This window comes from Microbispora sp. CA-135349 (assembly GCF_050947365.1).
In the GTDB taxonomy this organism is placed as follows: Bacteria; Actinomycetota; Actinomycetes; order Streptosporangiales; family Streptosporangiaceae; genus Microbispora.
The window spans coordinates 8,299,242-8,410,138 of the sequence record NZ_CP192001.1 but is presented as its reverse complement, the minus strand read 5'-3'; the positions used below and the strand labels follow the sequence as shown (position 1 = coordinate 8,410,138).

Annotated in this window: 111 protein-coding genes, 1 tRNA gene and 2 riboswitches (2 of these 114 cut by a window edge); of the genes, 68 read left to right on the top strand and 44 right to left on the bottom strand. The window is 70.9% G+C overall.

Translation table 11 applies throughout. The features are described from left to right. Positions 1-106, bottom strand: partial view of an alpha/beta hydrolase gene (locus ACQPZZ_RS38770; RefSeq protein WP_432927369.1) — the 5' portion only. Its footprint begins 1,424 nt before the window's first position; only the first 106 of its 1,530 coding nucleotides appear in the window; it begins with the start codon at positions 104-106; its stop codon lies beyond the left edge, outside the window. A gap of 425 nt (positions 107-531) precedes the next feature. Between ACQPZZ_RS38770 and ACQPZZ_RS38765 the strand changes: the two genes are divergently transcribed. Next, positions 532-608 (top strand) — tRNA-Thr (locus ACQPZZ_RS38765). Between the two features lie 187 nt (positions 609-795). On the opposite strand, the gene ACQPZZ_RS38760 is transcribed toward ACQPZZ_RS38765, so the two are convergent. Continuing rightward, the gene (locus ACQPZZ_RS38760; RefSeq protein ID WP_432927367.1) at positions 796-1,602 is read right to left on the bottom strand and encodes a hypothetical protein; all 807 of its coding nucleotides are present in this window, start codon (positions 1,600-1,602) and stop codon (positions 796-798) included. A gap of 309 nt (positions 1,603-1,911) precedes the next feature. Here ACQPZZ_RS38760 and ACQPZZ_RS38755 point away from each other — a divergent pair, with 309 nt between their 5' ends. The 4 genes from ACQPZZ_RS38755 to ACQPZZ_RS38740 all read left to right on the top strand — a co-directional run bounded on the left by ACQPZZ_RS38755 (position 1,912) and on the right by ACQPZZ_RS38740 (position 7,073). Then, entirely contained in the window at positions 1,912-4,770 is a 2,859-nt protein-coding gene (locus ACQPZZ_RS38755; protein ID WP_432927365.1) for an FtsX-like permease family protein, read from the top strand. A gap of 178 nt (positions 4,771-4,948) precedes the next feature. Next, on the top strand, positions 4,949-5,656 hold the full coding sequence (locus ACQPZZ_RS38750; RefSeq protein WP_432927363.1) for an ABC transporter ATP-binding protein: 708 nt from the start codon (positions 4,949-4,951) through the stop codon (positions 5,654-5,656). A gap of 93 nt (positions 5,657-5,749) precedes the next feature. After that, positions 5,750-5,902 carry a hypothetical protein gene (locus tag ACQPZZ_RS38745; RefSeq protein WP_432927361.1) on the top strand — a complete coding sequence of 51 codons (153 nt, stop codon included), beginning with the start codon at positions 5,750-5,752 and terminating at the stop codon, positions 5,900-5,902. 115 nt (positions 5,903-6,017) lie between these two features. Beyond that, positions 6,018-7,073, top strand: a complete 1,056-nt coding sequence (locus ACQPZZ_RS38740; RefSeq protein WP_432927359.1) for a serine hydrolase domain-containing protein — start codon at positions 6,018-6,020, stop codon at positions 7,071-7,073. A gap of 6 nt (positions 7,074-7,079) precedes the next feature. On the opposite strand, the gene ACQPZZ_RS38735 is transcribed toward ACQPZZ_RS38740, so the two are convergent. Continuing rightward, complete coding sequence (locus tag ACQPZZ_RS38735; protein WP_432927357.1) at positions 7,080-7,541, bottom strand: iron chaperone; 462 nt, start codon at positions 7,539-7,541, stop codon at positions 7,080-7,082. A gap of 56 nt (positions 7,542-7,597) precedes the next feature. Then, on the bottom strand, positions 7,598-8,053 hold the full coding sequence (locus tag ACQPZZ_RS38730) for a carboxymuconolactone decarboxylase family protein (protein ID WP_363645428.1): 456 nt from the start codon (positions 8,051-8,053) through the stop codon (positions 7,598-7,600). A gap of 164 nt (positions 8,054-8,217) precedes the next feature. Between ACQPZZ_RS38730 and ACQPZZ_RS38725 the strand changes: the two genes are divergently transcribed. Beyond that, on the top strand, positions 8,218-10,476 hold the full coding sequence (locus ACQPZZ_RS38725; RefSeq protein ID WP_432927354.1) for an ATP-binding protein: 2,259 nt from the start codon (positions 8,218-8,220) through the stop codon (positions 10,474-10,476). A 72-nt stretch (positions 10,477-10,548) separates the two neighbouring features. On the opposite strand, the gene ACQPZZ_RS38720 is transcribed toward ACQPZZ_RS38725, so the two are convergent. Both ACQPZZ_RS38720 and ACQPZZ_RS38715 read right to left on the bottom strand, forming a co-directional pair. Then, entirely contained in the window at positions 10,549-10,872 is a 324-nt protein-coding gene (locus tag ACQPZZ_RS38720) for a hypothetical protein (RefSeq protein WP_432927352.1), read from the bottom strand. Between the two features lie 492 nt (positions 10,873-11,364). Further along, positions 11,365-11,784, bottom strand: a complete 420-nt coding sequence (locus tag ACQPZZ_RS38715) for a nuclear transport factor 2 family protein (protein WP_432927350.1) — start codon at positions 11,782-11,784, stop codon at positions 11,365-11,367. A 209-nt stretch (positions 11,785-11,993) separates the two neighbouring features. On the opposite strand from ACQPZZ_RS38715, the gene ACQPZZ_RS38710 reads away from it, so the two are divergent. From ACQPZZ_RS38710 to ACQPZZ_RS38695, 4 genes are all read left to right on the top strand, one after another. After that, on the top strand, positions 11,994-12,365 hold the full coding sequence (locus ACQPZZ_RS38710; protein WP_432927348.1) for an ADP-ribosylation/crystallin J1: 372 nt from the start codon (positions 11,994-11,996) through the stop codon (positions 12,363-12,365). Between the two features lie 97 nt (positions 12,366-12,462). Further along, on the top strand, positions 12,463-12,897 hold the full coding sequence (locus ACQPZZ_RS38705; protein WP_432927346.1) for a hypothetical protein: 435 nt from the start codon (positions 12,463-12,465) through the stop codon (positions 12,895-12,897). A 507-nt stretch (positions 12,898-13,404) separates the two neighbouring features. Further along, positions 13,405-14,181, top strand: coding sequence for an IPT/TIG domain-containing protein (locus ACQPZZ_RS38700; RefSeq protein WP_432927344.1), 777 nt, complete (start codon positions 13,405-13,407; stop codon positions 14,179-14,181). A gap of 119 nt (positions 14,182-14,300) precedes the next feature. Further along, positions 14,301-15,311 carry an IPT/TIG domain-containing protein gene (locus ACQPZZ_RS38695; protein WP_432927342.1) on the top strand — a complete coding sequence of 337 codons (1,011 nt, stop codon included), beginning with the start codon at positions 14,301-14,303 and terminating at the stop codon, positions 15,309-15,311. 320 nt (positions 15,312-15,631) lie between these two features. Here the strand turns inward: ACQPZZ_RS38695 and ACQPZZ_RS38690 are convergent, their stop codons facing one another. Then, positions 15,632-15,778 (bottom strand): hypothetical protein, encoded by a 147-nt coding sequence (locus tag ACQPZZ_RS38690; RefSeq protein ID WP_432927340.1) that lies wholly within the window; start codon positions 15,776-15,778, stop codon positions 15,632-15,634. A gap of 469 nt (positions 15,779-16,247) precedes the next feature. On the opposite strand from ACQPZZ_RS38690, the gene ACQPZZ_RS38685 reads away from it, so the two are divergent. From ACQPZZ_RS38685 to ACQPZZ_RS38655, 7 genes are all read left to right on the top strand, one after another. Further along, positions 16,248-16,508 carry a hypothetical protein gene (locus ACQPZZ_RS38685; RefSeq protein WP_432927338.1) on the top strand — a complete coding sequence of 87 codons (261 nt, stop codon included), beginning with the start codon at positions 16,248-16,250 and terminating at the stop codon, positions 16,506-16,508. Between the two features lie 259 nt (positions 16,509-16,767). Continuing rightward, a complete protein-coding gene (locus tag ACQPZZ_RS38680; protein WP_432927336.1) occupies positions 16,768-18,381 on the top strand; it encodes a TIGR03767 family metallophosphoesterase in 1,614 nt (537 codons plus the stop codon). Between the two features lie 172 nt (positions 18,382-18,553). Further along, positions 18,554-18,943: a hypothetical protein gene (locus ACQPZZ_RS38675; protein WP_432927334.1), complete on the top strand. Its 390-nt coding sequence runs from the start codon at positions 18,554-18,556 to the stop codon at positions 18,941-18,943. A gap of 164 nt (positions 18,944-19,107) precedes the next feature. Further along, positions 19,108-20,655, top strand: coding sequence for a DUF7507 domain-containing protein (locus ACQPZZ_RS38670; RefSeq protein ID WP_432927332.1), 1,548 nt, complete (start codon positions 19,108-19,110; stop codon positions 20,653-20,655). 123 nt (positions 20,656-20,778) lie between these two features. Beyond that, complete coding sequence (locus tag ACQPZZ_RS38665) at positions 20,779-21,162, top strand: nuclear transport factor 2 family protein (RefSeq protein ID WP_432927330.1); 384 nt, start codon at positions 20,779-20,781, stop codon at positions 21,160-21,162. A 184-nt stretch (positions 21,163-21,346) separates the two neighbouring features. Beyond that, positions 21,347-21,871 (top strand): sigma-70 family RNA polymerase sigma factor, encoded by a 525-nt coding sequence (locus tag ACQPZZ_RS38660; protein WP_363645402.1) that lies wholly within the window; start codon positions 21,347-21,349, stop codon positions 21,869-21,871. A gap of 103 nt (positions 21,872-21,974) precedes the next feature. Beyond that, complete coding sequence (locus tag ACQPZZ_RS38655) at positions 21,975-22,619, top strand: permease-like cell division protein FtsX (RefSeq protein ID WP_432927328.1); 645 nt, start codon at positions 21,975-21,977, stop codon at positions 22,617-22,619. Between the two features lie 86 nt (positions 22,620-22,705). On the opposite strand, the gene ACQPZZ_RS38650 is transcribed toward ACQPZZ_RS38655, so the two are convergent. The 3 genes from ACQPZZ_RS38650 to ACQPZZ_RS38640 all read right to left on the bottom strand — a co-directional run bounded on the left by ACQPZZ_RS38650 (position 22,706) and on the right by ACQPZZ_RS38640 (position 25,249). Further along, positions 22,706-23,764 carry a hypothetical protein gene (locus ACQPZZ_RS38650; RefSeq protein WP_432927326.1) on the bottom strand — a complete coding sequence of 353 codons (1,059 nt, stop codon included), beginning with the start codon at positions 23,762-23,764 and terminating at the stop codon, positions 22,706-22,708. Positions 23,765-24,036: 272 nt separating this feature from the next. Beyond that, on the bottom strand, positions 24,037-24,693 hold the full coding sequence (locus ACQPZZ_RS38645) for a class I SAM-dependent methyltransferase (RefSeq protein ID WP_432927324.1): 657 nt from the start codon (positions 24,691-24,693) through the stop codon (positions 24,037-24,039). Positions 24,694-25,048: 355 nt separating this feature from the next. Beyond that, the gene (locus ACQPZZ_RS38640; RefSeq protein ID WP_432927322.1) at positions 25,049-25,249 is read right to left on the bottom strand and encodes a hypothetical protein; all 201 of its coding nucleotides are present in this window, start codon (positions 25,247-25,249) and stop codon (positions 25,049-25,051) included. A 92-nt stretch (positions 25,250-25,341) separates the two neighbouring features. On the opposite strand from ACQPZZ_RS38640, the gene ACQPZZ_RS38635 reads away from it, so the two are divergent. Then, positions 25,342-26,073: a GNAT family N-acetyltransferase gene (locus ACQPZZ_RS38635; protein ID WP_432927320.1), complete on the top strand. Its 732-nt coding sequence runs from the start codon at positions 25,342-25,344 to the stop codon at positions 26,071-26,073. Here the strand turns inward: ACQPZZ_RS38635 and ACQPZZ_RS38630 are convergent. From ACQPZZ_RS38630 to ACQPZZ_RS38605, 6 genes are all read right to left on the bottom strand, one after another. After that, positions 26,051-27,175, bottom strand: a complete 1,125-nt coding sequence (locus tag ACQPZZ_RS38630) for an alpha/beta hydrolase family protein (protein WP_432927318.1) — start codon at positions 27,173-27,175, stop codon at positions 26,051-26,053. The genes ACQPZZ_RS38635 and ACQPZZ_RS38630 overlap by 23 nt on opposite strands. A gap of 31 nt (positions 27,176-27,206) precedes the next feature. Then, positions 27,207-28,577: an aldehyde dehydrogenase family protein gene (locus ACQPZZ_RS38625; RefSeq protein ID WP_432927316.1), complete on the bottom strand. Its 1,371-nt coding sequence runs from the start codon at positions 28,575-28,577 to the stop codon at positions 27,207-27,209. Further along, the gene (locus tag ACQPZZ_RS38620) at positions 28,577-29,671 is read right to left on the bottom strand and encodes a phenazine antibiotic biosynthesis protein (RefSeq protein WP_432927314.1); all 1,095 of its coding nucleotides are present in this window, start codon (positions 29,669-29,671) and stop codon (positions 28,577-28,579) included. The genes ACQPZZ_RS38625 and ACQPZZ_RS38620 overlap by 1 nt, the downstream gene beginning before the upstream one ends. Positions 29,672-29,899: 228 nt before the next feature. Continuing rightward, positions 29,900-30,190 carry a hypothetical protein gene (locus ACQPZZ_RS38615; protein ID WP_432927312.1) on the bottom strand — a complete coding sequence of 97 codons (291 nt, stop codon included), beginning with the start codon at positions 30,188-30,190 and terminating at the stop codon, positions 29,900-29,902. 55 nt (positions 30,191-30,245) lie between these two features. Beyond that, positions 30,246-31,424, bottom strand: a complete 1,179-nt coding sequence (locus tag ACQPZZ_RS38610; RefSeq protein ID WP_432927310.1) for a CU044_5270 family protein — start codon at positions 31,422-31,424, stop codon at positions 30,246-30,248. Continuing rightward, a complete protein-coding gene (locus ACQPZZ_RS38605; RefSeq protein ID WP_432927308.1) occupies positions 31,417-31,992 on the bottom strand; it encodes an RNA polymerase sigma factor in 576 nt (191 codons plus the stop codon). Before ACQPZZ_RS38605 ends, ACQPZZ_RS38610 begins: the two co-directional genes overlap by 8 nt. 330 nt (positions 31,993-32,322) lie before the next feature. Between ACQPZZ_RS38605 and ACQPZZ_RS38600 the strand changes: the two genes are divergently transcribed. The 5 genes from ACQPZZ_RS38600 to ACQPZZ_RS38580 all read left to right on the top strand — a co-directional run bounded on the left by ACQPZZ_RS38600 (position 32,323) and on the right by ACQPZZ_RS38580 (position 39,319). Further along, complete coding sequence (locus ACQPZZ_RS38600) at positions 32,323-33,933, top strand: ABC-F family ATP-binding cassette domain-containing protein (protein WP_432927306.1); 1,611 nt, start codon at positions 32,323-32,325, stop codon at positions 33,931-33,933. Positions 33,934-34,025: 92 nt separating this feature from the next. After that, entirely contained in the window at positions 34,026-34,799 is a 774-nt protein-coding gene (locus ACQPZZ_RS38595; RefSeq protein ID WP_432927304.1) for an FxLYD domain-containing protein, read from the top strand. Between the two features lie 47 nt (positions 34,800-34,846). Beyond that, positions 34,847-35,932 (top strand): saccharopine dehydrogenase, encoded by a 1,086-nt coding sequence (locus ACQPZZ_RS38590; RefSeq protein ID WP_432927303.1) that lies wholly within the window; start codon positions 34,847-34,849, stop codon positions 35,930-35,932. A gap of 152 nt (positions 35,933-36,084) precedes the next feature. After that, the gene (locus ACQPZZ_RS38585) at positions 36,085-38,082 is read left to right on the top strand and encodes a hypothetical protein (RefSeq protein ID WP_432927301.1); all 1,998 of its coding nucleotides are present in this window, start codon (positions 36,085-36,087) and stop codon (positions 38,080-38,082) included. Between the two features lie 82 nt (positions 38,083-38,164). Continuing rightward, positions 38,165-39,319 (top strand): NlpC/P60 family protein, encoded by a 1,155-nt coding sequence (locus ACQPZZ_RS38580; protein ID WP_432927299.1) that lies wholly within the window; start codon positions 38,165-38,167, stop codon positions 39,317-39,319. Positions 39,320-39,332: 13 nt separating this feature from the next. Here ACQPZZ_RS38580 and ACQPZZ_RS38575 read toward each other — a convergent pair whose 3' ends face one another. Next, positions 39,333-39,830 (bottom strand): inorganic diphosphatase, encoded by a 498-nt coding sequence (locus ACQPZZ_RS38575; protein ID WP_363645368.1) that lies wholly within the window; start codon positions 39,828-39,830, stop codon positions 39,333-39,335. An 86-nt stretch (positions 39,831-39,916) separates the two neighbouring features. Here ACQPZZ_RS38575 and dacB point away from each other — a divergent pair, with 86 nt between their 5' ends. The 12 genes from dacB to ACQPZZ_RS38515 all read left to right on the top strand — a co-directional run bounded on the left by dacB (position 39,917) and on the right by ACQPZZ_RS38515 (position 50,569). Next, a complete protein-coding gene (gene dacB, locus ACQPZZ_RS38570; protein WP_432927296.1) occupies positions 39,917-41,302 on the top strand; it encodes a D-alanyl-D-alanine carboxypeptidase/D-alanyl-D-alanine endopeptidase in 1,386 nt (461 codons plus the stop codon). A gap of 58 nt (positions 41,303-41,360) precedes the next feature. Further along, complete coding sequence (locus ACQPZZ_RS38565; RefSeq protein WP_363645364.1) at positions 41,361-42,410, top strand: zinc-dependent metalloprotease; 1,050 nt, start codon at positions 41,361-41,363, stop codon at positions 42,408-42,410. A 45-nt stretch (positions 42,411-42,455) separates the two neighbouring features. Then, a complete protein-coding gene (gene tilS, locus ACQPZZ_RS38560) occupies positions 42,456-43,448 on the top strand; it encodes a tRNA lysidine(34) synthetase TilS (protein ID WP_432927294.1) in 993 nt (330 codons plus the stop codon). An 11-nt stretch (positions 43,449-43,459) separates the two neighbouring features. Next, positions 43,460-44,017, top strand: coding sequence for a hypoxanthine phosphoribosyltransferase (hpt, locus tag ACQPZZ_RS38555; protein WP_363645360.1), 558 nt, complete (start codon positions 43,460-43,462; stop codon positions 44,015-44,017). 268 nt (positions 44,018-44,285) lie between these two features. Next, positions 44,286-46,292, top strand: coding sequence for an ATP-dependent zinc metalloprotease FtsH (gene ftsH, locus ACQPZZ_RS38550; RefSeq protein ID WP_363645358.1), 2,007 nt, complete (start codon positions 44,286-44,288; stop codon positions 46,290-46,292). A 2-nt stretch (positions 46,293-46,294) separates the two neighbouring features. Then, positions 46,295-46,894: a GTP cyclohydrolase I FolE gene (gene folE, locus ACQPZZ_RS38545; protein ID WP_432927291.1), complete on the top strand. Its 600-nt coding sequence runs from the start codon at positions 46,295-46,297 to the stop codon at positions 46,892-46,894. Positions 46,895-47,017: 123 nt separating this feature from the next. Beyond that, positions 47,018-47,890 (top strand): dihydropteroate synthase, encoded by an 873-nt coding sequence (gene folP, locus ACQPZZ_RS38540; RefSeq protein ID WP_432927289.1) that lies wholly within the window; start codon positions 47,018-47,020, stop codon positions 47,888-47,890. 4 nt (positions 47,891-47,894) lie between these two features. After that, complete coding sequence (locus ACQPZZ_RS38535) at positions 47,895-48,341, top strand: nuclear transport factor 2 family protein (RefSeq protein WP_363645352.1); 447 nt, start codon at positions 47,895-47,897, stop codon at positions 48,339-48,341. After that, the gene (gene folB / locus ACQPZZ_RS38530) at positions 48,338-48,703 is read left to right on the top strand and encodes a dihydroneopterin aldolase (RefSeq protein WP_432927286.1); all 366 of its coding nucleotides are present in this window, start codon (positions 48,338-48,340) and stop codon (positions 48,701-48,703) included. Before ACQPZZ_RS38535 ends, folB begins: the two co-directional genes overlap by 4 nt. Further along, on the top strand, positions 48,700-49,200 hold the full coding sequence (folK, locus tag ACQPZZ_RS38525) for a 2-amino-4-hydroxy-6-hydroxymethyldihydropteridine diphosphokinase (RefSeq protein ID WP_432927284.1): 501 nt from the start codon (positions 48,700-48,702) through the stop codon (positions 49,198-49,200). The genes folB and folK overlap by 4 nt, the downstream gene beginning before the upstream one ends. An 18-nt stretch (positions 49,201-49,218) precedes the next feature. Beyond that, positions 49,219-49,668, top strand: a complete 450-nt coding sequence (locus ACQPZZ_RS38520) for a DUF3180 domain-containing protein (RefSeq protein ID WP_363645346.1) — start codon at positions 49,219-49,221, stop codon at positions 49,666-49,668. A gap of 214 nt (positions 49,669-49,882) precedes the next feature. Then, the gene (locus ACQPZZ_RS38515; protein ID WP_432927282.1) at positions 49,883-50,569 is read left to right on the top strand and encodes a hypothetical protein; all 687 of its coding nucleotides are present in this window, start codon (positions 49,883-49,885) and stop codon (positions 50,567-50,569) included. 149 nt (positions 50,570-50,718) lie between these two features. Here ACQPZZ_RS38515 and ACQPZZ_RS38510 read toward each other — a convergent pair whose 3' ends face one another. The 3 genes from ACQPZZ_RS38510 to ACQPZZ_RS38500 all read right to left on the bottom strand — a co-directional run bounded on the left by ACQPZZ_RS38510 (position 50,719) and on the right by ACQPZZ_RS38500 (position 54,295). Further along, positions 50,719-51,912: an NADH-quinone oxidoreductase subunit D gene (locus ACQPZZ_RS38510; RefSeq protein WP_432927280.1), complete on the bottom strand. Its 1,194-nt coding sequence runs from the start codon at positions 51,910-51,912 to the stop codon at positions 50,719-50,721. Between the two features lie 181 nt (positions 51,913-52,093). Further along, a complete protein-coding gene (locus ACQPZZ_RS38505; RefSeq protein WP_432927278.1) occupies positions 52,094-53,398 on the bottom strand; it encodes an aminotransferase class V-fold PLP-dependent enzyme in 1,305 nt (434 codons plus the stop codon). A 43-nt stretch (positions 53,399-53,441) separates the two neighbouring features. Further along, positions 53,442-53,557, bottom strand: a riboswitch (SAM riboswitch). Between the two features lie 60 nt (positions 53,558-53,617). Next, positions 53,618-54,295 (bottom strand): pentapeptide repeat-containing protein, encoded by a 678-nt coding sequence (locus ACQPZZ_RS38500; RefSeq protein WP_432927276.1) that lies wholly within the window; start codon positions 54,293-54,295, stop codon positions 53,618-53,620. Positions 54,296-54,371: 76 nt separating this feature from the next. Here ACQPZZ_RS38500 and ACQPZZ_RS38495 point away from each other — a divergent pair, with 76 nt between their 5' ends. Further along, the gene (locus ACQPZZ_RS38495) at positions 54,372-55,571 is read left to right on the top strand and encodes a cytochrome P450 (RefSeq protein ID WP_432927274.1); all 1,200 of its coding nucleotides are present in this window, start codon (positions 54,372-54,374) and stop codon (positions 55,569-55,571) included. Here the strand turns inward: ACQPZZ_RS38495 and ACQPZZ_RS38490 are convergent. Both ACQPZZ_RS38490 and ACQPZZ_RS38485 read right to left on the bottom strand, forming a co-directional pair. After that, a complete protein-coding gene (locus ACQPZZ_RS38490; RefSeq protein ID WP_363645336.1) occupies positions 55,551-55,871 on the bottom strand; it encodes an antibiotic biosynthesis monooxygenase family protein in 321 nt (106 codons plus the stop codon). The two genes, ACQPZZ_RS38495 and ACQPZZ_RS38490, sit on opposite strands and share 21 nt — an antisense overlap. Further along, positions 55,868-56,848 carry an SAM-dependent methyltransferase gene (locus ACQPZZ_RS38485; RefSeq protein ID WP_432927272.1) on the bottom strand — a complete coding sequence of 327 codons (981 nt, stop codon included), beginning with the start codon at positions 56,846-56,848 and terminating at the stop codon, positions 55,868-55,870. The genes ACQPZZ_RS38490 and ACQPZZ_RS38485 overlap by 4 nt, the downstream gene beginning before the upstream one ends. Before the next feature lie 160 nt (positions 56,849-57,008). Between ACQPZZ_RS38485 and ACQPZZ_RS38480 the strand changes: the two genes are divergently transcribed. Together ACQPZZ_RS38480 and panC are read left to right on the top strand one after the other, a co-directional pair. Next, positions 57,009-57,899: a Rossmann-like and DUF2520 domain-containing protein gene (locus tag ACQPZZ_RS38480; RefSeq protein ID WP_363645332.1), complete on the top strand. Its 891-nt coding sequence runs from the start codon at positions 57,009-57,011 to the stop codon at positions 57,897-57,899. Next, the gene (gene panC / locus ACQPZZ_RS38475; protein WP_432927269.1) at positions 57,890-58,744 is read left to right on the top strand and encodes a pantoate--beta-alanine ligase; all 855 of its coding nucleotides are present in this window, start codon (positions 57,890-57,892) and stop codon (positions 58,742-58,744) included. The genes ACQPZZ_RS38480 and panC overlap by 10 nt, the downstream gene beginning before the upstream one ends. 91 nt (positions 58,745-58,835) lie before the next feature. On the opposite strand, the gene ACQPZZ_RS38470 is transcribed toward panC, so the two are convergent. Next, positions 58,836-59,513, bottom strand: coding sequence for a class I SAM-dependent methyltransferase (locus tag ACQPZZ_RS38470; protein ID WP_432927267.1), 678 nt, complete (start codon positions 59,511-59,513; stop codon positions 58,836-58,838). A gap of 60 nt (positions 59,514-59,573) precedes the next feature. On the opposite strand from ACQPZZ_RS38470, the gene ACQPZZ_RS38465 reads away from it, so the two are divergent. The 4 genes from ACQPZZ_RS38465 (at position 59,574) to lysS (ending at position 65,339) form a co-directional block, all read left to right on the top strand. Beyond that, complete coding sequence (locus tag ACQPZZ_RS38465; RefSeq protein WP_432927265.1) at positions 59,574-60,236, top strand: TetR/AcrR family transcriptional regulator; 663 nt, start codon at positions 59,574-59,576, stop codon at positions 60,234-60,236. 66 nt (positions 60,237-60,302) lie between these two features. After that, positions 60,303-62,804: an L-aspartate oxidase gene (locus ACQPZZ_RS38460; RefSeq protein WP_432927263.1), complete on the top strand. Its 2,502-nt coding sequence runs from the start codon at positions 60,303-60,305 to the stop codon at positions 62,802-62,804. 7 nt (positions 62,805-62,811) lie between these two features. Further along, positions 62,812-63,594, top strand: a complete 783-nt coding sequence (locus tag ACQPZZ_RS38455; RefSeq protein ID WP_363645322.1) for a type III pantothenate kinase — start codon at positions 62,812-62,814, stop codon at positions 63,592-63,594. 59 nt (positions 63,595-63,653) lie between these two features. Then, positions 63,654-65,339, top strand: a complete 1,686-nt coding sequence (lysS, locus tag ACQPZZ_RS38450; protein ID WP_432927261.1) for a lysine--tRNA ligase — start codon at positions 63,654-63,656, stop codon at positions 65,337-65,339. A gap of 111 nt (positions 65,340-65,450) precedes the next feature. Here lysS and ACQPZZ_RS38445 read toward each other — a convergent pair whose 3' ends face one another. After that, entirely contained in the window at positions 65,451-66,374 is a 924-nt protein-coding gene (locus ACQPZZ_RS38445) for an NADP-dependent oxidoreductase (RefSeq protein WP_432927259.1), read from the bottom strand. Positions 66,375-66,470: 96 nt separating this feature from the next. On the opposite strand from ACQPZZ_RS38445, the gene ACQPZZ_RS38440 reads away from it, so the two are divergent. Together ACQPZZ_RS38440 and ACQPZZ_RS38435 are read left to right on the top strand one after the other, a co-directional pair. Then, on the top strand, positions 66,471-66,881 hold the full coding sequence (locus tag ACQPZZ_RS38440) for a winged helix-turn-helix transcriptional regulator (protein ID WP_363645316.1): 411 nt from the start codon (positions 66,471-66,473) through the stop codon (positions 66,879-66,881). Positions 66,882-66,954: 73 nt separating this feature from the next. Continuing rightward, positions 66,955-67,203: a LuxR C-terminal-related transcriptional regulator gene (locus ACQPZZ_RS38435; RefSeq protein ID WP_363645314.1), complete on the top strand. Its 249-nt coding sequence runs from the start codon at positions 66,955-66,957 to the stop codon at positions 67,201-67,203. Between the two features lie 81 nt (positions 67,204-67,284). On the opposite strand, the gene ACQPZZ_RS38430 is transcribed toward ACQPZZ_RS38435, so the two are convergent. After that, positions 67,285-68,244, bottom strand: coding sequence for an NlpC/P60 family protein (locus tag ACQPZZ_RS38430; RefSeq protein WP_432927256.1), 960 nt, complete (start codon positions 68,242-68,244; stop codon positions 67,285-67,287). A 152-nt stretch (positions 68,245-68,396) separates the two neighbouring features. Then, positions 68,397-68,550, bottom strand: a riboswitch (cyclic di-AMP (ydaO/yuaA leader). A gap of 389 nt (positions 68,551-68,939) precedes the next feature. Here ACQPZZ_RS38430 and ACQPZZ_RS38425 point away from each other — a divergent pair. The 5 genes from ACQPZZ_RS38425 to ACQPZZ_RS38405 all read left to right on the top strand — a co-directional run bounded on the left by ACQPZZ_RS38425 (position 68,940) and on the right by ACQPZZ_RS38405 (position 76,903). Beyond that, positions 68,940-69,491: an amino-acid N-acetyltransferase gene (locus tag ACQPZZ_RS38425; RefSeq protein WP_363645310.1), complete on the top strand. Its 552-nt coding sequence runs from the start codon at positions 68,940-68,942 to the stop codon at positions 69,489-69,491. A gap of 138 nt (positions 69,492-69,629) precedes the next feature. Beyond that, positions 69,630-70,973: an RDD family protein gene (locus ACQPZZ_RS38420; protein ID WP_432927253.1), complete on the top strand. Its 1,344-nt coding sequence runs from the start codon at positions 69,630-69,632 to the stop codon at positions 70,971-70,973. Between the two features lie 1,295 nt (positions 70,974-72,268). Then, positions 72,269-72,613, top strand: a complete 345-nt coding sequence (locus ACQPZZ_RS38415; protein ID WP_363645306.1) for a histone-like nucleoid-structuring protein Lsr2 — start codon at positions 72,269-72,271, stop codon at positions 72,611-72,613. 475 nt (positions 72,614-73,088) lie between these two features. Beyond that, positions 73,089-75,593: an ATP-dependent Clp protease ATP-binding subunit gene (locus ACQPZZ_RS38410; protein ID WP_432927251.1), complete on the top strand. Its 2,505-nt coding sequence runs from the start codon at positions 73,089-73,091 to the stop codon at positions 75,591-75,593. Between the two features lie 374 nt (positions 75,594-75,967). Next, a complete protein-coding gene (locus ACQPZZ_RS38405; RefSeq protein ID WP_363642107.1) occupies positions 75,968-76,903 on the top strand; it encodes a TIM barrel protein in 936 nt (311 codons plus the stop codon). Positions 76,904-76,978: 75 nt separating this feature from the next. On the opposite strand, the gene ACQPZZ_RS38400 is transcribed toward ACQPZZ_RS38405, so the two are convergent. The 3 genes from ACQPZZ_RS38400 to ACQPZZ_RS38390 all read right to left on the bottom strand — a co-directional run bounded on the left by ACQPZZ_RS38400 (position 76,979) and on the right by ACQPZZ_RS38390 (position 79,245). After that, positions 76,979-77,629 (bottom strand): hypothetical protein, encoded by a 651-nt coding sequence (locus tag ACQPZZ_RS38400; RefSeq protein ID WP_432927248.1) that lies wholly within the window; start codon positions 77,627-77,629, stop codon positions 76,979-76,981. Continuing rightward, complete coding sequence (locus ACQPZZ_RS38395) at positions 77,626-78,234, bottom strand: RNA polymerase sigma factor (RefSeq protein ID WP_432934684.1); 609 nt, start codon at positions 78,232-78,234, stop codon at positions 77,626-77,628. Before ACQPZZ_RS38395 ends, ACQPZZ_RS38400 begins: the two co-directional genes overlap by 4 nt. A 144-nt stretch (positions 78,235-78,378) precedes the next feature. Further along, complete coding sequence (locus ACQPZZ_RS38390) at positions 78,379-79,245, bottom strand: A/G-specific adenine glycosylase (protein ID WP_432927247.1); 867 nt, start codon at positions 79,243-79,245, stop codon at positions 78,379-78,381. A gap of 195 nt (positions 79,246-79,440) precedes the next feature. Here ACQPZZ_RS38390 and ACQPZZ_RS38385 point away from each other — a divergent pair, with 195 nt between their 5' ends. Next, entirely contained in the window at positions 79,441-80,139 is a 699-nt protein-coding gene (locus ACQPZZ_RS38385) for a hypothetical protein (RefSeq protein WP_363642113.1), read from the top strand. A gap of 6 nt (positions 80,140-80,145) precedes the next feature. On the opposite strand, the gene disA is transcribed toward ACQPZZ_RS38385, so the two are convergent. From disA to ACQPZZ_RS38350, 7 genes are all read right to left on the bottom strand, one after another. After that, the gene (gene disA / locus ACQPZZ_RS38380; protein WP_432927244.1) at positions 80,146-81,234 is read right to left on the bottom strand and encodes a DNA integrity scanning diadenylate cyclase DisA; all 1,089 of its coding nucleotides are present in this window, start codon (positions 81,232-81,234) and stop codon (positions 80,146-80,148) included. Between the two features lie 217 nt (positions 81,235-81,451). Continuing rightward, positions 81,452-82,879: a DNA repair protein RadA gene (gene radA / locus ACQPZZ_RS38375; protein ID WP_432927242.1), complete on the bottom strand. Its 1,428-nt coding sequence runs from the start codon at positions 82,877-82,879 to the stop codon at positions 81,452-81,454. A 104-nt stretch (positions 82,880-82,983) separates the two neighbouring features. Next, a complete protein-coding gene (locus tag ACQPZZ_RS38370; RefSeq protein ID WP_432927240.1) occupies positions 82,984-83,622 on the bottom strand; it encodes an SRPBCC family protein in 639 nt (212 codons plus the stop codon). Beyond that, positions 83,619-84,032, bottom strand: a complete 414-nt coding sequence (locus ACQPZZ_RS38365; protein WP_363642121.1) for an ArsR/SmtB family transcription factor — start codon at positions 84,030-84,032, stop codon at positions 83,619-83,621. The genes ACQPZZ_RS38370 and ACQPZZ_RS38365 overlap by 4 nt, the downstream gene beginning before the upstream one ends. A gap of 65 nt (positions 84,033-84,097) precedes the next feature. Then, a complete protein-coding gene (trxA, locus tag ACQPZZ_RS38360) occupies positions 84,098-84,412 on the bottom strand; it encodes a thioredoxin (RefSeq protein WP_363642123.1) in 315 nt (104 codons plus the stop codon). Continuing rightward, the gene (locus ACQPZZ_RS38355; protein WP_432927237.1) at positions 84,409-84,813 is read right to left on the bottom strand and encodes a MerR family transcriptional regulator; all 405 of its coding nucleotides are present in this window, start codon (positions 84,811-84,813) and stop codon (positions 84,409-84,411) included. The genes trxA and ACQPZZ_RS38355 overlap by 4 nt, the downstream gene beginning before the upstream one ends. Before the next feature lie 67 nt (positions 84,814-84,880). Next, positions 84,881-85,579, bottom strand: coding sequence for a class I SAM-dependent methyltransferase (locus tag ACQPZZ_RS38350; RefSeq protein ID WP_432927235.1), 699 nt, complete (start codon positions 85,577-85,579; stop codon positions 84,881-84,883). A gap of 163 nt (positions 85,580-85,742) precedes the next feature. On the opposite strand from ACQPZZ_RS38350, the gene ACQPZZ_RS38345 reads away from it, so the two are divergent. From ACQPZZ_RS38345 to ACQPZZ_RS38315, 7 genes are all read left to right on the top strand, one after another. Then, on the top strand, positions 85,743-86,558 hold the full coding sequence (locus ACQPZZ_RS38345; RefSeq protein WP_432927233.1) for a sugar phosphate isomerase/epimerase family protein: 816 nt from the start codon (positions 85,743-85,745) through the stop codon (positions 86,556-86,558). Continuing rightward, a complete protein-coding gene (locus ACQPZZ_RS38340) occupies positions 86,555-87,358 on the top strand; it encodes a class I SAM-dependent methyltransferase (RefSeq protein ID WP_432927232.1) in 804 nt (267 codons plus the stop codon). The genes ACQPZZ_RS38345 and ACQPZZ_RS38340 overlap by 4 nt, the downstream gene beginning before the upstream one ends. Before the next feature lie 21 nt (positions 87,359-87,379). Further along, complete coding sequence (locus ACQPZZ_RS38335; RefSeq protein WP_432927230.1) at positions 87,380-87,985, top strand: TetR family transcriptional regulator; 606 nt, start codon at positions 87,380-87,382, stop codon at positions 87,983-87,985. Between the two features lie 225 nt (positions 87,986-88,210). After that, complete coding sequence (locus tag ACQPZZ_RS38330; protein ID WP_432927228.1) at positions 88,211-90,313, top strand: (Fe-S)-binding protein; 2,103 nt, start codon at positions 88,211-88,213, stop codon at positions 90,311-90,313. Positions 90,314-90,472: 159 nt separating this feature from the next. Beyond that, on the top strand, positions 90,473-91,432 hold the full coding sequence (locus ACQPZZ_RS38325) for a hypothetical protein (RefSeq protein WP_432927226.1): 960 nt from the start codon (positions 90,473-90,475) through the stop codon (positions 91,430-91,432). Beyond that, positions 91,429-92,508 (top strand): glycosyltransferase, encoded by a 1,080-nt coding sequence (locus ACQPZZ_RS38320; protein WP_432927224.1) that lies wholly within the window; start codon positions 91,429-91,431, stop codon positions 92,506-92,508. The genes ACQPZZ_RS38325 and ACQPZZ_RS38320 overlap by 4 nt, the downstream gene beginning before the upstream one ends. 69 nt (positions 92,509-92,577) lie before the next feature. After that, on the top strand, positions 92,578-92,841 hold the full coding sequence (locus ACQPZZ_RS38315) for a hypothetical protein (RefSeq protein WP_432927222.1): 264 nt from the start codon (positions 92,578-92,580) through the stop codon (positions 92,839-92,841). Between the two features lie 170 nt (positions 92,842-93,011). On the opposite strand, the gene ACQPZZ_RS38310 is transcribed toward ACQPZZ_RS38315, so the two are convergent. Together ACQPZZ_RS38310 and ACQPZZ_RS38305 are read right to left on the bottom strand one after the other, a co-directional pair. Continuing rightward, a complete protein-coding gene (locus ACQPZZ_RS38310; RefSeq protein WP_432927220.1) occupies positions 93,012-93,395 on the bottom strand; it encodes an STAS domain-containing protein in 384 nt (127 codons plus the stop codon). A gap of 16 nt (positions 93,396-93,411) precedes the next feature. Further along, positions 93,412-94,542: a PP2C family protein-serine/threonine phosphatase gene (locus ACQPZZ_RS38305; RefSeq protein WP_432927218.1), complete on the bottom strand. Its 1,131-nt coding sequence runs from the start codon at positions 94,540-94,542 to the stop codon at positions 93,412-93,414. Positions 94,543-94,657: 115 nt separating this feature from the next. Between ACQPZZ_RS38305 and ACQPZZ_RS38300 the strand changes: the two genes are divergently transcribed. Further along, positions 94,658-94,939, top strand: coding sequence for a metal-sensitive transcriptional regulator (locus ACQPZZ_RS38300; protein WP_363642147.1), 282 nt, complete (start codon positions 94,658-94,660; stop codon positions 94,937-94,939). A gap of 49 nt (positions 94,940-94,988) precedes the next feature. Here the strand turns inward: ACQPZZ_RS38300 and ACQPZZ_RS38295 are convergent, their stop codons facing one another. Together ACQPZZ_RS38295 and ACQPZZ_RS38290 are read right to left on the bottom strand one after the other, a co-directional pair. Continuing rightward, complete coding sequence (locus tag ACQPZZ_RS38295) at positions 94,989-95,150, bottom strand: hypothetical protein (RefSeq protein WP_167538777.1); 162 nt, start codon at positions 95,148-95,150, stop codon at positions 94,989-94,991. 174 nt (positions 95,151-95,324) lie between these two features. After that, positions 95,325-96,734, bottom strand: coding sequence for a hypothetical protein (locus tag ACQPZZ_RS38290; protein ID WP_432927215.1), 1,410 nt, complete (start codon positions 96,732-96,734; stop codon positions 95,325-95,327). 365 nt (positions 96,735-97,099) lie between these two features. Between ACQPZZ_RS38290 and ACQPZZ_RS38285 the strand changes: the two genes are divergently transcribed. Beyond that, positions 97,100-98,344 (top strand): mannosyltransferase family protein, encoded by a 1,245-nt coding sequence (locus tag ACQPZZ_RS38285; RefSeq protein ID WP_432927213.1) that lies wholly within the window; start codon positions 97,100-97,102, stop codon positions 98,342-98,344. Positions 98,345-98,390: 46 nt separating this feature from the next. After that, a complete protein-coding gene (locus ACQPZZ_RS38280; RefSeq protein ID WP_432927211.1) occupies positions 98,391-99,347 on the top strand; it encodes an endonuclease/exonuclease/phosphatase family protein in 957 nt (318 codons plus the stop codon). Here ACQPZZ_RS38280 and ACQPZZ_RS38275 read toward each other — a convergent pair. Further along, the gene (locus ACQPZZ_RS38275; RefSeq protein ID WP_432927209.1) at positions 99,253-99,783 is read right to left on the bottom strand and encodes a gamma carbonic anhydrase family protein; all 531 of its coding nucleotides are present in this window, start codon (positions 99,781-99,783) and stop codon (positions 99,253-99,255) included. The genes ACQPZZ_RS38280 and ACQPZZ_RS38275 overlap by 95 nt on opposite strands. A gap of 153 nt (positions 99,784-99,936) precedes the next feature. Here ACQPZZ_RS38275 and ACQPZZ_RS38270 point away from each other — a divergent pair, with 153 nt between their 5' ends. Beyond that, positions 99,937-101,070 (top strand): hypothetical protein, encoded by a 1,134-nt coding sequence (locus tag ACQPZZ_RS38270; protein ID WP_432927207.1) that lies wholly within the window; start codon positions 99,937-99,939, stop codon positions 101,068-101,070. Positions 101,071-101,262: 192 nt separating this feature from the next. Here ACQPZZ_RS38270 and ACQPZZ_RS38265 read toward each other — a convergent pair whose 3' ends face one another. After that, on the bottom strand, positions 101,263-101,475 hold the full coding sequence (locus ACQPZZ_RS38265) for a hypothetical protein (protein WP_363642159.1): 213 nt from the start codon (positions 101,473-101,475) through the stop codon (positions 101,263-101,265). A gap of 114 nt (positions 101,476-101,589) precedes the next feature. Further along, entirely contained in the window at positions 101,590-102,342 is a 753-nt protein-coding gene (locus ACQPZZ_RS38260; RefSeq protein WP_432927204.1) for a GntR family transcriptional regulator, read from the bottom strand. Positions 102,343-102,604: 262 nt separating this feature from the next. Here ACQPZZ_RS38260 and kynU point away from each other — a divergent pair, with 262 nt between their 5' ends. Continuing rightward, positions 102,605-103,843, top strand: a complete 1,239-nt coding sequence (gene kynU / locus ACQPZZ_RS38255; RefSeq protein ID WP_432927202.1) for a kynureninase — start codon at positions 102,605-102,607, stop codon at positions 103,841-103,843. Positions 103,844-103,849: 6 nt separating this feature from the next. Here kynU and ACQPZZ_RS38250 read toward each other — a convergent pair whose 3' ends face one another. Further along, positions 103,850-104,269: a ClpX C4-type zinc finger protein gene (locus ACQPZZ_RS38250; protein ID WP_432927200.1), complete on the bottom strand. Its 420-nt coding sequence runs from the start codon at positions 104,267-104,269 to the stop codon at positions 103,850-103,852. A 70-nt stretch (positions 104,270-104,339) separates the two neighbouring features. Between ACQPZZ_RS38250 and ACQPZZ_RS38245 the strand changes: the two genes are divergently transcribed. Further along, the gene (locus ACQPZZ_RS38245) at positions 104,340-104,891 is read left to right on the top strand and encodes a TIGR03668 family PPOX class F420-dependent oxidoreductase (protein ID WP_432934682.1); all 552 of its coding nucleotides are present in this window, start codon (positions 104,340-104,342) and stop codon (positions 104,889-104,891) included. 60 nt (positions 104,892-104,951) lie between these two features. Here the strand turns inward: ACQPZZ_RS38245 and ACQPZZ_RS38240 are convergent, their stop codons facing one another. Then, complete coding sequence (locus ACQPZZ_RS38240; RefSeq protein WP_432927198.1) at positions 104,952-105,764, bottom strand: isocitrate lyase/PEP mutase family protein; 813 nt, start codon at positions 105,762-105,764, stop codon at positions 104,952-104,954. 173 nt (positions 105,765-105,937) lie between these two features. Between ACQPZZ_RS38240 and ACQPZZ_RS38235 the strand changes: the two genes are divergently transcribed. From ACQPZZ_RS38235 to ACQPZZ_RS38215, 5 genes are all read left to right on the top strand, one after another. Continuing rightward, entirely contained in the window at positions 105,938-106,585 is a 648-nt protein-coding gene (locus tag ACQPZZ_RS38235; protein ID WP_432927196.1) for a mycothiol-dependent nitroreductase Rv2466c family protein, read from the top strand. A 149-nt stretch (positions 106,586-106,734) separates the two neighbouring features. Further along, entirely contained in the window at positions 106,735-107,859 is a 1,125-nt protein-coding gene (locus ACQPZZ_RS38230; protein ID WP_432927193.1) for a nitronate monooxygenase, read from the top strand. A 254-nt stretch (positions 107,860-108,113) separates the two neighbouring features. Continuing rightward, complete coding sequence (locus tag ACQPZZ_RS38225; protein ID WP_363642173.1) at positions 108,114-109,298, top strand: ROK family protein; 1,185 nt, start codon at positions 108,114-108,116, stop codon at positions 109,296-109,298. A gap of 168 nt (positions 109,299-109,466) precedes the next feature. Next, positions 109,467-109,784: a hypothetical protein gene (locus ACQPZZ_RS38220; protein ID WP_432927191.1), complete on the top strand. Its 318-nt coding sequence runs from the start codon at positions 109,467-109,469 to the stop codon at positions 109,782-109,784. A 190-nt stretch (positions 109,785-109,974) separates the two neighbouring features. Then, positions 109,975-110,897 carry the start of a discoidin domain-containing protein gene (locus ACQPZZ_RS38215; RefSeq protein ID WP_432927189.1) on the top strand. Its footprint extends 1,699 nt past the window's final position, so only the first 923 of its 2,622 coding nucleotides appear in the window; it begins with the start codon at positions 109,975-109,977; its stop codon lies beyond the right edge, outside the window.

Below are 110,897 nucleotides of genomic sequence, written 5' to 3'. Positions count from 1 at the left end.
CGGCCGGCTGTGACTTCGCCCCCGTGCTCGGCTGCTCCGTGGCGGCCGGCGTGTGGCTGGAGCACGCCGTGAACGGCAGCAGCGCGGCCAGCGCCGCGACCGCCATTCGCCGGCTCGAACTGCCGCCGTACTGAGTACGAGGCGGCGTGACCTTCGCTTTCTGCCCACCCGATCGCATACCCGTCGTTTCCCCTGCCGTCGGCCTGCGTGACGAAGACCAGCATGCCGCCTGCCGGGGGCGGGCGGAGACCTGCCGGCCAGGGTGGCGAAGGATGAGGCCAAATGTCTGGCGGCTCGTCGGCGCCATCAGGCGGGACACGGGATTTTTCCTGTGACAGATGTGCCTGGTACGCCCTGTTTCCGCTGGTCATAGGGCAAAGAGAGGCTCATTGGGCGGCTGGAGAAGTTTTACCGATCTTCGCGAATGTGCCGGCCTCCCGGACGCGCCCCGAGGGCGCGACGCTCCCGGGCGGCGACGGGTGCGCGAGAACCGCGACGACCCTGTAGACTGTGCGAAGCCGTTCGCGGCGTGCCGCCTTAGCTCAGTCGGCCAGAGCACTTCACTCGTAATGAAGGGGTCAAGGGTTCGATTCCCTTAGGCGGCTCCACCTCAAAGGCCCTCCCGGGAGCACCCGGGAGGGCTTTTGCTTATCACCCTTGCCACAGGGCCCTGACCGCGACCGCCCCAGTCCGCCTCCCGCCCGGCTCGACCCGGTGCCAACCGAGACCTGAGATGACTTCGGTGGACGTTGCCGTCACGGAGCTGCCGACGCTTGGGGCTCAGCAGGCGATATATCAGCTTCCACCGGACTGCCGGGCTTCGGGGCTGACTTCCCACAGCTGGTCCATACTTCCCGCCAAAGGGGAGTAGTGAATCTTGGCGAGAACGGGGTGCTTCAGGCGCTTCAGAACCGCGGTCATCTGACGGGGACTGCAGGCGATTGAGCCCACGCCCTCCTCGTCGGGCATGCGCGGATCAGTACGGGTGAGCCAGTCGGCGTTACATGCCTCAGTGACTCGAACGAATCCAACCATCCAGTCGTACCCGAGTTTCATCGGCTGACCGCCCTCCGGGGTGAAGGTCACGATGCCGCTGATGCTGGGGTCCGGAGTTCCGTCTCCGAGATATCGAAGGGTGCCGAAGGCGACCTTGCCTCTCTCAGTCGCGACACCGGCCCAGAACTGATGGATCGTAGTGGCCCTGGTGCCGTTATAAACAATGCGGACCAGCGTGGGTCCGAGAGTGAAAACGAAAGCGAGGTCGCGAGGAGCACATGCGGTCTTGCCGAGGCCCTTGGCGCTTACGGCGTATTTGCCTGCGTTGTCCTTGGCCTCGCATGTGACCGTTGTGCGGTAGAAGGAGGCCGAGGTGTAGTCAAGCCGGATCTCTTCGGCTCCGGCCATAGGCTTCAGGGCGAAACTCCTGATCCCGTAGTGCATCGTGACCGGCTTGGCTGCGCGCGGCACGATACGGAGTCTTCCCTTCCCGTCCGGCCAGGCCCAGCCGTACGCGACTTTGGGAGAGGAGGAGGCTTGGGCCGGAACGGCGGTCAGGCCGGTCGCGATGAGGCCGAGAATGGCGGTGGAGGCTAACAGTCGCACGAGGTTCTCCTGGGGAAGACGGTACGGCGCTTCACGGGACGCACAGCCTACTGACCCGATACGACATTTACTGGGGTTCGGTCTGATGACGACATGTTCCCCCCCAAACCTCCCCAGTCCGCTTCTGTACGACCGGCACATCGTAAAGGCGGGCGGCGTGGATCTGGAGAGCGAGCGATTGCCATCTCGGCGGGTGACATCGTCCTTGCACGGGGTTTAGGTGGCGAAGTCTCGAATGTCGCGAACATGTCGCCGAAAGCGTCCGCCGGGTGTTGTGATCCGGCGAATGTGGCCGTTTGATGGGGATTCATGCTGAGGCTGATGATCGGCCAGTTACGCCGCCAGTCGGTGCGCTCGATGACGATGCTGCTCGGCGTGTTGCTGGCCACGAGCGGGTTCACCCTGCTCACCGGCTCGGTGGAGACCTCACGCCTGCGCGTGACCGGGACCGTGGACGACAACTACCGGAGCACGTACGACGTGCTGGTGCGGCCCAAGGGGAGCCGGGACGCGCAGGAGCTCACACACGGGCAGGTGCGTCCGAACTTCCTTTCCGGCCAGTTCGGCGGCATCACGCTCGACCAGTGGCGGCGGATACTCGCGCTGCCCGGCGTCGAGGTGGCCGCTCCGGTGGCGATGGTGGGGTACGTCGACGTGACGGCGACCGCCGAGATCGACCTCACGGAGCAGCTCGACCGAGGGGCGCGACGGCAGTTGCTCAAGGTGGACAGGACGTGGACCAGCGACCGGGGACTGTCGACGGTCGACGACCCGGGTGACAGGTACGTGTACGTGACCCGCAACCCCGTGCTGTGGCCGCGGTTCACGACGAGCAAGACGAACTTCGTGGAGTTCGCCGGCTACCGCTACAAGGGCCGGAAGGTGCGGGTGAACGACGCGGTATGTGACCGCCCGGGGATGTCGTCCGGCCACCCGGCGGCCGAAGTCCTCCCGGACGGACGGATTCAGCCGATCTGTCCCACCGCGCGCAAGCGGGAGCCCGGACGCACCTACCTCACGGCGGCGGACCGGTCCCGCGTGGACGTCTACCAGATGCTGCCGGACGGCGGTTTCCACACCCGGCTCGGCGACGCTGGCGGTGGGATCATTCCCAGGCAGGTCCGGCTGCCGCGACTGACGCTCCCCGTCAGCTGGCCCGTGCCGCTGTTGCTGGCGGCCGTCGATCCCGTGCAGGAGGCGGAACTGGTCGGGCTGGATCGTGCCGTGGTCACCGGGCGTCACCTGCGCGCGACCGACGGCCCGACGCCGACCAGGTGGGCGCTGTTCGCCGATGTTCCCATGCTGCTCTCGTCGACCGCGCACATCGACGAGCAGCTGACCGCCGGAGTCTCCCGGCTGGACCTGCCGCCGGAGATCGCGAGTCTGCGCGGCGATGAGCTGTGGAAGCGGCTACGGGCGGAGCCGGCCCGGCGCACGTCGACCGTGCGCGTCGACGCGGAGAGCGTCTACCGGCAGGTCAGCGAGCGCCCGATCACCGACCCCGGCGACACGTGGCTCAACGTGGACCGCGTCATCCAGTCCGGCCGCCCACGCTATGGGGGCGGAGAGGGAGTGCTGAAGCCGGATCCCGTCACCGTCGACCTCGACGAGGTGTGGCGGCAGGAGAACTCCCTCGTGGACACCTCGGCCCCCTTGTTCGCGCACGATCGGGCGCTCCGGCCGTTGGCCAAACGCGAGCTAGCCGGCCCCGGTGGCGTGTCCGTATACGCGTTCCCGCAGGTGGTGGGCAGGTTCGACGCGGCCGGGCTGACCGAGTTCTCCGCGTTGTCCGCGGTGCCGCTGGAGACGTACCAGCCGGCGAGCGCGACCGGCGCGGACCGGGCCGCGCGGGCGGCGCTGGGGAACCGCCCGCTGCTGCCCAACGGCAACCCCGGCGGCTACCTGGCCACCCCGCCCCAGCTCCTGACGACGCTGACCGCGCTGCCCCTGCTCACCCGCAGCGACGACCCGGCGCAGGAAGCGCCGGTCTCCGCGATCCGGGTGCGGGTCGCCGGGGTCGCCGGGCTGGACGATCTGTCCCAGGAGCGGATCCGCGCGGTCGCCGAGAAGATCGCCACCACGACCGGGCTCGAGGTGGACATCACCATCGGCTCCTCCCCGGCCCCGCGCTCGGTCGAGCTGCCGGCCGGCGTGTTCGGCCGCCCCGAGCTGCGCCTGCTGGAGAACTGGACGACCAAGGGCGTGGCGGTCGCGCTGACCAGGGCCGTCGACCGGAAGAGCGCGCTGCTGTTCGGCCTCATCCTCGTGGTGTGCGTGCTGTTCCTGGGCAACGCGGTGGCCGCGTCGGTTCGGGTGCGGCGGCGCGAGCTGGCCGTCCTCGGCTGTCTGGGCTGGCCGGCCGGGCGGCTGGCCGCGCTGGTGATGGGGGAGGTGGTGCTGGTCGGCCTGGTCGCCGGGGTCCTGGGCGCCGCCGTGTCCCTGCCGCTGGCCGCCGCCACCGGCATCGAGGTGAGCGCCGGACACGCGCTGCTGGCCGTACCGGTCGCCTGCGGGATCGCCCTGCTCGGCGGGCTGGTGCCCGCGCTGCGCGCGGGGCGGGCGCACCCGATGGCGGCGATCCGTCCCCCCGTGGTCACCCGCACCCGGGCGCGGCGCGCCCGGACGGTGTACGGCATGGCGGTGGGCAACCTGGTCCGGGTCCCGACCCGCAGCCTGGTCGGCGTGCTGGCGCTCGCGGCCGGAGTTGCGGCGGTGTCCACACTGCTGGTGATCACCTGGCGGTTCCACGGCGAGGCCCAGGGCACGCTGCTGGGCGACGCCGTCTCGCTCCAGGTGCGCGGGGTCGATCTTGCCGCCGCCGTCACCACGGTGGCGCTCGGCGTGTTCGCCATCGCGGACGCTCTCTACCTGAGCGTCAGGGAACGCAGCGGCGAGCTGGCTGCGCTGCGCGCGTGCGGGTGGTCCGACGGGGAGCTCGGCCGCCTGATCGTCACCGAGGGTGCGCTGCTCGGCCTGACCGGTGCGGTGCTCGGGGCCGGTCTCGGCCTCGGTGTGCTGGCCGCGTTCCTGGGCGGCCTCACCTGGGCGACCGTGAGCGCCACGCTTCCGGTCGCCGCGGCCGGAACCGCGTTCGCGGTGCTGGCCGCCGCCGTCCCCGCGCAGCTCATGCGCCGACTGCCGCTCGCCGCGGTGCTGGCGGAGGACTGAGACCGTCGATGAGGCACGTGGAACGCGCTTCACACCAGCCGTGCCGCGCGCGGGCGTCCACCTTCGCGGAACGCGCGGTCCTAAGCCGCGACCGGGCGCTGGTGGCCGTGGCCGGGTCGCGGGACGATGTGGGCGAGCGACCGGCTCCAGAAACCTGCGGCGAGGGCGGAAGGTGACGATGGAGACGCGTACGACCGGCACCCGGCGCGGTGTCGAGGTGACGATCAGGGGACTGACCAAGCGGTTCGGTCAGGGAGACGGCCGGATCGTCGCCGCCGACGACGTGTCGCTGCACGTGCCGGCGGGGCAACGGGTCGCCGTGGTCGGTGCTTCGGGCTCCGGCAAGTCCACCCTGCTCCACCTGATCGGCGGCATGGAACGGGTGGACGGCGGCACGATCACGGTCGGGGACCGGGAGGTGACCGCGCTCGGCCGCCGTGAGCTGTCGGTCTACCGCCGCAGCGTCGGCTTCGTCTTCCAGCGGTTCCACCTGCTGCCCGCGCTCACCGTCCTGGACAACGTCCTCGCCCCCGTGCTGCCCCGCCGGGTGGACTTCGATCGTACGGATCGGGCCCGGCAGCTGCTCGCCGCCGTGGGCCTGCTGGACCGGGCGCACGCCGTGCCGTCGCAGCTGTCCGGCGGGCAGCAGCAGCGGGTCGCGGTCGCGCGTGCGCTGATCGGTGACCCGCGGCTGATCCTGGCCGACGAGCCCACAGGCAACCTCGACTCGGCCACCGGCCGGGAGGTGATGGAGCTGGTCGATCGCCTGGTCGCCGAGCAGGGGCTGACCCTGCTGGTCGCCACCCACGACGACGGGGTGGCCGCGCACTGCGATCGGATCATCCGCATCCGGGACGGCCGGATCGTCGACGACACCGCGCGCTGACCGCAGCACGCTGGTGTGTCCGGCCCGGTGCTGCGACCTCGCCGCCCTGGGGCGTGTCGCGCCGGACGCCGTGCTCACGGTCGAGTCGCTCCGATGGCCGCGGGCATCGGCCGGCGGGCCGACAACCCCTCACTCCTGCCGCTGGACTACGGGCGGAACCTGCTCGTCGTGCTGGGTCTGATCGCGCTCGTGGCGGCGCTCACCGTGATCGCCCTGCGGCTCCGGGAGAGCCGCCGGCGCGGATAGAAGCCCGCTCAGCCGGTGGCTGGTCGCGGTCACGGCGTCGATGAGGTCCCGGTAGGGCTCGTCCCACAGGTCCTTCAGCCCGAAGCTTCAGGCGTATGACACTAGGTTTGTGGGCGTGATCAACGGAACGGTGGAACCGGGTTTCGAGCAGGTGCGGGACGTGTTCGCCGATGTGCTGAAGCGGCAGGCCGCAGGAGCGGGGGCGGCGGTCGCCGCCCAGGTCGACGGCCGATGGGTCGTCGACCTGTGGGGCGGGCCCGGCTGGTCACGCGACAGCATCGTCATGCCCTACTCCGTGACCAAACCGTTCGCGGCGGTCTGCGCGTTGCTCCTCGTGGATCGGGGCGTGCTGGATTTGGACGCTCCGATGCAGCGCTACTGGCCCGAGTTCACCGCGCCGGCGACCGTACGACATGTCCTGTCGCACCAGGCCGGTGTGGTGGCGCTGGACCAACCGGTGCCCACCGAGACCTTCTACGACTGGGACCGGATGTGCGCGCTTCTCGCCGCGCAGGAGCCGTCGTGGGAGCCGGGCACAGCGCACGGCGAGTCGGCGTTGTTCTACGGGCACCTCGTCGGTGAACTGGTCCGGCGCCTTGACGGGCGGACGCTCGGCCGCTTTCTCGCCGAGGAGGTCTGCGGCCCGCACGAGCTGGACTTCCACATCGGCCTCGGCCCCGCCGAACAGGCACGGGCGATCGAGCTGACCGGCTTGACCCCGGCCTTCCGGGCTGCCGCACTGGAGGGCAAACCCGACCTCTACCACCGTGCGATCGGCAATCCGCCCGGCGCCCAGGACCCGGCCGTGGTCAACTCGGCCGCCTGGCGGGCCGCCGAGATCCCCGCGGTCAACGGCCACGGCACCGCCCGTGCGGCCGCCAGGTTCTACTCCACGTTGCCGCGGCTGCTGTCAGCCGACCTGCTCACCGAGGCCACCACCGGTCAGTGCTCGGGAACGGACGCGGTTTTCGGGGCGCGGACGACCTGGGGGCTGGGCTTCGGCGTCGACGGCGACGACTACGGGATGGGCGGCCTGGGCGGCAACTACGCCGGAGCCGCTGCCGGCTACTCTTTCGCCTTCCTCACTGGCCATGCCGGCGATTTCGACCGCGCCACCGACCTGGAGAACGCTCTGCGCGCCGTTCTCGGGCTGGGCCCGATTGCCGAATAGCCCTTCTCAGCTCAGCGCCTGCCTCAGGAGCGCCGCGATCCGCGCCTCGACGTCGGCGGTGATCTCGGTCAGCGCGTACGAGGCCGGCCACATGGCGCCTTCGTCGAGGTTCGCCTCGTCGCTGAAGCCGAGCGTCGCGTAGCGGGCCTTGAACTTCGCCGCGGACTGGAAGAAGCAGATCATCTTGCCGTCGCGGGCGTACGCCGGCATCCCATACCACAGCTTCGCCGTGAGGTCCGGCGCGCTGGCCTTGATCAGGGCGTGCAACCGCTCGGCGATCACCCGGTCGGGCTCCGCCATCTCGGCGATCTTCGCGAGCACCTCGCTCTCCGTGTCGGCCGTCTTGGCGCCCCGCCGAGCGCTCGTCTTCAGCTCCTTGGCGCGCTGCTTCATCGCGTCGCGCTCTTCCTCGGTGAACCCGTCGTACTTCTGGCCCTCGGCGGTGGTGGTCTTCGTGGTGTTCGACATGACGACGTCCTCTCTCTGCGATGTGTGACTGGGGTTGGTGGTGGGCGGGAGCAGTGTCACCACTGGCCCGCCTGCTGGCGGGTCGGCACGTTGAGCCGGTTGAAGGCGTTGGCGATCGCGATGTTGAGCAGCAGTGCGGCCAGCTCCTTCTGGTCGAAGTGCTTGGCGGCCAGGTCCCACACCTGGTCCGGCACCGGGTCCGCCTGGTCGGCGAGCCGGGTCACGGCCTCGGTCAGGGCCAGCGCGGCGCGCTCCTCGTCGCTGAACCACGGCGTCTCCCGCCACGCGGCGACGGCGTGCACCTGGTCCGCGGTCACCCCGTGCCGCTGGGCCTGGTGGACGCCCCCTGCCACACACGGAGCGCAGCCGTTGATCTGGCTGGCCCGCAGGTGGCTCAGCGCCAGCAGCCTGCCGTCCACTCCGGCACCCGCGACGGCCTTGTTGACCGCCATCAGGGCCTCCATCGCCCCGGGGATCAAAGCCGCCGGGTTCGGCATGCGCTCGGTCGACATCGCTTCTCCTTCGCCGTGGGTGTTTCCGACAGGAGCAATACGACCATCGGCGTGCCGGGGCCCGCATGGTCCGTGGGACACCGTGGGACACGCGGAACCCGGCTGAGCAGCGCGAACGTACCGCCGATCCGCCTGTGTGGGCCGGGACGGGTACGGTGTTCCACGTGTCCAGCCCCCAAGAGCGACTGGTGGCTCAGCTCGCCAGGATCAAGGAGCTGAGCGGGCTCAGCCTGCGCGCCCTTGCCCGGCAGACGGGTCTGAGCAGCTCGTCGTTGTCGCGGTACCTCACCGGCCAGCTCGTGCCGCCGTGGGAGGCCGTCGTGGCGCTGTGCCGCGCTGTGGGACGCGATCCCCGGCCTCTGCGCGCGCTGTGGGCCGAGGCGGCCGAAGCCGGCGCGGCGCCCGCCCGGCGCCGCAACGACCTGCCGGCCGACCTGTTCGACTTCACCGGCAGGGAAGCGGAGTGCGCCCTGGCCGAGGAGCTGCTGCGTACCACTGGCGCGGTCGCGATCGACGGCATGGCGGGCGTGGGCAAGACCAGCCTGGCCGTGCATATGGCCCATCGGCTCGTCCCCGCCTATCCGGACGGCGGGCTCTATCTCGACCTGCAGGGCTTCACCCCGGGTCAGGAGCCACTGGAGCCGCACGCCGCGCTGGGCCGGCTGCTGGACGCGTTGGACGTCACGCACCCCCCGCCCGGCACCGCCGAACGCGCGGCGCTCTGGCGGTCGGAGCTGTCCCGCAGGCGGATTCTCGTCGTGCTCGACAACGCGGTCGACGTGGAGCAGGTGCGCCCACTGCTTCCGGGCGCGGGGAAGTCCGCGGTCCTGGTGACCAGCCGGCACCGGCTGGTCAGCCTGGACGGAGTGCCGCCGGTGTCCCTGGAGCCGTTGACCGACGACGACGCGGTGCACCTGTTCGGCCGGGCGGCCGGGCTCTCGCTCACCGAAGAGGAAGCGGTGGGTCAGGTGCTGCGGCAGTGCGGCGGACTTCCGCTGGCGCTGCGGATGGCGGGCGCGCGGCTTCGCCACCGTCCGGGCTGGACGGTGGCCGTACTGGCCGAGCGGCTGCGCGCCACTCCCAGCCGCTTCGACTCCGCCTTCGGCATGTCGCTGCAGCAGCTCGACGCGGTCCAGCGCCGCATGTTCCGGCTGCTGGGCGTGCTTCCTGGGGCCGACTTCGACGCGGCGGTGGCGGGCGCGCTCACCGACATGCCGCCCGACCGGGCCGGCGCGGCGCTGGAGGAGCTGGTCGACGCCCACCTGGTCCAGGAGCCCTCGCCCGGGCGCTACCGGATGCACGATCTGATCCGGCAGTACGCGGCGGACATCGCCGCCGACGAGGAGCCGCGGGCCGAAGCCGCCCTGCGCCGGGTCCTGACGCACTATCTGGCGCAGGCCGTCGCCCACGATCGGACGCTGCCGTCGCCGCACCGCAAGGAACCCTCCCCGGGAGATCCGGCGAGGGCCATGGCCTGGTTCGACCTCGAGTACGTCAACCTGGTGGCGTGCTTCGACGCCGCCGTACGGCTCGGTGTGGACGAGGTGGTGGCCGAGCTGCCACAGGCCATGCGGGTCTGGTTCTTCCGGCACCGCGGCACCGACGACCAGGCGCGCCTGCTCGAAGCCGCCGCGGCCGCCGCGGGGCGTCTCGGCCGCGACCGGCAGCGGGCTTCGCTGCTCGCGGACCTCGGATACGTCCGGGCCACCGCCGGACGCCTCACCGAGGCGCTGTCCGCCTACGAACTGGCCGAGCAGTCAGGGCCGGACGACGACGTCGCGGCCGCCCTGGCCCTGCGTATCGGCATGGTGCGCCGGGATCTCGGCGACCTCGAAGCGGCACAGACGCACTTCCGCCGGGCACGCGAGCTGTTCGAGAAGATCGGGCGCCACGCGGGGCGGTCCCAGGCGCTGGCCTTCGACGGATGGGTGACACTTCACCTCGGGCGGCGCGGCGAAGCCGTGGAACTCGCCCGGGCATCCGTCGCCCTGGCGGACGGGCCCGCACAGATCACCGGGCTGGTCACCCTCGGCCTCGCACTGGCGCCGGACGACCCGGCGGAGTCGCTGCGAACGCTGCATGACGCGTTGCGGCTGTCCGAGCAGCACAATCTCCAGCACAACCAGGCGTGGTGCCACAACTATCTCGGTGTCGCGCTGCGGATCACGGGTTCGCCCGCCGAAGCGCTCGAACACCACCGGCGGGCCTTCGAGCTGCTGGAACCGCTGGCCGAGGTACAGCTGGAGATCGATTGCCTGCACACCTACGCCGAGACGTGCCGCGCGGCGGGCCGATATGACGAGGCGCTGGCGCTGCTCGACCGCACCATCGAGCTCGCGCGTGAGCTGGGCCGGCCGTACGACGAGAAGCTCGCCCGCGCGGCGCGGGAGACCGCGCGCGCCGCAGCCGAGTGCCACCGATGAACAGGGCGTTCATGGCGGTTGTTCAGTCTCCGGTGCCGTCGAACCGGGCCTGCAGCGCGTTTCTCAGGTTGTTCAGTATCCCTGTGCGGTTGGGGTGGTTGGCGGGGGTGGCCCGCTCCGCCTGCCGGAGATGAAGCAGGGGGTGAACACGCCGACCGAGGTGTCCAGGTCCTCATCGCGCTGACTCTCAGGCAGGGCCAGGTAGCGGTACCAGTGCAGCCAGCCGAGTGCGTGCAACACCTCCAGATCGGCCTCGTCGCCGTGAAGGGTCGCGGCGACGAGTTGATCGGCTTGGGCGAGAGCGGCCTGTTCCAGCACCAGCGACGGATCCCCTGTTGCGCTGACCCGTAGCAGCCGCTCCTGTAACGCTTGTAGGAGATCTTCCCGTATCGCCACACGCCCTCCCCTGATCGCCGACTAAAGGGGAGGCTAATGCCACATTCATCACACAAACAGTGATTTTGGCCGATATAGTCACATGGCCGAGCATCATCCCCTAATCAATGAAGATCCTCGGCGCAATCCGTTGTCGGCACGTACGCCGACAACGGATTCGAACGGCCCTTGATGAGCGTGCCGGTGGGCTACTCGTCTCCGATTTCGAGGCAGGCCAGCCGCCGGAGTATCTCGATATCGGCGAGGTCCTTCTGCCGCCATGGCCGTCCGTTGCGCAGGTGCGGTAACTGCTCTTTCATGGCGAGCATGCCCGAGACACTCATGGCCGGCACCGGCGTGCCATGAAGTGCCACGGGTCGTCGCCGAAGGATCCCGGCGGAAACAGCCAGTCGGACCATCGCCCCAGGGGACTGAACGATCCATCCGGCCGCCGGTCGAAGCAAGCGCGCCCGCCAATGCCGGCTTCGGGCTGTCCGGACCTGACGATTACTGCTAACGGGGAAGCGTGCCATTTGTGATCATATTGACGCCGAACCACCCCCAATACACCCGGTGGTGCTGGATCAGCCCGTCGCGAATCTCCATGACCTCGACGATGTCCATCTGCTCGCCATCGGGCCTCTGGCGGGGATACTCCCAGGTCAAGGTCGTCCCGTCCGACAGGAAGCCGGTGCGGAAGCGGCGTCGCTGCGGCGGGTGGTGGGCGAAGACCCGCTCGACGAACCGGCGGAGCTCGTCACGACCGCGGATCACCCCCTCCTCGACGCCGAGCAGGTAACACACCAGTGGGCTCTCCAGGGTGGCGTCTTCGTGATACAGAGCCATCGCCGCATCCAGGTCCTTGGCCCCCAAGGCCTCATCCCAGGCCTGGAAAACGTGCTCGACAGTCGCATCGGCGTACTGGTTCGTCATCCGGCTACTCCTCGGAATGGTCGTTTCCATGGATGCGGAAACCCTATGCGCCAACTCTTTCGATCAGGGTCGAAGGATGCCGCGGAACCCGCCCGGGCTTCCGGCCCGGCAGGACACCATGTGTCATTTCCGGCGACTGCTGACGCTTGAGCCATATTTAAGGTGCTTTCCCCCGGTCGGACCGGTTAAATTGAGGGCCGCGAGGAGGGATGAATGTGCCGGGCGGACTGACGACCTTGTGGCGGCCGACCGGGCCGGAGGAGTTGGAACTGGTCCGGCGGTCCGGGTGGCGGGCGTGGCCGCCGCGGCTGCCTGAGCAGCCCATTTTCTATCCCGTGCTCAACGAGGACTACGCCATCAGGATCGCGCGCGACTGGAATGCTCCCCGCCACGGAGTGGGCTACGTGACGCGCTTTCGGGTTTCCACTGAGTTCCTGGCTCGTTATGCGATACGGCAGGTCGGCGGGGAAACGATTCTCGAACTGTGGGTGCCCGCCGAGGAACTGGACGAATTCAACGCGCATATCTCCGGCGTCATCGAAGTGGTGCACGAGTTCCGGCCGGACCTCGACAGGAGATGAGACGGCGGCGCGGACGCGGCCAAGCATGTCGTGATCACAAGTGAGGGGTGTGCGGGGGATGACGAGCCAACACGGGGTGGACCGGCCGGAATCCGTTGTGAGACGCCGGCGCCTGCATCGGGCCGTCTTCGTCGCCGCCGGGGCCTACAACATCGCCTGGGGCGCGTACGCGGCCCTGGACGCGCAGTGGCTTTTCCGGTTCGCGGGGATGCCGCTCCAGAACCATCCGCAGATCTTCACGACCCTGGGCATGGTCCTGGCGCTTTACGGCGTGCTCTATCTGGACGTGGCGTTGCGGCCCGAGCGAGGCTTCCTGATCGCGGCCGTGGGGCTGGCGGGCAAGATTTTCGGCCCGCTCGGCTGGCTGTGGCTCTTCTCCTCGGGCCAGTGGCCGATTTCCTCCGGCATCCTCGTGGTCACCAACGACCTGGTGTGGTGGATCCCGTTCGTCGTCTATCTCGTGGACGCCTGGCCGAACTGGTGGCGCGACACCAGGGCGGTGGAGGGCCTTCGAGATTCAGGGGATGCGTAGCAGGGGACCGGTGGCGGGTGGCTGTCGGATGCAGCGCGTGATGCCCCGATATGATGAAAAATCCGACGTGGCGGTAATTTAATCCATATGTAATACCCGGTCGCGTCAGGGTCTTATTACCTGGCATTATTTGTGGCCACCCCCTCTTTACAGGCCCTGTCGCCGAGCGTTCAATCGGCAGTGACAGTAAGACACTCGATCATATTCAGTGCGGCATTCTCCGCGATTCTTCAGAGCCTGACAGAGCTTCTCTCCTGAGGCGGCCGATCCGGCGGGCATCCCACTGGTCCGTGCCGCGCGATACACGATCCGATTCTGAGGCTCTGCGCCGTCTCGCCCCCGAATACGCCCGGCCCCGCGCCCACGTGTTCCTCGACATCCGGCGGCTCGAATCGCCGGCGTCCGGAACGCGCTCACCAGCCCGTGGCCGGCGCCTCGCCGACTCGAAAAGATCACTCACGCGTCGTCATGCGCCGATAGTGCCGGCGAAAAGAGAAAGGAAAGCCCATGGCACCCGTCATCACCTCGCTCAGCGCGGCCCCGCAGGGCACCAACCAGGGCAGTTACGGCCAGACACTCACGATCAACGGCGCCGGCATGACCGGCGCCACCGCGGCCAAGATCGGCTCGCGGACGGTCCCGGCGACCGCCAACCCCGGCGGCACGGTCGTGACCTGCGCCCTCCCCTCCGGATGTGGTCCGGTGAGTGTCAGCGTCGTCGCCCCAAGCGGGACGAGCAACTCGCTGCCCTTCTACTACATCGACTCACCGTTCGTCTCCTCGCTGACACCGGCGGAGAACTCGGCGCAGGCGCCGCACGGCGTCACGATCGCCGGCGAGACCCTGCTCACGACCAACCGCGTTCGGTTCTCCGGGACCGACGCCACACTCGCACTGCCCATCACCTCCGACGCCTCCATCGTCGCGACGCCCGCCCCCATCACTCCGCTCGGGGCGCCGCCCTGGTTCCAGTCGCTGAACCTCGAGGTGCGCACGTCGGGCGGATCGTTCACCCTTTCCAACGCCGCCCTCCTCTTCGACACGCCCGCGATCACCGCTCTGGACCCGATCACCGGCACCGTCGGCACCCAGGTGATCATCACGGGGACGGGCTTCGTCGGATCGGCGATGAGCGTCACGTTCGCCGGCGTCGAGGCGGACTTCACCATCAACTCCGACACGCAGATCCTCGCCTTCGCCCCGACCAATCCCGTCGGTGCGGCCGACGTCGTCGTGTCGACTCCGGGCGGGCCCAGCGCGCCGGCGACGTTCACGTACGCATAGTCGCCGCCGCCATCCCGGGTACGGCCGGCGGGCTCTTCGCGGCCTCCCTGGAACAGACGCGTGCCTTGACCGGAGTCGTCCGGTCAGGGCACGCGCCCGCATCGAAAGGACGTGAGGTCATGGCTCCGGTCGTCACCGGCGTGACGCCCAGCTCCGGATCGACCGTCGGGGGCACGCCCGTGACCGTCACCGGCAGCGGATTCGTGAACGTCAGCGCCGTCCGATTCGGCAGTGCCCAGGCGGTCGGCGTGAACGTGCTATCCACCACCACGCTCACCGCGATAACGCCTATCGGAGCCGGGACCGTCAGCGTGACCGTCACGGCGTCCGGCGGGACGAGCCAGCAGCTCGTCCCGTTCACCTATGTGAACGCACCGGCGCCGGTCATCACCTCGCTGAGCCCCCGGGAGGGACCGGTAGCCGGTGGCACGACGGTGACGATCACCGGCAGCGGTCTCACCGGCGCCACCCAGGTGCGGTTCGGGGCACTGTCCGCCTCGTACACGACGAACTCTTCGACGCAGATCACCGCCACCGCACCGGCGGGCATGGGCCCCGTGCTCGTCGCGGTCGCCACGGCCGGAGGCGTGAGCAACCCCCTGCCGTACTGTTACACCGCCGCGAGTGCCCCCATCCCCTTCGTCGCGGGCGTGGCACCCGGCCAGGGCCCGCTCGCCGGCGGCACGCCCGTGGTCGTCACCGGCATCGGTCTGTCAGGAGCCACCGCCGTCCGGTTCGGAGCGGTGCAGGCCGTCTTCATGGTGGTGACCGACACGCAGCTGGCCTGCACGGCGCCCGCAGGTGCGGGAACCGTCGATGTCACGGTCGTCGCGCCGGGGGGAACGAGCGCGACGAGCGAGCTCGCCTCCTACACCTACGTCGTCACGCCTACGGTCATGACGCTGTCCCCGGCGCAGGGGCCCGCGACCGGCGGTAATCCCGTCACCGTCATCGGCTCCGGCTTCACCTACGCGACCGATGTGCACTTCGGCGGCGCGCCGGCGCCCTTCTCGATCGTCTCCGACACGCAGATCGTGGCCACGGCGCCAGGCGGCGCGGGGACGGTCGGTGTGACCGTGGGCTCGGCCGGTGGGACCAGCGCTCCCGCCGCGTTCTACGTGTACCTGTGAACGTCACTCGGCGTCGCCCGGCGCATGGTGGCGAGCAACACATGTAGCCGGAACCCTCGCCTCGAGGCAACCCACAGGCAAACATGCGTACTGCGTCATTGCGGAAGCAATGGGAGATTCCGAGCATCGGTGATCTGAATTCGGCGACGTCTACACCTATTCAGCAACCGACAAGGTAAAAGCGGCCGTGTCCCGTCTCCCTTTCGGGTGGCCGAGGAATCAGGATGATGCAAGATCACCCGCGTTGTGGGGCCCTCGTTTTGGCATTTCCGCTTGTTGAGGGCGAATTTGTCTTGCTTGCACCAGTGATTCAGGGGGAGTCAGTTGCGCAGGCCCAGCAACCTTGCCCGGAACGCCATGCTCGGCGTGATGTTGACCGTAGGCGTCGTGACCGCGGAGGGCGTCTCCGCGAGGGCCACGATGGCCGGCCGCCAGGTTTCCAGCCGCCCGCTTCCTCCCACCGCCACGTCTCCGGTCCCGAGACCTGCCCTCGCCGGGAAGAACAAGAACAAGCAGCGGCAGCATGGCCATGGGAATCAGGCCCAGAGCCAAAACCTGATGCGGGACCTCACGCACATTCTGGCGCCCGTCCAGAAGGTGCAGACGGGCGCAGTGGCGGCGCCTGACAACCGGCAGGCAACCGACTCGCGGATGAGTCCCCAGACGAATCAGAACGAACTGAACGACACACTGACCAACGACCGGCAGATGCAACAAGGTCGCCGGGGCCCCAGGGGTGATCACGGTGATGCGGGCCGGCGGGGTCCCGGGAGTCGTGCGGGCACAGGGGGACCTCACGGACCTCGGGGTCCTCAGGGACCTCCTGGTCCTCAGGGCCCGAAGGGGGCCAAGGGGGATCCCGGCACTCCCGGCACTCCCGGCACTCCCGGCACTCCCGGTGCTCCGGGGTCGGCCGGCCCACCCGGACCTGCGGGGGTGTCCGGCTACGAGACCATTACAGGACCGCCCACCACCTGCATGCCCAATGACTTCTGCGTCGCCGTCGCCGAGTGCCCCGCGGGGAAGCGGGTGGTGGGCGGCGGCTGGGCCTTCGTCGAGGTTCCGGGGCCGCCGTTCTCCTTCTCGAACCTCGCCAGCGTGTCCGGCGGAGACACCACGTGGCAAGCGCTCTTCTACAACGGCTCTTACACAGAGGATGCGATCTTTCAGGCGCGAGCGATCTGCGCCACTGCATGACCGCGCCTGCGGGGAGGAGCGCAGTTCTGCGCCCTTCTGAACGGCGGGAAAGCGGCAGACGTCCGGTCGCCTGCCGCCGGGTGTCCGTACCGCACGCAGTCCGGCTGTGCCATAGATAGCTGTTCGGCGTTTCTTTCCTGTTCGGCCGGGAGTCATTCCCGGTGTCAAACATCCCCGGTGGACGTTCGCCTCGACGCCACCACCGGGGAGCATCATGGATCCCGCCCTCAGCCGCCGTTCTTTCCTGCTCGCCTCCGCTATGACTACGTCGGGTGTCGCGCTGGAGGTCGCACTGGCCTCCGCTCCGGCCGCCTCCCTGACCGCGGCGCCCTCGGTCACGGCGCCCATGACCACGGTCCGGACCGTCGCCAGGCCGCGCGGCGCGACCGGCTACCGCAGGCTCGCCGACGGGCCCGGGTGGCGGCGGGTGACGCGTACTGAATTGGCCGGGGCCAAGAAGGGCAGGGCCGAACGCCGTACGGCGCTCGCCTGCTTCGTTCAGTTCACCGACCTGCACATCACCGACGTGCAGAGTCCGCAGCGTTATGAGTTCCTGCGGGCGGGAGACCTGGGTTTCTGGCGTCCGCAGGAGGCGCTGACCGCCGTCGGAGCGGTCTCCCTGATCGAACAGGTAAACGCCCTGCGCCGCGGCCCGGTCACCCGGGCGCCCATCGGTTTCGTCATGACCACCGGCGACAACACCGACAACAACTCCCGGATCGAGCTGGAGTGGTTTCTGACCGCGATGACCGGTGGCCGCTTCACTCCCAACACCGGTGACCCGAGCGGGTACGAGGGCGTGCAGGACTCCGGCCTGGGCCTGTACTGGCAGCCCGACTCCGGCATGCGCGACATCGACAAGCGGGTGGGATTCCCGCGTCTGGACGGCTTCCTGGAGGCCGCGATCCGCGAGGTGAGCAGCCCCGGCCTGGCCGTTCCGTGGTATTCCACCGTCGGCAACCACGACCGGCTCTTCGGCGGCGCCTACTCGGCGTCCGGCGGCTTCTTCGCCGACATCGCCACCGGCTCGCGCAAGCTGTTCGCGCTGCCCGCCTCCGAGGCCGGCGCCGTCTACCAGTCGCTGCGCCGCGGCGACCCCACGGGCGCGCGCTTCCGTGCCGCATGGAAGCGCTACAAGGGCAAGGCCCGCACCGTCACAGCCGACGAGCGCCGCGCCCCCGTGAGCCCGCACGCGTACGTCGCCGCGCATCTGGACCCGGCGTACACCGGTGCGGGGCCCGTCGGCCACGGATACACTCGCGACAACCTCGACAGCGGCTCACTGGACTACCTCTTCCGGATCGCCGACGGGGTCGTCGGCATCAGCCTCGACACCACCGACCGCGGTGGCGACTACCGCGGGTCCGTCGGCAGCCGGCAGCTGGCCTGGCTGGAGCGGACCCTGAAAGCCCACGCGGACGACGTCGCGCTCATCTTCAGTCACCATCCGAGCTGGGCCATGACCAACCTCACCCCCAACCCGGCCCGCGCCCACGAGAAGCGCCACGGCGGGCAGGAGTTGCTCGCGACGCTGAAGAGGCACCGCAACGTGGCCGCGTGGATCAACGGCCACTCCCACTTCAACAAGATCGTGCCCCATGGTGGCTTCTGGGAGATCTCCACCGCCTCCCACATCGACTATCCGCAGCTGGCGAGGGTCGTCGAGCTGGCCGACAACCACGATGGGACGCTCTCCCTGTTCACCACGCTGGTGGAGTCGGCCGCGCCGCGCCGCACCGACTTCACCGACCTGTCCCAAAGCGGCCTCGCCGCGTTGTACCGGGAGCTGTCGTTCAACTCACCCGGCATGCGGGGCACGCTGGCGGGCCTGACCGCCGACCGCAACACCGAGCTCCTTCTGCGGAAGCGATGACAGGACTTCCGACCCGGCCAGTGACAAGTGAAGATCGCGAGGTGGCCGAACCCCGGACGCCGCACGCGCCGGACGGCGGGCAGGTCCCGCACGATCGGCTGCTGGGCGCGGCCGTCGTCTCCCACCGGCCAGCGCGGGCGGTTCGAGCGAGAAGGCGACCACCATGGCGCTGATGTCCCGTAGCCACTGCGAGGTGAACGTCCACGACGGGACGTTCTTCGTCGTCGATGTGTCGTTCTCCTGGGACCCCTTCGAGCCGTCCGGCCACGGCGGCCTCAGGCTCTCGGCCGAGGACGACCTCGTGAGCGTCACGCTCGAAGCGTGGGGCGACGAGCCGGGGGATCAGCGCGAGGCGTGGGCGGATGTCGTCACCCGCGTCCTCCGCTCGGAGACTGGAGAAGTATGCGCGGCGGAGCTGTACACGGACGTGCAGGACGGGTTCCTGCTCCTCGGCGAGCCTGACCGGTCCTGGAACGTACGGGTGTACACGCGGGCGGACGACGAAGCGGATCCGCGGGAGCGGTTCCTGGTCCAGTTCTGGCCGCGAGGGGTCTCAACCTAGATCCAGATCTTCCCTGTGCGGGGTCGGGAGACAACAAGATCCGGCCAACTGTTGGCACGGCCGCACGTGTCATGCCGCGCCTGTCGTCCCCGTCGGACGAATCTTCCCTGCGGTGCCAGCGCCGGTCGTACGGCCTGGTGAATCGCCACGACGAGAGGACGTTCATGATGAGGCACATCCGCAGGATGTGTTATCCCGTTGCCGCCCTGGTGGCGGCGGCTGTCCCGCTGACGCTGTCCGGAGCGGTCCCGGCCGACGCCGCGCCCACCCGCCCCGAGGCCGCGGCCACGGCGGCGCAGCGGGCCGCGGCGCCGAACCCCGCGTCGTGCCCGGAGCAGGTGGCGTTGGTCAACGGCGGTTTCGAGAAGCCCGTCGTCGCCGGGACGTGGGCTTCGTTCCCTGACGCCTCGCAGAACACCTCGAACGCGGTGCCGGGCTGGCGGACGACCGCCACCGATCACATGATCGAGGTTTGGAGCCCCCGGATGAACGTTCCGGCACTCGAGGGCGCGCAGTTCGCGGAGCTGAACGCCAACCAGGTCTCGACCCTCTACCAGGACCGTCCGACCACGCCGGGCCAGAAGCTGTACTGGCGGCTGTCCCACCGCGGGCGCCTCGGCACCGACCAGATGGCGCTGGACATCGGCGCCCCCTCGGGCCCCACCCAGCAGGGGACCATGTCCGACGGCACCGGGAAGTGGGGCACCTACTACGGCACCTACACCGTGCCCGCCGGCCAGACGACCACCAGGTTCGCCTTCCGTTCCATCTCCGCCGCCGGAGGCAACGCGTCGGTCGGCAACTTCCTCGACGACGTCTTCTTCGGCACCCCGCCGTGCGTGGTCGTCACCAAGTCCGCGAGCCCGCAGGGGCCGGTCGACGTCGGCGACGAGATCACCTACCGGCTGACCGCGGTCAACAAGGGTGGCGACGTCGCGCAGAATGTCCGGCTCACCGACAAGGTCCCGGCCGGGACCACCTACGTGCCCGGCTCGCTGCGCGTCGTGAGCGGCCCCAACAGTGGCCCCAACAGCGGCGCCATGACCGACCAGGCAGCCGACGACCAGGCCGAGTTCGACGCCGCCACCGGTGCCGTCACCTTCAGGCTGGGAGACGGCGCCACGGGCACGGCGGGAGGCAAAGTGGCCAACGACACCACCTTGCCGGACGGCACCACCGTGGAGTTCCGGGTCAAGGCCGGCAGGCAGGTCGCGGGCAAGCGGGTCGTCAACAGCGGCACGGTCGCCTACGAGAACCGGCTCGGCCCCGAGCCCGAGCCGCTGACCTCCACCAGCGGTGACGCCGTCACCGAGGTCAACCCGGCCGTCGACCTGAGCGTGGTCAAGTCCGCGGACAAGACCGAGGTCACCGTGGGCGAGACCGTCACCTATCGCGTCACGGTCGCCAACGCCGGGCCCAGCGACGCCACCGGGGTCGTCGTCAAGGACGCCCTGCCGGCCACCCTCGCTCTCCTGGCGGCCACGCCCTCGACCGGCACGTACGCCGGGGGCACGTGGACCGTGGGGACGCTCGCCGGCGGCGCGACGGCCACACTGGTCGTCCACGCGAAGGCCACCGCGATCGGAGAGACGGTCAACACCGCGACCGCCGGTGGCAAGGAGCTCGACCTCGACCCCGCCGACAACAGGGACGCGGTCAAGGTCTGCGTCCAGCGCGAGCCGTTCTGCCCGTACTGCACGCCCGGGAAGTAGGGCACCGGCGAGTGACCGGCTGAGACCGGGAGCCGCCCCGCCGTGGCCCGCGTCCCACGGCGGGGCGGCGACCGCAGGGACTACCGTCGTGCCGAGGACACGCCGCGACGGAGAGGATCCCCCATGGCAGGCACTCTTGCGGACGAGCTGTACGAGGCCGAGAGGCGATTGCAGAACGCGCAGCTCACCGGTGACGTCGAGGAGCTCGACCGGCTGCTCGACGAGCGGCTCGTCTTCACGGGACCGCCGGACGGCCGGCTGCACCCGGAGGCCAAGCAGCTCGATCTCCACAACCACCGCTCGCGTACGCAGGTGATGACGAAGGTGGCCGAGGAGGACCTCACCGTCGTCGTCGCGGGGACGACCGGAGTCACGTGTTTCCTCGGCACCCTCGAAGGCTCCTTCGCGGGCGAGCCGTTCGCCGGGCGACTGCGCTACACGCGCACGTGGGTGCACACCGGCGAGCACGGCTGGCGCGTCCTGGCGGCCCACGCCAGCGAGGCGTGACGCGAGGCCCGAAATCGCGAGGCCCTTCCGGACCACCCGGAGGGGCCTTCGCGCGTACCGGGCCGGAAACACGCGAGCAAGGGATCGCCGGAATACACGAGCAAGGGATCGCCGGGAACACGAGACCGGCGAATCGCCGGAAATCCGCGAGCAGCGGATCGGCGGGGGCGCGCGTTCACACTGCATGGACCGTGAATCCCTACGGCTGACGGCGCTCGCGCCGCCCGAGCCGCCTCCCGAGGCCGATCTGGCGGGCCTGTACCGCGAGCACCGGGTCGGCCTGGTGCGGCTCGCGGTGCTGCTCGTCGGCGACCTGGAGACGGCGGAGGACGTGGTGCAGGACGTCTTCGCCCGGCTGCACGGCCGGCGGCGGCCTCCGGACCTGACGCTCGCCTACCTGAGGACCTGCGTGCTCAACGGGTCGCGCTCGGTGCTGCGCCGCCGCGCGGTCATGCTGCGCCGCACGCAGCGGGTCACCGACCTCGCCGACTCGGCGGAGACCGCCGTCCTCATCGGCGAGTCCCGGAGGCAGGTGCTGCTGGCGCTGGCCCGGCTGCCCCGGCGCCAGCGGGAGGCGCTGGTGCTGCGTTACTACCTCGACCTGGCGGACTCCGAGATCGCCCTGGTCATGGGGGTGGGGCAGAGCACCGTCAGATCCACGACCGCACGAGCCCTGGCCAGACTCCTTCGCGAACTGGGAGAGGACTAATGAGCGAGCGTAGCGAGCGAATCAGGGAACACCGAGCCTGGCGAGGCGCCGAATCGCGCTCCTCCGGCACGGCCCGGCTCCGAGTCGAGGGCGAGGAGAGGGCATGAGCGCCATCGAGGATCGGCTCCGCGACGCCATGGCGGCCCGCGCGCGTACGGTGCCGGACGACGGCCTCGACCACGCGCTGCCCGCGCCACACCGCACCCGGCCGCGCGGCCTCGCGATCGCCGCAGCGGCGCTCGCGGTGGCCGGCACGATCGTGGGCGTGGCACGGCTCGCGCAGCCCTCTCCTGACCCCCGGGAGGCCGGGCTCGCCGCGATTCCGCTGAGCGGCGCCGCGGCCTCGTCCGACATGGTCGACATCTCGGTCTACCTCTGTACGAAACATCCGGCGTTCGCGAGCTGTAAGGGCCGCGCGGTCACCGACAGGGAGAAGGGGCACATCGAGCAGGCTCTCCGGGCCCGCCCCGATGTGCGGACCATCGTGTTCGAGGACCAGCGGGCGGCGTTCGAGAACTTCCGCAGACAGGAGCGGAACGCCGCGTTGCTGAAGGTGGTCAGGGCCGAGGACATGCCCGAGTCCTTCCGTCTGAAAGTCGCGCCCGGCGCCGACCACCTGGCCGTGGCCAGGGCGGCCAAGGACCTGCCCGGCGTGTCCAGCGTCATCGACGAGAAGTGCTCGAGAGAGGAGATCGCCCGGTCGGCGCAGCTCTCCGGACGATGCGACTTCCTCGGCAGGCGACGCTGAGCCTGCCCGGCACGCGGAAGGGGCACGGGCGGGATCGCCCGTGCCCCTCATGGCCCTCACCGGCTGTCAGGACCTCGTTGCCCGGCTCACTCACATGCCTCGCTGCTGGAGGAGGAGTGCATCATGGGCCGGCTCAAACTGACCTGCCGGCTTTCGGTGACGTACCGCGTCTCGGTGATCGGGCGCTGGTAGGTCATCATGCGCGTGTAGCTGACCGGACGGCTTTCGCTGACGAAGTGCGTGGACTTCACCGCGTGCGTCTCCGGCACCATCCGGGTGTAGCTGATCGGACGGCTCTCTGTGACGTACCGCGTCTGGGTGACCGGGCGCTGGAAGGTCTCCTGGTGGGTGACCGGCCGGCTTTCCGTGACGTACCGCGTCTCGGTGACGGGCCGCTGGTAGGTCACCTGGCGGGTGACCGGACGGCTCTCGGTGACGTAGCTCACCACCGGACGCTGGTAGGTGACGTACCGCGTCACCGGACGCGACTCGGTGACGTACCGCGTCTGGGTGACCGGGCGCTGGAAGGTCTCCTGGCGGGTGACCGGACGGCTCTCGGTGACCATGCGCGTGTAGGTCACGGGGCGCTGGTAGGTCATCTGGCGCGTTTCCGTGACCGGACGCATCCGGGTGACGTACCGCGTCTGGGTGACCGGGCGCTGGAAGGTGACCTGCCGGGTGAACGTGACCGGACGGCTCTCGGTCACCATGCGCGTCTGCGTGACCGGCCGCTGGTAGGTGATCGTCCGCGTGTAGCTGATCGGACGGCTGTACGACGACCGCTCGGGCAGCGACGACTCGCTCAGCGACGAGCGCAGTGACGACTCGCGCAGCGAGGCCCGTGAGTGGTGGTAGGCGAGGTTGCTCTGGGACTGGTTGCCGCTCGACTCCTCGCTCGATGAACCTTCCTGGGCGCTCTCCCGCCCGTACCCGCTCTCCTCCTCGTACGCGCGTCCGCTCTGCTCGGCCGCCTCTTCCGACTCTTCGCCGAGGCTGGCGCCCGGCTCCTCGGCCCGCGGCGCGCTCAGCGCGGCGGCGAGGCCGGAGGGGTGGGCGGCGGTGGAGGCCGATGCGATGGCCGGCCAGAGCGTAATCGCGGACAGGACTGCCGGACCCAGCAGTAATGAGAATCGAGTGCCGTGCATAGAGATACTCCTCTCCGATCAGCGATCGGGTGTATCTCAATCGTTGGCACCCGGGCCGGAGCCCGTCCAGGCGAGTTGACCCGTCCTAGGCCCTTCGCATCGCCACTTCGTGTATTCCAATGGGCGTGTGCCTCGAATATGTGCCGGATGACCGGGATCCGTTTTGCCGTCCGTTGCCGGGCGTAATACCGTCGCACTCGTTGCCGACACGTTTACCTGTTACGCATTGCGTATTTTCCCGGTTGGCTGCGTCGGACTTTCGCTTCCGCGGGTCAGCGGCGGGCGATGACGGCGTACCGCTCGTCGTGGATCGGCTTGCCCCACAGCACGGGATCGGTCAGCGGCTCCGCCCGCACGCTCGCGGCGTACGGCCGCAGCACCTCCACGAGGGGCTCGGCGCTCACTCCGCCGAGCCAGGGCAGGGAGCCCGCGCCCGGCACGTACGGCGGGCCGTCCCCGGAGGCCCGCCAGTTGCCCTCGATGAGGATCAGCCGGCCGTGCGGGCGCAGCAGGCTCAGCCAGGTGCGCAACGCGCGTTCCGGCGCGGGCAGGGTCCACAGGAGGTGCCGGGCCAGGACGACGTCGAAGGAGAGGCCGGCGGCGGCCGGAGGGGCGCTCGCGTCCCCGGTGAGGACGCGTCCCGTGAAGCCCGCCGCCGCGAGTTTGCGCCGCGCCGCCTCGGCCATCCGGGGAGACAGATCCACGCCCACCGGCCGGTGTCCCTGCTCGGCCAGCAGCAGCGTCAGCGAGCCGGTGCCACAGCCCAGGTCGAGGACGTCGGCCGGGGGCCGCGGCATCCAGGACCGCAGCCGTCCCGCCCAGGCCGCGCGGACCCGGAGGTCGCGAAGCCCGTGGTCGGCTTCGTCGTCGAAGGTGTCTGCCTCCGCGTCCCAGTAGGAGGCGATCGACTGGGGATCCAGATCAGGCACGGACGCATCTTGTCACCCGCTGCCGACAAAAGTGGATGCCAAAAGTAAGGCGGGTGATGTCCGCAGGGGTCAGACGGCCCGCGGGGGTGAACGGTTCACTTCCACGAGGCTCCGCACACGTCAGGACCCCGGCAGGAGAGTCTCCTGCCGGGGTCCCGCACGTGTGGTGCCGGTGCCGGGTCGCCTCTCGGCGAAAGGCACAACGCGGCTCCAGCCGAACGGTAGTCCGCGAAGGCAAATTAGGTGAGGCCCGGGGACACCTGCACACCGGCCACGCTTCATCCAACCACGTGCCCGCCCCTGTTGTTCCCGGGCCACGCCATCTTTTTCCGGTCCGATCTTCGGAGTCCGGTCCTCAGCCGCGGAGGAAGAGGGTCTTTCCGGACCTGCCGGGGTAGACGACGACCAGGCGCCCCTCGACCGGGTAGTCGGTGTCGTACTTCGCGGCCTCCTCCTGTTTCCGCATGTAGACGCGCACGCGGTAACGCCCGGGTCCGGCGGCGGCGAGGCCGGGGACGACGTCCGACTCCCCGTACGCCCGACAGACCAGGGGCACCCTGTCCGGACAAAGATCGCGACGTCGGTATGTGGACATACCACTTGAAAAGGGGTTGCCCTGCCGCCCCGTGCTCCGGGAGCCTCCCTCCTGTGGAGCGAGTGATTCTGGCCGGGGCGGACGGCGCTCCGGCCTTCAGCTACGTCGAGGACGAGCGGTACGGCCTGCCGTGTGCCGACCTGGTCGAGGTCGTGGGCCCGGGGGCGATCGACGCGATCATGACGAAGCTGCCGGGCTGGGCGGTGGCGGGGCCGGTCGACCTGGGCGAGGCGCTCGTCGCGCGCGGCGCCCGCGTCATGCGGCACGCCCACGAGATGACCTGCGAGCTGCGTACGGCGCCGCCGACCGAGACCGGCGCCCCCGGCGGCTTCCGGTTCGCGCCCTGCGACCGCTCGGCGGAAGAGGTGTTCGCGGCGTGGCGGGCGGCCTATCCGCCGGGCCACCCGGACCACAGGGACGTGGACGACGCCGCCGCGCTGCGCGACCAGCTCACCCCGTTGCTCGCGGGGAAGATGACGGGCGAGGTCCTGCCCTGCAGCCTGCTCGCCCTCGACGGGGCCGGCGGCGTCGCCGGCGGCGTCGTGGTCACCCTCTTCCACGGCCTTCCCTGGGTGGCCGAGGTCTTCCGCCATCCCGCCCGCACGCCCTCCGGCCTCGGCGCACGCATGCTGGCCGCCGTACGGGACAGGGCGGCGGCAGACGGACTGGAGCGGCTGGGCCTGGTCGTTTCCGAGGGCAATCCGGCCAGGCGCGTGTACGAACGGCTCGGGTTCACCCTGGTCGCCAGCTCGATGACGGTCGTCATCCCGGGCCGATCGATGTGACGAACTCCTTCAACTCCCGTTCGTAACGCCCGGGATCGGCGTTCCAGGAGCCCGTGTGCCCGCCTCCGCTCGTCCGTACGAGCCTGACGATGTCGGGGCGGGCCTCGGCGAACCGCAGCGCCGGGCCGGTCGGCACGGTCGCGTCGTCGTCGTCCACGTAGAGCAGCGTGGGGATCTTGAACTCGCGGGCGTGCCGCAGGTGGTCGACGTCGTCGAACGACAGGCCGGTGCGCCGCTCGACGGCCCATTCGCCGACCGACACGAGGAAGCCGGGCACGCCCATCTGCTCGGCCCCGAGGGCGATCGGCGCCCGCCAGTCGATGACCGGGCTGTCCAGGATCATGGCCCTGATCGGCTCGCCCGGCAGGTGGCGTACGGCCATCGGCACGATGCCCCCGCCCATCGACCAGCCATACAGGACGATCCCGGTCGCGCCCCGGCTCCTGGCGTACGTGATCGCCGCGGCCACGTCCTGCCACTCGGTGGCGCCGAGGTGGAACCTGCCGTCCGGGCTCGCCGGGGCGTCCTCGTCGTTGCGGTAGGTGATGCCCAGCACCGGCATCCCCAGGCTGTGGAAAACCGGCAGCACGCGCAGCGCCTCCGCCGGGCCGCCGTTGCGGCCGTGCACGGCGATGACCCAGGTCGTCGAGGTGCCCTCGGTCCGCCAGCCGGGGAAGTCGCCGAGAGGCGAGGGGATCCGCACGTCCTGGTACGGCACGCCGGCGGCGGCCGGGGTCGCATGGCCCCACAGCCAGCGGTCGAGGTAGGCGTGCACCCCGGGGCGCAGCTCGCCGTGGACGACCTCGGTGACCTTCCTGGTCACCGTGCCGGCCCCGGTCGTGATCACCTGCCCCACCAGTGCGTTGCCGTCCGCCCAGGTCAGACCGTACGTGCCGGGGGCATCCGTGTCGGCGCCGCCCCTGATCGTGACCTGGTCGCCGCTGACGGCCGTCACCTCCAGGGGATAGCCGGAGGTGTGGACGGGGTCGATCACGAGGCCGGAGTAGTACCAGCCCGCGCCGCCGACGGCGGCCACGGCGAGCACCACGACGACGGCGAGCGTCCACAGCAGGCGGCGGCGCCACCGTGTCGTCCTGCGCATGCCCAGAATCTACTGGGCATTTTGCGATTCTTTAAGCGCGGATGACGCCCTTCGTCCGCATGAGGAACTCACCGAGGTAGGCGTCGTGCGGGACCCACGCCGGCATCAGATAGGTGGGGGTGTCGCCCAGGTAGACATTCCTGATCGTGGGGTCCTCCACCAGGCGGTCGATCAGCTCGTCGTCCTCGGTGATCGCGGTCAGCACGAGCGTGTTCCGCAGCGGCTCGATGCCGTCCGCGGGGCTCCAGGGCGCGAACCACACGCAGGGGAACGACAGCTCGATCCTCGTCTGGGGCGCGTCCGGCCGGTCCACCCGGAAGACGGCCGGCCGCAGGACCGCGGCGCCGTCGCCCAGGTCGTCCACCACGCCGTCGCCGCCCAGCACGGGCGTCGCGCCGTTCACGTGGTCGAGCAGGTACTTCTCGATCGCGTGCGCGTCCGCGACCGGCTGCACGGGCAGCACCGCGCCGTCGTCCTCCGGCGGCAGGCTCGGGATCGCGGCGAGCCGTTCCGCGACGGCCTCGGCCACCGGCGCGGGGTCGCCCTCCACGAAGACGGCGGTCGTGTTCACACAGGCCGTCCCCCCGAAGGCGCTGACCGACTCCACGATCGTGCCGAGGTGGGACTCCCAGTCGTCCCCGGTGAGCAGGATCTTGGACCGTCCCGGGCCCTGCGGCAGCACCCTGACGTCGTTGCCGTACTTGTTCACGACCTCCTCGCCGCCGTACACCATGGCGAGGTCCGCGTCGCGGATGATGTCGTCGGCCACCGCGTAGTCGGTCGGCAGGAGCACCACCTGGTCCTCGCCGAACCCCGATTCCCGTAACGCCGTGATCAGGCGGTGCGGGGTGAACGGCTCGCGCCGGGAGGGGCGCACCGCGACCCGGTAGCCGAGCGCCAGGGCCTCCAGCCACAGCGTGTGCACGCCCGGGTGGTTGCCCGCCGCGTGTACGGCGAAGACGTCGCCGCGCCGCGTCCAGACCGCCTGGCCGTTGCAGGTGAGCGGGTCCCGCCAGTCGTCCACCGCGCCCTCGGGCCGGGCGTACCGGGTGGTGCGGTACGCCTCGCCGGCGCGCCGCCCGATGCCCGAGGTCGCCGATCGGACCACGGTGATCGGCATTCCCGAGACGCGGCTGACGATGTGCTGGTACTCCTCGGCCGGAACACCGTTCACCGTGCCCGTCGCGAAGAGCCGTCCCGCGCGGGTGAGGGCCGCCGTCCGCTCGCGGGTCGGCAGGGTCCGCGCCTCGCGCAGGGCCGCCATCGTCCGCTGGACGAACAACCGCGGCACCAGGCTCAGCTCGGCGACCGGCGTCCCGGTCAGCTCGGTGATCGTCAGCCGGCTGCGGCTGCGGTAGGGCCCGCCCGCGCCCAGGGCGTCGAGCCGGATGAGCTCTTCCATCAGTACACCCCCTCGATGACCTGCTCGTTGTCGAAGACCGGGAGCGGGCCGACGTCGGCGACGGAGTCGCCCATCTGTCCCGGCGGCGGCGCCACGCGGGTCGCCAGGTCGCGTTCGAGGTTGTTGGGCAGCAGGAAGCTCTTGCTGACGTGGTGCATCACCACCTGACCGCGGTCGCCGTACCCGACGACCCCTCCGGTCTCCTGGTCCACCACCGAGAACGTGATGTAGGGCGAGAACGTGTCGAAGATGACGAGATCCTCCTCCGGTGGCGAGACCCGCTCGCCCAGCCCGCCGAGGATCATCGTGCTGCCGTACGTGCCGTACAGCTTGACCTCGGGGAACACCTCGGTGCGGAGCAGGTAGCGGGTGTCGGGGTCCATGTGCGCGCCGCCCCAGCTGATGGCGGCGATCTTCGAATTGATCAGGTCGACGAGCTCGTTCCTGCGGGCCAGCCGGGTCAGCAGCGGCGGTGTGGTCACCAGGACCCGCACGTCCTGGGTCCGCAGGACGTAGGTGCTCTGGTCGACCAGGTGCTCGGCGTAGCGCTCGGCCTCCTCGCCGCGGCCCTCGGCGATGCACCTCTTCACCCATCGCGGGTCCATGTCGACGGTGAACCGGATGCCGCCGCGTCGCACGGCCTGCCAGCGGACCAGTTCGCCGAAGACGTGCGGCCCGGTCGGGCCGAGCGACAGCCAGTGACCGCTCTCGGGATAGCCCCTCGCCCGCAGGTCCTGCTCGGTGCGGTGCATGAGCCGTTCCATCCAGTCCCGCAGCAGCACGACACGCTTGGGCGGCCCGGTCGTGCCCCCGCTCTCGTACACGCCGACCACGTCGGCGTCCCGCCCGTACCCGCGGGGGATGAGGTCCTCCACCCGGACGTCGCGCAGCTCGTTGGCCACATTGGGGAACCGGCGCAGATCGTCGAAGGTGCGCACGTCCTCGCGCGGGTCGAAGTCGAGCGTCTTCGCCCGCTCCAGCCAGAACGGCGAGCCGGTTTCCGGGCTGAAGTGCCATCGCATCGCGGCCTCGATGAACTCCGGGCCCTCCGGAACCTGGTCGAGCGGGCAGTCGAGAATCGGATCTGCTGCCATATCCCGCCCCTTTGACTTGGAAATCCCCTGAAAAGCCAGGCTATTTCCGGGTGATTCGCTACCAGGTCAAGAGATTTCGGGACTGCGGAAAAGGTTGCGCGAACCCGGCCGGGGGCCGCCGGGCGGGTTCGCCAGGGCGAAGTCCCAGAGGCCGGGCCTCCAGTGCCGGGTGCCAGGGCGGGGTCTCAAGGGCGGGGTCTCAAGGGCCGGGTTTCACTGCGCGGGGTCTCAAGGGCGGGGCGACGTGCGCTGCCAGAGCCGGCCGTGGCCCTTGCCGGTCCCCGCGCGGCACTTCGGGCACACCCGCCGCACCTCGTCGGCCGCGCCGCCCGATTCTGGGAAGGAGTCCGGCCAGGGGATGTGGTGGAAGCGGTACAGCCGCGACCGGCTGAGCGCGAGCCCGCACACGGTCTGGTTGGTGCCGGGCCACCAGGCGTGCGCCTCGCCCGCGGGCTTGCGTACGCCGTCCTCGTCCCGCCACTCGCCGGAAGCGGCCACAGAAGGCTCCCCACGCGGCATCGCCCGCCTCCTCACGTCTCCGCCGCATGGTTCCCGTACGAGCCGGGGCGAATCGTCAGCAGGGCACCTTGACGCGGGAAACGCCGGGCGCGAGAGGGGGCAGGGCCCGCGCGACGTCCACTTTCAGGACCGCTCTGGAATCGATCACCGCCCCCTTCGGGGTGCGCATCGTCACCTTCCCCGGGTTTCTGTCCCGTTCGATCTCCCGGCGCAGCGTCTCGGCGTCCATGCCCTTCGACACCCCGCCCCGGACGAGGCGGTCGATGTCCGCGTCGCTCAGGGGCGGGGGCGTGAACGAAGTCGTCCTGTCGCGGGTCGCCACCGTGCGCTCGCCGAGGTAGCGGTAGGTGCTCTTGTCGAAGACGAGCTCGGTCCTGGTGCGGTCCTCCTCCATCGTGACCCCGATGCCGTGCCTGCCCGCCGCGTCCACGGCGTCCGGAACCAGGGTGATCCCGTCGATTCCGGCGGCGATCCGGAACAGCGCCGCCGTCAGAGAGGGGCGGAAGACGCTCTCGCGGACGAAGGTTCCGACGGCTCCCCAGAAGCGCAGGTGCTCCGGCACGGCTGTGTATCTGGCCGCCTCGATCTCGAGCTGTCGCCGCAGGTAGGGCTCGTCGAGGGGCCAGGTGGCCATGCGGGCGGCGGTGACGGCGCCGGTCGACGGGCAGGCAGGGGTCTCGGTCAGCGTGTCCTCGGGCTTCTTGTCGAGCTGAGGCGGCGGGCTGGGCAGCGCGATGCCCGGAGCGGGAGCCGCGCTGAGCTGCCGTTCCCGGCTGAGCCAGGGGCCGGTGCCGCCTGCCGGGATCCAGCGCTCCTCGGTCCCGGTGACCTGCATTCCGGCCTCACCCATGTTCATGTAGACCATCGTGCGCATCTCGACGTGGACGTACTGGCCGGCGCCGGGACGCAGGTCCGGCTCGGCGACGGCGGTCCGCGCGGCGCGTTCCAGGAGCTCACGCGCGTTCGCCGGAGGCGCGGCCGGCAGCCCGGCGACGCCTCGGGAGTCGGAACCGTCCGGCCGAATCCCGGCCACGAGCACGCCTGCGGTGAGCGCGGCGGCCACGCCGCCCGCAAGCGCGATCTTCAGTCCTGTCCGGGGGACTCGCAGCCGCCGGGCCCGCGGCTGCGGCACCCGGGCCGCGGCCAGCAGCGCGCCGCGCGCGTCGCGCAGGTCCTCGTGCGAACCCTCGGGCGCCTCGGCCCACAGTCGTCTGACCGCGGTGATCTCATCCATCGTGGCCCTCCTTGTTCGTCAGCGCCTCGCGGATCTTCCTGCGGGCCCTGTTGAGTCGTGAGCGGACGGTGCCGAGGGGGATGCCGAGCGCCCGCGACACCTCCTCATAGGTCAGGTCGGCCCAGGCGACGAGCAGCAGCACATGTCGGTCGCCCGGTTTCAGCGCGGCGAGCGCCGCCGCGAGCGGCCGGTTCACCGCCAGCGTCGTCACCCCGTCCTCCACCAGGCCGCCGGAGACGGTGGCCGGATGGACGCCGCTGCGGACGTACGCCCGGTAGACGGTGAGCTCGCTGCGCCGCCGCTTGCCGATGACGTTGGAGGCGATGCCGTACAGCCACGGACGGGCGTCGGCGTGCCGGACGTCGTAGCGATGCCGGCTCTGGAACGCGGCGAGGAACGTCTCGGACACCACGTCCTCGGCGTTGTCCGGCCCCAGGCGCCGGGCGGCGTACCGGTGCAGGGAGGGCGCGTGCCGGTCGAAGAGCACGGCGAAGACCTCGGGCTCCCGCAACGACCGCTGGATCAGCGCCGTGTCTTCGGCGTCAACGGCCGTGGCGGATTCGGGCATGGATCGTGGGCCCCTTCATCAGTCGCCTTTTGCGACGGCGGGTACGGTCGCCCGTTATTACCGGCCGCCTCCGGAATGGTTCACGGTGCTGCGCGGATCGTCCGACCGGATCGGCGGTGGCGACTGCTCCATACGAACACTTAGCCACTAACCGTTCCTGTGGCTCGGGGGTGGGAACGCCTCGGGGCCGACCGGCTCACCTGGTGGGCTCGGCCTCGAGGATCTCGCCTCGGCGGGACCGGCGGCCGGCGGAAAACGAGATGCCGTGCGCAAAAGTGATGAGTAGCCTGCGCGGGAAGCGCAAGACCACATCCGAGCAGGAGATTCACGGTGGGACACGTCGAGGTCGGGCATCTGACGCATGTGCTGCCGGACGGCAGGATGCTGCTGAACGACGTGTCGTTCCGCGTGGGGGAGGGGGTCAAAGCGGCCCTGGTCGGCCCGAACGGCGCGGGCAAGACGACCCTTCTCCGGATGATCGCGGGTGATCTCCAGCCGGTCGAGGGCACGGTGGCCCATTCGGGCGGTCTCGGGGTGATGCGGCAGTTCGTCGGCAACATCCGGGACGGCCGCACGGTCCAGGACCTGCTGCTCAGCGTCGCGCCGGAACGTGTCAGGACGGCGGCGGAACGGCTCGACGCCGCCGAGCTCGCGATGATGGAGCGGGACGACGAGAAGACCCAGATGCGGTACGCCCAGGCGATCACCGACTACGGCGACGCCGGGGGCTACGACATCGAGGTGCTCTGGGACGCCTGCGCGATGGCCGCGCTCGGCGCGCCGTACGACAGGGTGAAGTATCGCGAGGTCGCCACGCTGTCCGGCGGTGAGCAGAAGAGGCTGGTGCTGGAGGCGCTGCTGCGCGGCCCCGACCAGGTGCTGCTGCTCGACGAGCCGGACAACTACCTCGACGTGCCGGGCAAGGTGTGGCTGGAGACGGCGCTGCGCGAGACGCCCAAGACCGTGCTGCTGGTCTCCCACGACCGCCAGCTCCTGGCCAACGCCGCCGACCGGATCGTCACGGTCGAGTCGGGCAACGTCTGGATCCACGGCGGCGGCTTCGCGACGTACGCCGATGCGCGGCGGGAGCGCAACGAGCGGCTCGACGAGCTGCGCAGGCGCTGGGACGAGGAGCACGTCAAGCTCAAGCGCCTGGTGGTCATGCTCAGGCAGAAGGCCACCTACAACGACGGCATGGCCGCGGCCTACCACGCGGCGCAGACCCGGCTGCGCCGGTTCGAGGAGGCGGGGCCGCCCGAGCTCGCGGCGAAGGACCAGGTCATCAGCATGCGGCTGCGCGGCGGCCGTACGGGCAAGCGCGCGGTGATCTGCGAGGGCCTGGAGCTGACCGGCCTGATGAAGCCCTTCGACCTCGAGGTCTGGTACGGCGAGCGGGTCGCCGTGCTCGGCTCGAACGGCTCCGGCAAGTCGCACTTCCTGCGGCTGCTCGCGGGGGAGGGCGTGCGGCACACCGGGATTGTCAGGCTCGGCGCGCGGGTCGTCCCCGGGCACTTCGCCCAGACCCACGCCCGGCCCGAACTGCTCGGCCGTACGCCGTGCGAGATCGTCATGACCGAGCACGCCCGGCTGAAGAACGAGGCGATGAAGGCGCTGGCCCGCTACGAGCTCGCCGGCCGGGTGGCCGAGCAGCGGTTCGAGACGCTGTCGGGCGGCCAGCAGGCCCGCCTGCAGATCCTGCTGCTCGAACTGTCGGGCGCCACGCTGCTGCTGCTCGACGAGCCGACCGACAACCTCGACCTGGCCAGCGCGGAGGCCCTGCAGCAGGGCCTGGACGCCTTCGACGGCACCGTGCTGGCGGTGACCCACGACCGATGGTTCGCGGCCGACTTCGACCGCTACCTCGTCTTCGGCTCCGACGGCAGGGTGTACGAGTCGCCGGAGCCGGTCTGGGACGAGACACGCGTGGTCCGCCCGCGATAGACGGCCGGTAAAGATACCGGCGGGAGCGCGCGTGTCCCGGAGGTGGCGTCCCATTCAGCGGTTATGACGGCTAAGTGACGCGACGTTGCCACATGACCGTCGCACTCGCCCTCGCCGCGCTGGCGATGGCGTCGTGCGCGAGGGAAGACAAGCAGGAGGGACCGCAGCCGCTGGCCCTCAAGGAGCAGGTGTCCTCGATCGTGCGCTCGGGGGCCGGATACGCGGTGACCTGGGCGGGGGTCCTGAACAACCCCAATCGCCGGCACTTCGGGGAGAACGCCGTCGCCGTGGTCACGGCCGTCGACGCGGCCGGCAAGGAGGTCGTCCACCTGGAGCAACCGCTCGACGCGGTGCCGCCCGGACGTCCGCTGGCCTTCGGCGGTCAGGTTCCGAGCGCCGCACAGCCGGTCCGCGTGAAGATCGACTACCGTCCCGCCTCGTGGCGGCCGATTCCGCGAATCCCGTCGGCGTTCCTCAAGTTCCCGATCTCGGACGTCCGCACCGACAAGCTGAAGGACGGGTCCTACCTCGTCACCGGCTACGTGCTGGACCCGTTCCGCAAGCCGGTCGGCGGCCTCGCCGTCACGGCCCTGCTGCGTGACGCGGCCGGCAAACTCGTCGGCGGGGCCACGTCGTACGTCGACAACGTACGGCCGGGCGCCAAGCGCAGGTTCGTCATCACCGTCGAGGGGGTGCGCGAGCCGGTCGGCGCGACCGACGTGCAGGCCACGACCTGGGGCTCGACCGCCAGGACGTACGAGGACCTGGCCCGGGCCGGAGCCGTTCCGCTGCACACGGTCGCACCGACGACCGAGCCGTTCGCCAAGGACCGCGGATATCCACCGCCTAACGATCGGCGCCAGTGAGCGGCCCACTGCCGATCTTGACAGGGCGGGCGGGTTACCGTAGCGAGATGGCCACCCCCAGGATCGTGCTGTTCGGAGCCACCGGCTTCACCGGCAGGCTCACCGCCGAGGCGCTCGCCGCGCGCGGGGCCCGGCCGCTGCTGGCCGGCCGGGACGAGACGCGGCTCACCGCCCTCGCCGACGCGCTGGGCGGTGACCTGCCCACCGCGGTCGCCGACGTCGGCCGCCCCGAGTCCGTACGGAAGATCGTGGGGCCGGGCGACGTGCTGATCTCGACCGTCGGCCCGTTCGTCCGGTGGGGGGAGGCCGCGGTCGCCGCCGCGACCGAGGCGGGCGCCGTCTATCTCGACAGCACCGGAGAGCCCACGTTCATCAAGCGGATCTTCCAGCGGTACGGCCCCGCGGCGGCGGCCCGGGGCGCCGCCCTGATCACCGCCTTCGGGTACGACTACGTGCCCGGCAACCTCGCCGCGGCCCTGGCGCTGGGCAAGGCCGGGCCGGGGGCCGTCCGCGTGGACGTCGGCTACTTCGTGGAGGGCGCGATGGCGCGGCGCGCCAGCGGAGGGACCCGCGCCTCGGCGCTGGGCATGGTCCTCGACCCGATGTACGGCTTCCGCGAGGGCCGCATCGTCCCCGAGCACGGCCGCACCCGCAAGTTCCTCGTGGACGGCCGCGTGCGGCACGGCCTGTCAATCGGCGCGTCCGAGCACTTCACGCTGCCGCCCGCGCACCCCGGCCTGCGCGAGGTGAACGTCTACCTCGGCTGGCTGGGCGCGCTGACCAGGGTCGCGGGCGTGCTGGCCAAGGCGACCCCCGTCATCGCCGCGCTGCCCGGCGTCCGGCGGGCCACCGAGGCGCTGGCCGACCGGGTGCTCCGTACGGGCGGCGCGCCCGCGGGGGAGGGCGTGTCGTCGCACGTCGTCGCCGAGGCGTACGACGGGGAAGGCCGCCGCCTGACCACCGTACGGCTCGCCGGAGGCGACCCGTACGAGTTCACGGCGGGCGTGCTGGCCTGGGCGGCGACGACGGCGCTGGCCGAGGGCGTGCACGGCACCGGCGCCCTGGGTCCTGTGGACGCCTTCGGGCTCGACGCGCTCACGCGAGGGTGCGCCGAGGCGGGAATGCGGGAATGACGGTCTCCGTACGGCGGGCCGGAATTATCACGAATAGTTATGTGATGGCTTGATAAATTCCGGCAAATCGACTGGATAGCGCGGCCATATAGTCACGCGACTTCGCCTGAATGGGTGGAGCGTGGAGTTACCGAGCATTTACGCTCCGTTATATGAATGATGGCGTCCTGGTCGAGGCGTTGCGGGCCCGGGATCCGGGAGCGCTGGCCGCCCTTTACGACACCTACGCGGAGAGCCTTTACCGATACTGCCGCACGTTGCTGGCCGGGCCCGACGCCGCCCAGGTCGCGCTGCGGGACACGCTGATCGCCGCGGAGGCCCTCGTCGGCTCGCTGGCCGACCCGGACAGGTTCCGCCCCTGGCTCTACGCCCTGGCCCGGGGCGAGTGCATGCGCCGCCGTACGCCCAGACAGGAGGACGGGCCCGACGCCGCGCCCGGCAACGGGCCGGCTCCCGTCGCGACCGTGCCCTTCCCCGGTCTCGCGGCCGACGGCGCCGAGGCCGACCTGCGCCTCGTCGCGAGCAGCGCGGTGGGGGCGCTGTCGGCCGAGGACCGGGAGGTGCTCGAACTGGCGGCCCGGCACGGGATGGCCGGCCAGGACCTGCCCGCCGTGCTCGGCACCGGCGAGCGGTACGCCGAGGCGCTCCTCACCGCGGCCACGGAGCGTCTGCGTGAGACGGTGACCGCCGAGATCATGGCCAGGCGTGCCACCCACGACTGCGAGCGGGCGTCCGGCATCCTCGCGGGGTTCGCCGGAGAGCTCACGCCGCAGGTGCGGGCCCAGCTCACCCGGCACATCGTGCGGTGCGAGACCTGTGGCCGCCAGCGCGTCCGGCAGATCTCCCCGGCCAAGGTGTTCGGCCTGCTTCCCCAGGTCGCCATGCCCGAGACGCTGCGGGTGCGGGTGCTCAGCAGCTTCATCGACCCCGAACTCGTCCCCTACCGGCGGTACGTCGCCAAGCGGGTGGGCAGGCTGACCGCCGCGGGTTTCCCGAGGGCGGGCCGCCGCGAGGGCAGGCTGGCGCAGGCGGTGGCGGGCGCCGTGGCCGCCCTGGCGGCGGTGGCGACGATCGCGCTCGTGTTCGCCCAGTTCGCCGGGGACCTGCGGGAGCAGGCCGCAGACACCATCGCCCCGCTCCGGCTCCCCACTGCGGAGGCCCCGGCCGGTCCGTCCGGTTCGGCCGAGGGCGGCGTGTCGCCGGAGGGGTCGGAGGACGAGACCGGTGCGGCCGCCGGGCGCTCGCCCGCGCCTCCGGTCTCCAGGGACCTGGCCGAGCCGGCCGAGCCGGTCGCGCCGGTGCTGACCGCGAGGCCGGTGGCCCTGCCGCGTCCGGCGCCCCTGCCCGCTCCCGTGCCCCCCTCCGCCTGGCGGCCGCACCGTCCCGCGCCGCAGGGCAGGCCGTCCGGACACCCCACCGGCGCGTCGTCCCCTTCCCCGCATGGTCCGGGCGCCTCGCCGTCGGGACCGACGCCCGTGCCCACCACGACCCCGGGGACCCCCGGGACTCCCGGCACTCCGGGCACTCCCGGCACGGAGCCGGGCTCCGGTGGCCCAGGCTCTGGTGGCCCGGGCTCTGGTGGCCCGGGGTCCGGCGGCCCCGGCTCGGGCCGGCCGCCCTGGGGCGGGCCGCCGCCGGCCCACTGGCCGGGACACCGTCCGCCCTGGCGTGACCACCAGCACCACCCCCGTTTCCACCCGGAGTGGCCGCCGGCTCCCCTGCCCTTCCGCAGGCCCTTCCCAATGCCCTCCCACAGGCCTTCCCATGACCACGGCGGACCCTCGACCGTTCCGCCCGGGCGCGGCGGGCACAGCCGCGGCCTCAGTGGCGAGCACAGCGGCGGGCACGGCGGCGGGCACAGCGGCGGCCAGGGCCGCGGGCACGGCGGCGGACACGAGGCCCGGCGTGACGAGGGCGGCGAGCACGCGCAAGGCGTCGAGAGCGACCGACGCGCGCAAGGCGGTCCCGCCGGCGGCCGGTCCCGGTACGCCCGGCCCGGCGGCGTCGATCGCGAACGCCCCGGCCGGCCGGAAGGCCGCTCAGACGCCCCCGTGGGTGGCGGCCCTGCCCCGGCCGAAAGACTGCATAACGGTCCTTTCGGACAACGGCCCGCCTCTTTCCCTGCCTTATCGGGACGACCCACCACATAGGTTGATTACTGGGCCTAGCTTAAATGTGTACGGAGAGTAGTCGGCGGGAAGTGAGGGGAGTGGAGCAGGGAAGGGGAAGGAATTGCCACTCCTCAGAGCATCGGGGCTGGTCGCCGGGCTCGGGTCAAGTCTCGTCCTGACCTTCGGAGCCCCGGCGGGAGCCGATCCGAAGCCGTCGGCCAAGGATGTCGCCAAGGCGCGGCAGCAGGTGCAGGAGCGCGTACGGGAACTGGGCAGGGCCGAGGCCGATCTCGCGGCCGCGCAGGCCCGCAGGGAGGCGCTCGACACCCAGGCGGAGCGGCTCGTGGAGGCCTACAACGGGCAACTCGTCCAGCTTGAGCAGGCACGCGCCGCCTACGAGCAGTCGGCGCGGCGGGCGCGTCAGGCGGCCGGTCAGGTCGACCGGCTGCGCGGAGAGGTGGCGGCGAGGGTGGCCGAAGGCTACAGCGGGCTGCGGCTGTCACCGTCCACCGCGGCCATGCTCGGCGGTCTAAGCGACATGCACGGCTTCCTGCGAAGAGCCAGCGTGCTGACGCAGCTCGGCGACGAACAGGCCGCCGCGCTGCAACGACTGAAAGACGCGCAACAGGTGTTCGAAATCCTCCGAGAACAGGCGGCCCGCGCCTATTCGGACCAGTCACGCAGCGCCGACGAGGTGCGAGGGGCGAGGGACGCGGCGCAGCGGGCCGTCGAGGAACAGCTCGAACAGACCAAGCGGATCGAGCAGGAGAAAGCGGATATCTCCAAACGGCTTGAGGCCGCCCGCGACCGCGTCGACGAGCTGAGACAGGCGAGGCACAAGGCCAGGCAGGCGGCCCTCCCCGCCCGCAGAGGTCTCGCGGCGCCGGCCTGGACCGGCCGGCTCGGGTCGGGACCGGGTGAGACGGCCGCCCAGTGGGCGCTCAAACAGATCGGCAAGCCATACGTGTGGGCCGCCGCCGGCCCGTCGGGGTTCGACTGCTCGGGGCTGACGATGCGGGCCTGGCAGCGGGCCGGAGTGTCACTCGATCACTGGACCGGCACGCAGTGGACCTCGGGACGGCACGTCCCGCTCAAGGAACTGCGCACCGGCGACCTCATCTTCTACGGCCAGTTGAGCCGCAATCCCGGCAGCATCCATCATGTGGGCATCTACATCGGGCGCGGCATGATGGTCCACGCCCCCCAGACGGGGGACGTGGTGCGCATCTCGCCCATCTGGCGCCACGATCTGGTCGGCGCCACCCGGCCCGGGTGATCAGGGCTCGTGATCAGTGCTCCTGGTGCTCGGTCTCCTCGAATCGCTTGATGCTCGCGACGATCTCGGCCTCGGCCTCGACGCGCCCGACCCAGTTGGCGCCCTCGACCGACTTGCCGGGCTCCAGGTCCTTGTAGACCTCGAAGAAGTGCTGAATCTCCAGCCGGTCGAACTCCGCGACGTGGTGGATGTCACGGATGTGCTCCATCCGCGGATCGGTCGCCGGGACGCACAGGACCTTGTCGTCACCGCCCTTCTCGTCGGTCATCCGGAACATCCCGACCGCACGGCAGCTGATCAGACAGCCGGGAAATGTCGGCTCCTGGAGCAGTACGAGCGCGTCGAGCGGGTCGCCGTCCTCGCCGAGGGTGTTCTCGATGAACCCGTAGTCGGCGGGGTACTGGGTGGACGTGAAAAGCAGGCGATCCAGACGTATGCGGCCGGTCTTGTGGTCAACCTCGTACTTGTTCCGTTGCCCCTTGGGAATCTCAACGACAACGTCGAACTCCACTCGTTCCTCCGCATGAGCCCCCGGTCTCCCGGGCTGGCGTTAATGTCTCGTAGGCGTGTTCAAGGTCGGCGCGAAATGAGGGTGTAGTGGTGCGACGTGAGCGGTGGATGGTGGTGGCCACCCTCGCCCTGCTGCAGATCTTCGTCGTCCTCGCGGGCACTTATGTGATCGCCCATGACGCCGACAGGACCCCGGCTCCGGTCGCGTCTCCGAAGCCGACCCCGGTCCCCCTGGTGACCGCGGGTCCGGTTCTGGCCGCGGCGGGGGACGGGGCTCTTCCCGCCAAGGGTACTTTGGCCACCCGGCTCACCGCTGCGATGGGTGACCCGGCCCTCGGCGGCAGCGTGGCCGGGATCGTGCTCGACGTCTCGACGGGAACGCCGATATTCGACGGCCGGTCGGGCACTCCCATCACCCCCGCCTCGACCACCAAGGTCGTCACCGCGATGACGGTGCTGGCCACGGTCGGGCCGGACGCCCGCCTGGCCACCCGCGTCGTACGGGGGAGCACCCCCGGATCGATCGTCCTGGTCGGGGGCGGCGACCCGACCCTGGCCGGCCCGGCCACGAGCGCCGCGGAGCAGAAGGAGATCTACCCGCGGCCCGCGTCGCTCGCCCGGCTCGCGTCGAGCACGGCCGGGGCGCTCAAGGCAGCCAAGATCACGTCGGTGGACCTGTCGTACGACACCTCTTTGTTCACCGGGCCGCGGACGGCGCCGGGCTGGAAGCCGACGTACATCCCGGAGGGCAGCGTCGCCCCGGTGGCCGCGCTCATGATGGACGAGGGCCGGGCGCGGAACGGCGCCCGCTACCCGGACCCCGCGCGGGCCACCGCCGACGCGTTCGCCACGCTGCTCAGAAAGAACGGAATAAAGGTGGGCAAGGAGGTCGGCTCGGCCAAGGCGGCGCCCACCGCACCGGAGCTGGCCCGGGTGGAGTCCGGCCCGATCTACGCGCTCGTGGAGCGGATGCTGACGCACAGCGACAACGACCTCGCCGAGGCGCTCGCCCGCCAGTCCGCCATCAAGGCGGGGCTGCCGCACACCTTCGAGGGCGTGCCCGCGGCGGTCCGGCGTGCGCTCACCCGCCTGGGCGCGGCCGACGGCGTGGAGGTCCACGACGGAAGCGGGCTGTCCACGAAGAACCGGATCACGCCGACGGCCCTCGCCCGCATCCTGGCCGTGGCGGCGTCTCCCGCCCACCCGGAGCTGCACTCGCTGATCAGCGGCCTGCCGGTCGCCGGTTTCACGGGAACTCTGCACAATCGTTACGCGAAGTCCGATTCGAAGGCCGGCGCCGGATTGGTACGCGCGAAGACGGGCACTTTGAACGGGGTGAACACCCTGGCGGGCATCGCGTACACGACCGACGGCCGGTTGCTGACCTTCGCGTTCATGGCCGACCAGGTGGCCAATCCGCCCGAGGCGATCGCCGCCCTCGACAAGATGGCCACGATCGTCTCCCAGAGCTGACTGTGCTGAATTACGCCTGCATGCGCGGCGAGAGGGCGAAGAACGTACGGTGGTGGGTATGCAGGTGATCGACTGGGATCTGGCCGTCGCGACCGGAGTGCGCCTCGTGCGGCCCGGCCCTCAGGTGAGCCGCGAGGAGGCCAGGCAGGCGGTCCTCGAACTGCGGCGGCTGTCGCGGGACGCCGAGGGGCACGTGCGGGAGTTCACCCGCATCGACTCGGCGACGCCCGAGGCGGCGACCGTGGTCGATCGCCCCGGGTGGATCCGCGCCAACGTCGACGGTTTCCGTGTGGTGCTCGAGCCGCTGACGCAGAAGATGTCGAACATGCCGGCGGTCGTCGGCGCGGTCGGCTCGCGTATCACCGGGCTCGAGGTCGGCGCGGTGCTGGCCTTCCTCGCCTCCCGGGTGCTGGGGCAGTACGAGCTGTTCCTCCCGCCCGACCCCTCGGGCAACGCCCCGACGGGCCGCCTGACGCTGGTGGCGCCCAACATCGTGCACGCCGAGCGCGAGCTGGGCGTGGATCCTCGTGACTTCCGCCTGTGGGTGTGCCTGCACGAGGAGACGCACCGGGTGCAGTTCACCGGCGTCCCCTGGCTCAGGGAGTACGTCCGCAGCCAGATGACCGAGTTCCTCCTCGCGTCCGAGATGGACCTGGCGACACTGCTTGAGCGCCTGCGCGCCGCCTCCGACGCCGTGGCCGACGCGTTCAGGGGCGGCGAGGGCAACCTCATCGAGGCCATCCAGACGCCCGAGCAGAAGGCCGTCCTCGACCGCGTGACCGCCGTGATGACGCTGGTGGAGGGACACGGCGACTACGTCATGGACGCGGTGGGCCCGTCCGTGGTGCCGTCGGTCGCCGAGATCCGGGCCAAGTTCCAGCGCCGCCGCGAGGGCGGTTCGCGCTTCGACCAGCTCGTCCGCCGCCTGCTCGGCATCGAGCTGAAGATGAAGCAGTACGCCGAGGGCTCCCATTTCGTGCGCACCGTCGTGGACGAGGCCGGCATGGAGTCGTTCAACAAGGTCTGGACCTCGCCGGAAACCCTGCCCGACCGCGAGGAGATCACCAACCCGCACGCCTGGATGTCCCGCGTCCTCACCTCCACCTGACCGGGGCGTTACCCGGCCCACGAGCGGCACCGCCACAATGGCCGCATGGGCCCGCATCCCGCCGTCGCCGACGTCCGACGTGCCGTACGGCTGTCGCTCGCGGATCTCGCCGCCAAAAAGGGAACGCTCGTCCTCGTGGCCTGCAGCGGCGGCGCCGACTCGCTGGCGCTGGCCGCGGCCACCGGCTTCGCGGCCCCGCGCCTCGGCCTGCGCGCCGGGCTGCTGACCGTCGACCACGGCCTCCAGGAGGGCTCGGCCGAGCGGGCCCGCGACGTCGTACGGCTCGCGCCCGCCCTCGGTCTCGACCCGGCCGAGGCGCTGACCGTCACGGTCGGCACGGCCGGGGGTCCCGAGGCCGCGGCGCGGGAGGCCCGCTACGCCGGCCTGTCCGCCGCGGCCGGCCGGCTGGGCGCGGCGGCGGTCCTGCTCGGCCACACACGCGACGACCAGGCGGAGACCGTGCTGCTGCGCCTGGCCCGCGGCAGCGGCACCCGGTCCCTGTCCGGCATGGCGGAGGTCTCCGGGATCTATCGGCGGCCGCTCCTGGGGCTCGGCCGCCCGCGGACCAGGCAGGCGTGCGAGGCCCTCGGCCTGCGGCCCTGGGACGACCCGCACAACGACGATCCGGCGTACACCAGGGTCCGGGTGCGCCGCGACGCACTGCCGGCCCTGGAGGCCGCGCTGGGGCCGGGGATCGCCGAGGCGCTGGCCCGTACGGCGCGGCTGTGCCGGGACGACGCCGACGCCCTGGACGTGTGGGCGGACGCCGTCCACGCGAAGTCGCGGGGCCCCGCAGGGGAGTTGGACGTGTCCGTGCTGGCGGACGTGCCGGGGGCGGTGCGGCGGCGGGTCATCCAGCGGGCGGCCGTCGAGGCCGGGGCGAACGCCGCCGCGCTCGCGGCGGTGCACATCGAGGCGGTCGAGCGGCTGGTGACCGGCTGGCATGGGCAGAAGGGGGTGGGCCTACCCGGGGGGGTGGGGGTGGTCAGGCGCTGTGGCACCCTTGTCTTCGCCGTGGACAACCTCTCGCTCGCGTAAGGAAACCCCAGGTGGACGCAGCCGACATGGGCAAGGATCTCTCCGCAGTCCTCATCTCGGAGCAGGAGCTACAGGAGAAGATCAAGGAACTGGCGGGCCAGATCGACGCCGACTACGCCGGCAAGGAACTGTTGATCGTCGGCGTGCTCAAGGGGGCGGTCATGGTCATGGCCGACCTCGCACGCGCGCTGCACGTGCCCGTGCAGATGGATTGGATGGCCGTTTCCTCGTACGGCGCGGGGACCAAGTCCTCCGGCGTCGTGCGGGTGCTGAAAGATCTCGACACCGACATCGCGGGCCGGCACGTGCTCGTGGTCGAGGACATCATCGACTCCGGGCTGACCCTTTCGTGGCTGCTGAACAACTTGAAGTCGCGCAACCCGGCGTCCGTGGAGATCTGCACCCTGCTGCGCAAGCCGGACGCGGTCAAGGTCGAGATGGACGTCCGCTACGTCGGTTTCGACATCCCCAACGAGTTCGTCATCGGGTTCGGTCTCGATTACGCGGAGAGGTATCGCAACCTGCCGTTCATCGGGACTCTTGCGCCTCATGTGTACGGGGGGGAGTAAGCCCTAAGCGAAGTGACCCTCGAATCGTGCGTTATTGGGCGCCAGGTCGGGGAACACGGGGCTGGCTGACGTACGTTGGAAAGGCAAAGCCGGAGCCGCTCGGGCAGTTACCCGACGCGGCTGCCGGGTGTACCTTCGGATATCCGTGGGAGGCCGCTGAGGCGGGCCCGCGGTAGTCAGAAGGAGCGGTAAGGGATGCCGCGACCCCGGGATTTCCCGGGGCAGGCCTTGGTCAGGAAGGGACGGGCCCGCCGGGGTTCCGCAACGGATGGATCTCAAGCGATTTACACGTGGCCCACTGCTGTGGATCCTGGGCATCGTATTGCTTCTCCTGCTCGTCACCACGATGTTCGGCGGGGACGGCAACTACACCACCGCCGACACCTCAACGGTCGTCCAGCAGATCCAGCAGGGCAATGTCAAGAACGGCGTGGTCGTCGACAAGGACCAGCGCGTCGAGCTGACGCTGAACAAGCCGATCGACGTCAACGGCAAGCAGGTCACCCGGATCCAGGCCCCCTGGGTCGAGGGCCAGGGCGTCGAGTTCACCCAGGCGCTTCAGCAGGCCAAGCCCTCCGGGGGCTGGACCGTCGAGGTGCCGCAGCAGAACTTCCTCGTCAGCCTGCTGGTCAGCTTCCTGCCGATCATCGTCGTCGTCCTGTTCTTCCTGTTCATCATGAACCAGATGCAGGGCGGCGGCTCCCGGGTCATGAACTTCGGCAAGTCGCGGGCGAAGCTGATCACCAAGGACACCCCGAAGACGACCTTCGCCGACGTCGCGGGGGCCGACGAGGCGATCGAGGAGCTCCAGGAGATCAAGGAGTTCCTCCAGGCCCCGGCCAAGTTCCAGGCCATCGGCGCCAAGATCCCCAAGGGCGTTCTGCTGTACGGCCCGCCCGGCACCGGCAAGACCCTGCTCGCCCGTGCCGTCGCGGGTGAGGCGGGCGTGCCGTTCTACTCGATCTCCGGTTCCGACTTCGTCGAGATGTTCGTCGGCGTCGGCGCCTCCCGCGTCCGCGACCTGTTCGAGCAGGCCAAGGCGAACGCTCCGGCGATCATCTTCATCGACGAGATCGACGCCGTCGGCCGGCACCGCGGTGCGGGCCTGGGCGGCGGCCACGACGAGCGTGAGCAGACGCTGAACCAGCTCCTCGTCGAGATGGACGGTTTCGACGTCAAGGGCGGCGTGATCCTCATCGCCGCCACCAACCGCCCCGACATCCTCGACCCCGCCCTGCTGCGTCCCGGCCGCTTCGACCGGCAGGTCGTCATCGACCGGCCCGACCTCGAGGGCCGCAAGGGCATCCTGCGCGTCCACGGCCGCGGCAAGCCGTTCGCGCAGGACGTCGACCTCGACGTGATCGCCCGCAGGACCCCCGGCTTCACCGGCGCCGACCTCGCCAACGTGATCAACGAGGCGGCCCTGCTGACCGCCCGCCAGGATCAGAAGCTCATCACGATGGCGATCCTTGAGGAGTCGATCGACCGCGTGATGGCCGGCCCCGAGCGCAAGTCCCGGGTCATGTCGGACCAGGAGAAGAAGATCATCGCCTACCACGAGGGCGGTCACGCCCTGGTGGCCCACGCGCTGCCCAACTCCGACCCGGTCCACAAGATCACGATCCTGTCCCGCGGCCGCGCCCTCGGTTACACGATGACGCTGCCGATGGAGGACAAGTTCCTCGCGACCCGGTCCGAGATGATGGACCAGCTCGCCATGCTGCTCGGTGGCCGCACGGCTGAGGAGCTCGTCTTCCACGAGCCCACCACCGGCGCGTCCAACGACATCGAGAAGGCGACCTCCATCGCCCGCCGGATGGTCACCGAGTACGGCATGAGCGAGCGGCTCGGTGCCCGCAAGTTCGGCAGCGGCAACGGCGAGGTCTTCCTCGGCCGTGAGATGGGCCACGAGCGCGACTACTCCGAGCAGATCGCCTCGGCGATCGACGAGGAGGTCCGCCGCCTCATCGAGAGCGCGCACGACCAGGCGTGGGAGATCCTCGTCCAGTACCGCGACGTGCTCGACAACCTCGTGCTCGAACTGATGGAGAAGGAGACGCTCTCGCGGGAGCAGGTCCTCGAGATCTTCTCGCCGGTCGTGCCCAAGGAGAAGCGTCCTTCCTACGCCGGGTACGGCAAGCGCCTGCCGTCCGACCGCCCGCCGGTCATCACTCCCAAGGAGCGCGCCAACGGCAACGGCCAGGCGCTGCCCGCCGGCGGTGCCGGCTCGACGCCCTGGGCCAACGACCAGTCGGCGCAGCGGGACGAGGCCTGACCGTGGCCGAACCTCACGTGGCGGCCCCGCATCCCGGTTTCGACCACGACCGGATCGAGAAGGCGGTCCGGGAGATCCTGTACGCGATCGGGGAGGACCCCGATCGCGACGGGCTCCGGGACACCCCGGCCCGGGTCGCCCGCGCGTTCGCGGAGCAGTTCGCGGGGTTGGGCCAGCGGCCCGAGGACGCGCTGACCACGATGTTCGACGCGGACCACGACGAGATGGTGCTCGTCAAGGACATCGAAGTGATGTCCACCTGCGAGCACCATCTGCTTCCCTTCCACGGCGTGGCCCACATCGGCTACACCCCGAACGACAAGGGACGCATCACCGGCCTGTCCAAGCTGGCCAGGCTGGTGGACGTCTACGCGCGCAGGCCGCAGGTCCAGGAGCGGATGACCTCTCAGATCGCCGACGGCCTGATGCAGGTGCTGGAGCCGCGCGGGGTGATCGTGGTCATCGAGGCCGAGCACATGTGCATGACCATGCGCGGCGTGCGCAAGCCCGGTGCCAAGACGATCACGTCGGCCGTCCGGGGCGACTTCCGCACCAGCGAGGCGACCAGGGCCGAGGCCATGTCGCTGATCCTGCGCGGCTGAGCGCGGGCGACGGCGGTTGGGACGGCGCTCCTGTCCGAAGGGCATTCCCGCCTCGCGATGCACCGCTCCGGAGACCGCGACGTGCGGGCGAACCTTGTCGGTCACGGCACTAGTCTTGACCCCATGACCGCAGCGAGTGTGCCCGGTATGCCCGAGTCTGGGCGCTGCCTGGTCATGGGCGTGGTCAACGTGACCCCCGACTCCTTCTCCGACGGCGGGCAGTGGTTCGACGCCGACGTCGCGATCAGGCATGGCCTCGACATGGTGGCCGAGGGCGCCGACATCGTGGACGTGGGCGGCGAGTCCACCCGTCCCGGCGCGGCGCGGGTCCCGCTGGAGGAAGAGCTCCGCCGCGTCGAGCCGGTGATCCGCGCGCTCAGCCAGGAGGGCGTGACGGTCAGCGTCGACACCATGCGCGCGGAGGTGGCGGAGGCGGCCGTCGCGGCCGGGGCGAAGCTCGTCAACGACGTGAGCGGCGGGCTGGCCGACCCGGCGATGCCGCGGGTCGTGGCGGCGACCGGCGTGCCGTACGTCGTGATGCACTGGCGCGGGCACAGCCGCGACATGGACAGCCGGGCCGTCTACGGCGACGTCGTGACCGAGGTGGCGGAGGAGCTGCGCAAGCGGGTCGACTCCGTGCTGGCCGAGGGCGTGCGGGAGGAGCAGATCGTGCTCGACCCCGGCCTCGGGTTCTCCAAGAACGCCGAGCACAACTGGGCCCTGCTGGCCGGCATCGACGAGCTGAGCCACCTCGGCCGCCCCTTGCTGATCGCGGCGTCGAGGAAGCGCTTCCTCGGCCGCCTGCTGGCGGGGCCGGACGGCGAGCCCCGGCCGTTGGACGGCAGGGAAGACGCCACGCTCGCCGTCACCGCGCTCGCGGCACGGGCCGGCGCGTGGTGCGTGCGGGTGCACCGCGTGGGGCCGAACGCCGACGCGGTGCGAGTGGCCGCCGCGTGGAGGGCGGCAGCCGTACGACACGCTGACGAGAGCCGGTGACGACATGCCGACGGGAACGCCGATGAAGGACATCGAGGAGCTCAATCAGGCGTTCTACAACGCCATCGAGAGCGGCGACCTCGACATGATGTCGGAGATCTGGATCGAGGACGTGCCGGGACGCCCGGCCATGTGCGTGCACCCCGGCTGGCCCATGCTGACCGGGCGGTCGGAGGTGCTGCGCTCGTGGGCGCTCATCATGGCCAACACGCCGTACATCCAGTTCGTGCTGACCGACGTGCAGACGACCGTGCTCGGGGACGTCGCCGTGGTCACCTGCGCGGAGAACATCCTCACGGCGGCCGACACCGACGAGCCGGGCTTCGCGGCCGGCCGGGTCGTCGCCTCCAGCACGTACGTGCGGACCGGAAGCGGGTGGCGGCTGTGGCTCTACCACGGCTCACCGGTCCTCCAAAGTGACGACGACGACGAGGAGGAGCAGGAGCCTTGACCCGGGACGCGGTGCGACTGACCGGGCTGCGGGCCCGCGGCAGGCACGGCTGCCTGCCCGCCGAGCGTGAGCTGGGCCAGGAGTTCGTGGTCGACGTCGCCCTGCGGTTCGACACCGCACCCGCGGCGGCGGCCGACGATCTGACCCTCACCGTGGACTACGGCGCCCTGGCGGCCGAACTCGTCCGCATCGTGGAGGGCGAGCCGGTCAACCTCATCGAGACCCTCGCCGAGCGGCTGGCGGAGGCCTGCCTGGCCCACGGGCTGGTCGAGGAGGCGGAGGTCAGCGTGCACAAACCGGCGGCGCCCATTCCGCTGCCGTTCGACGACGTGGTGGTGACGATCAGAAGGGGGCGCGCATGAGGGTCGTGATTGCACTCGGCAGCAACCTCGGCCGCCGTATCGACAATCTCCAGGGAGCCGTCGACTCGCTGTTCGACGCCCCCGGGCTCACCTTCGTGGCGGTGTCGCCGGTTTATGAGACCGATCCGGTCGGCGGCCCTGAGCAGGCGCCGTACCTGAACGCCGTGGTGATCGCCGAGAGCATGCTCGACCCTCGCACGCTGCTCGACCGGGCGCAGAGCGTCGAGAACGCCTTCGGCCGTGAGCGCAAGGAGCGGTGGGGCCCGCGGACGCTCGACGTGGACCTCATCGCGGTGGGCACCCTCATGTCCGACAACCCCGAGCTCACGCTCCCGCACCCCCGGGCGCACGAGCGGGCGTTCGTCCTGGTCCCGTGGGCGCAGGCCGACCCGGCGGCGGTGTTGCCCGGGCGCGGGTCGGTGGCGGCCCTGCTGGCCGACATGGACCAGAGCGGGGTGCGGCTGCGCTCCGACCTCGTGCTCGAACCCCCGGTCTGATCGACGAGGAGTCCCCGCGTGAAGCCCAGCAATCCCGGCGTGATCGTCGGTCTGGTGGTCGTGTTCGCCCTGCTCACCTGGGGCCTGCTGCGGCAGTTCTACTCCGTGGTGCCGACCCTGCCGTGGACCGCCATCCCCACCACGCTGCTGCTGGCGATCGGCGAGGCGTACACGGGCTGGCTGACCCGGGCGAGGATCCTGCGCCGCCCGGGCACCAAGCCCGTCGAGCCGCTGGCCGTCGCCCGCCTGGCCGCGCTGGCCAAGGCCACCGCGTACGCCGGAGCGGTGTTCGGCGGCATCTTCGCCGGGTTCGTGGTGCGCGTGCTCGACCTGCTCGATCTCGAGAAGCCCCGCCAGGACGCGTTGGTCGGAGGCGGGTCGTTCGTGGCCTGCGTGATCCTGATCTGCGCGGCGCTGGTCCTGGAGCACTGCTGCCGGGTGCCCGGCAAACCGTCCGGGGAGAGCTAGAGCACCGGCCATGTCACGCCGCGGCCGGCGGCGATGGTGGTGCACCGGTCACGCGGCGGGCGAACAGCCGGGCGCTTGATGGTGTTCGACTTCATGGCACCAACCGCTGCTGGAATCGCGCCCTGTCCCAAGAGGCTCCAAGAGGTTCCAAGAGGAACGTAAGCCGCCGCCGCCAGGATTGCCGCGTCGGTTACGAGCATGGATTTGGAGTGACATGAGGAAGAACGGCAAAGCAGCGCGCGGTGCGTTGTTGTCGGTCGGTGTGGCGGCCGGTCTGCTCGTCGGCAGTGGAACGATGGCGGCCGTCTCCGCCGCAGTGGACGGCGGGGAGATCACGGCCTGTGCGGGCGCGGACAACGTGCTGCGCCTGGCCCCGAGCCCTTCCCCCTCTGCCACCTGCGCCGAAGGGGAGAAACCGGTCTCCTGGAACGCGGTCGGGCCGCAGGGTCCGGCGGGCCCTCCCGGTCCCGGAGCCGGCGAGACCTACCAATCCGTGCCGCGATCGGCCCTCCTCATCGACGTCAGTGGTGACACGCGTCCCGCACCGGCTACGGCTGCGGTGCTCAACCTGCCGGCGGGCGCGTACGTGTTCGACGTCGACCTGAGCGTCAGCCAGCTGCCGTCCGAGGAGCAGGAGAGTTTGGTCAATGTCGATTGCGGCCTGGAGCTTGCCTCCGGCGCGAAGCTTCCTTACTCGGTCTACGCCGAGGTGCCCGCGGGCCGGCGGGAGCTGATGTCCTTCACCAGGGCGTTCACCCTCAAGATCCCGACCACGGTCTCCTTGAAGTGCTCGGTGCGCCGCACGGGCGGGGACAGCGACTTCACGGTGATCCTCGACCGGCAGTACCTGACGGCGACCCGCGTCTCCAGCGTCACCCAGACCGTCTGGCCCGCCAACTGAAGCGCCGGTCAGGTAACCCGGGGCCGGTTTGTGATACCTCTTCCTGATCGCGTCGGCCGGGGTCAGGAAGAGGCCCGTGGTTCATGCGCGACGGCACGATCGCGCTGGTGCGGGGGTGGCCAGGGACGATTGCATGACCGGTGCTCTGGTCACTTGTCGATGTCGCCGACCACGAAGAACATCGAGCCGAGGATCGCGATCATGTCGGCGACCAGGGTGCCCGGCAGCATCTCGCGCAGCACCTGGATGTTGTTGTAGGAGGCGCTGCGCAGCTTGAGCCGCCACGGCGTCTTCTCGCCCCGCGACACGAGGTAGTAGCCGTTCAGGCCGAGCGGGTTCTCCGTCCAGGCGTACGTGTGCCCCTCGGGCGCCTTCAGCACCTTCGGCAGCCGCTGGTTGATCGGCCCCGGCGGCAGGTGCCGCAGGCGCTCGACGCAGGCGTCGGCCAGTTCGAGGGAGACCTTGACCTGTTCGAGCAGCACCTGGAATCGAGCCTGACAGTCCCCGGCCGACCTGGTGACGACCTTCACCGGCAGCTCGCCGTACGCGAGGTAGGGCTCGTCGCGCCGCAGGTCGAAGTCGACGCCCGAGGCCCGCGCGATCGGGCCGCTCACGCCGTACTGCATGATCGTCTCGCGGTCGAGCACCCCGACGCCGCGGGTGCGCGCCAGGAAGATCTCGTTGCCGGCGATCAGCTCCTCGATGTCGGGCAGCCGCCGCCGCACGGCCGCGACGGCGGCGGTGACGCGGTCGAGCCAGCCCAGGGGCAGCTCCTCCTTCAGCCCGCCCACCCGGTTGAACATGTAGTGCATGCGGCCACCGGAGATCTCCTCCATGACGTGCTGCAGGGTCTCCCGCTCGCGGAAGGCGTAGAAGACCGGCGTGATCGCACCGAGCTCCAGGGGATAACTGCCGAGGAACATCAGGTGGCTGAGCACGCGGTTGAGCTCGGCCAGCAGCGTCCTGGCCCACACCGCTCTGGGCGGGGGCTGCATGCCCAGCATGCGCTCGACCGCGAGCACGACACCCAGCTCGTTGGCGAACGCCGACAGCCAGTCGTGCCGGTTGGCGAGCACGATGATCTGCCGGTAGTCGCGCACCTCGAACAGCTTCTCCGCGCCGCGGTGCATGTAGCCGACGATCGGCTCGGCGGCCGTGATGCGCTCGCCGTCGAGGACGAGCCGCAGCCGCAGCACGCCGTGGGTGGACGGATGTTGCGGGCCGATGTTGAGGATCATGTCCTCGGTGGCCAGCTCTCTCGGCTCAACGGCGTCGGCTCCCGCGCCGATCCCCACGATGCGTTCCCGGTGCGTGCCCTCCTGCTCGCTCGTCATGCCGTCCATGCTTTCACGCTCATCACGTGGGAGCGAAGACGGCGAAGGCATCAGACGAACTCGACCACCGTCTCGTGTCGACGGCAGCAGCCTGCTGCTCGGCTGGAGCGCCTGCCCGTCAGCGAGAAGCCCACGGATGCCGCTTGATCGGGGATCTCATGGGCGAGACCCCCGACCTGACTTCACTTCTTCAGGCGGTGGCGATCGCGCGTAGCGCCTCGACGAGACGGTCGACGTGTTCTGTGGTCGTGCCGATGCCGATCGAGGCGCGTACGGCGCTCACCGTGCCGTCCGCGCAGCCGCCGTCCTCCCCGCCGCCGTGCTCTCCGCCGCCGAGGAGGTGGCGGACGAACGGGTGGGCGCAGAACTTGCCGTCCCTGACGCCGACGCCCCACTCGGCCGACAGCGCCTCGGCGACCTCGCGGGCCGTGCGGCCCTCGACGGCGAACGACACGATGCCGACGCGCGGGTGGTCCTGACCCCACAGCGACAGCTCGCGTACGCCGGGGATCGCGGCGAGCCCGGCGCGCAGGCGGGCGAGCAGCCGCTCCTCCTCCCGCACCAGCGCGGCCCAGCCGGTCGCGGTCAGCGCGTCGCAGGCGGCGGCGAGCGCGATCGCGCCGAGCACGTTGGGGGTGCCGGCCTCGTGCCGTGTCTCGGGGTCGTCGCTCCACTCGGTGGTCTCGCCCACGGCCCGTACGGCTCCGCCGCCGCGCAGGTACGGATCGGCCGCGGCGAGCCAGTCGGAGCGGCCCACGAGCACCCCGGCGCCGAACGGGGCGTAGAGCTTGTGGCCGGAGAACGCCACGTAGTCGAGGTCGAGCGCGGCGAGGTTGAGCCCGCGGTGGGGGACGAACTGGGCCGCGTCCACGGCGATCCGCGCACCGTGCCGGTGGGCGATGTGGGCCAGCCCGGCGATCGGCCACAGCTCGCCCGTGACGTTGGAGGCGGCGGTCACGACGAGCAGGGCCGGGCCCTCGATCGCGGCCAGCGCCTCGTCGGCCGCCCGGATCGCCTCGCCGGGGAAGGCGGGCGGCGCGAGCCGTACGGCGTCGGGCCAGGGCAGCAGCGAGGCGTGGTGCTCGGTCTCGAACACGACGACGGTGGTGCCCTCGGGGAGGCTGCGGGCCAGCAGGTTCATGGCGTCGGTCGTGTTGCGCACGAAGACCAGCGCGTCATCGGGGCGGGCGCCGACGAAGGCCCGCACGGTGTGCCTGGCCTGCTCATACCTGGCCGTCGTGAGCTGCGAGGCGTAGCCCGCACCCCGGTGGACGCTGGAGTAGGCCGGCAGCGCCGCCGCGACGGCGGCGTTCACCGGCTCGAGACAGGGCGCGCTCGCCGCGTAGTCGAGGTTCGCGTACGGCACGAGCCTGCCGCCCCTGACGGGCACCTCCAGGTCGGCGCCCACGACTGCGGGCAGGCGCACGGGGGCGACATCGGGCTCGGAGATGCGGTCGACGGGCTGCTGGACGAAGGTGAGTGCGGACAACGCCATGCCTCCTGGGGTCGGGGACCCCGGCCATGGCATCGGAAGGCGGAGCCCGCGCTTGCCCGGCACACCTCGTGCCAGGCCCGGTCCTCACCCGGGGCACCCCGCCGCGAGCGCGAGGGTTGCCGGCCAGCAAGCCGGGGCTTGACGCTGGCACTCATGACCTGGACGGCACTATAACCCGGCACCGCCCCCCGACCGCAAGTGCGGGCGACTCAGGCGAAGTCAGCCGTTGTCGACCGTGACACCGAGGATGTGGGCGAACATCGGCGCGAGTTCCATCAGCTGGACGCCGCTGATGGTCGCGCCGTGCAGCGCGTCGTAACCGTCGGAGATGCCCAGGGACACGGCGCCGCGCAGGTCGACCCGGGACATGCGCGCCTTGTCGAACCGCACCCGTTCCAGCGTGGAGCCGGGAAAGGAGACACCGGTCAGCGTGGCGCCCATGAAGTCCACGTCGCGCAGCGTGCACTCGACGAACGAGACCTCACGGAGCTCGGCCGCGCGGAGGTTGACCGAGTCGAGCTTGCACCGATGGAAGGCCACGTGGTTCATCGCGGCCCCGGGCAGCGCCGTACCGGCCGGGGAACTCATGATGATCTCCGCGTCCGTCCAGGTGGACTCGGTGAGGTCACCGCCCACCCAGCGCACGCCGCTCAGCCAGACGTCGGAGAACCGGGTGCGCCGATAACGGCCGCCGGTGAAGGTGACCGAGGTGAACGCCGATTCGATGAATCGGGCATTGGAAGCGTCGGCGTCCTCGAACTCCTGCCCGTCGAACAGGACCGTGTCGTAGTCGCCGCCCTGGATCACCCTGCCCTCGAAGGGCTCGAGGTGATCGGCGTAGGGGAGTTCGCCGAGTTCGCGGGGTTCCCTGCGATGCTGCTCGCGGCGCTTCGGCATCGCCCCAACCTACGCCATGACGGGCCCGCACGCCCGCACTCCCAAGCGAGGCCTTTAATCCGTATTGTTGTCCATTGTGAAGTTTGATCCCTGGAATCCCGAGTTCGTGGCGTACCCCTATGAGGCCTATCGCGACCTGCGCGACAACGATCCGGTCAGCTTCTTCGAGCCGACGGGCCAGTGGCTGATCGCCCGCCACGCGGATGTGAACGCGCTGCTGCGCGACCGGCGCCTCGGCCGGTCCTACCTGCACGTGGGCACGCACGAGGCGTTCGGCCGGGAGCCGGAGCCGGAGTTCCAGGAGCCGTTCTGGCGGGTGATCCGGGCCGGCATGCTCGACGTGGAGCCCCCGGTGCACACGCGGCTGCGCCGCCTGGTGTCCAAGGCGTTCACGCCCAGGATGGTCGAGTCGCTGCGTCCCCGCGTACGGAAGATCGCGACCGAGCTGGCCGAGGGACTGGTCGAGCGCGGCGGCGGCGACCTGCTGGCGGAGGTGGCCGAGCCGCTGCCCGTCACCGTGATCGCGGAGATGCTGGGCGTGCCCGAGGCCGATCGCCACCTGCTGCGCCCCTGGTCGGCCGACATCTGCGGGATGTACGAGCTGAACCCCTCACCGGAGGTCCAGCACACGGCCGTTCGCGCGGCGACGGAGTTCGCGGAGTATCTGCGCGAGCTGGCCAGGGCGCGCAGGCAGCGGCCGGGCGACGACATGATCTCGGCACTCGCGCAGGTGGTGGACGACGGCGACCGGCTCACCGAGGACGAGCTGATCGGCACCTGCGTGCTGCTGCTCAACGCCGGGCACGAGGCCACGGTCAACGCCACCGGCAGCGGATGGTGGGCGCTGTTCCGCAACCCGGGCGAGCTGGAGCGGCTGCGCGCCGACCCCGGCCTGATGCCGACGGCGGTCGAGGAGCTGCTGCGCTACGACACCCCGGCGCAGATGTTCGAGCGATGGGTGCTTGAGGACGTCGAGGTCGGCGGGGTGACGATCCCCCGGGGTGTGGAGGTCGCGCTGCTGTTCGGCTCGGCCAACCGTGACCCCGGGGTCTTCGCCGACCCGGACCGTCTCGACCTCGGCCGGGTGGACAATCCGCACATCTCGTTCGGCGCGGGCATCCACTTCTGCCTCGGCGCACCGCTCGCGCGGGTCGAGATGACCGAGTCGTTCGGCGCCCTGCTGCGGCTGGCGCCCAGGCTGGAGCTCGCCGAGGAGCCCACGTGGAAGCCCAGCTACATCATGCGCGGCCTGGAGTCACTGAAGGTCACCGTCTGACACCGCCACCACGTGATGGGTGACCGTGGTGTCGTACCCGAGCAGGACGGCCTGGGCCCCGGGTTCGACGACGGCTGTGGCGGGGTCGGCCCCGGCGAAGCGGCCGATCGCGTCCATCGACTCCCACAGCGTCATGACCTGGAGCTCTACCCGGCCGTCGCCGGCGTCCCGCCGCAGCAGGTACGCGCCACGGTGCCCGTCCACGTCGCGCAGGGAGGGCAGGACCGCCCCGGTGAAATGCCGCTCGTAGCCGTCCGCGCCCTCCGGGGTCGCGCTCGCGCGCCAGATTCTCGCGATCACAACTTCTCCTCTCGTAGTCGTGACTGGCTGAGCCAGCCGAAGCCGCCGAGACCGGCCGGGTCGATGAGCTCGGCCTCCTGTGTGGCCCTGCCGAGCGCGCGTACGTACCCGGCGGGATCGGCGGATGCTTGCGCGATCGGCGGGCGGGCGCCGGTGACGCCCAGCTCCCGCAGCGCCTCCCGCTGCGTGGTGAGCGCGGACACCTGCGCTCCCGCACGCTCGCCGGCCGCCGCGCAGGCGTCCAGCGCGACATGGGCGGTGACGTCGCACGACCCGTCCGGTGTGGCGGGCACCGGCGAGCCGTCGCGATATCCGCTGATCGTGCCGAGCGGGGGCCGCCTCCCGGCCAGATGAGCGTAGTCGACGGCGACCGCGGTGCCGCGTGACAGCCGCGTGATCACCGAGGCCCACGCCTCGTCGCGGGGACGGCCGATCTCGGCGCGTTCCCCCGGTGCGCGCAGCGGCCACCAGCGCTCCAGCCAGGCCAGATCCTCGGGGCCGGGAGCGGGCCCCGGCCGTTCGCCGCCGGTCGAGGTGTCCACGAGCACCAGGCGCGGGCCGTCCGGGGTCATCTCGGCGATGTCGAGCGGCACGTTGTCCAGCCACTCGTTGGCGATCAGCAGGCCGGTGACCCCGTGCGGGACCTCCGGCTCCCAGGCGACGCGGGGGTCGAGATCGCCGGGCCTGGGGGACAGGTCGACGGCCGTGACGCGCAGCCGCTGCGCGAGATCCGGCGGCACGGCCGCCCGCACCCGGGCGGCCAGCAGCCCGTTGCCGCTGCCCATGTCGACGAAGTCGACGGGATCGGGCCGGCCCAGGGCGGCGTCGACCCGCCGCAGCAGGCGCGACACCGCCTCGGCGAAGACCGGTGAGACATGCACCGAGGTGCGGAAATGCCGGTCGGGGCGCTCTCGCAGGTAGAAACCGCCGGTGCCGTAAAGCGCCCGCCGCATGGCCTCCCGCCAGGTGACCTCCACGAGGCTTCACGTTACCGACACGCCGGGGTCGTGACGAAAAGTAGTCACTTTCGTACTGATGGCTCAACATAAGCCCGGGAGAAACGGGACAAAATTCGACCGTTGGGCCACACCCGGGCCGGCCGGAGCGCCGCCGCTACGCTGAACCGAGGGAGGCGTCATGGACACAAGTGACCGCCCGGCGCGGCTCGCCGTGGGAGTGCTCGGCGCGGGACGCGTCGGTTCCGTGCTCGGAGCCGCGCTCATGCTCGCGGGTCATCGGGTGGTGGCCGCCAGCGGCGTGTCCGACGCGTCGGCGCGGCGGGCCGCCGACCGTCTCGGCCTGACGCTCAGCAGGCCGGACGAGGTCATCGCCCGGTCCGAGCTCGTGCTGCTGACCGTGCCGGACGACGTGCTGCCCGGCCTCGTGTCCGGGCTCGCCGCCACCGGCGCCGACCTGCGCGGCAAGCTGCTCGTGCACGCCAGCGGCGCGTACGGCCTGGGCGTGCTCGACCCCGCGGCCGAGGCGGGGGCGCTGCCGCTCGCGCTGCACCCGGTGATGACGTTCACCGGCAGGAGCGACGACCTGACCCGGCTCAACGGCTGCTCGTTCGGTGTCACCGCGCCGGACACGCTGCGGCCGGTCGCCGAGGCGCTGGTGATCGAGATGGGCGGCGAGCCGGTCTGGATCGCCGACCAGGACCGGCCGCTCTACCACGCCGCCCTGGCCGGCGCCGCGAACCACATGGTGACGCTCGTGGCCGAGTCGCAGGAACTGCTCGCGAAGATCGGCGTGGAGCATCCGGGCCGGATGCTCGGCCCGCTGCTGGGCGCGGCACTCGACAACGTGCTGCGCCTCGGCATCAGCGGGCTCACCGGACCCGTCGTACGCGGCGACGCGGGCACCGTGCGCAAGCACGTCGACGCGCTCATCCTGGCCGCCCCCGAGGCCGCGGACGCGTACGTCGCCCTCGCGAGGCTCACCGCGGACCGGGCGCTCGCGGCGGGGCTGCTCAAGCCGGAGACGGCCGAACGCCTGCTGGACGCCCTGGGAGGAAACATATGGACCTGACCGTCGCCGCCGACCGTGCCGGCCTCGTCAAGGCGAAGGACGCGCTCGGCCCCGGGAGGATCGCTCTGGTCCCCACGATGGGGGCGCTCCACGAGGGCCACCGGTCGCTGGTGCGGCTGGCGCGCGAGCACGCCGATCACGTGGTCGTGAGCGTGTTCGTCAATCCCCTGCAGTTCGGCCCCGGCGAGGACTTCTCCCGCTATCCCCGTACGTTCGACGCCGACCTCCGGGCGTGCGAGGAGGAGGGCGTGCGCGTGGTCTTCGCGCCCTCGGCGGAGGACATGTACCTGCCGGACCGCCAGGTGGAGGTCTCGGCGGGCGGCATGGGCGGGGTGGTCGAGGGCGCCTTCCGGCCCGGCCACTTCGACGGCGTGCTGACCGTGGTCCTGAAGCTGTTCAACCTGGTGCAGCCGGACGTCGCGGTCTTCGGGCAGAAGGACGCACAGCAGCTCGCACTGATCCGGCGGATGGTGGCCGACCTCGACGTCCCGGTGTCGATCGTCGGCGCCCCGACCGTGCGGGAGGCCGACGGCCTGGCGCTGTCGAGCCGCAACAGGTACCTGTCCGAGGCCGACCGCCGCACCGCGCTCGCGCTGTCGCGGGCGCTGCGGTCGGGCGCCGCGCGGGCCGGGACAACGGGACCGGCCGGAATCCTCGACGCCGCGCGGGCCGTGCTGGAGGAGGCGGCCCGCTTCGACCCGCCGCTGCTGCTCGACTATCTGATCCTGGCCGATCCCGCGACGTTCGCGCCGGTCGGCGACGACCACCGCGGCGAGGCCATCCTGGCCGTGGCCGCGAAGGTCGGCACCACCCGTCTCATCGACAACATGGTCCTGACGTTGTAGGAGCGCGGGCCGGGTGCGGCGGGCGAGAGCGCGGCCGGGGCCTCGCGGGCCGCCGGGCCCGGCTCAGGCTTCCCGGCTCAGGCTTGCCGGCTCAGGCTCCCCCGGCCCGCAGGGTGAACCAGAAGGTGGGGAACGGGTTCGTCCCGGGCGTGACGTCCACCAGCTCCCAGCCGGCGAACCTGGCGCGCAGCTCGTCGGCGGTGACGCCTGCGAACGTGTCGCCGAGCGTTCCGGGGCCGTATCCGAACATCAGCAGCCGTGCGCCGGGAGCGGCGCGACGGGTGAGCCCGGCGGCGTAGGCGTCGCGGCGGTGCGGCGGGATGCCGCAGAAGCAGCTCAGGTCGAAGAACAGGTCGTAGGGGCCGGGCGCGTCCAGCTCGTCGAGCCGGGTGGCGTCTCCGTGCAGCAGCCGTACGGCCGCTCCCGCCGCATCGGCCTTCTCCCGGGCCTGCTCGATCGCGCGCTCGACCAGGTCGACGGCCGCGACCTCCCAGCCGTGCCGGGCCAGATAGACGGCGTTGGTTCCGGTGCCGCAACCGAGCTCCAGAGCCCGGCCGGGTGGCAGCGCACGCCCCTCGCCGTGCCCCTCCGCGCGTCCCTCGCCGTCCCCTTCTGCGCGTCCCTTGCCGTGCCCCTCGATCAGGGCGACCAGCTCGGGCGGCGTCACACCGGTGTCCCACGGCGGCTTGCCGGACCGGTAGTACTCCTCCAGCGCTCGGCGCACGGCCTCCTCCTGATCCGCGTCCACGCCCGTGTTCGGCCTTTCCATGACCCCTCCATGTTTTTAGAGTCAAACTCTAGTAACTGACTCTAGAGATATACTCGCGCCATGGACACCGTCAAGCGGCCGGAAAAACGGGCTGACAAACGGGCGGAGCGCTCGCGCCGCACCCGGGAGAAGGTCATCCAGGCGGCGCGGGAGCTGTTCGTCGCGCAGGGCTACGGGGCGACGAGCCTGCAGGAGGTCGCCGACCGGGCGGGCGTGGCCGTCCAGACGGTCTACTTCGTCTTCGGCAACAAGCGCACGCTGTTCAAGGACGTCGTCGACACGTCCATCGCCGGCGACACCGAGCCGGTGGCCACCATGGACCGTGAATGGTTCCGGGCCGCGTGCGCCGCGCCAACCGCGGCCGGCCAGCTGCGCTCCCACGTTCGCGGCACCGGCGAGATCCTCGGCCGGGTCGCCCCGATCATGCCGCTGATCGCGTCCGCCGCGGCCACCGACCCGCAGATCGCCGCGCAGTGGCCCGACGGTCCCGACCCGCGCTACACCGTGCAGCGCGCGGCGGCCCAGGCGCTGGCGGGCAAGCCCGGCGTACGCCCCGGCGTCTCCGTCGAGATGGCGGCGGACCTGCTGTTCTGCCTGCTAAGTCCGGAGCTGTACCTGCTCTTCGTGCAGGACCGCGGCTGGTCGCCGGACCGGTGGGAGGAATGGGCCTACGCCACTCTGGCCGCCCAGCTCTGCGCCGATCCCGCGGCGTGCCCCTCGTAGGAGGGGGCGGGGCGTCACCATCGCCGGGGGAGCGTTATCGTCATTATGACGAAAGGGGATCCCCTCATGGTGGCGCTCGCACGCAGACTCACCGCCCCCGCACCCGGCTGGACCGTCGAGGCCGACGCGGTCGTGATCGGGTCCGGCATCGCCGGCCTCACCGTGGCGCTGCGCCACGTCGAACTCGACCCCCGGGCGCGGGTGCTCGTGGTCACCAAGGACGTGCTGTCGGCCGGGTCGACCCGCTGGGCCCAGGGCGGCATCGCCGCCGTCCTCGACCCCGAGGACACCCCCGACGAGCACCTGAGGGACACGCTCGTCGCCGGGGTCGGCCTGTGCGACGAGGAGGCCGTACGCGTCCTGGTCACCGAGGGGCCCGACGCGCTGAAGCGCCTGATGAGCCACGGCGCCGAGTTCGACCGCGGCACCGACGGCGAGCTGCAGCTCACCCGCGAGGGCGGCCACCGCCGCAACCGCATCGTCCACGCGGGCGGCGACGCGACCGGCGCCGAGGTGCAGCGGGCCCTGGCCGAGGCCGTGCTGGCCGAGCCCCGGATCGAGGTCATCGAGCACGCCCTCGCCCTCGACCTCCTCCTCGACGCCGAGGGCCACGCCTGCGGCGTCACGCTCCACGTGATGGGCGAGGGCGCCCGCGACGGCGTCGGCGCCGTACGGGCCGGGGCCGTGGTGCTGGCCAGCGGCGGCATGGGCCAGGTCTACGCGGCCACCACCAACCCGGTCGTGTCCACCGGGGACGGCGTCGCGCTGGCCCTGCGGGCGGGCGCGGTCGTCAGGGACATCGAGTTCGTGCAGTTCCACCCGACGGTCCTGTGGCTGGGGGAGGGCTCGACCGGCCAGCAGCCCCTCGTCTCCGAGGCCGTACGCGGCGAGGGCGCGGTGCTGATCGACGCGAACGGCGAGCGCTTCATGCGGGACGTGCACGAGCTGGCCGACCTCGCGCCCCGCGACGTGGTCGCCAAGGCGATCATGCGCCAGATGGCGCGGACCGGCGCCGACCACGTCCACCTCGACGCCACCCACTTCGGCGAGGAGAAGTGGCGGGCCAGGTTCCCCACGATCCTCGCCGTCTGCCGCGAACACGGCATCGACCCCGTCACCGAGCCCATCCCCGTCGCTCCCGCCGCCCACTACGCGAGCGGCGGCGTGCGCACCGACCTGTACGGCAGGACCAGCGTGCCCGGCCTGTACGCCTGCGGAGAGGCGGCCTGCACGGGCGTCCACGGCGCCAACCGGCTGGCCTCCAACTCCCTCCTCGAAGGGCTCGTCTACGGCGAGCGCATCGCCGCCGATCTGGCCGCGAAGAAGTTCACCCCGCGCGAGCCCGTGCGGGACGACCGGCCCGAGGGCCTGGTGGACCCGCGTACGCGGCCGAGGATCCAGGGCCACATGAGCCGGGGCGCGGGGGTGCTGCGCAGCGACCGCAGCCTCGCGGAGGTCGCCCGCGCGCTCTCCGACGCCCGCTGGACGCCGGTCGCGGTCGAGCCCTGCACCGAGTCGTGGGAGGCGACCAACCTCCTCACAGTGGCCTCCGCGCTGGTCGCCGCGGCGGCCGTACGCGAGGAGACCCGCGGCTCGCACTGGCGGGAGGACCACCCCGACCGCGACGACGCACGCTGGCGGGCGCACATCGACATCACTCTGACCGCGGAGGGACTGACCTTGACGTACACGCCTCACGAGGAGCTCCGGACGGAACTGGACAAGGCCGGGCTCGACCCGGACGCCGTGCTCGGTCTCGTCCGCGCCGCGCTCGAGGAGGACCTGGCCGGAGGACAGGACGTGACCTCGGCCGCCACCATCCCGGCCGGCCAGCGGGCCGTCGCCGACGTGGTGGCCCGCAAGGAGGGCGTGGTCGCCGGACTGGCCGTGGCCGAGGCCGTCTTCCGCCAGGCCGCCGGTGAGGTCGAGGTCGAGCGGCACGCGGCCGACGGCGACCGGGTGCGCCCCGGCGACGTGGTGATGACCGTGCGGGGCGCCACCAGGGACCTGCTGACGATGGAGCGCACCGCGCTCAACTTCCTCACCCACCTGTCCGGCGTCGCCACCCAGACCCGCCGCTGGGTGGACGCCGTCGAGGGCACCGGCGCCCGCGTCCGCGACAGCCGCAAGACCCTCCCCGGGCTGCGCGCCCTGGAGAAGTACGCCGTCCGGGCCGGCGGAGGGGTCAACCACCGGATGGGCCTGCACGACGCCGCCCTGATCAAGGACAACCACGTCGTCGCCGCCGGAGGCGTCGCCGAGGCGTTCCGCGCCGTACGGCAGGCCTTCCCCGGTCTGCCCATCGAGGTCGAGGTGGACAGGATCGACCAGATCGAGCCGGTCCTGGCCGAGGGCGCCGACGAGATCCTGCTCGACAACTTCACCGTGGACCAGCTCGCCGAGGCCGTACGGCTGGTGGCGGGGCGCGCGCGGCTGGAGTCGAGCGGCGGGCTGACCCTGGACGCGGCCCGCGCGGTCGCCGAGACCGGGGTCGACTACCTGGCCGTCGGCGCGCTCACGCACTCGGCCCCGGCACTCGACCTTGGTCTAGATCTTCGTGATGCATAATCAGGGAATGCTGCTCACCATCGACGTCAGCAACACCCACACGGTGCTGGGCCTGTTCGAGGGTGAAGAGGTGATCGAACACTGGAGGATCGCCACCGACCCCCGCCGCACGGCGGACGAGATCGCGGTGGTGCTCCAGGGCCTGCTCGGGCAGTCGCCGCTGCTCAAGGACGCCGACATCAGCGGCATCGCGATCTGCTCCACGGTCCCGTCGGTGCTCAACGAGATGCGGGAGATGTCCCGGCGCTACTACGGCGACGTCAACGCGGTGGTCGTCGAGCCGGGCGTCCGCACCGGCGTCCCGGTCCGGATGGACAACCCCAAGGAGGTCGGCAGCGACCGCATCGTGAACGCGCTCGCCGCCACCACCCTGTACGGCGGGCCGTGCGTGATCGTGGACTTCGGCACGGCCACGTCGTTCGACGCCGTCTCGGCCCGGGGCGAGTACGTCGGCGCGGTGACCGCGCCCGGCCTGGAGATCTCGGTGGACGCGCTGGCCACGGCCGGGGCCCAGCTCCACAAGGTCGAGCTGGTCCGGCCGCGGTCGGTGATCGCCAAGAACACCGTTGAGGCGCTCCAGTCGGGCATCATCTACGGGTTCGCGGGCCTGGTCGACGGCATCGTGGACCGCATGACGGCCGAGCTGGCCTCCGACCCCGACGACGTCACCGTTGTCGCCACGGGCACCGGTGCGCCTCTGGTCATCGGCGAGGCCCGTACGATCGACGTGCACGAGCCCTGGCTCACGCTGATCGGCCTGCGGCTGGTCTACGCCCGTAACGCGTCCTGACGACTCCCTCGCGTACGGGACCATAGAAGGCAGGATCCCGTTCAGAGAGGACTGACGTGATGGACGCCGACTGGGTGGCGCGTTTCGCCGATGAGGTCATCGCCGAGGCTGAACGGCGCGCACCGGGCAAACCCGTCGTCTGCGCGTCCGGCCTCAGCCCGTCCGGCCCGATCCACCTGGGCAACCTGCGCGAGGTCATGACCCCGCACCTGGTGGCCGACGAGATCAGGCGGCGTGGCCACGAGTGCGTGCACATCATCTCGTGGGACGACTTCGACCGCTTCCGCAAGGTTCCGGTGGGCATCGACCCCGCGTGGAACGAGCACATCGGCAAGCCGCTCACCACCGTCCCGGCCCCGCCCGGCAGCGAGTACCCGAACTGGGCCGAGCACTTCAAGGCGCCGATGATCGCCGCGCTGAACGAGCTCGGCGTGGAGTTCCACGGCATCAGCCAGACGCAGATGTACACCTCCGGGGCGTACCGGGAGCAGGTGCTGCTCGCCATGCGCGAGCGGCGGCGGATCGACGCGATCCTCGACCAGTACCGCACCAAGAAGGCCAAGGCCAAGGAGGTCACCGACGCCGACGAGGCCGCCGCCCTCGAGGGCTCGGGGGCCGCGAGCGAGGACGACGGTTCGGGCGCCGGGGGCTACTACCCCTACAAGCCCTACTGCTCGGCCTGCGACCGCGACCTGACCACGGTCACGTCGTACGACGACGAGACCACCGCGATGTCCTACACCTGCGTGTGCGGGCACAGTGAGACCGTGCTGCTGTCCGAGCACACCCGCGGCAAGCTGGTGTGGAAGGTCGACTGGCCGATGCGCTGGGCCTTCGAGGGCGTGGTCTTCGAGCCGTCGGGCGTGGACCACAGCTCGCCGGGCTCGTCGTTCGTGGTCGGCGGCCAGATCGTGCGCGAGGTGTTCGGCGCCCCGCAGCCGATCGGGCCGATGTACGCCTTCGTCGGCATCAGCGGCATGGCCAAGATGAGCAGCTCCAAGGGCGGCGTGCCGACCCCGGCCGACGCTCTGTCGATCATGGAGCCCGCGCTGCTGCGCTGGCTCTACGCGCGCCGCCGTCCCAACCAGTCGTTCAAGGTCTCCTTCGACCAGGAGATCCAGCGCATGTACGACGAGTGGGACACGCTGACGAGGAAGGTGCAGGACGGCACGGCGCTGCCGGCCGACCAGGCGGCCTACCGGCGGGCGTCGAGCACGGCCTCCCGGGTCTTGCCCGAGACGCCGCGGCGGCTGCCGTACCGGACGCTCGCCTCCGTCGTGGACATCGCCACCGGGCACGAGGAGCAGACGCTGCGCATCCTGCGCGCGTTCGACCCGGAGATCGCCGGGCTGGACGAGCTGCGGCCGCGGCTCGACCGCGCCCAGCACTGGGTGAACACCTACGTGCCCGCGGAGGAGCGCACCCAGGTGCGCGAGACGCCCGACAAGGAACTGCTCGACACGCTCGGCGAGCAGGAGCGGGAGTCGCTGCGCCTGCTGGCCGAGGGCCTCGACGAGCACTGGTCGCTCGACGGGCTGACCACCCTCGTGTACGGCGTGCCGAAGGTGCAGGCCGGGCTCGACATGGACGCCAAGGCGGCCACGCCCGAGCTGAAGGCGGCCCAGCGCGAGTTCTTCGCCCTGCTCTACCGGCTGCTCGTCGGCCGTGACACCGGCCCGCGCCTGCCCACGCTGCTGCTGGCCGTGGGCCGCGACCGGGTGCGCGAGCTGCTCGGCCGTGCCTGATCCCGGCGCCTGATCCCGGCGCCTGACCTCCTGGGAGCGGGCCGGACGGCATGGCCGTCCGGCCCGCGACCTGCTTGTCGCGACAAAGCGCGACAAGCAGGGGCAGGCGGGTCAGGGCAGCAGGACGAGCCGGCCGCGCAGGCCGCCCTTCCGCAGGCGTTCGTGCGCCTCGGCGGCCTGCTCCAGCGGATAGGTGCCCGCGACCCGCATGCTCAGCCGTCCCGCCTCGGCCAGCTTCGCGACGTGGCCGAGCTGGGCCGCGTCGGCGCGGACGAACACCGTCGAGACCCGGATGCCGCGCAACGGGATGGGGGCCAGCCCGGCGCCCACGGCGACGAACGCGCCCCCGTTGCGTACGGCGTCCAGCGCGGGCAGGCCGACGACCGCCGCGTCCACCAGGCCGTGCGCGCCGCCCGGAACGACGGCCCTGACGGCCGCGGCCAGATCGGTGCCCCTCGGCACGAACCACTCCGCGCCGAAGTCCCGGACCAGTGCCTCGTCGGCGGGCGCGGCGACCCCGGCGACCCTGATCCCCCGTGCGACGGCCAGCTCCACGAGATAGCCGCCGACGCCCCCGGCCGCTCCCGTGACGACCAGGGTCTCGCCCGGGGCGAGCCCGGTGGCGTCGAGCGCCTGGACGGCGGTCAGCGCGTTCAGCGGCAGCGTCGACGCCTCCGGCGCGGCCACTCCCGCGGGCGCGGGCGCGACGGCCGTCTCGTCCAGGACGACCAGGTCCGCCTGGGCCTTGAACCGGTCCGTCAGGCGGTCCGACAAGCCGATGACCCGCTCGCCGGGCTGCACGCCCGTCACTCCCGGACCGACCCGGTCGACCACGCCCGCCACGTCCCATCCCAGGGCGTGCGTCTCCAGATGCGGCATGAGCCCGTTGTCGGCGAGGGTGCCCGCGGCCGTGAGCAGGTCGACGGGGTTCACGGCGGCCGCCTCGACCCTGATCCGCACCTGTCCCGGCCCCGGCTCCGGCTCGGCCGCGTCGACGATCCCCACGGTTCCGTCCCGTGCCACCAGTGCTCTCATGAGTTCCTCCTTCCGGTGTGCCAAGGAGCGTAGGGAGGCCTACTCTCTTCTGGTAAGTAGGCACCTAAAAGTGCGTAAGTGACGCGGAGGAAAGACATGCCCACGCAGACGGCGGCCGAGCAGCGGGAAGAGGCGCGCCGGCGGTACAACGCGTACGTCGCGGCCTGCCCGTCGCGGCAGCTGCTCGACGCGCTCAGCGACAAGTGGGTGAGCCTGGCGCTCACCGCGCTCGCCGACGGCCCGCGGCGCTTCAGCGAACTGGCGAGGACGATCGCGGGCGTCAGCCAGAAGATGCTCACGCAGACGCTGCGGACGATGGAACGCGACGGCCTCGTCTCCCGCACGGTCACTCCCGCGGTGCCGGTCCGGGTCGACTACCGGCTCACGCCCCTGGGTGAAAGTCTCATGCCGCTGCTGAAAGCGATCAAGAACTGGGCCGAGGTCCACATGGAGGATGTCGAGGCGGCCCGGGAGACGTACGACCGGCGGGCCGACTCCGCACCTTGACGACCTTCGTGGCAGGCGTTTACCGTCCCTGAAGGGTGGGCCGACGAATCATCGTCGTGGGGGAGGGCGGACGATGGGTGTTCCCGAGGTCGTCTACCGAGGTGGCAATCCCGCCTCGGACCTTGACCGTGCCGGTCTCACCGAAGAGGACCTGCTTCTCCTCGCGGAGCTGGCCAAGGGTGTGACAGCCGATCGCGTGGGCCGCAGTCTCGATGTCAGCGGCCGCACCGTGCGGCGCCGGCTGCGGGGCATCTGCGACCGGATCGGCGTCGCGACCGCGATCGAGGCCGTCGCCTGGGCGGCACGCCGCCGTCTCATCTGACCGCGTTCCGCCCCACGCCCTCGCTTCGGGACGACTCCGTCGGCGACCCGGTTCCACCCCACGCCCTCGGTTCGGGACGACTCAGTCGGCGACCCGCACCGCTCCCGCGAACGGCCGCCCGGCGATCCTCGCGATGTGGATGACGTCTCCCGTGCGCGGCGCGTGGATCATGTAGCCGCCGCCGATGTAGATGCCCACGTGGTGCAGGTCGGAGTAGAAGAACACCAGGTCGCCGGGGCGAAGCTGGTCACGGGAGATGTGCGTGCCCGCCGTCCACTGGTCGCCGGTGTAGTGCGGCAGGCTGACGCCGACGGCCTGGTAGGCCGCCATGACCAGACCCGAGCAGTCGAAGGAGCCGGGCCCCTCGGCGCCCCACACGTACGGCTTGAGCTGCTGCCTGAGCGCCCAGCGCGCCGCCTGGGCCGCCTTGCCGTCGCCCACGATGGGGAACGACATCCTGCTGCGCGTCTCGCTGCCGACCGTCCGGGAGACCTGCCGGTAGAGGCTGCTCTCGGTCTTCTTGATCAACTTAGTGATCTTGTCACGCCGGGAGTCGAGGCCGGTGAGCAGTTTCTTGACCTCGGCCTGCCGGGCGGAGGCGCTCTGCCTGGCCCGCGCGGCGGCGTCCATGGCCTTGGTGACCTCCGCGACCTCCTGGCTTCCCTGCAGCTCCAGGGCGTACGTCGTGGTGGCCTGGTCCAGGTAGTCCCTGGGGTCGCCGTCGCCGCCGATGAGCGCGAGGGCGCCGCCGAGCCCGTTGGTCATGTAGGAGTGCTGTGCGAGAGCGCTCGCCTTCTGCCGGCGGACCTCCAGCTCGGCCTCGCTCTTGGCGAGGTTCTTCTTGGCGAGCTCGGCGGACCGCTCGGCCGCCTTCAGGCGCACGCGCTCGCCGTTGTACTGCTCGGTGAGGCTCTCGATCTCGGTGTAGAGGCTCTCGACCTGCTCCGTGAGCTCCTTGAGGCTCGGCTTCGGGTCGGCGGTGGCGCGGACCACCGGGGCGCCGAACGTGATCGCGGTGAGCGCGACGCCGACGAACGCCAACCGGCGGATTGCACCCGGACCGGCCGTGCCGGATCCGGACTGTCGGCCGCGGGCGTGCCTGCCCGCCGACCGTCCTCCACGCATGCGCAACCGAGCTCCTCTCCCACATGCGCCCCGGGGCGGGCCCGCGTCATCGGGACGGGACCGCTCGGCGGGGCGCTACTGAGCGCCTACCGGGTTAGCTGACGGGTTCGGGCCGGAGTAGCCCTACCTTGACGGATTCACCCCTTGACGATCTGAGATCGAACCGATCCTGATCCTGCAGTTGGGTCCCCGGCTCCCCTCCGCACGCGGTGCTTCGAAGACTCGGCGCCCGGCCGCCGTGAGCGTGCACGATGACCGGCATCGTCGCAGGACGATAGTGCACGGCGAGTTCTTGCTCAACCAGAACTCCGAAACCCGTCTACGTTTGACAACCGATTGATCACAACCGGGTCACGAGTTCGGCACTGGTACGTCCGTGTTCACCTGGGTTTGAGCGCATCTGAGTCTTTGTATTGGCTGCTGGGGCTCGCGGGAAAAATGGGACGAACCGGAACTGCTGCCGCCGAGCGGGCGGGTCGTCCGTCCGTATCCTGGCGGCTACGTACAGTCAGGCCCCATGTCGAGTGTGGCATTTGGGTATGACCGTTATCCGTGATGCCGCTGGACGCCGACGGTGAGGATCGCCCGTGGTCCGGCTAGGCTGGCCGCTCATGGAGCAGGTCGCCGCGCAGACGCCCACCGGAGAGGGCGCCACCGCCGTGACGGTGCGCCGGGCCAGGACGCCCGACGTCCGGGCCATCCGGCGCCTTGTCGACGCGTACTCGGGAGTCGGTCCCCGTCTGCTCAAGAAGAGCACGGTGACGCTGTACGAGGACGTCCAGGAGTTCTGGGTGGCCGAGATCGGCGGTCAGGTCGTCGGCTGCGGCGCGCTGCACGTGCTGTGGGAGGACCTGGCCGAGATCAGGACCGTGGCGGTGGATCCCGCGGCGCGCCGCGGGGGAATCGGCCATCAAATCGTCGCGGCGCTCATCGAGACCGCCAGGGACCTCGGTGTGCGGAGGGTCTTCTGCCTCACCTTCGCGGTCGAGTTCTTCGCCCGGCACGGTTTCAGGCCCATTCAGGGCACCCCGGTCTCCCCCGAGGTGTACGCGGAACTGCTCGCGTCGTACGACGAGGGCGTCGCCGAGTTCCTCGACTTGGAGCACGTCAAGCCGAACACGCTGGGGAACACCCGAATGCTGCTGCACCTCGATCGCCATTGATGAACGCCGGTTTGTGATCTTTGACGCCGATTGTCGGCCCCTGCAAAGGTGACTGTTGATACACCTGTCGCTACTTTTAGCAATATCAGCGTGTGCTACAGACGTGCGGCGCATGCGTCTTCGAAACGAGGTGACACGGTGAGCACCGGACAGCCGCCGTACCCCCAGGACGAGTCGGACGGAACGCCACCGCCGTCATCGAGCCCCGGGTACGGCACGGACAGACCCGCCCAGGACTACGACCCCGACGTCACGGTCGTCAGCTATCGCCAGCCCGGGCAGACGGGCCCGCAGCAGCAGCCCGGCTATGACCCCGCCCAGGGCGGTTACGGCCAGCAGCAGGGCTACGGGCAGCAGCAGTACCCCCAGCAGGGGTACGGCCAGCAGCAGTACGGTCAGCAGGGCTACGGCGCCCAGCAGGGCCAGCAGCAGGGCTACGGCCAGCAGCCCGGTTACGGCCAGCAGCCCGGTTACGGCCAGCAGCAGGACTACGGTCAGCAGCAGGACTACGGTCAGCAGGGCTACGGCGCCCAGCAGAGCCAGCAGCAGGGTTACGGCCAGCAGCCCGGTTACGGCCAGCAGGACTACGGTCAGCAGGGCTACGGCGCCCAGCAGGGCCAGCAGCAGTACGGCCAGTCGTCCCAGGGTGGCTACGGCCAGCAGCAGGACTACGGCCAGCAGGCCCAGCAGCAGTACGGCCAGTCGTCCCAGGGCGGTTACGGCCAGCAGCAGGACTACAGCCAGCAGCAGGACTACAGCCAGCAGGCCCAGCAGCAGTACGGCCAGTCGTCCCAGAGCGGTTACGGCCAGCAGCAGGGCTACGCGCAGCAGCAGTACGCCCAGCAGGGGTACGGCCAGCAGCAGTACGCGCAGCCGGATCCGCAGCAGGGTTACGGGCAGCAGTACGGCCAGCAGGGCTATGGCCAGCCCGGCTTCGGCCACCCGTACGCGGCCGCGGGGCCGATTCCGCCCGGCGCCCCGGCTCCGCTCGCGGAGTGGTGGCAGCGCCTGGTCGCCCGCCTGATCGACGGCGTCATCGTGGGAATCCCCTTCCTGATCCTCAACGGTGTGATCTTCGCGGTCGTCTACTCCTCGGCCAGCATCAACCTGAGTACCGGGGCCGTCACCGAGGCCAGCGGCCTCTTCCTCGCCACACTGCTCGTCTCGATCCTGAGCGGGCTCGTGATGGTCGGCTACGAGTTCCTCATGCTGCGCTCGCGCGGGCAGACGCTCGGAAAGATCGCGATGGGGATCAAGGTCGTCCCGATCGGCGGCACTCTCGACGGCGGCCTGCCCACCGACGTCGTCGCCAAGCGCGCCGGCGTGATGTGGGGGCCGCAGTTGGTGCGCTGGATTCCTCTCATCGAGTATCTGGCGGGCGTCTTCGCGTTGGTGAATGCGCTGTGGCTGCTGTGGGACAAGCCGCTGCACCAGGCGCTGCATGACAAGGTCGCCCGCACCGTGGTGGTCAAGGTCAAGTAACGACTGCGGACGGGGCCGATGGAACCGACCATCGGCCCCGTTTTTGTATGCGATCGCTATGGCGTCCTCCAGCCGCCGGCATCCGGCTGTGACGGAAAATCCATGCGGGGCCGCCCGGGCATGCCATGCTTGGGTTCACCGTCCCCGAGAGGTGCCCAATGACCGTGAGACCGCCCCCCGGCGCCAATCCTTAAGGTTCGCCTTCCCGCCCCCGTCCGGGCCATATCCGCCCACGGACGGCTTAAGGAACCGCCAGGGACGCTTATGGGGCCGTATGGAGCCGCACGGGCCCTTATGGTGCTCCCGGATGCCCGCCCGCTCTACGCGGCGCAGGCGGCGTCCGTGGAATGCGGGGCATCGTTTGGCCGGGCGAAACTCGGACGCCGGGCCGCCGGGGACGTCCGCGTGATTGTGTCCCGCTCCTTTTTCGATCTTCAGGCCGCCGCTCGTCGATCTTGATCGAACCGGCCGGTCCTCTCTTTTTACGAGGCTTCCGGGCCATGGCGATCTGCTTGCGCGTATATCCTCACAAGGCGTGCGTGCCGTACGAGAAGGGTCTCGTGCCCCTTGTGAAGATCCGGCTGTCGTGACGCGGGCTCCTCGTTTCACCGGGCTCTACAACGGTCGTACGTCCCCCGTCCGGCCTTTTCCAGAGGGCCTGTTTGCCGCTTCGCGCTCGCCCGCCCGTACGTGTTCGTCCTGGTCGGCGAGCCGGTCACCTGCGGCTGCGGCATGGGCCTGCGTGAACCCGAGGATGCGCGGCCCGGCCTGCCGCCGTCGCGCCGGAAGTGCGCGGTCGGAGGAAAGGGCGGGACGGCGGGGATCGGTGACCGCCCGGGTCGGCATTTTGGGTACGATTTCGAGTGCATCCGGTAAGGCCGCTGGAGAGACGAGGATTACCCCGGCCCTCCAGGGGCACCCCGGAAGGCACGTCTGGTCCCTCCCGGCGCTATGGTCGTATCGGGGCGCCCGGCCCACGCTAGAGGCCGGCAGCCTTGCCACGTCCTCGGAATTTCGTCGGGTGCACCCAATGGCACCCCCGGCACGAGCGAGGCAGAATGACAGAGGTATTGTCCGCCTTGATACCTTCCGTGGTCGTCGCCGGTGCGGTCGTCTACGGCATCGTAAAGTTGGTACGTTCCGACGCGGCCGGCCTCGGCACGACACGGGAGCCACGCGAGAAGTCACCGGACTCAGAGGTTCCTGAGAATCCGCAATCTTGAATTGTCAGCCAGGGGAAACCGGGTATATGTTTGGCTGACGAATCAAACTATGGGCTGCGAAAGGATTGCCGGATGGCCAAGCACACGCAGGTGATTCTCATCGACGATCTCGATGGCGGCGAGGCCAATGAGACGGTCACCTTCGCGATTGACGGCACGTCATATGAGATTGACCTGAGCGACGGCAACGCGAAGCGGCTTCGCGACGCCCTGTCGCCTTTCGTCAGCAGCGCTCGGCGCGCGGACAGCGGGCAGGCCCGTGGGCGTCGTCGCGGTGCGGGCGGCGGGGGGCAGCGAGCCATGACCCGCGAGAAGAGTGCGGAGATCCGCGCCTGGGCGAAGGCTCACGGACACCCCGTGAGTGAGCGCGGTCGTATTGCCGCCTCGATCGTCCAAGCGTACGAGGACGCGCACTAGGCGGTGTTCCTCAGATCTTCCGCCTATCGGTCGTCCAGGCGGTGTCTCGCCGCGTTGTCGCCTGCCCGTGGGGATTACTCCCGGGCGCGCAAACTCCGCGGGTCCGGGAAGATCGCCAATAGGTCCGCTATTGGCTCCTCCTCCAGCCTTGCGAGACGCATCCACCTGGACGATCCCCGCTACGGCGAGATCTGCTGGACGCTTCCTGACTTCACCCTTGATCGCGCGGTTATGCGGTCGTCGGAGGACCTGACGATCGCATAACCGCGCGATTGTGTTTGCGCTCCCTTAAAACCTCGTTCGCTTGCGGCGTATCGGGAACATGTCACCCCCGGCAGGGGGTTGGATAGAGCATGAACGCCCTTCGCTTGGGGAACCCTTCTGCCAAGGAGCGGGTCGCTGGGCCGGGGCTACCATGCGGAACGACGGGCCGGATCTCCCGTGCTCGCCTGACCGCTCTGTGAGGAGCGACGAGATGTTCGAGAGGTTCACCGACCGTGCGCGGCGGGTTGTCGTCCTGGCCCAAGAAGAGGCTCGGATGCTCAACCACAACTACATCGGCACTGAGCACATTCTTCTTGGTCTGATTCATGAGGGCGAGGGTGTGGCGGCCAAGGCTCTGGAGAGTCTTGGGATCAGTCTCGAGGGGGTGCGCCAGCAGGTCGAGGAGATCATCGGCCAGGGGCAGTCGGCGCCGTCGGGACACATCCCCTTCACGCCGCGGGCCAAGAAGGTTCTTGAGCTGTCGCTGCGCGAGGCGTTGCAGCTCGGGCACAACTACATCGGCACCGAGCACATTCTTCTGGGGTTGATCCGGGAGGGTGAGGGTGTCGCGGCGCAGGTGCTGGTGAAGCTGGGCGCTGATCTGAACAGGGTGCGTCAGCAGGTCATCCAGTTGCTGCACGGGTATCAGGGCAAGGAGCCGGCGGCGGCGGGCGGGCCGCAGGAGTCGGCGCCGTCGACCTCGCTTGTGCTGGACCAGTTCGGGCGCAATCTGACCCAGGCCGCGCGGGAGGGCAAGCTCGACCCGGTGATCGGCCGGGACAAGGAGATCGAGCGGGTCATGCAGGTGTTGTCCCGCCGGACGAAGAACAACCCGGTGCTGGTGGGTGAGCCCGGTGTGGGCAAGACCGCCGTGGTGGAGGGCCTGTCGCAGAAGATCGTCAAGGGTGAGGTGCCCGAGACGCTGAAGGACAAGCAGCTGTACACCCTGGACCTGGGTGCGCTGGTGGCCGGTTCGCGATACCGCGGCGACTTCGAAGAGCGCCTGAAGAAGGTGCTCAAGGAGATCCGTACGCGCGGCGACATCATCTTGTTCATCGACGAGCTGCACACGCTGGTGGGCGCGGGCGCCGCGGAGGGCGCGATCGACGCCGCCAGCATTCTCAAGCCGATGCTCGCCCGTGGAGAGCTCCAGACCATCGGCGCCACCACGCTCGACGAGTACCGAAAGCACCTGGAGAAGGACGCGGCGCTGGAGCGGCGGTTCCAGCCGATCCAGGTGGCCGAGCCGTCGCTGTCGCACACGATCGAGATCCTCAAGGGTCTGCGGGACCGGTACGAGGCGCATCACCGGGTGTCGATCACCGACGGGGCCCTCGTCGCCGCCGCCACCCTCGCCGACCGCTACATCAGCGACCGGTTCCTGCCGGACAAGGCGATCGACCTGATCGACGAGGCGGGGTCGCGGATGCGGATCCGCCGGATGACGGCGCCGCCGGACCTGCGCGAGTACGACGAGAAGATCGCGAACGTGCGCCGGGAGAAGGAGTCCGCGATCGACGCGCAGGACTTCGAGAAGGCCGCGGCGCTGCGTGATCAGGAAAAGCAGCTGCAGCTCAAGCGGGAGCGGCGGGAGAAGGAGTGGAAGGCCGGCGACATGGACGTCGTGGCCGAGGTGACCGAGGAGCTCATCGCCGAGGTCCTGGCCACCGCCACCGGCATCCCGGTGTTCAAGCTGACCGAGGAGGAGTCGCAGCGGCTGCTCCGGATGGAAGACGAGCTGCACAAGCGGATCATCGGTCAGGACGACGCGATCAAGGGCCTGTCGCGGTCGATCCGGCGGACCAGGGCGGGTCTGAAGGACCCGCGCCGTCCGGGTGGGTCGTTCATCTTCGCCGGTCCGTCGGGCGTCGGTAAGACCGAGCTGTCCAAGGCGCTGGCGGAGTTCCTGTTCGGGGACGAAGACGCGCTGATCATGCTGGACATGTCGGAGTTCATGGAGAAGCACACGGTCTCGCGGCTGTTCGGCTCCCCGCCCGGTTACGTCGGGTACGAAGAGGGCGGCCAGCTGACCGAGAAGGTGCGGCGCAAGCCGTTCTCCGTGGTCCTGTTCGACGAGATCGAAAAGGCCCACCCCGACATCTTCAACTCGCTGCTGCAGATCCTGGAGGACGGTCGCCTGACCGACGCCCAGGGCCGCGTGGTGGACTTCAAGAACACCGTCATCATCATGACGACCAACCTCGGCACCCGCGACATCTCCAAGGGCATCGGGGTCGGGTTCGCCCGCTCGAACGACACCGAGTCGAACTACGACCGGATGAAGGCCAAGGTGCAGGAGGAGCTCAAGCAGCACTTCCGGCCGGAGTTCCTCAACCGCGTCGACGACATCGTGGTCTTCCACCAGCTGACGCCCAAGGAGATCATCCAGATCGTGGACCTGATGCTCGCCCAGGTGGCCGAGCGCCTGAAGGACCGCGACATGGGCCTGGAGCTGACCCCGGCCGCCAAGCAGCTGCTGGCCGACCGCGGGTACGACCCGGTGATGGGCGCCCGGCCGCTGCGGCGCACGATCCAGCGGGAGCTGGAGGACACGCTGTCGGAGAAGATCCTGTACGGCGAGCTGCGGCCCGGCCAGGTCGTCAAGATCGACATCGAGGGCGAAGGCGACGCCGCGAAGTTCACCTTCGTGGGCGAGGCGAAGAGCCCCGCCGTGCCGGACTCGGCGGCCTCGATCGCGGAGCCGATCCAGCACTGATCGTTCTGCGATAACCCGTTCCACCCGAGGGGCGCTCCGTGAGGGGCGCCCCTCGGCGTTTCCGCCGTACCCCGGGTCACGTTGCGGTCACCTTCCGGCTCGATAGGTGAGAACCGGTATCACGCCACCGAACGTAGTACTACACTTTGTAGAGTCTGCTCGCGCTATGTCATGCGCGCGTGTGACAGCCATGTCATCCTCGCGGCGTACCGGACAATCCGCTGCGGGGCGGACGCGAAGGACCGAGCGCACGGGGGAAGCTCGGTCCGCTCGGGAGAGATCCCGGTGGTAGAAGGACCGGAGTCCCATGCGGTCGGGACGCGCCCTGTGGGCGAAATGGCGGTCCGAGAGTGCACAAGCCTTGGAGGCAGCTGATGCGCCTGTTGCACGAGGACGGGACGCTGGTTCACCTGGCCTACAACGCGGGCGTACACCCCGCCGAGGATCTGGAGAACCTCATCGCCCACCTGACGCGTTACGCCGTGCCGGTGCGCAGGAAGCTGGGTGTCGACCGGCTGGGCATCGGCCTGTGGCTCGCCCCGGCCGTGGCCGACCACCTCATCGCCGATCGCATCGAGCTCGTACGGCTGCGCCGATCGCTGGAGGAGCGCGGCCTGGAGTGCGTCAGCCTCAACGGCACCGGCGGGCGCAACCAGGAGGTCCCCGGGCCCGACTGGGCCAAGCCCGAGCGTTACCGCTACACGATGGCGCTGGCGAAGATCCTCGCGTTCCTGCTGCCCGAGGACGTGCAGTCGGGCGGCATCTCCACGATTCCGATCGGCTGGCGCCGCGACTGGCCCGCCGACCTGCACTCCATCGCCTCCCGCCGGCTGGAGCGGCTGTCGCGTGAGTTGCGCGGCCTCTACAGCGTCACCGGCAAGACGATCAGGGTCGGCTTCGAGCCCTGGCCCGGCTGCGTGCTGGAGACCACCGAGCAGGCTCTGGAACGGGTCTGCGACATCGACTCCGATCATCTCGGCGTCTGCCTCGACGCCTGCCACCTGTCCTGCGGCGCCGAGGAGCCCGACGCGGCGCTGCGCGGGCTGGCCCTCGCCGGGGCGCCCGTGGTCAAGCTCAGCCACGTGCACAACCACAGCCAGGAGATCCCCAGCACCCAGCCGGTGATCGCCGACACGCTCACCGCGATCCTGTCCGGAGCGGTGAACGGCACCGCGCACATCGAGGTGGAGGCCCACGACGGGACCTCCTCCAGGACGAAGGGTCCTGCCGCCCTGGTGGCGAAGCTCGCCGACGAGCTCGACTGGACCCGCCGCAACCTCACCGCGCTCGGCCTCAAGCTCGCCGCCTGACGGGAGCCCGAGGCGGGGGGCCAGGGCGGGGGCGGCAGTCGAAGGCCGCCGCCCCGGCGCCTGCCGAAACGCCGGTCAGTCGTCCCAGCCGGATGGGGGGCCGAGCGGCGCCTCGTCGCTGTCCACGAGTGTGCAGGGCGCGACGGGCCCGTTGGAGATGTTCGCCCAGATGCCGGCGGTCCTTCCGTCGTCGGAGACGCTGAGCTCCAGCACCGCCGTCTGCCCGGGCTTGACCGCGGCCGGGTCGATGCGGAACCCCGGCTGATCGGGCGGCCAGATCACCAACGGCCTGCCGTCGGCAGGGTGCTGTGCCTCCTGCCGGGACAGGAAGCTCGTGCTGCGGGGTTGAGGCGAGCATCGCTTCCCCATGGGGATGTAGTCGACGACCGCGTTCACCCCCATGCCGCGGAGCGTGGCCTCCAGCGGCTCGGGGTCCTTCGCCTGGTTGATGGTGATGGTGAGCGTCCCGTCAGCGTTCCTCGACACGGCGTACGCGGGTGTCCCGCCGCCGAGAAGCGCCGGGACGCCCACGGCCGCCGCGACCCCGAGGGCCAGCGCGGAGGCCAGGAGGGCGGGGCGCAGCGGGCGCCGCCGGGGGCGCCCGGCCGACCTGTGGATTTCCGACATGACGAACTCCTTGAGTAGGCGACGCCGGCCGTTCGGGAGTCGTGGTTCCGCCTCGAACGGCAGCAACCCGGCCAGCGCTTCACGCTCGCCCTTGTTCATCGGCGCTCCTCCCGTACGGACCGGACCACGCTGTCGTGGTCACCCTTTACCTGTCGCCACCCGGAGGCCTGTTGCCGTTCCGCGGCGAGTTTCTCCAGCTTCTTGCGCGCCCTGGACAGGCGGGATCTGACGGTCCCGACCGCGACGCCCAGCGCCTGGGCCGCCTCGGTGTGGTCGAGGCCCGACCACACGCAGAGCGCGAACACCTCCTGCTCCTGGCGGCGCAGCGAGCCGTATGCCCGCTGGATCGCGCCCAACTGCTCGGCGGCCTCGATGCGGCCGATGATCTCGTCGCTGAAGTCGGGGACGGGGTGGCTTCTGGGCATCCTGGCCAGCGCGTCGTCGTACCGCCTCGCCGCCCGGCGCAGATTGCGCGCCACGTTGGTCGCGATCCCGAGCACCCATGGCCGCAGGGACCCACCGTCGGCGTCGATCCGATGCCGCAGCCGCCACGCCTCGAGAAAGGTCAGCGACAGCACGTCCTCGGCGGCCGACCAGTTCCCGGTCAACCGGAAGGCGTGGCTGAACACCGGCCGTTCCATCTCCTCGAAGAGCGCCTCGAACGCCTCGGCATCCCCGTCACGAATCCGGGCGCGCAGTGACATGTCCACACACAAGCACTGTCCGACCGGTCACCCTCGTTCCCGCGGGCTTCTCCCGCGCTGCCCGCGCTGCCGGGGCGCCCTGCGACGCCGGCTCCTCGGGGGCGCCGAGCAGGACGTGGTGCTCTGCCTTTCCGGCGGCCGGCGTCAGGCGGGCAACTGGTAGGTGCCGTCGGGGAGGACCTCGGCCAGGCCGTCGTCCAGGAGGCCGTCCAGTGCGCGCTCGCGTTGCACGTGGTCGGCCCAGACGGCGTCGAGCGCCTCCTTGGGGACCGGCCCGTGCGCCTCGCGGAGCACGGCGAGCAGGCGTCCGCGGCACTGCCGGTCGGTCCCCGCGTACGTCTGGCCCTGCCGCGCCGGGCCTTCGTGGGCGGGACGCCCCGCCAGCCGCCAGGCGCACTGGGCGGCGATCGGGCAGCGCTCGCAGCGGGGCGCCCTCGCCGTGCACACCAGTGCGCCCAGCTCCATCACGGCCACGGCCCAGCGGGGCGCGCCCACGGCCGGCACCAGTGACTCCGCGAGCCGCCGCTCGCCCGCCGTCGGGGCCTTCGGCGGGTACTCCTCGCCGCGCACCGCTCTGGCCAGCACCCGCCGCACGTTCGTGTCCAGCACGGCGTGGCTGCCGCCGTACGCGAAGCTGGCCACGGCCGCCGCCGTGTAGTCGCCGATTCCGGGCAGGGCCCGCAGTTCGTCGTAGGTGGACGGCACACGGCCATCGTGGGCGTCCGTGATGGCCCGGGCGCACGCGTGGAGGTTGAGCGCCCTGCGCGGATAGCCGAGCCGCCCCCAGTGACGTACGGCCTCGCCGGGGGACTCCTTCGCGAGCGCCTCGGGGGTGGGCCAGCGCTCCATCCATTCGGTCCAGATGGGCAGCACCCGGGCGACGGGCGTCTGCTGAAGCATGATTTCGCTGACCAGAATGCCCCATGGGGTCGCGTCGGGACGTCGCCAGGGCAGATCGCGGTTGTGCTCGGCGTACCAGTCGAGGATGGGCTCACGGAGGGAGGCGGACACAGCCCCGACCCTACCGAGCGGGCCGGATGCGAGCGCATGGACAAGCGACGCGGACGGCGACCAGCCGACGGAGGGGCGCTCCGCCGCGCGTGCGGGGCCTGCTTGCGCAAAGGTCTGGCGAGGCTGTGACCTGGGAAAGGACAAGGTTCAGCGAGCCGTTGCCCGGGACCCGCCAGGGCTCTCCATACTGTCCGTATGGATCCGGACACTTTCCGTGGTGACGTGGGCGTCGAGGGGGCGGATGTCTACTGGCGCCGCCGTGTGTCGGTGCTCACGGGGATGCTCGTCGTGGTGGCGGTCGTGGCATGGGCGTGCAGCAGCGCCTCCGGACGGTCGGACGAGACCGCCGCCGCCGTCAAGACGACGCCCTCCGACCGGCTGGTCGTCTCGCTGCCCGCCGGGCTGGCGCCGAAGACGCCCGCAGATCCCGCCACCGTGCCGGGGCAGCCGTCGCCGTCGGCCTCCGCGGGCGCGTCGCCCTCGCCCGGCAAGCCGCGGCGCCCCGGTGACCCATGCGACGAGAAGGATCTCGTGCTCGCGCTGCAGACCGGTCAGGACGTGTACGGCAAGGGGGTCACGCCGACCTTCCTGCTGACGGTCGTGAGCACGGGCAAGGTCGAATGCACGGTGGACGTCGGGCCGCGCACGCTGGAGATGCGGGTGCTGTCGGGTGGCGAGCGCGTGTGGTCGACGGCCGACTGCGTCGCGGGCGACGGTGTGGACAGGCAGTTGCTGGAGCGCGGCATCCCCTACGTCCGCGCGATCCGGTGGGACCGCCACCGCTCGGGCAGCACGTGCGCGGGCAAGCGGTCGCCCGCCGACGTCGGGACGTACGTCGCGACCGCGCACGCGGGCCGGCTGAAGAGCCCCAAGATCGTGTTCCACCTGCGTTGAGGTGACCTACAGGTAGCGCTCGAGGATGGACGACTCGGCGAGCCGGGACAGGCCCTCGCGGACGCTGCGCGCCCGGGTCTCGCCCACGCCGCCGACGGCCTGGAGGTCGGCGGTGGTGGCCGCGAGCAGCTTCTGCAGGCCGCCGAAGTGGCTCACGAGCCGGTCGACGATCGCCCCGGGCAGGCGGGGAACCTTGGTGAGCAGCCGGAACCCGCGCGGGCTCACCGGCGTGTCGAGCGCGTCGGCGCCGTGGTGGCCGAGGATCTGCGCCACCTTCGACAGGTCGAGCAGATCGCTGGAGGACAGTTCGTCCAGCTCGCGCATGGCGTCGCCGTCCCCGTGCGGCCGCGCGCCGGGCGAGCCGGGCGCGTAGTCGCGGATGATCTGGACGCGGTCGGTCTCCACTCCCGCGAACAGCTCGTCGAGCTGCAGGGACAGCAGCCGCCCGTCGGTGCCGAGCTCGACGACGTATCCCTCGATCTCGCGGGCGATGCGGCGGACCATCTCCAGACGCTGCACGACGACGGCCACGTCGCGGACCGTGACGAGGTCCTCGATCTCCAGAGCGGACAGGTTGCCGGAGACCTCGTCGAGCCGCTTCTTGTAGCGTTCGAGCGTCGCCAGGGCCTGGTTGGCCTTGGACAGGATCGCGGCCGACTCCTCCAGCACGTATCGGATGCCGTCGAGGTAGAGCGCGATGATCCGCATCGACTTGCTGATCGCGATGACCGGGAGCGAGGTCTGCTTGGCCACCCGCTGCGCCGTACGGTGCCGGGTGCCGGACTCGTCGGTAGGGACGGCCGGGTCGGGCACGAGGTGCACGGCGGCCCGAACGATCCTGAGGTGGGCCGTGTCCAGCACGATGGCGCCGTCCATCTTGGCGAGCTCGCGCAGGCGGGTCGCGGAGAACTCGACGTCGAGGGTGAACCCGCCGGTGCAGATGTCCTCGACCGTGCGGTCGTACCCGAGGACGATCAGACCGCCGGTGTGGCCGCGCAGGATGCGCTCCAGGCCGTCACGCAGCGCCGTCCCCGGGGCGAGCGAGGCGAGCACGGCCCTTCTGCGGTCGTCGATCGCCTTGTCGTTGTCCAGCACATGCACCCCAGTGGGCTCGCCCGGTCGTATCCGTCAGATCGTCTTCCTGTCGATCCCTTGTCGGGGCCCTCTGTCGGCGGCGAGGCCCGAGAGGCGCTCCGCGGACGGCCCGGTGAAGCCCCTCGGGGGCGCGGGGGCGAGGCCACGGCCGACGGGGCAGGCAACAGAGTTTACCGGTGTGACGGCGTGCTCACCGGTGTCACAGTAGTTCCCTCGCTCACCTCATCTGGTTGAGGGCGTCCCACACGTTCTCCACCTCCGTGACCTCGAAGCCCGGCGCGAACGGCGTCGTACGGCCGGCCGGTGAGCGCAACGGCACGAGACGGCCGCGGCTCGCCGACGCCTCGAGACGGGGGCCCTCCTCCTCCAGCGAACCGGAGGGGACCAGCGCCTTGGTGAAACCGAGCCGGGCCGCCTCGGCCAGCCGCCGCCGCACGTCCCGTACGGGCCGCAGCTCGCCGGCCAGGCCGACCTCGCCCAACGCGACGAGCCCGGGGGGCAGGGCCTGATCGCCGGCCGCGCTGACGACCGACAGCATCAGCGCGAGGTCCACGGCGGGGTCGGTCAGGCGAATCCCGCCCACGGTCGCCGTGAAGACGTCACACTTGCCGATCTTGGCGTGGAGCCGTCGCTCCATCACGGCGAGCACCATCGCCACCCGGTAGGAGTCGAGGCCGGAGGAGGTGCGGCGGGGCTGGGGCGCCTCGGTCGGGCCGACCAGGGCCTGCAACTCGGCGGGGATCGGGCGGGTGCCCTCGATGGTCACGGTGACGCAGGTGCCCGGCACCGGCTCGGGGTGGCGGGAGACGAACAGCCCGCTGGGGTCGGTGATCCCGGTGATACCGCGCTCGTGCAGGTCGAAGCAGCCCACCTCGTCGATCGGGCCGAACCGGTTCTTCACCGCGCGGACCATGCGCAGCCGCGAGTTGCGGTCGCCCTCGAAATGGAGCACGACGTCGACCAGGTGTTCCAGCACCCGGGGCCCGGCGATCGTGCCGTCCTTGGTCACGTGGCCCACGAGCACCGTGGACATCGCCCGCTCCTTGGCGAGGCGGACCAGGTTGCCGGCGACCTCCCTGACCTGGGTCACACCCCCGGGCACCCCGGTCGCGCCGGCCGAGCCGATCGTCTGGACGGAGTCGACGATGAGCAGGCTCGGCTGCACCTTCTCGACGTGCGCCACCAGGGCGGAAAGGTCGGTCTCGGCGGCGAGGTAGAGCCTGTCCTCGATCGCGCCGATGCGGTCGGCGCGCATGCGCACCTGGGCGGCCGACTCCTCGCCGGTCACATAGAGGACGGTCTCGCCGCTCGCGGTGCGCGCGGCGGCCTCCAGCAGCAGCGTCGACTTGCCGATGCCCGGCTCTCCCGCCAGGAGCACGACCGCGCCGGGGACGAGGCCGCCGCCGAGCACGCGGTCGAGCTCGGGGACCCCGGTCGTCCGCGAGCTGACGACCTCGGCCTCCACCTGGCCGATCGGGACGGCGGGGGCGGAGACGGCGCCCGGCTTGACCACGTGGACGCCCTGCCGCGCCCCGGCCTCCTCGACCGTGCCCCACGCCTGGCACTCCCCGCACCGGCCGACCCACTTGACCGTGGTCCAGCCGCACTCGCCACACCGGTACGCCGGCTTCGCTGCCTTGCTCACGTGCGGGAGGCTACCGGCCGCCGCCGACAATCCGAATCCAGGTCGTGTCCCGTGATCTTTCCAGCCTGCCGCGGTCGCCGCAGCGCAAGATCGCGGGGCACTCCTCAGTTCTCCGGCTTCTCGGGGACGTAGAAGGCGGTGGTGCCGGCGACCGCGGCGGCCACCACGTCGTCCGGTGCGCCGGAGGCCCGGTATGCCTCGCCCCACAGGCCGCTGCTGAGCCTCATGAGCTCCCGCGCCTCCTCCGACCGCTCCCACGCCGAGGGGTCGTCCATCATCTCGCCGCGCAGGTGCAGCCCGAGCCCGAGCAGTGCCAGGTCCCAGCCGACGCCCGTGGCCCCCGGCCCGAATCGGTCCCAGAACTCCGGCGGCACCACGGCGACGTGCTCGAGCTCGAACACGGTGCGCCCGTCGCCCTCCGCGCTCAGCCGCACCTCGACTTCGCTGAAGCCGGGGTTCTCGCCGAACAGCCAGCTGACCCGCAGCAGCCGGGGCGGCTCGCAGGCCAGGATCTCCCCGCCCGCGTTGCCCTGGAGCTGGTAGTGCCCGCCGAGCTTCAGCTCGCCGCTCACCGGCAGGAACCAGCGGCCGATCCGCTCGGGGTCGGTGCAGGCGTCCCACACGTCCTCGATCTCGGCGTCGTAGGCGCGCCGCAGCAGCACCGTGCGGGCCTCGCCTTCCGGCAGGTCCCGCGCGCCGACCGCGCGGTGGGCTTGGTTGATGTGGTCGATGAAGTCGCTCATGGCCGCTCTTCCTCGTCGGTCCGCCCGTCGTGGGCTGCGTGATGGGATGCGTGATGGGCATCGCCGCCGTCGTGCCGCCGTCCGAGCCGCCGCTCCCGTTTCCCCCGCGCCAGTTCGGTGCCGAGCGCGTCGAGCCGCTGCTCCCAGAAGCCGCGGAACCGCTCCAGCCACGCGTCGACCTCGCGCAGAGGCGCGGGCTCGACGGCGTACAGCCGGCGTGTGCCCTCGGCCCGTACGGACGTCAGCCCGGACTCCCGGAGCACTCGCAGGTGCTGGGAGACCGCCGGCTGCGAGATCCCGAACTCGGCGCGGATGACCGAGGTGAGCGCGCCCGACGTCTGCTCGCCGTGGGAGAGCAGCTCCAGGATCCGGCGTCGCACCGGATCCCCCAGCGCGTCGAATGCGTGCACGCGCCCACTATGCCGAGAGCCACTTATAAAAGTCAACGCTTATAAAGGCGCGTCCCGGCCAAGATCTAGAAGTGGCCGGCGAGGTCGGCGAGCAGCAGGCGCTTGGGCTTGGCGCCCCTGATCTGCCGGACCACCTCGCCGTCCCGATAGAGGTTGAGCGTGGGAAAGCCCAGGACGTTGTAGCGCTGTGCGATCTCCGGGTGGTCGTCGGCGTTGAGCTTGGCGACCGTGAGGCGGTCGCCGTACTCGGCGGCGATCTCCTCCAGGATCGGGGCGATCATCTTGCACGGCGGGCACCAGTCGGTCCAGAAGTCCACCAGCACCGGCTTTCCGCTGCGCAGCACCTGCTCGTCGAAGTTCTCCGCGGTCAGCGTGATCATGACTCTCCTCGTCGTCTCAGCAGGCAGCCGGGGCACGCCTCGGCGAACTGGGCGGCCACCTCGGACCGGCGGGCCAGCAGGTCGCGGATCTGGTCGTCGATCTCGGCGAGCTTGCGCCGGTAGACCGCGACCGAATCGGGGCAGGATCTCCCGGACGGATGGCCGGACCGCAGACAGTCCACGAACGGCCGGGCGTCCTCCAGCGTGAAGCCGACCGACATCAGCCCCCGGATCTCGGTGACGATCGGGATGTCCGACTCGTCGTACTCGCGATATCCGTTCGCCGAGCGGCGCGACCGGATGAGCCCCCGCTGCTCGTAGTAGCGCAGCGCCCGGGTGCTCACACCCGCGCGCCGGGCCAGCTCGCCGATCCGCATCGGCTCCTCCTCGGCCTCGTCCACCCGCTGCGGCCCTCGTACGGGACACGACGGTAAAGCTTGACGCCGGTGACAAGGTCAAGCCCGTGGCTCAGAATTCCCGCCATCGCAGGACGTTCGGATAGTCGATCTCCAGGCCGTCGATCTCCCGCATCGCCTCGCCGGCCACCTCGGGTGTGAACTCGATGCCGAGCACCGCCTCCAGGTCGGTCCTGGACCGGAACGTCATCCGCAGGTCAAGCTCCTCGCGCCGCCAGCCCAGCCGGGACCAGAAGCGTTCCACGGCCTCGGGGGAGTACGACGGCAGCGACCGGCGGAACCAGCGGCCGAACGCCCCGCGCGAGGCGTCCACGTCCACCACGAACGCGGCGCCGCCCCGGCGCAGCACCCGCCCGAGCTCGCGCAGTCCCGGCTCGCAGCCGGGCCCGAAGAAGTACGCCCAGCGCGCGATCGCCACGTCGGCCGACGCGTCGGGGAGGGGCAACGCCTGCGCGGTGCCCGTACGCACGGCGACGTTGGGCAGGGACGCGCAGCGGGCGGCGGCTTTGGCGGCGAGGCCGCCGTGCGGCTCCACGCCCAGGACACGCCCGGCGGAGGCGGCGAGCGTGGGCAGGTGGAAGCCGGTGCCGCAGCCGATCTCGACCACGGTCGCGCCGTCGAAGGGCCGTACGGCCCGCATCGCCGCCTCGGCCGCGCCCTCCGGTCCCACGGCGAGGTTCTCCAGCTCGTAGATCTGGGGAGTGTTCCAGATGTTCGGACTGGGTACGGCCCCGTTCACGATCCGTGCCATGCGCCCCACATTAGTTCGCGACCTTGGGTAGTTGATTGTGGCGAAGCGGCGCGCGACGCGGGTGCGGCTTAGGCTGGATCCGTGAACGGGCGCAGGGAGCGAACGGACGGCCACGGCCACGGGACTGGAACGTGCCCGTGGGCCGCAAGGGGAGGCTGGCCTCATGAGTGACATCCGCGTGCCCAGCGGCAAGGTGGCGCTGTCGACGGCGTCGGTGTACCCGGAACGGACGCCGGACGCCTTCGAACTGGCCGCCCGGCTCGGGTACGACGGCGTTGAGATCATGGTCGGGCAGGACCCGGTCAGTCAGGACATCGAGGTCCTTCAACGGCTGCGCGACCACTACCAGATCCCGATCCTGGCCGTGCACGCGCCCTGCCTGCTGGTGACCCAGCGGGTGTGGGGCCGCGACCCGTGGCTGAAGCTGCGCAGGGCGCGCGAGGCGGCCGAGCGGCTGGGCGCGCAGACCGTCGTGGTCCACCCGCCTTTCCGCTGGCAGCGCGACTACGCCAAGGAGTTCGAGAAGGGCCTGGCCCGGATGCGCGAGGAGACCGACGTCGTCTTCGCGGTGGAGAACATGTTCCCCCTGCGGGCCAGGGGCAACGAGGTCGTGCCGTACGCGCCGGACTGGAACCCCGTCGACTACGACTTCCCCGACGTGACGCTCGACCTGTCCCACACGGCGGTGTCGGGGTCCGACGCGATGGAGATGGCGACCAAGCTGGGCGAGCGGCTGGCCCACCTGCACCTGGCGGACGGGCTGGGCACGACCAACAAGGACGAGCACCTGGTGCCCGGCCGGGGGTCGCAGCCCTGCGCCCCGATCCTCGAACGCCTGGCCGGCAACGGTTACCGCGGCCTCGTCGTCCTGGAGATCAACACACGCAAGGCCGCCAGCCGCACCGAGCGGATCCAGGATCTGACCGAGGCGCTCGCCTTCGCCAGGCTCCACTTCGCCGCCTCGTCGACGGCCTCATGAACGAACGACTCGCGGACAGCCACCGGGTCTTCGACCGGGTCTCGCAGGAGTACGACGCGGCCAGGCCGCACTATCCGGAGGCCCTCTACGTCGCGCTGGAGACCCTGTCGGGGATCCGGCTCGCCGGGGCGACCGTGATCGACGTCGGAGCGGGCACGGGCATCTCGACCCGGGGCCTGCTCGACCGTGGCGCCCGGGTCGTCGCCGTGGACCGCGGGGAGCGGATGCTGGTGCGCCTGCGTGCCCGCACGGCCTGCCCCGCTCTGCTGGCCGACGGGAACGACCTGCCCTTCCGCGCGGGCTCGGCCGACCTGGTGACCTACGCCCAGTCGTGGCACTGGCTCGACCCGGCGCTTTCGATGGCCGAGGCCGTACGGGTGATCGGGGGCGGCGGCGGGTCCGGAGACGGCGACGCGATCGGGGCCGGTGCGGTCGCGGGCTGGTGGAACACCGTGGATCCCGGCAAGGCGGACTGGCTGGCGGCCAACCAGGTGCGGCTCGCCGAGTCGTGTCCCGGCTACATCGGACCCGTGCTGCCCGGATGGACCATGCCGCCGATCGCCGCGGCCATGTCCGACGCGGGCCTCGCCGTGGCCGAGACCTGGGTCGACTGGACCAGGTCGGTGCCGCTGGAGGACTTCCTGACCGACCTGCGCTCCCACTCGTACATCGCCAGCATGGAGGGCGGCGTGGCGACGGAGCTGCTCGCCCGGGAGCGGGCCGAACTCGGCCGCGTCTTCCCGGACGGACGGCTGACCGTCCCCATGCGCGTGTATCTTGCGGTGGGCCGTAAGGGCTGAGCGGGCGAGCGGGGAGCCGATGTGACGACGGAGGTGCCGGAGGTCTCGGGCGGCAGGCGGCGACCCGGCCGGCGTCCGGGCGCGGCGGACACCCGCGGTGAGATTCTGGCCGCCGCACGCAAAGTCTTCGCGGAGAAGGGGTTCGACAAGGCGACGATCCGGGGCATCGCCCGCGAGGCCGGAGTCGACCCCGCTCTGGTGCATCACTATTTCGACAGCAAGGAAGGCGTGTTCGTCGCGGCCATGCGGCTGCCGACGGACCCCTCGGCCGTGCTTCCCCTCATCCTGTCCGGGCCGCGCGAGGAGGTCGGCGAGCGCCTCGTCCGCTTCGTCCTGACGATGACGGCCGACCCGGCGGCCAGGGAGCCGCTGCTGGGGATGGTGCGGACGGCGATGGTCAACGAGCAGGCCGTCGGCATGGTCCGGGAGTTCTTCACGACGGCCGTCCTCGGCCGGGTGGCCGAGGCGCTCGACGTTCCGCCGCTGCGGATGGAGGCCGCCTTCGCGCAGTTGTTCGGCGTGGTGATGACGCGGTACATCCTCCGGTTCGAACCGCTGGCCTCCGCCGACATCGAGGAGATCGTCGCGCTGCTGGGCCCCACCGTGCAGCGCTACCTGGCCGGATAGGTTGGGTGCATCCCTCCCGTACCCTCTTATAGAGCTTTGTTCTAGTATCGTGCCGTCGGCGGGAAGCGCGGTGACGAGCACCACTCGCCGAGCGTGACGCAGGATAAGTTACTCACCGGTACCATTCGGGAAGCGTAGGAGTTATCCACAGGCCGGGGCTCGGCCGCCCCGGCGAGGGCGCCGCGCCCCTACGCTGGCCGCCGATGTTCGACATGGGAGGGACTCGTGCTCTGGGTAGCGATAGTGGGCCTCGTCGCGACCGCCGTGGCGGTCGCGCTGGCGGGCCGCCGCGTGCTGTTCCTCTACCGGCTCGCCAGGAGCGGCCAGCCGGCCCCGGAGCGCATCGAGTACGCCAGGGACAACGTCGGCACGGAGATCAAGGCGCAGTTGGTCGAGGTCTTCGGCCAGCGCAAGCTGCTCAAATGGACGCCGTCGGGCACCGCCCACTTCTTCGTCATGTGGGCGTTCTTCATCCTGGCCACGGTCTACCTGGAGGCGTACGGCGCGCTCATCCAGGGGGCCGTCACCGGTAAGCCGGATTTCCACATCCCGCTGATCGGGACCTGGCCGGTGCTGGGCTTCCTGCAGGACTTCATCGCGGTCGCCGCGCTGATCGGCCTGATCGCCTTCACCGCGATCCGGATCAAGAACTCGCCCAAGAAGCTGGGCCGCGATTCCCGCTTCTCCGGTTCCCACCTGGGCGGAGCCTGGTTCACGCTGTTCATGATCTTCAACGTGATCTGGACGATGTTCCTGTTCCGCGGGGCCGCCGTCAACACCGGCAACCTCCCGTACGAGTCGGGGGCGTTCGCCTCGGAGGCGGTCGCGAAGATCCTGCCCTCCAGCGAGGTGCTGGAGGAGATCGGCCTCCTGCTGCACATCGGCGTCATGCTGGTGTTCCTGGTCTTCGTGGTGAACTCCAAGCACCTGCACATCTTCACCGCGCCGCTGAACGTGCTGTTCTCCCGCCGCCCCGACGGCCTCGGCCCGGCCCAGCCGATGCGCAGCGACGGCAAGGTGCTCGATTTCGAGGAGGCCGACCCCGAGACGGACGTGTTCGGCCGCGGGAAGATCACCGACACGTCCTGGAAGGGCTTCCTCGACTTCTACACCTGCACCGAGTGTGGCCGCTGCCAGTCGCAGTGCCCGGCGTGGAACACCGACAAGCCGCTGTCGCCCAAGATGCTCATCCTCGACCAGCGTGACCACGCCTTCGCGGTCGCGCCGTACCTGCTGGCGGGGGACAAGGAGAAGGAGAGCTTCCCGCAGGACGTGCTCGCCCTGCTGGACAAGCCGCTGGTCGGCGAGGACGGGGTCATCCACCCCGACGTGTTGTGGTCGTGCACCAACTGTGGCGCCTGTGTGGAGCAGTGCCCGGTCGACATCGAGCACATCGACCACATCCTCGACATGCGCCGCTACCAGGTGATGATCGAGTCGTCGTTCCCGTCCGAGGCGGGCGTGATGCTCAAGAACCTGGAGAACAAGGGCAACCCGTGGGGCATGTCCGAGATGAAGCGGGCCGAGTGGATCGAGGAGCTCGACTTCGAGGTGCCGGTCATCGACGAGAAGATGCCCGAGGACGTCGAGTATCTGTTCTGGGTCGGCTGCGCCGGCGCGCTGGAGGACCGGGCCAAGAAGACCACCAAGGCCGTCGCGGAGCTGCTGCACATCGCCGGGGTCAAGTTCGGCGTGCTCGGCCCGATGGAGGCCTGCACCGGCGACCCGGCCCGCCGCCTGGGCATGGAGTTCCTCTTCACCATGCTCGCCCAGCAGAACATCGAGACGCTCAACGAGGCCGGCGTCAAGAAGATCGTGGCCACCTGCCCGCACTGCTTCAACACCCTCGCCAACGAGTATCCGCAGCTCGGCGGCACCTACGAGGTCGTGCACCACACCCAGCTGCTGGCGCACCTGGTCGAGGAGGGCAGGCTCACCCCGATCACGCCGATCGAGGAGAAGATCACCTACCACGACCCGTGTTTCCTCGGCCGCCACAACAAGGTGTACGCCCAGCCGCGCGACATCATGGCCAAGGTGCCCGGCGTCCAGGCTCAGGAGATGCACCGCTGCAAGGAACGCGGATTCTGCTGCGGCGCCGGCGGCGCGCGGATGTGGATGGAAGAGCGCATCGGAAAGCGCATCAACACCGAGCGCGTGGACGAGGCGCTGACCACCGACCCCGACACCGTCTCCACCGCCTGCCCGTTCTGTCTCGTGATGCTCGGCGACGCGATCAACGAGAAGAAGAACGCCGGTCAGGCCAAGGAGTCGCTCGAGGTCGTGGACGTCGCCCAGCTCCTCATCAAATCCATCAAGCAGGGGTAAAGGCATCTTTGCCGAGATCGTGAACTATTTGTGAAAATTCTCAGTCAAGGCGATGGAATGAACCGTGTTTCACGGAAGAGTGACAAAGGCTTTCTCCACATAACAGGAAAATCACGGTAACCTCAACGTTGGCTCAATCGACGGGGAGGGGGCTGGACGGTGGGTGTGGTCGTCACCGACGCGGAGGTCACCCTGGCGGACGTCCTCTCCCTGCGTATGGCCGTCGCCGATCCGCTGGCGGACGGCGCCCGGCTGATCCTGCGGCGGCGGGGCACCGGTGAGGAACGGCGGGTGACGCTCGAGGCCTCCGGCGGACGTACGCGGGACGCCAGTGTCGCGGTCTCCCTCGAGCCGCTCGACCTCGGCCCCGGGCGCTGGGACGCCTACCTCGACCAGAACGGCGTCCGCGTCCGCATCCAGAGCATCGATCCGGGATTCTCGCTCGACCGCCTCGACGCGTACGCGCTGGGCCGGCGGACGCTGGCCTACCGGGCCTACCGCACCCGCAACGGCTTCCTGGCCCTGAAGATAGAGCCGGCGGAGCCGGTCGCCGACGTGCGCGCGGTGTGGTTCCGCGAGGGGCGCTTCGAGGTGACCGGGCTGCTCGCCTACACCGGCCTGGACGACGACGACCAGCACCGTCATGCCACGCTCGCACTGCGTCATAACAGCCCGGGTCATAACAGCCCGGGTCATAACAGCTCGGGCCATAACAGCCCGGGTCACAACAGTTCGCACCGCAGCGATCCGGGCCAGGGTGATCCGGGCCAGGGTGATCCGGGCCGGGGTGATCCGGGCCAGGGTGATCCGGGCCACGGTGATCGGGGCCACGGTGACCCGGCCGCGACCGTGCGGGTCGCCGCCACCGTCCAGGGGGTCCGGTTCCATGCCGCGCTCTCGCTGTGCGACGTGCTGGCCGCGACTCCCGGCTCGCAGGGCTCCTGGGAGCCCTATCTGGAGGTGGACGGCATCGACCACGCGCTTCCGCTGGGCGCCCGGCTCGACGACGTCGAGGGCAAACGCCGCCGCGTCCACTATCCCCACGCGCTCGTCGACGGGGTGCCGATCCGGCCCAGCTTCACACCGGGCGACGAGCTGCTGCTGGAGGTGGGAGCGTGAGGATCACGTTCCTGCTTCCCTCCGCGTACGGCATGCGCGGCGACGTGCGGGCGACGCTGAACCTGGCGGAAGGGCTGGCCTCGCGGCACGACGTGGAGGTCGTGAGCGTCCGGCGCACCAGGGAGACGCCGTTCTTCCCGGTCGATCGCCGGGTGACGATGCGCTGGCTCGTGGACGCCAGGCCCGGTGTCCACCACCTCCTGCCTCGGGGACAGGTGCGCACGGAGGTGGCGCTCTGGCGGATGCTGCGCGGTCTGCGCGCCGACGTCCTGGTCACCACCCGGCCGTCGCTGAGCGTGCAGGCGGCGAGGTATGCCCCGCGAGAGGTCGTCCGCATCGCGCGGGAGTGGGGCAAACCGTCGGTGCTTGCGCCGGTGCGCCGGTTCTATCCCCGCCTCGACGCCGTGGTGACGAGCACCGGCGGGCGGCGGGACGAGTGGGTGCGGCTACTCGACGACGACCTGTCGGTCCACGTCATCCCCGACGCCCTGCCCACCGCGCCCTGGCCGCGCTCCCGCATGGACAACCGGATCGTCAGCGCCGGGGGCAGGCTGGTGCCGGGCAAGTCGTACGACCAGCTTGTGCGCGCCTTCGCGATCGTCGCGGACAAGCGGCCCGACTGGCGGCTGCGGTTGTACGGCGGGGGCCCGGAGGAGCGGCGGCTGCGTGCTCTCGTCCGCGACCTCGACCTGCACAACCACGTGTATTTCATGGGCGTGACCCCCGACCTGCCCGGCGAGTTCGCCAAGGCGTCCATCGTCGCGGTGCCCTCGCAGAACGAGGTGCTGGGCATGACCGTCATCGAGGCGCTGAGCTGCGGCGTGCCGGTCGTGGGTTTCACCGGATCCCGAGGGCCCGCCGAGTTCCTCCGTCCGGACCGCGACAGCGTGCTGGTCCAGGAGGAAGAGGACGGCGATCCCGAGCCGCTCGCCTGCGCGCTGCTCACCCTCGTCGACGACGAACGCCGCCGCATGAAGCTGGCGGCCGGGGCGCTGGAGACCGCGTCCCTCCACGCCGCGCCCGCCGTCGCGGTCCGCTGGGAGGATCTCATGTACGGCCTGCGCTCCCGTCCCTGACCCGCCAACCTCGGTTGGTGAGTGGTGTCGGTGTCCCCTCGGCGATCACGGAAACCAGGAGGAAGCGGCATGACGAACAGGGCTGTGCGTCTGGGACGTTCGCCGATGGTGGCGGCTCTCGCCGTGGGCGTCGCGCTGGGCGGCGCCACGTCCGCGAGCGCGGCGGAGAGCACGGCAGGCAGTACAGCGGGCAGCACGTCCGCGAGCGCGGCCTCACGGCTGGGGCCGTACGGCTACGGCTCCCTGAAACTGGGGATGAGCGCCAAGCAGGCCCAGAGGACCGGCGAGATCGTCAGAAGCGCAACGACGAAAGCTGCTCGGGCTGGGACCTGAAGGGGCACCCGACTCCCAAGGACAGTGTCGGCCTGTTCCAGGACTGCTTCAACTAGGGACTTTTCAGGGGCCCGGGACCGGGAGGACGGCGACGGGCCCCTGACGCCGGTGCGGCACCCGCATATGTGGTGACGCCCTCGTGGGAGGTGTGATGCCGGCGGCGGCCCGATTCAGTCGCCGGGTTCGGTGAGGTACGCGGCGGCGGTGGTGGCGGAGCCGTAACTCGGCAGCTCCGAGTCGAGGCCGGTGATCTTGAGCATCCGGGCGAAACGCCCGTGAGCGCCGCTCAATGCCAGGCGCCCGCCGGCCGCCCTGACGGCGGTCAGGGCTCCCATGAGGACGCTCAGCCCGGTCGAGTCGCAGAACCTGAGCCCCTCGGCGTCGACCACGATCCGGGGCGGGGTGCGCAGCCCGACCGCCTCGGCCAGGCAGGCACGCAGCGACGGAGCGGAAACCAGATCCAGGTCACCGAACATCCGGATGACGACGACGCCCTCGTCCAGCACGGTGAGCATGGAGAAGGTGTCGGGCTGTCCGTGCCTTCCCGGTTCCACTCGTGCTCGCCTCTGCTCACCCGGCCTTGCCGTCCGGCGGTCGCCTCCCGCCGGAGCTGTCCGTCAATGATTGCACATGGCAAATGATGCCTGGGCCGCACTGCCCGGCTCGATCCCTGCGGACGAGCAGCATGGCGGCGTCGTCGGGGACGGGCCCGCCGACGTGCGCGACCAGGTCGCGTTCCAGCAGGTCGAGGGCGGCCTGCGGGTCGCCGTCCCGAAGCAGGCGGGGCGCCCGTTCCTCCAGGGAGTAGAAGTTCCCACCCCGATCGCGCGCCTCGATCACGCCGTCGGTGTAGAAGAGGATCTGGTCGCCCTGGCGGAACGCGCACCCGTACGGCTCCGGCCTGGCCGGGGCGAGCGCGGCCAGGCCGAGCGGCGGCGTCTCCTCGCGCGGTTCGAGCCGGTGAACGCGGCCGTCGCCGGTGAGCAGCAGAGGCGGCGGGTGGCCGTAGTTGAGCAGCGAGATTTCGCCCTCGCGTACCTCCGCGAGCACGGCGGTGACGAACTTCTCCCCGCCGAGCCGCCGCGCGAGGCGGTCTTCCAGGCACTGTCCCACGGCGGCCAGCGCCGGCTCGTCGTAGGCGGCCTCCCGGAACGCGCCGACCACCGAGGCCGCGGTCTCCACCGCGTCCAGCCCCTTGCCCTGCACGTCACCGACGATCAGGCGGACGCCGTGCGGCCCCCTGGCGATGTCGTAAAGGTCTCCGCCGATGCGGGCCTCCACGGCGGCGGAGGTGTAGGACAGGGCGATGTGCAGGTCGCCGGCGTGACGCGGCAGCGGGTGCAGCAGCACGCGCTGGACGGCCTCGGCGACGAGGCGGACGTCCGCCAGCTTCCGCTCGCCCTCGGCCCGCAGCCGGCACGCGAACGTGGCGGCCGCGGTGACACCGACGATCGCGACCAACGTGACGATGTTCTGCGGGCGGCAGAGCAACTGATCGTGGTAGGCCACCGGCACGGACAGGACGAGCGCGACCAGCCCGGCCAGCGCCGTGCTGCGCACGCCGCCCGTCACGGCGGCCAGCGCGGGTCCGAGGGTCAGCAACGGCAGCAGGCCCAGGGACGGCCCGGCGAGCAGGTCGAGCACCACCACCGTCGCCATGGCGGCGAACGGCAGCGTACGGAGGACGGTTCGCGATGTCATCCGCGACTCCAGCGCCGCTATGAGCCGGTCGATGGATGCATTCCCGGGACCACCTGCCCTACCCGCCCATACGGGCGCGGCCCTGCCGCATACGGGTGGCGGGTATCGTGGGAGGATGCACGGGTACAGCGGGGACAAGCAGGCCTACCTCACCCGCCTGCGCCGGATCGAGGGACAGATCCGGGGGCTGCAGCGGATGGTGGACGAGGAGGCCTACTGCATCGACATCCTCACCCAGGTCTCGGCGGCCACCCGCGCTCTCCAGGCGGTGGCGCTCGGCCTGCTGGAGGACCATATCGCCCACTGCGTCGCCGACGCCGTCAGGAGCGGGGGCCCGGAGGCCGGCGAGAAGGTCAAGGAGGCCTCGGCGGCCATCGCCCGGCTCGTCAGGTCGTGACCGTCCCGGGCCCATCAGATGCCCGGGACGGTCCGTGCTCTCAATGCCTTCAGCGGCTCGCCGAAGTCCGCAATCCGAGCGCGTTGTCGAGCTCTTCCAAGGTCAGTCGGTTCTCCGTGATGTTCACGGCCTCCAGCACCTCGGCGTAGAGCGCGATCTCGTCCAACGCGACACGGTCGTGGACCCGAGAGTCCAGGTCGTCGTGCCCCACCGCGTCGTCCTTCCTTCCGCAGCCCACACCCATCACGAGGTTACGTCCGGGTACCCTGCCGCGACATGGCCCATCGTGACCATTCCATCCCGCGCCCCTCGTCCCTCCGGGACCATTTCCCCGATACCGAGATCACAATTCGATGAAAAAGGCAGTGATGGGGGGAAGGGGTTGCTAAAGCGGAGGTAAGGGCGATATATCCGAATTTGACGTTTCGAACAGCCAGCCGCCGGACTCCTCCAGGTCGCGCCTGGGCTGCGCCGCCTGCTGCGGGCGCGGGTCGTCACGCTGATGGATCAGGCACGTGACGACCGCCGAGCATACCGGGAAACCCTCCGCCGGCGCGGGCGTGCCGGTCAGGGCGCACCAGGCCAGGCCGGTTGCGTACGCGGAGCCGAGCAGGGCGGCGGCCGTTCCCCGGTCGGGCGGGACCAGTCCCGGCGGCAGCGCGCCGCCGGCCGGCCAGCAGCCCCGCAGCGGGTGGGCGGGATCGGCGAGCGCGAGATAGAGGGCCTGACGGAGTTCGTCGTCCATCCACGGATAGAGCTCGGTGACCACCTGCGCGGTGTGCGAGCCGCCCGGCGCCGCCCAGGCGGGTTCGGTCACGCCGCACACGCCCGCGACGTCGGCGGCGAGCAGCGCCGCGGCCACGGCCCGCGGATCCATCCCGCGTGAGGCCGTGTAGGCCAGCGCCTCGACCAGGTCGTACAGGGTGTGCCGGAAGTGCTCGCCCGGCGCCCATTCGACGAGCGTGGCCGGGGCGAGGTGCGGCGGGCAGCGCGCCAGCCAGGCCTGCCGTACGCCCCCGCCGGGGATGGCGTGCTGGTCCAGCCAGGGGCTGCCGAGCAGCGGCTCGGTCATCGCGATCAGCGCGTCGGCGCGCGGCCGGAACCGGGGGTCGGCGCGGAGCACGGTGGCGGTCTCGGCCATCAGCCCGGCCAGACGCAGGCCCGCCTCCTGGGCACCGCTGCGCATCCGCTCGGCGTACAGGGTCACGAGCGCGTCGAGCGAGCCCATGGGCAGCCAGCGCACCCAGTCGTCGCCGGGCAGGGGCCGGGCCAGGAACTCGCCGAACATCGACAGCATGACCTCGTTGCCGTCGAAGGCGGGCGCGTACGCGCACCACATGACGGTGCCCCACACGGCGGCCACCGTCGAGGCCACGTCACGGGCGAAGATCTCCCGGTAGACGCTGCCGCCGAGGGGAAAGTCCTCCCGGCGCAGCCCGCGGTGGGCGAGGAGCAGCGCGCGGAGTCGTTCGGTGATCTCATGCGGGACGTCCGGGCCGACGAACGCCTGGGAGGACCCGCGGTCGTACGCGAAGTCGGGGCCGGAGGGGATCAGCGCGGGCGGGATCGCGACACCCGGCGGCTGCGGCCGGGCGCCGGAACGGATCGCGGCGTGCAGCGGAGGCGCCGACAGGTGCCAGCGGCCGTCGACTCGGTCCAGGCGGTACCAGCGGGCGTGCGCGCCGAACAGCCACTGTGCGCCGTCCGGCGTGACCAGCGCTCGCTGGGCCAGGGTGTGCGCCCGGGTGAGCGGGGGAAGCAGCGTCCACCGGGGGTCGCCGACGACGGCGCGCACGTCGCGCTCCATTGCCGTGAACCCGTCCCAATACACGCGGCAGTGACTCCTCCGTCCTCTGGAGAGGACGAGTTCTCGTTCATCCCGGTTTAGGCGGCCCGCGCAGGCGGCGACCACGCCCTGGCCGATGCCCCTGCCGGCCGCCCGGGTGCCGGGACGATTCCGGCGGTCCCCTCGCTTGATCCGATGGTAGCTCGCCGGTCCGACAGGCGGCGGGAGCGGTGGTGCGGCGGAGGCCGCCGGTGAAAGTTTCACACGACGGGATGCGCTGAACAGCGTAAATCCAAGTATCTAAGGATTGTTCGGTATCTCGGGGGATGCCTGCCACTTGGCATCGGCTGCCGTGGCGTATTCCATAGATGCTCGTGACGGAGATCCAGCAGGCCGGGACCGACCGGGAGCAGGGCGCGGACGAGGCGTCGGAGAAGATGGCGCCCGTGGACAGCTCTGGCGGCACGGCGACCGGCGAGCAGACGGGGCCGCGTTCGGGCCGGGATTGGCGAGCGGTGTGGTGGTTCGGCCGGCCCAGTGACCGGACGGCCCTGCTGATCTGGTTCTTCTGGGAGGTCGCCTGTTACATCTACCTGGTGCTGGCGGCGCCCGGCCGTACGGAGGACCCGATTCTCGACCGGTTCAACCGGTACGACTCCTACAACTTCGAGGACATCGCGAAGTACGGCTACGACGGCCGGCCGGAGGACCAGGACTCGCCGCGGCTCGTCGCGTTCTTCCCGGGTCTGCCGTTGCTGTTGCGCGTCCTGCACCTGGTCATCCCGGACCTGAGGCTCGCCCTCGTCCTGGTCTCGTTCGTCGCGAGTGCCGTCGTGGCGGTGGCGCTGTCGCGGCTGAGCGAGTCGTACCGGGAGGGCAGCGGCCACTGGACCGTGCTGGCCTTCTTCTGCAGCCCGTTCGCGGTGTTCCTGCTCGCCGGTTACACGGAGGCGCTGTTCCTCGCGCTGGCCATTCCCGCGTGGTTGCTGGCGCGTCAGGGCCGGTGGGAGACCGCCGCCGTCTGCGCCGCCTTCGCGTCGTCCATCCGCATCTCCGGGCTCTTCCTCGCCCTCGGCCTGGTCGTGCAGTTCCTCGTCTCGCGTGACGGGCTGCGTACCACGGGGGGATGGCGCAAGGCGCCGTGGCTGTTGCTGCCGGGCGTGCCCGTGCTGGCGTACATGATCTACCTGTGGCACCGCACCGGCGATCTGATGGCCTGGAAGGCCGCGGAGGCGCAGTACTGGGGCCGCTACCCCGAGGCGCCCTGGAACGTGTTCATCAACACCTGGCACCGGTCCTTCGACGAGCCCGCCCTGACGACGTCGTACCGTGAGGAGATCCTCTCGGCCATCGTGCTGGTCGTGCTGATCATCGCGCGGCTGATCCGGCGCAACTGGGCCGACTTCGCCTATCTGGCGCCGCAGGCGGTGGCGCTGCTGGCGATGTCGTCGTTCTACATGTCGGTGGGCCGGGCCTCGCTGCTGTGGTGGCCGCTCTACATCTCCGTCGGCGTCGTCGGCAGCCGAAGGCCCTGGGCCTTCATGGCCTACATCGCGGTCGCGGCGCCGGTGATGGCAATCAATGTCGGAAATTTCACCACAGGCGCCTGGGTGGGTTGATCGCTCCTGACTAGCTTCTCCATGTATGGGGGCATATGTGGCAGGAGTGGCAATTGTCGCACTTGTGGTGGCCGGTCTTCCGCCGGCCGCCGACACGTACCGGGTGAACGTGCTCACCTACAACGTCTGCGCGGCGGGCAACAGCGCCGGCACCTGCGTACGCGACCTGACGCCGCGGCGCCGCAGGACCTGGGCCGGTCAGGTCTCCGCGCTCATCCGGTCGAAGGACGTGGACGTCGCCTCGTTCACCGAGATGTGCTACGCCCAGGTGGGCCTGCTCCGGCGCGAGCTGCCCGGTTATCGCCTGCTCTGGTACGGCTACGCGAAGGGCGGCGGGCCGGGCCGTGAGGACCGGTGCCGCACGTTGTGGAGCGATCTCACCCCGGACACGGTTCCGCCGGACGGCAGGACCTTCGGCGTGGCGCTGGCGCTGAAGAACGGCGCCGAGGGCTCGCCGCTGCGGCGGCTGCTGCGCGCCGACCACGCCCCGGCCACACCGGGCGAGACGATCCACCCGCGCGGCCTGCTGTGCGCCACCGGCCGGGTCGGACCCCGCCGATCGGTCTGCTGCGTGACCCACATCTCCGACACCGAGACCCCGCGGCAGGTCACCGGACTTGTGGCGGCGTACGCCCACGGTGCTCCGGTGATCCTCACCGGCGACTTCAACCGGGAACCCGGCCACGACCAGCTCACCGACGTGTACGGCATGGGCCTGGGCGAGGGCGGCTACACCGAGGCCGACGCCGAGTCGTGCGGGGTCGCGAGCCGGGGCGGCGAGCCCACCACGCGCGGCGGCCGGAAGATCGACTACGTCTTCGCGACCGAGGCCGACTACCGTCCGGGCGGAGCCGAGGTCATCAGGACCGACCCGGAGCTGTCCGACCACCTGGCGCTGCTCGGCACGCTCATCGGGACCGAACCGAGGCCGCAGCGTGACGGCGGGCCTTGGCGAGGTAGTTGTCCGGGGTGCGCGCGAAGGAGGCGCGGTCGTCGTCGGTGAGCTCCCGCACGACCTTCCCCGGCACGCCCGCGACCAGCACGCCGGCCGGGATGCGGCGGCCGGGCGGCACGACGGCCCCGGCCGCGATCAGCGACCCGGCCCCGACGACCGCCCCGCCGAGCACGACGGCCCCGATGCCCACGAGGGCGCCGGTCTCGATGTGCGCGCCGTGCACCATCGCCCGGTGGCCGAGGCTCACCCGGCCTTCCAGGATCGCGGGCTCTCCGGGGTCGGCGTGCAGGCAGCACAGGTCCTGGATGTTGACCTCGTCGCCGACCTCGATGCGCTCGTCGTCGCCGCGCAGCACAGAGCCGTACCAGACGTTCGCACCGCGTCCGAGCCGCACCCTCCCGACGACCACCGCACCCGGGGCCACCCACGCGTCGGGGTGGATGATCGGCGTGGCGTCGTCGTCCAGGTCCGCTACGTACGGCATGCCGCCATGATCCCATGCGGCCGTGCCGGGTCCGACGCGACGCCCCGTGTTCCGCCCGGCGCCTGCGGCGTTCAGGTTGCGATGTGCGACGGATAGCAGGAAAGTCGTGTCCTGGCTGCGTTACCGTCGTTATCTCCAACCCCAGGGTTTCTCATGACGAATCAGACCGACAATTTCCCCGACCTGATGAGTGACGACTCCTTCGAAGTCGTGATGCGTGGGTACAGCCGCAGGCAGGTCCACGACTACATGGTCAGGACCCGCAACCAGATCCGGGACCTGGAGGAACGGCTCGCGCGCACGATCGACCAGGCGGAGCAGAGCCGGCTGGAGCTGGCCGAGGCGCGGCGGAGGATGACGGAGTCGCCGCAGAACCCCGACGAGCTGGGCGAGCGGCTCAGCCAGATACTCAAGCTGGCGCAGGAGGAGGCGACCGCCAACAAGGAGGCGTCCGAGGCGGAGGCCAGGAGGCTGCGCGAGAGCTCGGCGGCCGAGGCCGAGCGGCTGGTGACGTCGGCGCGTGAGCAGGCCGACGCGATCAGGGCCGCCGCCCAGGACGAGGCCGAGCGCCGCGTCGCCGACGCCACGTCCACGGCCGATCGGCTGCTGGCGCAGGCGGGCGCGAACGCGGAGGAGACGCTGGGCACGGCACGCGCGGAGGCGGAGGAGACCCTGCGCGCGGCCCGCGCCGAGGGGGAGCGGCAGCTCACCGCCGCCCGGATGGAGGCGGAGCGGCTGCTCGCCGAGGCGCGCGGGCAGGCCGAGGCCATGCTGGCGGCGGCGCAGCAGCGCGTCAACGCGCTGGACGAGCACACCGGCCGCCGGGTGGCCTATCTCACCGACACCCACGCGGAGGTCGTGCGGCGGCTCAACGAGATCGGCTCGGTGCTCGGCGACCTGATGCAGCGGGAGGCCGCGGCGGGCCCGGTGATCGACGAGGACGCCGTGCTGCCGCCCGCGCCGCAGATGCACGCCATCCCCGCGGGCGCGCCGGACCAGCCACAGGGCCAGATTCCCGAGCCGGTCGAGGAGCCGCGGCAGGCACTGGAGGCCGCGCCGTCCGGGCACGAGGCGCACGCCGCCGACACTTCCGGCGAGTACGGTGCCGATCACGGTGCCGATCAGGGGCAGCGGACGGGCGGCGACGAGGACGACGCGGTCCTGATCGTGGACGACGGACGCCACGAGAACGGTCACGCCGTGACGCCGTCGCCGGAGGACACCGACGTCAATCTCGGCCGCGTACGGCGTACCCTGCCGGACGGGGAGCCGGTCCGCGGTCAGTGAGCCCGGCCGTGTGAACAGCGGCATGACCGGCCCGGTGGCCGGCGGGCAGGCCGCGCCGGCGGCGGATGCCCCGGCCGGGGCGTGATGCCGATGAGGGCGGGTTTCCGCCCGGCCGGGAGAACACGCGGCAGTGCGGAAGACCGGAGTGGTAGCGGAAGCCCCCGCCCCCGATCGGGTCGGGGGCTTCCGCGCTCATGGATCGGCGGCGAGGGTCTCCTGCTCGCGCAGCAGCCGACGCAGCCCCTCGGCCTCGTCCGCGTCGACGGTCATCGCGCATCCCGCCGCCCGCTGCGCCGAGGTGAGCGGGTGGTGCCGGGTCGCCCACCACCGGCCCGCGTCGCTTCGCCAGATCGTCCACTCCGGAAACTCCCGGGCGATCTCGGCGAGGCGTCGGTCAAAGGACATCCGTACACCTTCCCTCGCCGTGTGCCCGGTGTTCTTGACGTCTCCTCCTCAAGGTGCGGGACATCTCTAGAGAAATCAATGATCGGGACAGTCAGGTCAACGTTCCCTCTTGACCTAGGCGTCGAAGTCGTACTGGAGTACATACGACGCCGCGTCCAGGATCATCTCGTTGACCTCGACGGGCACCCCTCCTTCCGCGAAGGCCACCCGGATGACGGAGATCACCGGCGTGCCGGCCGGGAGGCCCAGTGACTCGGCCTCCCCCGGCAGCGGCATCCGCGCCCGCACCTCCTCGCTGAAACGGACGGGAGCCCGGCCGAGCTCGCCCAGCCGGGCGTACACCCCGCCGGGGCCGGTGTCGGACCGGACGATCGCCGTGCCGTCCACGAGCTCGGCGGGAAAGTGGGAGGCCGCGAGCTGCACCGGGCGGCCGTCCACCGAGTAACGGCGCCGCCGCACCCACACCTCGCCGGTGCCGAGCACGCGGGCGACCTGCTCGCTCGCCGGCTCGCGCAGGATGCGCACCTCGTCGACGACGTACGACCGGCCCCGGGTGTCGGAGTCCCAGATGGCCAGGCCCTGGGCCCACTGCTCCCGGGAGAGCCGGCGGGACCCGTGGCGGCGGATGGGGCGGAACAGGCGCACGTAGACGCCCGAGCCCCGCTTCGGCACGGCGAGCCCTTCGTTGATCAGCACGGCCAGCGCCTGCCGTGCCGTCGCGCGTGCCACGCCGTACTCCTTCATGAGCGCGTTTTCGCCCGGTAGCCGGTCTCCATCACCGAGTTCGCCGGACAGGATCTGATCGCGCAGCCTGTCGGCCATGCGGCGATAGATCGGAGACTCGTGATGCACCGGGGATTCCGTCACGTTTGATCACCCTCTGTCACCAACGGGGGGATGGCGTCTCCAGAGAACTTGCCCCGTCTTGTCCACGATCGCACAGAGTCTTGGGTGCGTCTTGTGCTTACTTTGCGCTGATCGTGCCGGTGTGGCGATCTCTGGGGGTTATAGCCGTCCGCTACGGTGGAACGGTCCCTTCCGGTATTACCGGCACCGTGAACGCTCCGTCATCACGACCACTACAAGATCGGATATTTCGGTACATAATGCGGTGACGAAGGAGTTGCCGATGGTTCTCAGCCGTGCCGAATGCCAGGACCTCGACGCCAAGGACCCGCTCGCGGGGTTCCGGGACGAGTTCTCGCTGCCTCCCGGGGTCGTCTATCTGCTGGGCAACTCGCTCGGCGCGCTGCCCCGGCACACGCCGCAGAAGGTGGCCCACACGGTCGAGACCGAGTGGGGTGTGCATCTGGGGGCGAGCTGGAACACGGCCGGCTGGTGGGACATGCCGCAGACCACCGGCGACCGCATCGCGCCCCTGATCGGCGCGCGCCCGGGAGACGTGCTGGCCGGCGACTCCACCTCGGTGAACATCTTCAAGCTGGTCACCGCCGCCCTTCCGCTGCGGCCCGGCCGCCGGGTGATCGTCTCGGACCTGGACAACTTCCCCACGGACCGGTACGTCGTGGAGGGCGCCGCCCGGGCGCTCGGCGCGTACGAGATCCGGGACATCGGCGAGGGCGGCCGTTCGCTGGAGGACGCCCTCGGCGAGGACGTGGCTCTCGTGCTGCTGTCGCACGTGGACTACCGGACCGGCGCGGCCAGGGACATGGCGGCGGTGACGGAGCGGGTCCGGGCGGCCGGCGCGCTCATGATGTGGGACCTGTGCCACAGCGCCGGGGCGCTGTCCGTTCGGGTGGGCGAGGCCGACTTCGCCGTCGGTTGCACGTACAAGTACCTGAACGCCGGGCCCGGCGCTCCCGCGTACCTGTACGTGGCGCCGCGCCATCAGGACGCCGTCCACAACGTGCTTTCGGGCTGGCACGGTCATGCCGCGCCCTTCGACTTCGAACCGCACTACCGCCCCGCCGCCGGTGTGCGGCGCTTCGCCACGGGCAGCCCGCCGATCCTGTCCTACGCCGCGCTGAACGCGTCCCTCGACATCTGGGAGCGGGTGGACCTGGGCGAGGTCAGAGCCAAGAGCGTGGCCCTGACCTCGCTGTTCATCGACCTGCTCGACGAGATCGTCGACCCGGGGCTCGGGCTCGCCCTGGCCACCCCGCGCGACCCGGAGCGGCGGGGCAGCCAGGTCAGCTACCGTCACCCGCAGGGCTACCCCGTGGCCCGCGCGCTCGCGGACCGGGGCGTGATGGGCGACTACCGCGAGCCGGACTTCGTCCGTTTCGGCTTCGCCCCGCTGTACCTGCGCCATGTCGACGTGTACGACGCGGCGACGGCGCTGGCCGAGGTGCTCGGCGAGGAGCTGTGGCGGGACGAGCGCTACGCGCGGCGGCTCACCGTCACCTGACGTGCGTCAGCGGCCGCGGCGGGCCAGCCCGGCGACGATATCGCCGGCCAGCGCCACACAGCGGTCGCAGATGCGCCCGCCCTCGCCGTGCACCATGTGCACGCGGGGGCCGGGCGGCCTGCGGCAGAAGGAGCAGGCGGCGTCGCGCTTCATGCGGCGGTTGACCAGGTGCCGGTGGGCGAAGGCGGGTGTGAAGCGCCTGCGGCTGCTCCGCCTGATGTATCCGAACCGCTCACCGATGGCGGTCCAGGACGCGCCGGCCTCACGGGCCCGGCACACGGCGAGATCGATCAGGGCGTCCGCGTCGCCGCCCGATTCGCCGGACAGTTCCCGGCAGAAGGCGATGACGGCGGACAGGACTTCCAGGGGGTTTTCGGGGTCGGATGCGCGCGAGCGGGCCCGCTCGAGTAACTCAGATGCCTCCATGGCGGACACCATAGGCCGCCGTACAAAGACGATCAAGCGTGACCACGGCGCGTAGGCTGGCCAGGTGAGAATGCCCGAGGGGCGCGCCCGGGAGTGGTTCGCGGCGGCCCGGGTGGCCCGCCTCGCGACCGCCGGGGCCGAGGGCGCCCCGCGGCTCGTTCCCGTCACCTTCGCCCTGGTGTACGGCCCCGATGCCTCGGTGTACGGCCCCGGGCCCGGTGACGGGGGAGTGCCCGCGACCGGCGGGGGAGCAGGGCCCGGCGCGGAGCTGTTCGGTGGGCTGGGCGGTGGGCTCGGCACTGTCGTGACGGCCGTGGACCACAAGCCGAAGAGCACCACCGACCTGCGGCGGCTGCGCGACATCCGCGACAATCCCCGCGTCTGCCTCCTGGCGGACCACTACGAAGACGACTGGGAACGGCTGTGGTGGGTGCGCGCCGACGGGCACGCCCGCGTCGTGGAGGGCGGCCCCGAGCGTGAGCAGGCCGTGGCGTGGCTGGTGCGCAGGTACGCCCAGTATCGCGAACGTCCCCCCGCCGGGCCCGCGGTCCTCGTCCGGGTCGATCGCTGGTCGGGCTGGTCGTACGCGGCGGAGCCGGAGCGGCCGCCCGGAGCAAGGTAGGCGAACCAGGTCAGGGCGGCCCCCGGTGGTGGGCGTGGTGCGGATCGGGACGCGGGCGGGTCAGGCGGGTGGGAAGGGGTCGTCGCCTCGGGCGATCGTGTCGAGCATGCCGGCCGTGAACGCCTGGGTCGCACGGTGGATGCCGGAGCCGAGGCTGACCCTGGCCACGCCGAGGGCCGCGAGGTCACGGATGGAAGGCACGCCGGGCCACATCAGCACGTTGATCGGGCCGCCGATCTCCCGCGCGAGCGTGCCGATGACCTCGGGATCGCTCGCGAGGATCGGGTAGACGCAGTCGGCGCCGGCGTCGAGGTAGCGGCCGGCCCGGTCGAGCGCCTCCGCGAGCCTCTCTCCAGGAGTCCCCGCGCCGTGGATGAAGGTGTCCACGCGGGCGTTGATCACGAGGTCGGTTCCGGCCTCGGCCGCCGCCGCCCGTACGGCGGCCAGGAAGTCCGCCTGCTCGGCTGCGTCGATCATCGTGCCGGTCGCCGGGTCGGAGTCCTCCAGGTTGCAGCCCACGGCGCCGGCGGCGGCCAGCCGTTCGACGAGCTCGGCGGGCTCCAGACCGTAGCCGCGCTCCACGTCGGCGGTGACGGGGACGGCCACGACGCGGGTGATGCGGGCCACGGCCGCGAACATCTCGTCCACGGGCGTGTCCTGCCCGTCCTCGTAGCCCAGCACGGCGGCGACGGCCGCGCTGCTGGTCGCGACGGCGGGGAAGCCCGCCGCCTCGACGGCACGCGCCGACGCGGCGTCCCAGGCGTTGGGCAGCACGACGGGGTCACCGGGCACATGGAGCGCCCGGAAGGTCACGGCCCCCTCGTGAACCGCCGGATCGCCGTGGGTCGCCGCGTTCTCGTGAATCTCAGCCATGAGGTCAGCCTAGAGAGCCCGGCCGGAGGCCTGAACTCAATCATCCCTGCCGGGAATTAAGGGAAAGCACCGGGGGTTCAAGGGATCGGGCCCGGTGACGCGTCACGCTGCCCTTGGATACGCTCGCCGGACCGGCCCCCCGATTCATCCGCCTCATCCCGTCAGGAACGTTTATGAGCAACATCGACAGGACTGCCGACCAGGCCGGGGCGGACAGCCGTCCCACGGTGGACTTCTACTTCGACCCCGTCTGCCCCTACGCGTGGATCACATCGCGGTGGATCCTCGAGGTCGAGAAGCAGCGCGACCTCGACCTCCGGTTCCGGGTGATGAGTCTTTCCGTGCTGAACGAGGGCAAGCAGGACGTGTCCGATTTCTATCGCGAAGCCGTGCCCAGGTGGTGGGGCCCGGTCCGGGTGTGCGTCGCCGCCGCACAGCAGCACGGCGAGGGCGTGTTGCGCGACCTGTACACGGCGATGGGCACCCGCATCCACAACCAGAACAACAAGGACTACGGGCTCGTGGCCAAGGAGGCGCTCGCCGAGGTCGGGCTGCCGGTGGAGCTGGCCGACGCCGCCGGCACCGACGAGTACGACGAGATCGTGCGCCGGTTGCACCACGAGGGCATGGACCCGGTCGGCGACGAGGTCGGCACGCCGACCATCCACATCGACGGCGTGGCGTTCTTCGGGCCGGTGATGACCCGCATCCCGCGGGGCGAGGAGGCCCTCCGCATCTACGACGGCGCCCTCGCCATGGCGAAGTTCCCGTATTTCTATGAGCTGAAGCGCAGCCGCACCACCGACCCCGAATTCGACTGACCCGCGACTTCGACTGGGCCCGCGACTTCGACTGGGCCCGCGACTTCGGCTCGGCCTGCGACCTGGGCTCGGCCCGCGGCTTCTGCGGGGGCCGCAGGGGCGCTCGCCGATCGCGTTCTACGCTGCTGTAAGACGAGTGAGGAGGTCTCGTGACCGGTCGTGTCCTGCCCTTCGGGCCGTCGAACCCGATCATCCAGGCGCCCATGGCGGGCGGTGCGTCCACCCCTGCCCTGGCGGCGGCGGTGTCCGGGGCGGGCGGCCTCGGGTTCCTCGCGGCGGGCTACCGTACGGCGGAGGACGTGCGCCGGGAGATCGCGGCGGTGCGCGAGCGGACGGACCGGCCGTTCGGCGTGAACGTCTTCATCCCCGGCCCCGAAGTCGTCCGGCCCGAGTCCTCCCGGCCCGAGTCCTCCCGGCCGGAGTTCGCCGGGCCCGAGTCGGCCGACGCGGCCGCGGTGGCGCGTTACCGCGACGAACTCCTCCCCGAGGCCGAGCGGTACGGCGTGACGCTGCCCGAGGCGCCGGGTCCGGACGACGACGAGTGGGACGCCAAGATCGACCTGCTGGTGGACGAACAGGTGCCGGTGGCCGGTTTCACCTTCGGCTGCCCGCCGCCCGAGGTGACGGGCCGCCTGCACGACGCCGGAGCCGTCGTCATGGTGATGGTGAACACCCCGTGGGAGGCGGTCGCGGCGGCCGATGCCGGAGCCGACGCCGTGGTCGTCCAGGGGCCCGGCGCAGGTGGGCACCAGGCGGCCTTCCTGCCCGCGCCTCCCTCCTGGCCGTCCTCCTGGGAGGCGCCCGACGATCTGGCGGAACTCGTGTCCCTCGTGCGGGAGCACACCGGCGTCCCGCTCGTGGCCGCCGGGGGGATCATGGACGGTGCGGACGTCGCCGCCGTCCTGTCCGCGGGCGCGGTCGCCGCGCAACTCGGCACCGCGTTCCTGCGTACGCCGGAGAGCGGGGCGCACCCCGTGCACAAGGCCGCCCTCGCCGATCCCCGGTTCACCCGCACCGCGTTCACCCGGGCCTTCTCGGGACGTACGGCACGCGGCCTGGCCAACCGGTTCATGGCCGAGCACGAGGCGTCGGCACCCGCGTGCTACCCGCAGGTGCACCACCTGACGAAGGGGTTGCGGCGGGCCGCGGCGGAGCACGGCGACCCCGAGGCGATGGCCCTGTGGTGCGGCCGGGGATACCGTCGCTGCCGTGACCTTCCCGCCGCCGCCCTCGTCGAGGTCCTCATGAAGGAGCTCGCGACCGCCCGCGCATGACCGCGTAGGCGCCGCGCGTCCTGCCGCCGCGCCGGGCGGCGGGCCGCGTGCGCGAGGCCTCGGTGGCAGTCATCACGATTGTCTGAGATCAAGGTGCCGTGGTGTTGGTTCAGGGTCCGGAAGAAGGGCGAGGGCGACACGCGGGCTTAACGGACGGGTAACCGGGAGATGCGACCGTGCAGAGGCCTGAGAAGGGCGGAGGTGCTTGTTTTCACCTCTGAACTAAGATGACCGTGTCGACGGGGAGGGTGGTCATGGCGAGGCCTCAGCGCAGGACGGTACGGGACATCCGCAGAGGCAACCGGGCCGTGTTGCTGCGCGCGCTCTACTTCTCCGGCCCGACCAGCCGCAACGACCTCACCGCCCGCACCGGCCTGAGCGCCGCCACGGTCAGCACGATGACCGCCGGCCTGCTGAGCGAGAACATCGTCGTCGAGGCGGGCCAGGTGGAGTCCGACGGCGGCCGGCCCCGCGTGCTGCTGCGGGTCAACCCCGAGTACGGCTTCGCCGTGGGCGTCGACGTGGCCGAGACCCACGTGCGGGTGGGGTTGTTCGACCTGGAGATGACCGAGCGGGCCAAGGTGGACTACATGCTGCGGCCGGCCCGTCACGACCCCGAACTGATCGCCCGGCACATCCTCGCGGGCGTCGAGGTCGTGCTGTCCGACGCGGGCGTGTCGCCCGAGCAGGTGCTCGGCATCGGTGTGGGGGTCCCCGGCATCGTCGAGCCGGGCGCCGACGGCGTCATCCATGCCAAGACCTTCGGCTGGGACGGCGTTCCGCTTGGAGCGCTCCTGCGCCGCGGCACCTCGCTCCCGCTGTACGTGGACAACGGCGCCAAGACGATGGGCCAGGCCGAGTTGTGGTTCGGCTCGGGCCGGGGCGCCTCCGACGCGGTCATCGTGCTGCTCGGCGTGGGCGTGGGCGCGACCATCGTGGCCGACGGCACCACGTTCCGCGGGGTCAGCAGCAGCGCCGGGGAGTGGGGCCACACGAAGATCGTCGCGAACGGGCGGCCCTGCCGCTGCGGCGGACGCGGCTGCCTGGAGGCGTACGTCGGCATCGAGGCCATCCTCGACCGGGCGGGTGTCACCTCGCGCGGCGACTGGGAGGACGACCTCGCCCAGGTGCTCGCGTCGAAGTCTCCGGTGGTCGAGGAGACCGTCACCTACCTGGGCGTCGGCCTGGCCAACCTGGTCAACCTCGTCAACCCCGAGAAGATCGTGATCGGCGGCTGGGTGGGGATCCAGCTCGGCGAGAGCCTGCTGCCCGGCATCCGCCGCGCCACCGCGGACAACTCGCTGGCCGAGCCGTACGCCGCGACGTCGATCGTCCTGGGCCGTCTCGGCCCCGACGCGGTCGCGCTGGGGGCCGCCACGCTCGTGCTCGAGGAGTTCCTGAACGCGCCCCAGGTCGCCCGGATCACCGCCGCGGGCTGACTCGCGGGCCTGCGGGAAGGCGGGGGTCCGCCGGCAGGGCGAGCACGGTCATCGGGAGGAACCCGCGGCGCCGGCACCGGGCGTGAGCAGGTGGAGCCGGTCCTGACAGCCCGGTTCCGGCTGACAGAGGCTCAGCCGTACGGAGGAGTCGTCGAGGTGCCGGCTCTGGTGCGACAGCACGAGGTCGCCGACGGCGGGATGACGGAAGGTCTTGGCGCCGCCGCGCCGGGCACCGCGTTCGTGACCGAGCAGGGGGCGGCGACCACCGTGTGGGCGGCGACGGCGCCCGAGCTGTCGGGTGCCGGCGGGGGACACCTGGAAGACTGCTCCTTCGCCCGGCCGTGGCACGGTGACGGCCCACCGCCGCGCGGCCACTACCTTCCGTACGCGATGGACGCCGGGCGTGCCGACCGTCTGTGGGCGCTGTCCGAGCGGCTGCTCGCCGGGCCGACGACGGAAGGGCAGGGCGCGACCGGTGGGATGTGACGCCCCGGAGGGGCGCGGGGGTCGGCGCCCTGCCGGAGACCGGCTTTCGAGCGGCCGTGGAAGCCGGAGATACTTCTGACTGTGAAATAAGCCTTGACATAAGCGGAGGAGCGGGCGCACTCTCAGTCCGCTGGACCTCTCTCATCCCCCGAACCCTCGCCCGAGGGGCTCCGCAGCCAAGGAGACGTGCATGCCTCCATCCTTACGGCTTCACTCCACGCGCCGGCGGCGCGGACGTTCCGGCCGGGTCGCCGCCGGGCTGGTCGCGCTGGCGACCTTCGCGGCCGTGACCGGCGTCGTCCCCACCACCTACAGCGCCACGGCGGCGGCCTGCGGCACGGCCAACGTCGCGCAGGGCAGGCCGTCGTCGGCCTCTTCCACCGAGAACGCCGCGTCCCCGGCGTCGGCCGCGTTCGACGGCGACACCGGCACCCGGTGGTCGAGCGCGTTCAGCGACCCGCAGTGGATTCAGGTGGATCTCGGCAGTTCGCAGCAGATCTGCCGGGTCGTGCTCAACTGGGAGACCGCCCGCGCCCAGACCTTCAAGATTCAGGTGTCGGCCGACGGTTCTGCCTGGTCGGATGCGACCGCCACGGTGAACGGCGTGAGCGGGACGCAGTCGCTCGACGTGTCGGCGACCGGCCGCTACGTCCGCATGACCGGCCTCACCCGGGCCACGGCGTACGGCTACTCGCTCTGGGAGTTCGCCGTCAACGTGGCCTCAGGCGGCGGGACCGCCTGTGGCACCGCGAACGTCGCGCAGGGCAGGCCGTCGTCGGCCTCTTCCACCGAGAACGCCGCGTCCCCGGCGTCGGCCGCGTTCGACGGCGACACCGGCACCCGGTGGTCGAGCGCGTTCAGCGACCCGCAGTGGATTCAGGTGGATCTCGGCAGTTCGCAGCAGATCTGCAAGGTGATCCTGAACTGGGAGGCCGCCCGCGCCCAGACCTTCAAGATTCAGGTGTCGGCCGACGGTTCGGCCTGGTCGGACGCGACCGCCACGGTGAACGGCGTGAGCGGGACGCAGTCGCTCGACGTGTCGGCGACCGGCCGCTACGTGCGGATGTACGGCCTGACCAGGGCCACGGCGTACGGCTACTCGCTCTGGGAGTT

Coding starts and splice junctions, on each gene's coding strand:
- ACQPZZ_RS38755 (WP_432927365.1), top strand. CDS start 1,912: ATGCTGAGGCTGATGATCGGCCAGTTACGCCGCCAGTCGGTGCGCTCG.
- ACQPZZ_RS38750 (WP_432927363.1), top strand. CDS start 4,949: ATGGAGACGCGTACGACCGGCACCCGGCGCGGTGTCGAGGTGACGATC.
- ACQPZZ_RS38745 (WP_432927361.1), top strand. CDS start 5,750: ATGGCCGCGGGCATCGGCCGGCGGGCCGACAACCCCTCACTCCTGCCG.
- ACQPZZ_RS38735 (WP_432927357.1), bottom strand. CDS start 7,541: ATGTCGAACACCACGAAGACCACCACCGCCGAGGGCCAGAAGTACGAC.
- ACQPZZ_RS38730 (WP_363645428.1), bottom strand. CDS start 8,053: ATGTCGACCGAGCGCATGCCGAACCCGGCGGCTTTGATCCCCGGGGCG.
- ACQPZZ_RS38715 (WP_432927350.1), bottom strand. CDS start 11,784: ATGACGAACCAGTACGCCGATGCGACTGTCGAGCACGTTTTCCAGGCC.
- ACQPZZ_RS38710 (WP_432927348.1), top strand. CDS start 11,994: ATGAATGTGCCGGGCGGACTGACGACCTTGTGGCGGCCGACCGGGCCG.
- ACQPZZ_RS38700 (WP_432927344.1), top strand. CDS start 13,405: ATGGCACCCGTCATCACCTCGCTCAGCGCGGCCCCGCAGGGCACCAAC.
- ACQPZZ_RS38695 (WP_432927342.1), top strand. CDS start 14,301: ATGGCTCCGGTCGTCACCGGCGTGACGCCCAGCTCCGGATCGACCGTC.
- ACQPZZ_RS38680 (WP_432927336.1), top strand. CDS start 16,768: ATGACTACGTCGGGTGTCGCGCTGGAGGTCGCACTGGCCTCCGCTCCG.
- ACQPZZ_RS38675 (WP_432927334.1), top strand. CDS start 18,554: ATGTCCCGTAGCCACTGCGAGGTGAACGTCCACGACGGGACGTTCTTC.
- ACQPZZ_RS38670 (WP_432927332.1), top strand. CDS start 19,108: ATGATGAGGCACATCCGCAGGATGTGTTATCCCGTTGCCGCCCTGGTG.
- ACQPZZ_RS38665 (WP_432927330.1), top strand. CDS start 20,779: ATGGCAGGCACTCTTGCGGACGAGCTGTACGAGGCCGAGAGGCGATTG.
- ACQPZZ_RS38660 (WP_363645402.1), top strand. CDS start 21,347: ATGGACCGTGAATCCCTACGGCTGACGGCGCTCGCGCCGCCCGAGCCG.
- ACQPZZ_RS38655 (WP_432927328.1), top strand. CDS start 21,975: ATGAGCGCCATCGAGGATCGGCTCCGCGACGCCATGGCGGCCCGCGCG.
- ACQPZZ_RS38650 (WP_432927326.1), bottom strand. CDS start 23,764: ATGCACGGCACTCGATTCTCATTACTGCTGGGTCCGGCAGTCCTGTCC.
- ACQPZZ_RS38630 (WP_432927318.1), bottom strand. CDS start 27,175: ATGCGCAGGACGACACGGTGGCGCCGCCGCCTGCTGTGGACGCTCGCC.
- ACQPZZ_RS38625 (WP_432927316.1), bottom strand. CDS start 28,577: ATGGAAGAGCTCATCCGGCTCGACGCCCTGGGCGCGGGCGGGCCCTAC.
- ACQPZZ_RS38620 (WP_432927314.1), bottom strand. CDS start 29,671: ATGGCAGCAGATCCGATTCTCGACTGCCCGCTCGACCAGGTTCCGGAG.
- ACQPZZ_RS38615 (WP_432927312.1), bottom strand. CDS start 30,190: ATGCCGCGTGGGGAGCCTTCTGTGGCCGCTTCCGGCGAGTGGCGGGAC.
- ACQPZZ_RS38610 (WP_432927310.1), bottom strand. CDS start 31,424: ATGGATGAGATCACCGCGGTCAGACGACTGTGGGCCGAGGCGCCCGAG.
- ACQPZZ_RS38605 (WP_432927308.1), bottom strand. CDS start 31,992: ATGCCCGAATCCGCCACGGCCGTTGACGCCGAAGACACGGCGCTGATC.
- ACQPZZ_RS38595 (WP_432927304.1), top strand. CDS start 34,026: ATGACCGTCGCACTCGCCCTCGCCGCGCTGGCGATGGCGTCGTGCGCG.
- ACQPZZ_RS38590 (WP_432927303.1), top strand. CDS start 34,847: ATGGCCACCCCCAGGATCGTGCTGTTCGGAGCCACCGGCTTCACCGGC.
- ACQPZZ_RS38585 (WP_432927301.1), top strand. CDS start 36,085: ATGAATGATGGCGTCCTGGTCGAGGCGTTGCGGGCCCGGGATCCGGGA.
- ACQPZZ_RS38565 (WP_363645364.1), top strand. CDS start 41,361: ATGCAGGTGATCGACTGGGATCTGGCCGTCGCGACCGGAGTGCGCCTC.
- tilS (WP_432927294.1), top strand. CDS start 42,456: ATGGGCCCGCATCCCGCCGTCGCCGACGTCCGACGTGCCGTACGGCTG.
- ftsH (WP_363645358.1), top strand. CDS start 44,286: ATGGATCTCAAGCGATTTACACGTGGCCCACTGCTGTGGATCCTGGGC.
- folP (WP_432927289.1), top strand. CDS start 47,018: ATGACCGCAGCGAGTGTGCCCGGTATGCCCGAGTCTGGGCGCTGCCTG.
- ACQPZZ_RS38535 (WP_363645352.1), top strand. CDS start 47,895: ATGCCGACGGGAACGCCGATGAAGGACATCGAGGAGCTCAATCAGGCG.
- folK (WP_432927284.1), top strand. CDS start 48,700: ATGAGGGTCGTGATTGCACTCGGCAGCAACCTCGGCCGCCGTATCGAC.
- ACQPZZ_RS38515 (WP_432927282.1), top strand. CDS start 49,883: ATGAGGAAGAACGGCAAAGCAGCGCGCGGTGCGTTGTTGTCGGTCGGT.
- ACQPZZ_RS38510 (WP_432927280.1), bottom strand. CDS start 51,912: ATGGACGGCATGACGAGCGAGCAGGAGGGCACGCACCGGGAACGCATC.
- ACQPZZ_RS38505 (WP_432927278.1), bottom strand. CDS start 53,398: ATGGCGTTGTCCGCACTCACCTTCGTCCAGCAGCCCGTCGACCGCATC.
- ACQPZZ_RS38500 (WP_432927276.1), bottom strand. CDS start 54,295: ATGCCGAAGCGCCGCGAGCAGCATCGCAGGGAACCCCGCGAACTCGGC.
- ACQPZZ_RS38480 (WP_363645332.1), top strand. CDS start 57,009: ATGGACACAAGTGACCGCCCGGCGCGGCTCGCCGTGGGAGTGCTCGGC.
- panC (WP_432927269.1), top strand. CDS start 57,890: ATGGACCTGACCGTCGCCGCCGACCGTGCCGGCCTCGTCAAGGCGAAG.
- ACQPZZ_RS38470 (WP_432927267.1), bottom strand. CDS start 59,513: ATGGAAAGGCCGAACACGGGCGTGGACGCGGATCAGGAGGAGGCCGTG.
- ACQPZZ_RS38465 (WP_432927265.1), top strand. CDS start 59,574: ATGGACACCGTCAAGCGGCCGGAAAAACGGGCTGACAAACGGGCGGAG.
- ACQPZZ_RS38460 (WP_432927263.1), top strand. CDS start 60,303: ATGGTGGCGCTCGCACGCAGACTCACCGCCCCCGCACCCGGCTGGACC.
- ACQPZZ_RS38455 (WP_363645322.1), top strand. CDS start 62,812: ATGCTGCTCACCATCGACGTCAGCAACACCCACACGGTGCTGGGCCTG.
- lysS (WP_432927261.1), top strand. CDS start 63,654: ATGGACGCCGACTGGGTGGCGCGTTTCGCCGATGAGGTCATCGCCGAG.
- ACQPZZ_RS38445 (WP_432927259.1), bottom strand. CDS start 66,374: ATGAGAGCACTGGTGGCACGGGACGGAACCGTGGGGATCGTCGACGCG.
- ACQPZZ_RS38440 (WP_363645316.1), top strand. CDS start 66,471: ATGCCCACGCAGACGGCGGCCGAGCAGCGGGAAGAGGCGCGCCGGCGG.
- ACQPZZ_RS38435 (WP_363645314.1), top strand. CDS start 66,955: ATGGGTGTTCCCGAGGTCGTCTACCGAGGTGGCAATCCCGCCTCGGAC.
- ACQPZZ_RS38425 (WP_363645310.1), top strand. CDS start 68,940: ATGGAGCAGGTCGCCGCGCAGACGCCCACCGGAGAGGGCGCCACCGCC.
- ACQPZZ_RS38415 (WP_363645306.1), top strand. CDS start 72,269: ATGGCCAAGCACACGCAGGTGATTCTCATCGACGATCTCGATGGCGGC.
- ACQPZZ_RS38410 (WP_432927251.1), top strand. CDS start 73,089: ATGTTCGAGAGGTTCACCGACCGTGCGCGGCGGGTTGTCGTCCTGGCC.
- ACQPZZ_RS38405 (WP_363642107.1), top strand. CDS start 75,968: ATGCGCCTGTTGCACGAGGACGGGACGCTGGTTCACCTGGCCTACAAC.
- ACQPZZ_RS38400 (WP_432927248.1), bottom strand. CDS start 77,629: ATGAACAAGGGCGAGCGTGAAGCGCTGGCCGGGTTGCTGCCGTTCGAG.
- ACQPZZ_RS38395 (WP_432934684.1), bottom strand. CDS start 78,234: ATGTCACTGCGCGCCCGGATTCGTGACGGGGATGCCGAGGCGTTCGAG.
- ACQPZZ_RS38385 (WP_363642113.1), top strand. CDS start 79,441: ATGGATCCGGACACTTTCCGTGGTGACGTGGGCGTCGAGGGGGCGGAT.
- ACQPZZ_RS38370 (WP_432927240.1), bottom strand. CDS start 83,622: ATGAGCGACTTCATCGACCACATCAACCAAGCCCACCGCGCGGTCGGC.
- trxA (WP_363642123.1), bottom strand. CDS start 84,412: ATGATCACGCTGACCGCGGAGAACTTCGACGAGCAGGTGCTGCGCAGC.
- ACQPZZ_RS38350 (WP_432927235.1), bottom strand. CDS start 85,579: ATGGCACGGATCGTGAACGGGGCCGTACCCAGTCCGAACATCTGGAAC.
- ACQPZZ_RS38345 (WP_432927233.1), top strand. CDS start 85,743: ATGAGTGACATCCGCGTGCCCAGCGGCAAGGTGGCGCTGTCGACGGCG.
- ACQPZZ_RS38340 (WP_432927232.1), top strand. CDS start 86,555: ATGAACGAACGACTCGCGGACAGCCACCGGGTCTTCGACCGGGTCTCG.
- ACQPZZ_RS38315 (WP_432927222.1), top strand. CDS start 92,578: ATGACGAACAGGGCTGTGCGTCTGGGACGTTCGCCGATGGTGGCGGCT.
- ACQPZZ_RS38305 (WP_432927218.1), bottom strand. CDS start 94,542: ATGACATCGCGAACCGTCCTCCGTACGCTGCCGTTCGCCGCCATGGCG.
- ACQPZZ_RS38300 (WP_363642147.1), top strand. CDS start 94,658: ATGCACGGGTACAGCGGGGACAAGCAGGCCTACCTCACCCGCCTGCGC.
- ACQPZZ_RS38275 (WP_432927209.1), bottom strand. CDS start 99,783: ATGCCGTACGTAGCGGACCTGGACGACGACGCCACGCCGATCATCCAC.
- ACQPZZ_RS38270 (WP_432927207.1), top strand. CDS start 99,937: ATGACGAATCAGACCGACAATTTCCCCGACCTGATGAGTGACGACTCC.
- ACQPZZ_RS38265 (WP_363642159.1), bottom strand. CDS start 101,475: ATGTCCTTTGACCGACGCCTCGCCGAGATCGCCCGGGAGTTTCCGGAG.
- kynU (WP_432927202.1), top strand. CDS start 102,605: ATGGTTCTCAGCCGTGCCGAATGCCAGGACCTCGACGCCAAGGACCCG.
- ACQPZZ_RS38250 (WP_432927200.1), bottom strand. CDS start 104,269: ATGGAGGCATCTGAGTTACTCGAGCGGGCCCGCTCGCGCGCATCCGAC.
- ACQPZZ_RS38245 (WP_432934682.1), top strand. CDS start 104,340: ATGCCCGAGGGGCGCGCCCGGGAGTGGTTCGCGGCGGCCCGGGTGGCC.
- ACQPZZ_RS38240 (WP_432927198.1), bottom strand. CDS start 105,764: ATGGCTGAGATTCACGAGAACGCGGCGACCCACGGCGATCCGGCGGTT.
- ACQPZZ_RS38235 (WP_432927196.1), top strand. CDS start 105,938: ATGAGCAACATCGACAGGACTGCCGACCAGGCCGGGGCGGACAGCCGT.
- ACQPZZ_RS38225 (WP_363642173.1), top strand. CDS start 108,114: ATGGCGAGGCCTCAGCGCAGGACGGTACGGGACATCCGCAGAGGCAAC.